Annotated in this window: 85 protein-coding genes, 1 tRNA gene and 1 pseudogene; 72 read left to right on the top strand and 15 right to left on the bottom strand. The window is 39.2% G+C overall.

All coding sequences use genetic code 11. The annotated features are described in order from the left end of the window. The first annotated feature begins 262 nt into the window (after nucleotides 1-262). From BIZ36_RS14345 to mobB, 5 genes are all read left to right on the top strand, one after another. Nucleotides 263-610 carry a hypothetical protein gene (locus BIZ36_RS14345; protein WP_187458576.1) on the top strand — a complete coding sequence of 116 codons (348 nt, stop codon included), beginning with the start codon at nucleotides 263-265 and terminating at the stop codon, nucleotides 608-610. A 201-nt stretch (nucleotides 611-811) separates the two neighbouring features. Further along, a complete protein-coding gene (locus BIZ36_RS14340; protein ID WP_187458575.1) occupies nucleotides 812-1,171 on the top strand; it encodes a hypothetical protein in 360 nt (119 codons plus the stop codon). Between the two features lie 11 nt (nucleotides 1,172-1,182). After that, entirely contained in the window at nucleotides 1,183-1,557 is a 375-nt protein-coding gene (locus BIZ36_RS14335; protein ID WP_187458574.1) for a DUF3592 domain-containing protein, read from the top strand. A gap of 501 nt (nucleotides 1,558-2,058) precedes the next feature. After that, nucleotides 2,059-2,643: a BfmA/BtgA family mobilization protein gene (locus tag BIZ36_RS14330; RefSeq protein ID WP_187458573.1), complete on the top strand. Its 585-nt coding sequence runs from the start codon at nucleotides 2,059-2,061 to the stop codon at nucleotides 2,641-2,643. A 5-nt stretch (nucleotides 2,644-2,648) separates the two neighbouring features. Further along, nucleotides 2,649-3,671 carry a MobB family relaxase gene (gene mobB, locus BIZ36_RS14325; RefSeq protein ID WP_187458572.1) on the top strand — a complete coding sequence of 341 codons (1,023 nt, stop codon included), beginning with the start codon at nucleotides 2,649-2,651 and terminating at the stop codon, nucleotides 3,669-3,671. 177 nt (nucleotides 3,672-3,848) lie between these two features. Here the strand turns inward: mobB and BIZ36_RS14320 are convergent, their stop codons facing one another. After that, nucleotides 3,849-4,247 (bottom strand): helix-turn-helix domain-containing protein, encoded by a 399-nt coding sequence (locus BIZ36_RS14320; protein WP_187458571.1) that lies wholly within the window; start codon nucleotides 4,245-4,247, stop codon nucleotides 3,849-3,851. 194 nt (nucleotides 4,248-4,441) lie between these two features. Between BIZ36_RS14320 and BIZ36_RS14315 the strand changes: the two genes are divergently transcribed. The 4 genes from BIZ36_RS14315 (at nucleotide 4,442) to BIZ36_RS14305 (ending at nucleotide 8,033) form a co-directional block, all read left to right on the top strand. After that, nucleotides 4,442-5,236: an RNA polymerase sigma factor gene (locus tag BIZ36_RS14315; protein ID WP_187458570.1), complete on the top strand. Its 795-nt coding sequence runs from the start codon at nucleotides 4,442-4,444 to the stop codon at nucleotides 5,234-5,236. Nucleotide 5,237: 1 nt separating this feature from the next. Next, entirely contained in the window at nucleotides 5,238-5,792 is a 555-nt protein-coding gene (locus BIZ36_RS20925) for a hypothetical protein (protein WP_222937402.1), read from the top strand. A gap of 128 nt (nucleotides 5,793-5,920) precedes the next feature. Continuing rightward, entirely contained in the window at nucleotides 5,921-6,334 is a 414-nt protein-coding gene (locus BIZ36_RS20920; RefSeq protein WP_222937401.1) for a hypothetical protein, read from the top strand. Between the two features lie 292 nt (nucleotides 6,335-6,626). After that, complete coding sequence (locus tag BIZ36_RS14305; protein WP_187458569.1) at nucleotides 6,627-8,033, top strand: cyclodeaminase/cyclohydrolase family protein; 1,407 nt, start codon at nucleotides 6,627-6,629, stop codon at nucleotides 8,031-8,033. Between the two features lie 74 nt (nucleotides 8,034-8,107). Here BIZ36_RS14305 and BIZ36_RS14300 read toward each other — a convergent pair whose 3' ends face one another. Genes BIZ36_RS14300 through BIZ36_RS14285 form a run of 4 tightly spaced genes read right to left on the bottom strand, consistent with a single transcriptional unit; the run spans nucleotide 8,108 to nucleotide 16,746 of the window. After that, complete coding sequence (locus BIZ36_RS14300; RefSeq protein ID WP_187458568.1) at nucleotides 8,108-9,106, bottom strand: hypothetical protein; 999 nt, start codon at nucleotides 9,104-9,106, stop codon at nucleotides 8,108-8,110. After that, on the bottom strand, nucleotides 9,093-11,246 hold the full coding sequence (locus BIZ36_RS14295; protein ID WP_187458567.1) for an AAA family ATPase: 2,154 nt from the start codon (nucleotides 11,244-11,246) through the stop codon (nucleotides 9,093-9,095). The genes BIZ36_RS14300 and BIZ36_RS14295 overlap by 14 nt, the downstream gene beginning before the upstream one ends. A gap of 3 nt (nucleotides 11,247-11,249) precedes the next feature. After that, a complete protein-coding gene (locus BIZ36_RS14290) occupies nucleotides 11,250-14,261 on the bottom strand; it encodes a type I restriction endonuclease subunit R (RefSeq protein WP_187458566.1) in 3,012 nt (1,003 codons plus the stop codon). A 31-nt stretch (nucleotides 14,262-14,292) separates the two neighbouring features. Then, nucleotides 14,293-16,746, bottom strand: coding sequence for an N-6 DNA methylase (locus tag BIZ36_RS14285; RefSeq protein WP_187458565.1), 2,454 nt, complete (start codon nucleotides 16,744-16,746; stop codon nucleotides 14,293-14,295). 710 nt (nucleotides 16,747-17,456) lie between these two features. Here BIZ36_RS14285 and BIZ36_RS14280 point away from each other — a divergent pair. From BIZ36_RS14280 to BIZ36_RS14260, 6 genes are all read left to right on the top strand, one after another. Then, on the top strand, nucleotides 17,457-19,415 hold the full coding sequence (locus tag BIZ36_RS14280; protein WP_187458564.1) for a DUF2779 domain-containing protein: 1,959 nt from the start codon (nucleotides 17,457-17,459) through the stop codon (nucleotides 19,413-19,415). Next, nucleotides 19,415-20,422: a helix-turn-helix transcriptional regulator gene (locus tag BIZ36_RS14275; protein ID WP_187458563.1), complete on the top strand. Its 1,008-nt coding sequence runs from the start codon at nucleotides 19,415-19,417 to the stop codon at nucleotides 20,420-20,422. Before BIZ36_RS14280 ends, BIZ36_RS14275 begins: the two co-directional genes overlap by 1 nt. 72 nt (nucleotides 20,423-20,494) lie before the next feature. Continuing rightward, nucleotides 20,495-20,764, top strand: a complete 270-nt coding sequence (locus tag BIZ36_RS14270) for a multiubiquitin domain-containing protein (protein ID WP_187458562.1) — start codon at nucleotides 20,495-20,497, stop codon at nucleotides 20,762-20,764. Nucleotides 20,765-20,773: 9 nt separating this feature from the next. Beyond that, nucleotides 20,774-21,292 carry a DUF6791 domain-containing protein gene (locus BIZ36_RS20915; RefSeq protein ID WP_222937400.1) on the top strand — a complete coding sequence of 173 codons (519 nt, stop codon included), beginning with the start codon at nucleotides 20,774-20,776 and terminating at the stop codon, nucleotides 21,290-21,292. Between the two features lie 11 nt (nucleotides 21,293-21,303). After that, nucleotides 21,304-21,948 carry a ThiF family adenylyltransferase gene (locus BIZ36_RS20910; protein WP_353616850.1) on the top strand — a complete coding sequence of 215 codons (645 nt, stop codon included), beginning with the start codon at nucleotides 21,304-21,306 and terminating at the stop codon, nucleotides 21,946-21,948. Beyond that, entirely contained in the window at nucleotides 21,935-22,351 is a 417-nt protein-coding gene (locus tag BIZ36_RS14260; protein WP_187458561.1) for a ubiquitination-like system serine protease family protein, read from the top strand. The genes BIZ36_RS20910 and BIZ36_RS14260 overlap by 14 nt, the downstream gene beginning before the upstream one ends. Before the next feature lie 234 nt (nucleotides 22,352-22,585). Here BIZ36_RS14260 and BIZ36_RS14255 read toward each other — a convergent pair whose 3' ends face one another. After that, nucleotides 22,586-22,984, bottom strand: a complete 399-nt coding sequence (locus tag BIZ36_RS14255) for a hypothetical protein (RefSeq protein WP_187458560.1) — start codon at nucleotides 22,982-22,984, stop codon at nucleotides 22,586-22,588. Nucleotides 22,985-23,471: 487 nt separating this feature from the next. Between BIZ36_RS14255 and BIZ36_RS14250 the strand changes: the two genes are divergently transcribed. The 4 genes from BIZ36_RS14250 to BIZ36_RS14235 all read left to right on the top strand — a co-directional run bounded on the left by BIZ36_RS14250 (nucleotide 23,472) and on the right by BIZ36_RS14235 (nucleotide 27,097). Beyond that, entirely contained in the window at nucleotides 23,472-24,725 is a 1,254-nt protein-coding gene (locus BIZ36_RS14250; RefSeq protein ID WP_187458559.1) for a site-specific integrase, read from the top strand. 775 nt (nucleotides 24,726-25,500) lie between these two features. Continuing rightward, nucleotides 25,501-25,845 carry a single-stranded DNA-binding protein gene (locus tag BIZ36_RS14245; RefSeq protein ID WP_187458558.1) on the top strand — a complete coding sequence of 115 codons (345 nt, stop codon included), beginning with the start codon at nucleotides 25,501-25,503 and terminating at the stop codon, nucleotides 25,843-25,845. Nucleotides 25,846-25,897: 52 nt separating this feature from the next. Next, nucleotides 25,898-26,278, top strand: coding sequence for a DUF6876 family protein (locus BIZ36_RS14240; RefSeq protein ID WP_187458557.1), 381 nt, complete (start codon nucleotides 25,898-25,900; stop codon nucleotides 26,276-26,278). A 438-nt stretch (nucleotides 26,279-26,716) separates the two neighbouring features. Next, complete coding sequence (locus BIZ36_RS14235; protein WP_187458556.1) at nucleotides 26,717-27,097, top strand: BfmA/BtgA family mobilization protein; 381 nt, start codon at nucleotides 26,717-26,719, stop codon at nucleotides 27,095-27,097. Here the strand turns inward: BIZ36_RS14235 and BIZ36_RS14230 are convergent. The 7 genes from BIZ36_RS14230 to BIZ36_RS14200 form a co-directional block, all read right to left on the bottom strand. Next, nucleotides 27,092-27,592 carry an N-acetyltransferase gene (locus BIZ36_RS14230; RefSeq protein ID WP_187458555.1) on the bottom strand — a complete coding sequence of 167 codons (501 nt, stop codon included), beginning with the start codon at nucleotides 27,590-27,592 and terminating at the stop codon, nucleotides 27,092-27,094. The two genes, BIZ36_RS14235 and BIZ36_RS14230, sit on opposite strands and share 6 nt — an antisense overlap. 176 nt (nucleotides 27,593-27,768) lie before the next feature. Further along, complete coding sequence (locus BIZ36_RS14225) at nucleotides 27,769-28,038, bottom strand: hypothetical protein (protein ID WP_187458554.1); 270 nt, start codon at nucleotides 28,036-28,038, stop codon at nucleotides 27,769-27,771. 232 nt (nucleotides 28,039-28,270) lie between these two features. Beyond that, nucleotides 28,271-29,473, bottom strand: a complete 1,203-nt coding sequence (locus BIZ36_RS14220; protein WP_187458553.1) for a PilN family protein — start codon at nucleotides 29,471-29,473, stop codon at nucleotides 28,271-28,273. Further along, a complete protein-coding gene (locus tag BIZ36_RS14215) occupies nucleotides 29,473-31,548 on the bottom strand; it encodes a type II secretion system protein GspD (protein ID WP_222937399.1) in 2,076 nt (691 codons plus the stop codon). The genes BIZ36_RS14220 and BIZ36_RS14215 overlap by 1 nt, the downstream gene beginning before the upstream one ends. A gap of 98 nt (nucleotides 31,549-31,646) precedes the next feature. After that, a complete protein-coding gene (locus BIZ36_RS14210; protein ID WP_187458551.1) occupies nucleotides 31,647-33,056 on the bottom strand; it encodes a GspE/PulE family protein in 1,410 nt (469 codons plus the stop codon). Nucleotides 33,057-33,538: 482 nt separating this feature from the next. Continuing rightward, nucleotides 33,539-33,973, bottom strand: coding sequence for a general secretion pathway protein GspG (locus BIZ36_RS14205; RefSeq protein ID WP_286174810.1), 435 nt, complete (start codon nucleotides 33,971-33,973; stop codon nucleotides 33,539-33,541). Nucleotides 33,974-33,987: 14 nt separating this feature from the next. After that, the gene (locus tag BIZ36_RS14200; RefSeq protein ID WP_187458550.1) at nucleotides 33,988-34,650 is read right to left on the bottom strand and encodes a response regulator; all 663 of its coding nucleotides are present in this window, start codon (nucleotides 34,648-34,650) and stop codon (nucleotides 33,988-33,990) included. Nucleotides 34,651-35,048: 398 nt separating this feature from the next. Here BIZ36_RS14200 and BIZ36_RS14195 point away from each other — a divergent pair, with 398 nt between their 5' ends. The 13 genes from BIZ36_RS14195 to BIZ36_RS14135 all read left to right on the top strand — a co-directional run bounded on the left by BIZ36_RS14195 (nucleotide 35,049) and on the right by BIZ36_RS14135 (nucleotide 55,864). After that, the gene (locus BIZ36_RS14195; RefSeq protein WP_187458549.1) at nucleotides 35,049-36,065 is read left to right on the top strand and encodes a malectin domain-containing carbohydrate-binding protein; all 1,017 of its coding nucleotides are present in this window, start codon (nucleotides 35,049-35,051) and stop codon (nucleotides 36,063-36,065) included. A 3-nt stretch (nucleotides 36,066-36,068) separates the two neighbouring features. Beyond that, entirely contained in the window at nucleotides 36,069-36,404 is a 336-nt protein-coding gene (locus BIZ36_RS14190) for a hypothetical protein (RefSeq protein WP_187458548.1), read from the top strand. A gap of 396 nt (nucleotides 36,405-36,800) precedes the next feature. Next, nucleotides 36,801-39,770 carry an RHS repeat domain-containing protein gene (locus BIZ36_RS14185; protein WP_187458547.1) on the top strand — a complete coding sequence of 990 codons (2,970 nt, stop codon included), beginning with the start codon at nucleotides 36,801-36,803 and terminating at the stop codon, nucleotides 39,768-39,770. Between the two features lie 30 nt (nucleotides 39,771-39,800). Next, a complete protein-coding gene (locus tag BIZ36_RS14180; RefSeq protein ID WP_187458546.1) occupies nucleotides 39,801-46,469 on the top strand; it encodes a DUF6443 domain-containing protein in 6,669 nt (2,222 codons plus the stop codon). 9 nt (nucleotides 46,470-46,478) lie between these two features. Further along, on the top strand, nucleotides 46,479-47,024 hold the full coding sequence (locus BIZ36_RS14175; RefSeq protein WP_187458545.1) for a hypothetical protein: 546 nt from the start codon (nucleotides 46,479-46,481) through the stop codon (nucleotides 47,022-47,024). Between the two features lie 504 nt (nucleotides 47,025-47,528). Then, the gene (locus BIZ36_RS14170) at nucleotides 47,529-51,032 is read left to right on the top strand and encodes an FIDD domain-containing protein (protein WP_187458544.1); all 3,504 of its coding nucleotides are present in this window, start codon (nucleotides 47,529-47,531) and stop codon (nucleotides 51,030-51,032) included. A gap of 56 nt (nucleotides 51,033-51,088) precedes the next feature. After that, entirely contained in the window at nucleotides 51,089-51,811 is a 723-nt protein-coding gene (locus tag BIZ36_RS14165) for a hypothetical protein (RefSeq protein WP_187458543.1), read from the top strand. Beyond that, the gene (locus BIZ36_RS14160) at nucleotides 51,808-52,218 is read left to right on the top strand and encodes a hypothetical protein (protein ID WP_187458542.1); all 411 of its coding nucleotides are present in this window, start codon (nucleotides 51,808-51,810) and stop codon (nucleotides 52,216-52,218) included. The genes BIZ36_RS14165 and BIZ36_RS14160 overlap by 4 nt, the downstream gene beginning before the upstream one ends. Before the next feature lie 2 nt (nucleotides 52,219-52,220). Then, nucleotides 52,221-52,691 carry a hypothetical protein gene (locus BIZ36_RS14155; protein ID WP_187458541.1) on the top strand — a complete coding sequence of 157 codons (471 nt, stop codon included), beginning with the start codon at nucleotides 52,221-52,223 and terminating at the stop codon, nucleotides 52,689-52,691. After that, on the top strand, nucleotides 52,688-53,944 hold the full coding sequence (locus tag BIZ36_RS14150; RefSeq protein WP_187458540.1) for a hypothetical protein: 1,257 nt from the start codon (nucleotides 52,688-52,690) through the stop codon (nucleotides 53,942-53,944). Before BIZ36_RS14155 ends, BIZ36_RS14150 begins: the two co-directional genes overlap by 4 nt. After that, nucleotides 53,932-54,264, top strand: coding sequence for a hypothetical protein (locus tag BIZ36_RS14145; RefSeq protein ID WP_187458539.1), 333 nt, complete (start codon nucleotides 53,932-53,934; stop codon nucleotides 54,262-54,264). The genes BIZ36_RS14150 and BIZ36_RS14145 overlap by 13 nt, the downstream gene beginning before the upstream one ends. A gap of 1 nt (nucleotide 54,265) precedes the next feature. Then, entirely contained in the window at nucleotides 54,266-54,721 is a 456-nt protein-coding gene (locus BIZ36_RS14140; RefSeq protein WP_187458538.1) for a hypothetical protein, read from the top strand. 3 nt (nucleotides 54,722-54,724) lie between these two features. Then, nucleotides 54,725-55,864 carry a type II secretion system F family protein gene (locus tag BIZ36_RS14135; protein WP_187458537.1) on the top strand — a complete coding sequence of 380 codons (1,140 nt, stop codon included), beginning with the start codon at nucleotides 54,725-54,727 and terminating at the stop codon, nucleotides 55,862-55,864. A gap of 220 nt (nucleotides 55,865-56,084) precedes the next feature. Here BIZ36_RS14135 and BIZ36_RS14130 read toward each other — a convergent pair whose 3' ends face one another. Further along, complete coding sequence (locus BIZ36_RS14130; protein ID WP_187458536.1) at nucleotides 56,085-56,687, bottom strand: RNA polymerase sigma factor; 603 nt, start codon at nucleotides 56,685-56,687, stop codon at nucleotides 56,085-56,087. A 116-nt stretch (nucleotides 56,688-56,803) separates the two neighbouring features. Here BIZ36_RS14130 and BIZ36_RS14125 point away from each other — a divergent pair, with 116 nt between their 5' ends. From BIZ36_RS14125 to BIZ36_RS14100, 6 genes are all read left to right on the top strand, one after another. Further along, entirely contained in the window at nucleotides 56,804-57,970 is a 1,167-nt protein-coding gene (locus tag BIZ36_RS14125; RefSeq protein WP_187458535.1) for a FecR family protein, read from the top strand. Between the two features lie 138 nt (nucleotides 57,971-58,108). Continuing rightward, on the top strand, nucleotides 58,109-61,528 hold the full coding sequence (locus tag BIZ36_RS14120) for a TonB-dependent receptor (RefSeq protein WP_187458534.1): 3,420 nt from the start codon (nucleotides 58,109-58,111) through the stop codon (nucleotides 61,526-61,528). Between the two features lie 20 nt (nucleotides 61,529-61,548). Beyond that, nucleotides 61,549-62,979 (top strand): RagB/SusD family nutrient uptake outer membrane protein, encoded by a 1,431-nt coding sequence (locus BIZ36_RS14115; RefSeq protein WP_187458533.1) that lies wholly within the window; start codon nucleotides 61,549-61,551, stop codon nucleotides 62,977-62,979. Between the two features lie 21 nt (nucleotides 62,980-63,000). Further along, on the top strand, nucleotides 63,001-64,461 hold the full coding sequence (locus BIZ36_RS14110) for a sulfatase family protein (RefSeq protein WP_286174804.1): 1,461 nt from the start codon (nucleotides 63,001-63,003) through the stop codon (nucleotides 64,459-64,461). Nucleotides 64,462-64,481: 20 nt separating this feature from the next. Beyond that, a complete protein-coding gene (locus BIZ36_RS14105; protein ID WP_187458532.1) occupies nucleotides 64,482-65,855 on the top strand; it encodes a sulfatase-like hydrolase/transferase in 1,374 nt (457 codons plus the stop codon). Between the two features lie 31 nt (nucleotides 65,856-65,886). Continuing rightward, nucleotides 65,887-67,347, top strand: a complete 1,461-nt coding sequence (locus tag BIZ36_RS14100) for a sulfatase family protein (RefSeq protein WP_187458531.1) — start codon at nucleotides 65,887-65,889, stop codon at nucleotides 67,345-67,347. 345 nt (nucleotides 67,348-67,692) lie between these two features. On the opposite strand, the gene BIZ36_RS14095 is transcribed toward BIZ36_RS14100, so the two are convergent. Further along, nucleotides 67,693-67,765: transfer RNA gene (locus tag BIZ36_RS14095), tRNA-Met, on the bottom strand. A 281-nt stretch (nucleotides 67,766-68,046) separates the two neighbouring features. Here BIZ36_RS14095 and BIZ36_RS14090 point away from each other — a divergent pair. From BIZ36_RS14090 to BIZ36_RS21400, 34 genes and pseudogenes are all read left to right on the top strand, one after another. Next, entirely contained in the window at nucleotides 68,047-68,925 is an 879-nt protein-coding gene (locus BIZ36_RS14090) for a HEPN domain-containing protein (protein WP_187458530.1), read from the top strand. Then, nucleotides 68,925-70,610, top strand: a complete 1,686-nt coding sequence (locus BIZ36_RS14085; RefSeq protein ID WP_187458529.1) for a DUF6035 family protein — start codon at nucleotides 68,925-68,927, stop codon at nucleotides 70,608-70,610. Before BIZ36_RS14090 ends, BIZ36_RS14085 begins: the two co-directional genes overlap by 1 nt. A gap of 118 nt (nucleotides 70,611-70,728) precedes the next feature. Next, on the top strand, nucleotides 70,729-71,037 hold the full coding sequence (locus tag BIZ36_RS14080; RefSeq protein ID WP_187458528.1) for a DUF6660 family protein: 309 nt from the start codon (nucleotides 70,729-70,731) through the stop codon (nucleotides 71,035-71,037). 117 nt (nucleotides 71,038-71,154) lie between these two features. Further along, a complete protein-coding gene (locus BIZ36_RS14075; protein ID WP_187458527.1) occupies nucleotides 71,155-75,558 on the top strand; it encodes a CusA/CzcA family heavy metal efflux RND transporter in 4,404 nt (1,467 codons plus the stop codon). A 16-nt stretch (nucleotides 75,559-75,574) separates the two neighbouring features. Further along, nucleotides 75,575-76,819: an efflux RND transporter periplasmic adaptor subunit gene (locus tag BIZ36_RS14070; protein WP_121850653.1), complete on the top strand. Its 1,245-nt coding sequence runs from the start codon at nucleotides 75,575-75,577 to the stop codon at nucleotides 76,817-76,819. Nucleotides 76,820-76,933: 114 nt separating this feature from the next. Beyond that, nucleotides 76,934-77,272, top strand: a complete 339-nt coding sequence (locus tag BIZ36_RS14065; RefSeq protein ID WP_121848234.1) for a P-II family nitrogen regulator — start codon at nucleotides 76,934-76,936, stop codon at nucleotides 77,270-77,272. Between the two features lie 11 nt (nucleotides 77,273-77,283). Continuing rightward, nucleotides 77,284-77,706: a Fur family transcriptional regulator gene (locus BIZ36_RS14060; RefSeq protein ID WP_121848235.1), complete on the top strand. Its 423-nt coding sequence runs from the start codon at nucleotides 77,284-77,286 to the stop codon at nucleotides 77,704-77,706. Between the two features lie 33 nt (nucleotides 77,707-77,739). Beyond that, the gene (locus BIZ36_RS14055) at nucleotides 77,740-78,090 is read left to right on the top strand and encodes a SpoIIAA family protein (RefSeq protein WP_121848236.1); all 351 of its coding nucleotides are present in this window, start codon (nucleotides 77,740-77,742) and stop codon (nucleotides 78,088-78,090) included. 14 nt (nucleotides 78,091-78,104) lie between these two features. After that, nucleotides 78,105-78,875 (top strand): AlbA family DNA-binding domain-containing protein, encoded by a 771-nt coding sequence (locus BIZ36_RS14050; protein WP_121848237.1) that lies wholly within the window; start codon nucleotides 78,105-78,107, stop codon nucleotides 78,873-78,875. Between the two features lie 92 nt (nucleotides 78,876-78,967). Then, the gene (locus tag BIZ36_RS14045) at nucleotides 78,968-79,324 is read left to right on the top strand and encodes a SpoIIAA family protein (protein WP_121848238.1); all 357 of its coding nucleotides are present in this window, start codon (nucleotides 78,968-78,970) and stop codon (nucleotides 79,322-79,324) included. 26 nt (nucleotides 79,325-79,350) lie between these two features. After that, nucleotides 79,351-81,339, top strand: a complete 1,989-nt coding sequence (locus tag BIZ36_RS14040; protein ID WP_187458526.1) for a heavy metal translocating P-type ATPase — start codon at nucleotides 79,351-79,353, stop codon at nucleotides 81,337-81,339. A gap of 39 nt (nucleotides 81,340-81,378) precedes the next feature. Further along, nucleotides 81,379-81,813, top strand: a complete 435-nt coding sequence (locus BIZ36_RS14035) for a Fur family transcriptional regulator (RefSeq protein WP_187458525.1) — start codon at nucleotides 81,379-81,381, stop codon at nucleotides 81,811-81,813. Nucleotides 81,814-82,100: 287 nt separating this feature from the next. After that, entirely contained in the window at nucleotides 82,101-82,334 is a 234-nt protein-coding gene (locus tag BIZ36_RS14030; protein ID WP_286174803.1) for a hypothetical protein, read from the top strand. A gap of 30 nt (nucleotides 82,335-82,364) precedes the next feature. Further along, nucleotides 82,365-83,156 (top strand): cation efflux transmembrane domain-containing protein, encoded by a 792-nt coding sequence (locus tag BIZ36_RS14025; RefSeq protein ID WP_353616849.1) that lies wholly within the window; start codon nucleotides 82,365-82,367, stop codon nucleotides 83,154-83,156. A gap of 36 nt (nucleotides 83,157-83,192) precedes the next feature. After that, complete coding sequence (locus tag BIZ36_RS14020) at nucleotides 83,193-84,104, top strand: cation diffusion facilitator family transporter (protein ID WP_081894367.1); 912 nt, start codon at nucleotides 83,193-83,195, stop codon at nucleotides 84,102-84,104. Next, nucleotides 84,101-85,099, top strand: coding sequence for a sodium:calcium antiporter (locus BIZ36_RS14015; RefSeq protein ID WP_121848244.1), 999 nt, complete (start codon nucleotides 84,101-84,103; stop codon nucleotides 85,097-85,099). The genes BIZ36_RS14020 and BIZ36_RS14015 overlap by 4 nt, the downstream gene beginning before the upstream one ends. A 3-nt stretch (nucleotides 85,100-85,102) precedes the next feature. Then, complete coding sequence (locus BIZ36_RS14010) at nucleotides 85,103-85,276, top strand: hypothetical protein (protein ID WP_162987828.1); 174 nt, start codon at nucleotides 85,103-85,105, stop codon at nucleotides 85,274-85,276. A 14-nt stretch (nucleotides 85,277-85,290) separates the two neighbouring features. Next, on the top strand, nucleotides 85,291-85,467 hold the full coding sequence (locus BIZ36_RS14005) for a hypothetical protein (protein WP_162987829.1): 177 nt from the start codon (nucleotides 85,291-85,293) through the stop codon (nucleotides 85,465-85,467). A gap of 275 nt (nucleotides 85,468-85,742) precedes the next feature. Continuing rightward, nucleotides 85,743-86,585: a universal stress protein gene (locus BIZ36_RS14000; RefSeq protein ID WP_121848246.1), complete on the top strand. Its 843-nt coding sequence runs from the start codon at nucleotides 85,743-85,745 to the stop codon at nucleotides 86,583-86,585. 452 nt (nucleotides 86,586-87,037) lie between these two features. Next, nucleotides 87,038-92,446, top strand: coding sequence for a PQQ-dependent sugar dehydrogenase (locus tag BIZ36_RS20905; RefSeq protein WP_121848247.1), 5,409 nt, complete (start codon nucleotides 87,038-87,040; stop codon nucleotides 92,444-92,446). Nucleotides 92,447-92,608: 162 nt separating this feature from the next. Further along, nucleotides 92,609-92,863 (top strand): annotated as a pseudogene (locus BIZ36_RS13970) (transcriptional repressor); the annotation flags it as partial. Nucleotides 92,864-92,920: 57 nt separating this feature from the next. Then, nucleotides 92,921-93,277 (top strand): SpoIIAA family protein, encoded by a 357-nt coding sequence (locus tag BIZ36_RS13965; RefSeq protein ID WP_121848248.1) that lies wholly within the window; start codon nucleotides 92,921-92,923, stop codon nucleotides 93,275-93,277. A 3-nt stretch (nucleotides 93,278-93,280) separates the two neighbouring features. Continuing rightward, on the top strand, nucleotides 93,281-95,248 hold the full coding sequence (locus BIZ36_RS13960; protein ID WP_187458524.1) for a heavy metal translocating P-type ATPase: 1,968 nt from the start codon (nucleotides 93,281-93,283) through the stop codon (nucleotides 95,246-95,248). 30 nt (nucleotides 95,249-95,278) lie between these two features. Then, nucleotides 95,279-96,391, top strand: coding sequence for a DUF4238 domain-containing protein (locus tag BIZ36_RS13955; protein ID WP_187458523.1), 1,113 nt, complete (start codon nucleotides 95,279-95,281; stop codon nucleotides 96,389-96,391). Nucleotides 96,392-96,504: 113 nt separating this feature from the next. Further along, entirely contained in the window at nucleotides 96,505-96,876 is a 372-nt protein-coding gene (locus tag BIZ36_RS13950; protein WP_187458522.1) for an ArsR/SmtB family transcription factor, read from the top strand. Between the two features lies 1 nt (nucleotide 96,877). Continuing rightward, nucleotides 96,878-97,477, top strand: a complete 600-nt coding sequence (gene merTP / locus BIZ36_RS13945; protein WP_187458521.1) for a mercuric transport protein MerTP — start codon at nucleotides 96,878-96,880, stop codon at nucleotides 97,475-97,477. Between the two features lies 1 nt (nucleotide 97,478). Then, nucleotides 97,479-97,685 (top strand): GDCCVxC domain-containing (seleno)protein, encoded by a 207-nt coding sequence (locus BIZ36_RS21160; RefSeq protein WP_286174800.1) that lies wholly within the window; start codon nucleotides 97,479-97,481, stop codon nucleotides 97,683-97,685. Nucleotides 97,686-97,751: 66 nt separating this feature from the next. Further along, nucleotides 97,752-98,114, top strand: a complete 363-nt coding sequence (locus BIZ36_RS13940) for a metal-sensitive transcriptional regulator (RefSeq protein ID WP_187458520.1) — start codon at nucleotides 97,752-97,754, stop codon at nucleotides 98,112-98,114. 158 nt (nucleotides 98,115-98,272) lie between these two features. Then, complete coding sequence (locus tag BIZ36_RS13935; protein ID WP_187458519.1) at nucleotides 98,273-98,542, top strand: thioredoxin family protein; 270 nt, start codon at nucleotides 98,273-98,275, stop codon at nucleotides 98,540-98,542. A 17-nt stretch (nucleotides 98,543-98,559) separates the two neighbouring features. Next, the gene (locus tag BIZ36_RS13930) at nucleotides 98,560-99,429 is read left to right on the top strand and encodes a hypothetical protein (protein WP_286174799.1); all 870 of its coding nucleotides are present in this window, start codon (nucleotides 98,560-98,562) and stop codon (nucleotides 99,427-99,429) included. 28 nt (nucleotides 99,430-99,457) lie between these two features. Then, a complete protein-coding gene (locus BIZ36_RS13925) occupies nucleotides 99,458-99,943 on the top strand; it encodes a heavy-metal-associated domain-containing protein (RefSeq protein ID WP_187458518.1) in 486 nt (161 codons plus the stop codon). A gap of 5 nt (nucleotides 99,944-99,948) precedes the next feature. Further along, entirely contained in the window at nucleotides 99,949-100,287 is a 339-nt protein-coding gene (locus BIZ36_RS13920; protein WP_187458517.1) for a mercuric transporter MerT family protein, read from the top strand. Continuing rightward, entirely contained in the window at nucleotides 100,277-101,098 is an 822-nt protein-coding gene (locus BIZ36_RS13915) for an NHL repeat-containing protein (RefSeq protein ID WP_187458516.1), read from the top strand. The genes BIZ36_RS13920 and BIZ36_RS13915 overlap by 11 nt, the downstream gene beginning before the upstream one ends. 88 nt (nucleotides 101,099-101,186) lie before the next feature. After that, the coding region (locus BIZ36_RS21400) for an HYC_CC_PP family protein (RefSeq protein ID WP_502709167.1) at nucleotides 101,187-101,347 on the top strand (161 nt) is incomplete at its 3' end.

Raw genomic sequence — 101,347 nt, 5'->3', positions numbered from 1 at the left:
CAATGAATAACTTGGGACTTGCAGTGTGTTCCGTTTTCATATCTTATTGTTTTATAGTACTTTAAAGATAAAGGACACGCTGCTTTTACATAGATGCTATAAGTAATTGTTTGTTCTCGCCTACTTCTGACACGGGCACGAAGTGCAAACTGGCGAAGCAAAATCCTCACGGATTTTCAGTTCGGTATGTACTTGTTAAGTTTGAATACTAAACCACACAACTACTCATAGCCGAGACGGTTGTAAAACATTTAAAAACTGAATGGGAATTGTAGCATATAACTACGTAGTTGAAGATTCGATAATTGACCAAGTTTTGAAATCGGATTTTGATATTGACGAATATTTGTCGAATCAATTAATGGACCACGAGTATCAAGGTTCACATTTTGAGAAAAGAGGAATTTTGTTTTGGCAAGGTGTCAAAGCTTGGTCGCCAATGTATGAATTACTTAAAATTTTAGATAATTCGGACAACCTCGTTTTGAGTAAAATAAATAACGAACAATTTTACATAGCTGAAACTGAAAAAAATGACAGAATGTATTATTATCATTCTTCAGTGGTTAAAGAAATTTGGAGTGAATTAAAATATCAATTGGAGAAATAGAAAACTCAATTGATAACCGTGAAATAGTAAAAACAATCAGTTCTATTGAAGGCTATTGGAATGAGAGAATTGAAAGGAAAACCCACGTTGTAATGGAATTTTTCGAGCTTTATAATGCTTTTTATGAAGCTCAATTGAAAGGTAAAGGTATAATAACAACATTCGGATAAAAAACGTTTTACGCTAAACGTTGTGAATATTTTGAAAGTCAAAAAAAGCATACGGAATGGAATTTTAATCCTAACAATTCTATTGTTTGGAATCTACCTTGGAAATAGATATTCAGAGCCTATCCCCTTTGATTCGGAAAAATGGAAAACACAATCGGAAACGGAAATGTCTATTAGATGGGACATGATGAATAGTTTGCGGGAAAACCACACCCTGAAAGGAATGACCAAAATCGAAATTATAGAACTACTTGGGAAACCAACACAAATTCATAAATCAAGTATCAGTTATGATTTAGGACCTTCAAAGAGAGGTGTTAATTATGGATTTTTGGAATTAACTTTCAATGAAAGAGAAATAGTCACGGATTTTGTTGTAGGTGACCATTAATAAATGGTACTTTGAAAAAAGATTCTCAAAATACGAGAGAAGGAGTTTGGAGCCATATAATTATTGGTATTTTAATTTTAGCAGTTCTAGTATACCATTACAATAAGGATTCAAGTGTTGCAAAATATAGAACAGAAACCATTGGGGTAATAATAAAGTTCAAACATCGTAATAAGGCAAGTTATAGCTTAAAGTATGAGTATTATGTTGATGGAATTCGATATGAAGGAAGTGTGGGAACATCATACTTTAAATGCCCAGATGGGCGAGAGGGTTGCGTGGGAAAAGAGGTCACTGTGTATTACTCTTCAAATGAGCCTAAATACTCTCAGGTCAATCTTAAGGAATATGACGAATATCGTAGAACGGTGTATTTGAATGAATAAAACTGTTTACAACAACAATGTTTATTGGACCAGAATTTTGCTATTTAGGCATATCCAAATGGCAAACAAATTCTCATCCTAGAAAAGATACCCAATAGTGAAGTATAAACAAGAAATAGATAAAATTGGTTATCTTTAAAAAGTGTCTTTGAACACTTCAGTACGGCAGTAATTATACGATTTGACTTTCCAAAAGTCCGTACAAACCAAATAGTATTTATGTGGCAGCTGATTTTCAATCATGCTGTATTTATTCGGTCCCGCTTGCGGGACGAAGGAATAGCAAGAGGGTGATGCGCAAATTGCGCCATCACGGTTGTTTTCGGGTATTCAAAAAGTTGAAAACCAGTTGATTGAACAGATTTTGGAATCCTGTGCAAAATCAGGGTCTACAGTAAACTTTTCCGAAATCTACAGTAAACCCTTTGGGAAGCCCAATAAACACTGGAAATTTTTGACGAAAAAATTGACGCAATTTGATGAAAAAATAAAATCACACCTATGGAAAAGCAATCAACAAATGACAGAAGTAAGAAAGGGACAGGTGGTTATTCCAATATTACCATAAAGAAAGAAACGGCCACACGTTTTCGCAGTTTTTCCAAAAAGTACAACAAGTCCCATAGCGAGGTTTTGGATGGAATGATACAATACTTCAAAGAGAACAACCTTGACCCTTTTGGGGAGGGAACAAAGATCATCCTTGACAGTATCAAAAAATTGGAGCGTCAGATGATGAAAAAATTCGATAGGCTCATTGCCATCATCAAGAACATGGAAAAGACCAGTATCCGACCCACCTATGAAATGGTGCTCATCCTTTACGAGGCCTATGTAAAGGATGGGAGGAAACCTAAACGTGAACCCCTTAAGTTACAAGAAGAGCGAATGGATTTTTTAGAGCCAAGAAACACCGTTCCCAAAACAGAGCACGATAGAATAATAAAAGAATTTGAAAGCTATAAAAAGCGTTACAATGAAATCCTCCAAAATGTGGAGAAGGTCGAACCAATGATGGGAAAGCCATATCTGAAAATAAATATGGATATCGGGGACTTTGAAAGCCTGAAACATCAATTAAGATAACGCTCATGTACTTAACCATCTCAGCACAGAAAATGGGCAGTACCTACAACTCCAGTGTAGGGAACTATGTGGACTATCTGGAAAAGGAAAACGAGGACAGATTGCCCGAACAAAGGGAGGAATTCTTTGACCAAGAAAACGACAGCGTAAGCCCTCAAACGGTCATCGATGAAATAGATGCCAATACGGCCAAACTAAGGCAGAAGGATCCGAAATTCTATTCCATAGTGGTAAGCCCCAACAAAAGAGAATTACAGGCAATTGGAAATGATCCGAACCTGCTAAGGGAATACACAAGGAAGCTCATGGAGGACTATGCCAAGAGTTTCCACCGCAACCAAGAGGTCAAGGCCGAGCACCTGAAATATTATGTCAAGATAGAGAATGAACGTTCCTACAGGGGATTTGACAGACAGGTTCAGGAGAATGCACCCTACCGAGGGGAGATAGCAAGGCTCAGGAATGAGATACGGAAAGTGGAGAGGGGAGAATCCATCGGGAATGTCCATGAGCTTGAAAAGAGGATCAAAGAGCAAGAAAGATTGGCCCCGCACAAACAGAACGGGCAATTGGTGGCCGCTGGAATGAAAAAAGAAGGGCCACAGACCCATATCCATATCATAGTAAGCAGAAGGGACGTAACAAATACCTATACACTTTCACCAATGGCAAAGCACAAGGCCTCGGAAGTGGAACTGAACGGAAAGACGGTCAAGAGAGGGTTTGACAGGGACAGTTTTTACCAAGCAGCAGAGAAGACTTTTGATAAAACAACTGGATTCAAACGGAATTACGTGGAATCCTATGTTGGGAGAAAGGCCCATGCCAAGGAACCGGGGAAGTTCTTTGCCAAGGTCATGGGACTGCCCACCAAGGAAAAGGACATGGCCTTTAAACTACTTAAAACGATGGGTGTCAAAGCTCCCAGTATTCCAACAAATAAAGTGCAAATGGCAGCCAAGATCATCAAGGCACTTGGAAGGGGCATTGATAAGGCAAGGGGCACAGGTGAGGATATGGGTTACTGAGATCCAACAAGTAGGTTGCGCCCTACCGGGTTTTTGCTTTACGCTTATCTACCGGAACACTACAAAAACCCGATAGGATCCATGCGCAAAAGTTGGGGGTAAGAATTTGGGACGCTTGCAGCACTTCACTGTGTTCCGTTCGCTCTTTTATAAGAAAATCTGATTCAAAGTATTGGGCTATTTCTTGTCCAATAGTTTTTCCAAGTAAGCAACCTTATCTTTTTCAGCCTGAACAAGACGCTCGTATAGTTCAATAACTTTTTCCAAAGGATTGAAAGTAGGGTATGGCCCTTGATTAAAACTATTCCCTTGTGGTGCACTGTTTTCGTAAAAATTGTTGAAATAATTGAAAACCGCTTCTTCTGAAAAATTTTCAATCCCTTCTTTAGTTACTCCGAGTACCTTTGCAACCTCTTCCAATTTCGCATCCTCTAAGGTTTCACTTTTTTCCAAGGAAGAAACACTCTGCTGACTGATTCCCAATTCCTCAGCAAGGGTTTCTTGTTTCATTCCCCGGAGTTCTCTGATTCGGGCAATCTTTCGTCCTATATGATTGGTTTTTGTCTCTGTCGGCATAACTTAAAGATATTTAAAATATTCCTTTGTTTCCCCTTTTGGTAAAATACAACCTTATACTGGTAATTTACAATCGGATGTGGTGGGTAACATTTTTCTACACGACTAATTTAAACGAAAATTTCAGCTTGGAGAAATCCCACACCAAAGAATAAGAAGTTCATCAACACCTGAGAACCTCAAAAAACAAATGAATGGAAAATCAAAATTCCCTAGAAGAATGCTATGAACGCCTAAAAAAGGGTTGTGCCATTTCCTTTACTGAAATCTACACCAAATATCACAGACAGATTTTCTGGTTGGGCAAGAGCTTTCTCGATGATGGTTTTGTTGTGGAGACATTGGTTCAGGATGTATTCTTGAAGTTGTGGGTGCATAGAGATACATTGGAATCACCCAAGCACATTTATTTTTTTCTTCGATTTGTCATGAAAAGGGAGTGCATTACATACTACACCCGTCCTAGGAACAAGTTTTTCAGGAAAGTCTACTCCTTGGAGAGTTTTGAGAATTACCAAGACTCTATGGTTGGGTATGACCCCGCTGAAGACAATAACAATTTTAAACTTCAGGAAGGGGAACAAGAGAAGTTCGAAAGTATCAAACGCGTCCTGCCCTTATTGGCTGACAGTAAAAGACATGTAATCAATCTGTGTTTGAAATACGGCTTCCAGTACAAGGCTATTTCCAAGGCAATGGGAAAAGGCATTAATGATACCTGTCGAGAAATAAAGGAAGCTATTGAAGACATTAAAACCATCCTTCATCAAGGAAATAAGCTCGATTCCAGTAATAACAATACAGATGAGATAAAGTTTACTGGCGAGATGACAGAAGAGCAGACAAAGGTGCTTAAAATGCGTTGTGAACTAAGATATTCCTTTTCCGAAATAGCCAATGAACTAAACCTCTCCCAAAAGGAAGTACATCAGGAATTCATGATAGCCTATAGGTTAATGGAAGCAAAACATCAATTGCAATCAGCCTAACATGGAAAAGTCAACACTAAAACTCACTCGTAAGATCCAAATACTGATCGACCTCCCTACCAAAGAAGAGAAAAAAGAGGCCTTGGATAAACTGTACCAATGGCAGAATAGGTGCTTTAGGGCTGCCAACCTAATAGTGACCCATCTTTATGTTCAGGAAATGATAAGGGAGTTCTTTTATCTATCAGAGGGGATAAAATATAAACTGGCAGATGAAAAGAAGGATGACCATGGAATCCTAAATCGTTCTAGGACCAATACCACTTATCCAGTGGTATCAGATCGTTTTAAAGGAGAAATCCCCACAAACATATTGTCCAATCTGAACCAGGCCTTGATTTCATCTTTCAAGAAGAATAGACCTGAGTATTGGAACGGTGAACGCTCGTTAAAAAACTTCAAGAGGGATATGGCCTTCCCTTTTGACTTGGAAGGTATGAGTGGATTACACTATAGTGAAGAGAAAAAAGCTTTCTGTTTCCGTTTGTTTCAGATTCCGTTCAAAACCTACTTGGGAAAGGATTTTACGATAAACGGACATTGTTGGAGCGGGTAGTGGAGGGTAAGACTAAGCTGTGCACATCGCACATAAAGCTATAAGAAGACAAGATTTTCTTATTAGCGGTATTCGAAATTGAAAAAGAAAACCATGATCTAAGAGCGGAGATTATTGCAGAAGCCTCTTTGTCCCTTGAATATCCCATTGTTATAAAGGTTGGTAAGTCAAGGCTTACCATTGGTACAAAGGAAGAGTTTTTGTACCGAAGATTGGCGATACAATCGGCATACAGACGGGCAAAGATTGGGGCAACCTATTCCAAATTGGGTAAAGGCATCAAAAGAAAACTAAAGGCAGTTGACAGACTTGGTCAAACGGAAAGTAAATATGTCCATAACCGTTTGCATGTATATAGCCGGAGGTTGATTGATTTTTGTGTTAAACATAGGGCAGGAACCCTCATACTTTTGAATCAGGAGGAAAAAACTGAAATTGCTAAAGAAGAGGGATTTGTATTAAGAAATTGGAGTTATCATGATTTGATGACTAAAATAAAATATAAGGCCAAGAAGGTCGGTATTGAAGTTATAATTGATTAAAAAAGAACCGATTGAGGGTGCTTGTACACCCGTAAGGTGAGGTCAAAGACACTCACTAAATGCAAAAGCATATACAACGCGTGGACTCGCTTATTTAAAATCTTTATGCTACTTCAAAGTAGATTAATAATTGCATCATGAAAAGATTTCCTAGAAGGATTTTTTTCCGTTTAAGGCATAAATAAAATAAGAAGCTTCCAACAACTTATATTTTGATTTTAAGAAACCCCTTTGAGCATTACATGCTCAATATTATTGAAGGGAATTGTTTCTTTGCCTATATTTAGGCAATATGAAAGTCAAGCTGTTAGATAAAACTGTAAATGAAATAATGCGGAAGTTTGGTGCAGGAAACCATAAGCCTGGATCAGGTAGTGCTGCTGCATTTCAAGGAATGATATCCGCAAAACTTATTTCTACAGTAATAAGTTTATGCGCTGAAGAAAAAAGAAAGCATTTATATGCAGATTGTATCAATGAACTGTTAGATTTTCAAGAACAAATTGAAAAAAGGATTTATCCAGGTTTGGCAGATTTATTTCAATACGATTCTGATCAATTTGATAAAACCATTAAATTAAGGACGGCTAGGGACAATGAAAAGGATGAAGTCACAAGAAACCAATTAAGGAGAGAGGCTCTTGAAGAATTAAAAATCTCTATAGCAACCCCATTTCAAATAGCATTCCATTGTAAGGAAATTGCTGAAATTGGTGCGTTTGTCTTTGACAACGGGTTTAGGGCAGCTAGAGGAGATTCACAGGTAGGAATAAGTGGAGCTGTTTCGGCAATAGCTGGCTGTATTGCAATCATAAGATTGAATGTGCTTTCTTTTAATAGCGATGAATATGAATATTTAAAATCAACTGTATCCAAAGTAAATGATCTAGCCAAGGATTATGAGACTTTACGTCAAATAGCCGACTCTAAAATTCAAGTGTTACAAGAAGAATTTGGGGAAAAAATACCTCTCTTTGAAGGTATTAATAATCTCATTTCTAAATACAGAACTGAAAAGAATTTAGATGTAGAGGTCTGTGTTCGTGATTTACAAAATCTTATATGGAAGAATAAATCCTTAATTTGGAAAAATAACACCCCTAAAACTGAAATAGAAATATTAGGACCTGATATAATATTAAAACGAGTTTTGGGATACGATTATTTTTCTTCATCAAGTTATGGTGTTCCCAGTGAGGAAGGTGAAATTGTTGAAGTAGCTGGAGTGATAGACCAACCGAATAAATTAGTAATGGTCTCAAATATATATTCAAAAGAGACGCAGAATTTCACGGCAGCACATGAATTAGCTCATGCTATACTTCATAGTCAACCTATTCTTCATAGAGATGTGGCAGCAGAATATTCAGGACAAAGAAAAACTAGGGATTATAAAGAAATTCAAGCAGATAAATTTGCCTCATATTTTTTAATGCCAAAATCATTGGTATTGAAAGAATTCAAAAAAAGATATTCAATTGAAGTTTTTGAGTTGAATGAACTTTCCGCATTTAAGTTTGGAGGTAAGAGTGTTGTTGATATCAGAAAAGAATGTAAATCTTTGAGGGGATTGTCAAGAAAGCTCGCAAATTCAATTTCATTTGACAATAATAGGTTTGACTCACTTGCGAGTAAATTTAAGGTTTCTATAGAAGCCATGGCTATTCGTTTGGAAGAGTTAGGCTTGGTGAAATACTAATTATTTTACTAAGATTACCTAAATCAATAGAGGATACCTTGTATTTTGAATTAATATAGTGAGTGAGTGATTCATTATATTATTTTTAATTGTCTAGCGATATCTTGAGTGTATTTCGCCATTGGCCTTTTAAAAGTTTCTTCTGGCTTGCTATAGTTTGAAATGATCATTCTATCAATTATTGAGGGGTCTGGAAAAATTTTATTGAACGTTTTATTCAATGTCTTCCTATAAGTAGTTGGGTTTGCCTTTGCTTTCCAGACCAATTCTTCGCCAATATCTTTTTGAGCGTCGTAGATTTTTTGAATTTGGAATAACTCATTATGATTTTGAAGTAATTCAATATTTCCATCCAAGCTCTCGAATTTAATTTCCAGATTTTTTAAATTCAGATTGATCCAATAATTAATGATGGACTTATTATCAATCCAAAACTTGAAAATATCCAAATCGTGCCCAGAGGTATATAATTCAAACAATGCACTCTCTTTTCCTTTAGCAAGATTGCAGTTTGCGCAAGTAGGATATAAATTAAAGTAAGAGGTACATAGAAAAGGGTATTTGGATTTTGGATGAAAATGATCCAGTTGAAGCTTCGCTAAAACTTTTTTCCTTTTCTTTTTCTTTTTTTTATTGTAATAGATTGGTTCAATGGTCAAAGTAGATTGGGCATTGCAATAGACACATGTTCTAATATTGGAATTGAGTAAATAAGCTGGAAACTCTTTTTCTCGCAAATCTTCATATCGCATGGCTGATACGATTTTTTCATTAAATCCAATTTTTTTACTATTGATTTTTGTATCCATCCGTGAATTATGGACGATTGAGTCGAATTCGGTAATGAGACTATTCATTTTCATTGGATCCGCATTCAGGATATCATAGTATTCATCTATGATTTTTTCAATATAAAGCCTGTAATTGTGGTGTCTTCTGGATATTTTTAATGCAAGTTTGGACAATCTATCTTGAGGAAGTTGAAAACTAGTTGGTCTTGTATTGACAAAAAGGTCCTTATTAAATGAGGCAACTTCTTTTTTAAGTATATCGGTAATCTTAATTTTCCTCACCTTCAAGTTTTTTTAATTGATCTGATAATTCCTTGATTCTTTTTCGAAGCTGTTCTTTGTCCGAAGTGGGGAACTTTTGATTATACAATTGTTGGATCCTTTCTTTGATAAGAGGCTCATCTATAATGTTTATGAATTTTTGAGCCATTTCAGATGTTAGATTTCGTCTTAGTATAATTTTTTCAGAATCAACTTCTTCGGATTGATTCGTTAAAAATGTGATCAAATCTGTTATAGTTTTTTGGGCGTACTCACCCATGAAACCATTTTCCAGAAAGAAGCTGTGAGCAAGTAAATCGTGTACGTTTGCTCCAAATGTTAATAAATCTTGGTGCTGTCTGTTATCAACAATAAATGATAGATTTGAATCTATATTCTTATCTAAGAAAACTACATTATTTACCGGGATGTCAGATAAAGTCAATGGGTCGTGAGTGGTGAAAATAATTTGAGTTTTTAGTGGAGATAAGTTCTGAGAATCTTCATCAAATAAATTTCTATTAGGAACTAATTTTTCAAAAAGTATTGGAATCGACTTGGTGATTGCATCGATAAATTTTCTTTTCCAAATAGGGTGATATCCAAGTTCAGGCTCATCCAAAAGGAGTAAATAATAATTGAATATAGGATGTATTGAGTTTTTCAGAATATCTATCCTGCTGTTTAATCTTGAGAAGAAATTTAGTAATGCTTTTTCGCCTGACGATAATGGATATGTCGATTTAATAGATAACAGATCAAGTCTATACACATAACTTGAGGTAAGCCCTAATACCTTGTTATAAGCATCGATAATATTGTAAAAATCTTCACGATTATGGGTGTCAATTTTATAGAGCAAACCTCCATTTTTTGTCTCAAATTTTTTCTCTGAAACAAATTTTTCTAGAAGTTTATAAAAGTCAAAGAATGCTTTGAACCTCTCTAAATGTCTCTTCATCAATTTAATTGCATCAGAAGGTTTAAATCCTTGTTGTGAAATTCTAGTGTGTTTTGGGTCTTTTATTATTTTTATAATTTGATCATAATCTAGAATCGAAATACGGCCTAGTTTCTCCTTGATTTCATCCTTTACAATTTCATAAATATTGGCAAGATAGAGTTCCAGAAATCCATCAAATCTATTTTCAAATGAATCTTCGATTATTATTTTTTGAAAATCATAGCCACCTTGAAAAGGGGTTTTTGGAAATGTAGCTGTCAGAATTAGGTATGAAAAAAGAGTGACTTCAAAGTCTTTAATAAAGTTTGATTGACTATGGATTCTGTCTGTCTGGTCATTGGAATTAAATTCTTCCAAATCCCAAAGCTCATCGAATAAACTATTTAGGCCTTTTCCTTTGATAATGTTAATATATCTTTCCAATAAATATTCTTTCACAAAAGACTTATCCAAAGGCCATTCCCATTTACCTTCATCTAATTCACGTATATCTGATTCGATATATGTTTTTAAAACACTTTCACGATTTTGGTTTCCTAAATTGGTGGAGGCATAAACACTTTTAAAGTCTGTCTTTCTGTGTGTTGTGACCTTAATCTCTAGCTCTTTAAATTCAGGAAAATCCGGATATACCGATTTTAAAGTATCCATTACTGGATCATTCAAGAGGATGACATCTTGTCGAATTTGCTTGAGGTACAATTGTCCTAAGTTTTCCTCCCCTGTTGAAACAAGATTTAATTGTGACAATGTATTGATTTGCTCGATGTCGACAATTGGAGTGTAATATTGTTTGACAGGACTTAATGAATTCGTCGGTATTTCTTTTAATTCAAAATCAGAAACAACTTTCTTTAAGGACAACTCATTGCAATAGGATATAGATTCATCATTGCTTTCGAACACATAAAACACCTTTTTTTTTCTTTTATCACCTTCTGAATGTATTGCTCTCAAAATAGTTGTTTTTCCAATGCCATTTCTGCCAACTATAGCTGAAATTAAGGATATGTGTTCTCCAAAAAAATCTGGTATGAAATTTTTGTTGAGAGAGTCTTTAGTTATTAAAATATTCTTTTCTATTATTCCTATTTGATAGTGGAATTGACCACCTAAGTTTATGGTTAACTCATCATGATTCTCACCAAACAAGTGTGGTAAAATTCCTTTCGGTAGATAAATGGCAGCTAGCCTCATTCTTTACTTCTTTGAATTAATTCCTCTATTGATTAACTCTTTCACTACACCAAACATCATTGCCGAGAAATCTTCTTTAAATTCTTTGTTATCAGAATACAGTTTGTAAAGGTCGAAGTTTGTAGAAATGTGCTTGAGCAACTCTTCTCCAACAATTTTGTCACTTGTGATTCTTGCGTTCTGCTCGTCTGAATGTTGAATAGAACTTATCAACTCTTTATTCTTTGCAACATCTGTGGCTATGTTTTCTGCCATTTGACGGACTTTGTCTGCATCTTCAAATTCAGTGCCGTAGCGTTCATTGAAAGTTTGTAGAATGTTTGAAAGGCGGTCAATTTCGGGTTCGACTACTCCGCCTCTCATTTCGGTTGGAATTGGCTTTAAGTCTTCACCTTGCTCCAAAACCACATTGGTTGTAGATTCTAATTGCAGACGGTAACTGTCCATGTCAATATTTCCCAAAACACCTTTAGCCAAATCCACTGAATTATCACCACCAAGCTTGTTTTGCAGGTGATTCAGGAAGATGTAAAGACGCTCTAAATAAGGATTCTCAAACGGAACAATTTGAGAAAGGAAAATGTAGAGACGAACGTATGTTTTGACTTTTGCCCTGAAATCAGCTTGTTGCTCTTCTTCCAAGTCGTCTCTGAAAATAGCAACCGATTCGTCCAGTGAAGCGTGTAATTGGTCAACAGGCACATTTGCCAATATCTTGTTGGAGAAGTCTTCAACTTGTTCACGAGAATAAACTTGATAATTATCCAAAGCATCTTGTAAATCAAAAAGCTTGTTCGGATCTGTTGCTTCTCCAAGAATTGTGCTTTCAAAATATGGTTTGAAAGCATTCTCCATATCTTCTGCTGTGTTGGCAAAGTCAAGTACAAAAGTGTCTTTCTTCAATGGATGACTTCTGTTAAGCCTTGATAGGGTTTGAACTGCGTTTACTCCACCTAGCTTTTTATCTACATACATGGTGTGAAGTAAAGGTTGGTCAAAACCAGTTTGGTATTTATTGGCAACCAACAAAAAACGGTATTCATTCTTTTCAAACTCCGATGCAATTGAGCGACTCGAAAAACCATTCAAACTTGCTTCTGTTTCTCCGTCAATTTCACCTGAAAAAGCGACAACCGCTTTATACGGGCTGTTTATGGATTTCAAAAAAGCGTCAAATGCCTTTTTGTATTGGACTGCATTTTTTCGGCTACTTGTTACCATCATGGCTTTTGCTTTGCCACCCATTCGCTTTTTCTGCATCACATTTTCCATGAAATGGTCAACCATCAATTTTGACTTTTTCTTGATGGCGTGTTCGTGATTTTCTACATAAGCCTTGAGTTTCTTTTGTGCTTTTTTCTTGTCGTATTCTGGGTCATCCTCAATCTTCTTGAGTAAGGCGTAAAAACTTTGATATGTTGTGTAATTCTGTAAAACATCTTTGATGAAGCCTTCTTCAATGGCTTGCTTCATAGAGTAGAGATGGAAAGCTCTGAATTTTGTTTTCTCGCCTTCTTTGTAAGGAACTCCAAACAGTTCTAAAGTCTTGTTTTTGGGAGTAGCTGTAAAAGCAAAGTAGCTGGCATTTGGCAAGAGTTTTCTTGACTTCACCAAAGCCCTGATTAAATCTTCGCCTGTTACTTCGCTGCTTTCATTTTCGTCATAATCTGCCAAGTCGGATTTCAATTCGTCCTCATCATTTAGTTTGGATAAAGATTCGTTGAGCTTCCTTGCCATTTGTCCACTCAGACTGCTGTGGGCTTCATCTATGACAATTCCAAAATTATTTCCTGGCAATTCTCCAATTTCTTCTACAATGTGCGGAAACTTCTGAATGGTGGTAATGATGATTTTCTTTCCATCTTCCAAAGCAGTTTTTAGCTGCTTACTTCCTTCGGTTATGGCTTCAACTACACCTCCAACTTGTTGGAATTGCTTGATGTTCTCACGGATTTGTGCATCCAATACTCTACGGTCTGTAACGACAATTACTGTATCGAAAATGTTGTTACTTCCTGACTTGTCATGCAGCCCAATTAATTGATGCGAAAGCCAAGCGATTGAATTGGACTTTCCTGATCCTGCGGAATGTTGAATTAAATATTTCTGTCCCGAACCTTTTTCCTGAGCATCAGTCAATAGTTGCCTTACTGCCGAAAGTTGGTGATAACGAGGAAAGATGAGTTTCTTCTCTTTTCTAGTTCGTTTTTTCCCTTTGTCGTCCGTGTATTCTTTTTCTTCTGTTACGAGCTGAGAGAAGTTTTGAATGATATCCGTTAGGCTGTCTTTGGTTAAAATTTCTTTCCAGAGGTAATCCGATTTAATCCCTCCATTTGGTGGATTTCCTGCTCCATTGTTATTTCCCTTGTTGAATGGTAAGAAATACGATTGCTCACCTTTAAGTTGGGTACACATCCAAACTTCTTCAGTGTCCACAGCAAAGTTTACAACCAAACAACCCAATCGAAAAAGTTTTTCATTGGGGTCTCTGTCCTTTTTGTACTGGTTGATGGCGTGTTTTACATTCTGTTTGGTTAATTCATTTTTTAACTCAAAAGTGATAACTGGCAAGCCGTTAATGAAAACGACCATATCCAAGGAATTCTTGTTTTTGTTAGAGTAGTAGACCTGACGAATGACCGAAAAGATGTTGGCTTGGTACAAGGCACTTGCACTGGCATTGTAAGCTGAAACAGGTTTGTCATAAAATAGCTTGAGTTTGGTGTCTGTAAAGCCATCAACGATCCCTTTTCGCAATACCTCGATTACTCCTTTGGCTTGAATGCGGTCATTAAGACGCTTAATGATTTTTTGGCGATACAAGTCTTTGTGATACCTCTTGAGCTTCTCAACTGCTTTGAGCTGGGTAGTTTCTAAAAATTGAAATAACAAGTCTTCATCCAAGCAAGAGACATTATTGTAATCAGTGCTTTCTCTTTGGATGTATCTATTGGTATCTACCAAATAATTGGTGATATGACTTTCCAAGCCTTTTTCCGTGGTATCCGTTCCCATAAATTAACTTCTAGAAAATCTCATTCAGTGATTAAGATGTATGTTCCACTTTCCCCAAAACAATATTCTCAATAAGAGTATTTTTAAATTCATTAAGAAGTTCTATTTCCCGTTTTATCTTCGAAACTGTAAAGTCAATTACTTCATTTTTCTCTCTTATTAAGCTTAATATTTTTTCTTGTTCATCTTTAGAAGGTAATGGGATATATAGATCAAAAAGAGCGTCCGTGTAAACTCTAATATACCCTTCCATAACTCCCTTGGAGACTCTTTTAAATTCTGCTTTGCAATTAGTATGTACCAAGATATGGGCTAAATATTCTACCAATATTTTGTCCGATTTTGGATAATAAACTGCATAATCTGGACTGCAAATACCATCGAGATTTGATTTAGCAATTAGTCCATTAATTGCCTGCATTTTATTAAAGACTAAATCACCTTTGTACACTTTCTTATAGCCAATTAATGATTTAGCACCGCCTGAACGAGCTTCAAGTTCAGATTTTGGTATAACCCCATGGTATTTACTTAAAGACAGTAGTTCTTCATTTCCATCAGTACTCCTTTCATTTCGCTCATTAAGTAAATATTTTAACTGCATTGTTGGCCATCCTTTAGGTATAGAACCGACCCACTCAATATTACTTTCGACAGGTGATTGTGTTGGGGTTAATTCGCTTAATACAACATTTCCAACGTTTGTAGTTTCTTTGGCCAGTGTTGCGAAATTTTTTGATATCTCTGAAAGGTCCCTTGGTTGCGCGAACTTGTAAAAGAATTTATTGAACATGATCTCATAGCCGATCTTGATTTTGTTCTTTTCATACCATGCATCATTCTCATAGGGTATTACATGATTTTCGAAATAGTTGTCCAACTCTACTGCTAATGGCACTTTTTCTTTTCGTTTTAAGTAAGGGTCTGGTTTTATCTTACCACTCTTCGAAACAATGGGATTTTTGTTATGATCGAGTAATGGTCGTTGAACAACAATTTGGTGATATCCAAACTCCGTATTGTCGACAATCTTGCAATTTTCTCCATTCTCATATGAGAAGTATATGTCTTGAATTAAAGAGATATGTTCAGGCAACAATTCAACTTTTTTATCACCCAAACTTTTTCGCATCCTTTTATAAAAATGATCACTAGAAGAGTCTATTAACTGTATTTTGTTTCTTCTTTTTTTCTCTTTGACATTACTAATTATCAAAACATAGGTAGTTAGTCCAGTGTTGTAGAACATGTCTGAAGGCAATCGAATGACACATTCAAGAAGGTCATTCTCAATTAAGTACTGGCGAATATTGCTTTCTCCACTTCCTGCATCTCCAGTAAAAAGTGCGGAGCCATTATGAACGGATGCAATCCTGCTACCTCCGTCAGATGGTGATTTCATTTTTGATAACATGTGAACCAAGAACATTAGCTGACCATCACCAATATTAGATTTCACCATGGTCCTTACCACCTCGCCCGCATACGTTCTTAAAGGCAAATTGAATCTTGTGTCCATGAAGGACGACCTGCTGTCTGCACCAACACTTAACTTCTGTAAATCTTCATTCCAATTAGTTCCATAGGGCGGGTTGGTTAACATGAAATTGAATTTCAAATCAGGCTCGAAACCATATTCACTGAGCGTAGAACCAAATTTGATTTTATCAGGATCCTCATTTTTCAGCAACATGTCCGATTTGCAAGTCGCATACATTTCTCCTGTGTTCTCTTGTCCGTATAAGTGAAAGGTTGCTTTCGATTTTATCTCTCCATCGGGGTTGGTCGCAAAGCGTTTAGATTGTGTCAGCATAGCTCCCGAACCCGCACAAGGGTCATAAACTAAGTAAGTTCCTTGCTGGATTTTATCTTTCACAGGTAGATAAACCAAATGCGTCATTAGCTCAATGATTTCTCTTGGGGTAAAGTGTCGCCCTGCTGCTGCATTGGTCTTTTCGTTGAATCGCCTGATTAAGTCTTCAAACATGTAGCCCATTGCCATAGGCGAAATCTTTTCAGGTCGTAATTCCACTTTCGGACTACAGAACTTTTCAATAAGTGAAAAAGTGATTCCGGTATTTTCAAAGGTTTCCAGTTGGTTTCTGAATTTGAACTTTGAAATGATGTCTTGAACGTTTTCAGAAAAGCCATTGAGATAGTCTAAAAAGTTGGCATCAATATTTTTCGGGTCAGCCAACAACTTTTTCATGGTGTAAGGCGAAGTATTGTAAAACGCCAATCCTGAACCATGTTCTTTACTAGTCAATAAACCTGATAGGTTGTCAATTTTCCCTTTAAACTCATTGTGGGTTTTTAGCACTTTTTCTTTTGTCGGCTCAAGTGCCAAGTCCAACCTTCTCAACACCGTCATTGGCAATATCACGTCCTGATACTGGTTTTCAAGGTATTTGTTAATCAATACATCATCTGCAACTGTCCAGATGAAATTGATGATTGGTTGTAAACTTTGAGTATCTAAATTCATTTAATTCTTTAAGTTGTTCCTCTTTGGGCTAACGGAAATATCAGTCCTTTTGATTTATTTAGATTGAAAAGTTACATAAAAAACAAAAGACGCCTAAGTTTTCCTAAGGGGAAGAATGGCAGGAGTTTACTTTCTTTGGTGTCTACCTTTCTAATTTTTTGAAAACCAAAATTCATCCCTATTTTTAAGCTTATGTTAGCACAAAAAAAATGTGTTTAAAAATTGTATTAGGTTAGCATGCATTAGTTTACTAATCTGTATCCAAAACCTGGTCCATCAAAAAGGAGATAACTTCCATTAAGTATTTTCTTATTGTTTAAAATAGAATTATGTTTTATGAATGGGTGGTTAAGATGGTTGAGACCACCAAGAAAGGAAAATTTGAACTATCCAATATTTGGCTTTAGTCATTTGAAAGTAAGATTTTTGTGTTAGTTTGGATAGTGGTCAATTTTATCCTGCGAGGGTGGTATACTATGTCAAGTGCTTCCTGTAAAAGGCCTTCTTGTTCTTCCCCACCATATATAGAAGGTCATTGCGAATCTGAAGAAAGAATAATAAAGAAGATAATGATAATCGGAAAGTTTTGTTGTTTAAAGAATTATAAATTTTAGCCGTATTACAGATTTCTGTAATTAACTGGTTGTTAATTTTTTGTATCTTGAAATTCCCCTAAAAATTTCAGTCATAATTTTAAGATATACATCTCAATGAGAGTATTGACAAAATCTAAATTTAAGTTAGGGCTAGAGTGTCCCAATAAATTATTTTATGTAGGTAAAAAAGAATATGCCAATCAGAAAGATGATAATCCTTTTTTAGAGGCCCTTGCAAAGGGAGGATTTCAAGTTGAAGAACTTGCAAGACTTTATTACCCAAGCGGCCACCTTTTGGAGGGTGAAGATTGGGATTATAAGAAACATTGGGAGCATACAAAAGAATTGCTTAAAAAGGAAAATGTAACAATATATGAAGCCGCATTTCTTCATGATGGTCTTTTCATTAGAACAGATATTTTAGTCAAGAGAGGAAATTCCATACAATTGGTGGAAGTCAAATCCAAGTCTTTTAATCCGGAAAATGAAAATATTTTCATTGGAAAAACAGGTGGATTGATTAGTGATTGGAAACCTTATCTATTTGATGTAGCCTTTCAAAAACATGTAATGCAACTGTGTTTCCCAGAATGGGAAATTAAAAGTTACATTATGATGGCAGATAAGTCCAAGAAAGCATCAATTGATGGTCTAAACCAATTTTTCAGACTTACAAAACTAACGGACAATAGAACTGGTGTAAAAGTTCTGGTAAAATCGAAGGATGAGTTAGGATCACCTATTCTTGATAAGCTTGAGGTTACGGATATTGTCTCAGGGATTGAGAGCGGGAAATATACCTATAATGATGCTTTGAGTTTTGATGATAGTATTGAAGATTATAGACAAGCATATCTTAGGGATGAATATAGGAATTTCCCAACTTCATACATGGCTTGTAACAAGTGTGAGTTTAAGGCAGATGAAGACAGTGGCCTATTGTCGGGTTTTAAGGAATGTTTTGTAAAACAACATAATTGGAAGGAAAGCGACTTTGACAAACTTAATTTATTCGATATTCGGGGTATCCACTGGACCAAATCCATCAAATTATTTCAAAGCGAATTGATTTTTGGGGAAATATTAAGTCAGGAATCGATAGGGTTAAAGGAAGGGGTAGGAAAATTATCCGATAGTGAAAGGGCTTGGATCCAAATTGAAAAAGCAATTAGTGATGATTCAACTATTTATGTAGACAAACACGGACTTAAAGAGGAAGTGGATAAATGGATATTTCCATTACATTTCATAGACTTTGAGACATGTACAGCAGCTTTACCTTTTTCCAAAGGAAGGAAACCCTATGAACAGATTGCTTTCCAATTTTCTCATCATAAATATTATGAAGATGGGAAAATTGAGCATGCCACCGAATTCATTTGTAATCAAGCAGCATACTTTCCAAATTTTGATTTTATACGGGAATTAAAAAAAGCACTAGAAAACGATTATGGAACCGTTTTTAGGTTCCATAATCACGAAAACACCATTTTAAATGCTATCCATTCCCAATTATTGGAGTCAGATGAAAAAGACAAAATTCCTTTGATAGAATTTATTGAGAGTATTTCGCATTCCACTGGAAATAGTGCTAAAAAATGGAGCGGAGATAGGGATATGGTAGATCTTTGGGTTGTGGCAAAAAACTTCTATTTCAACCCATTAACAAAAGGTTCAAATTCTTTAAAAGATTTATTACCAGCAGCCCTGAACAATAGTGACTTTTTACAGGAAAAGTATTCAAAACCTATTCGGCAAATTTCATTAACCTCCAAAAATTTTCCTGATGAATTTATTTGGTTGCGGAAGAACCAAGAAAAAATAATCAACCCCTACAAAGGGTTACCACCTGTATTCGATAATTGGACTGAAGAAGAAATTGAAAAATCAATCTCAGAGATAGAGGAAATCAACGATGGCGGTGCAGCTTTGACAGCCTATGGGAAACTGCAATATACTGATATGACCAAGGCCGAAGTTGATGAAATAACATCTGCTCTATTAAAGTATTGCGAATTGGATACTTTAGCCATGGTAATGCTTTATGAACATTTTAGAGAAATCATCAAATAATGCCGGATAATCAGAAAGCACTGAAGAGATACAGAATTATTCTAAAAATTTTAAGCCGAGAGGGTAGTTTTTCTTCTAAATATATTCATGAGGCCTGTTTAAATAGTGGAATTGAGGTTGCTTATAGAACCATTCAAAAAGACCTCGAAGATTTGAGAGATGATCATACAATTTTTGGAAGAAGTCTTGGGATTGAAAAGGACGAAAAAGTAAAAAAATGGTTTAGTACAGGAATTCCGAAAGAGATTTTTGCTACACTAGAATTGAAGGATGGTGAAATTGACGCACTATTATTTTATGTGAAAACAATCAATCAATATAGGGATTACCCTATTTTTAAAGATATATCACAGGCGATGAAAAAAGTAATCGACAGCTCGAACATATCCCATGAAAGAAAAGAACTGTTTCGATTAAAAAACTTACTTGAACCAGAAATACATCCCCCTATCGCAGGAATAGAATTTATAATAGATCTGTTAAAGGCCATTTCAGCCAAAAAAATCATCGAAGTTGAATACGGAAGGTTTGGGAATAAGCCCAAAATGCATAAAGTGAAACCGTTAATTCTGAAAGAAGATAAATTGATGTGGTACTTAATAGCCATAAATATAAAGTATAACAGCTATATCACCTTCGCTTTGGATAGGATCAAAAGTGTAACTGTCACCGAAGAAGCGTTCGAAGAAGTAAAATTTAATAGTTCCGAGTATTTTAAATACTCTTTTGGGGTCACGGTATCCGAGGCCGAACCCATTGAGGTGATCGTTCGTTTTAATGCCGAACAAGCTCATTATATCAAAACACTTCCTATCCACCCGACCCAAGAAATCGTAAAGGAAACGAAGAAAGAGCTCCTATTGAAAGTCAGGGTCAAACCGTCTTATGAATTCTTTTCAAAAATCTATAGCTATTGTAGTGATGCCCTAGTCATCTCCCCAAGTGAAATACAAGACATATTCCGTTCAAATTTCCTCAAGGCCAGTAAAAATTACGGTTCGACATAAAAAAATAGATGGCGCAAGTGGGTTGCGCCATATCCTCTTTTATTTGTACCGTTAATAATAAAAATTAGAGTTATGGTCTCAAACTTATCAAAAGAGGAAAAAGAAAAAAAAGTAACCATTATTGTCAATGGTATGCCCCACCAGGAAGAAAAGGGCGAAATCACCTATGATGAAGTCGTAACCCTTGCATTCCCCGATTTTCCGCAGCATCCGGAGAGGACTTATTCGGTGACATATGAAAGGGGTCATGGGAATAAACCTAAAGGCATTTTATCTCCTGGCGGGTCGGTAAAAGTCAAAGATGGAATGACATTCAAGGTGAAGCATACTGGTCAATCTTAAGACAAGGGCATGATATCGGATGTAATTGAAAAGAATGCTGATATTAAAAAGTTATTGGACAAGGGATACGCCGTATCCCTTGACAGTAACCATTTAGTGGTAAGGGATATTCCCTACCTTGATGACAAAGGAACACTACAAATAGGTGCCATTGTCTCGGTAATTGACTTTGTGAGCCAAAACAAGGCCCAAATGAAAGATCATCAAATTTATTTTTGTGGTAGCCATCCCCATGAATTGAATGGAAACCCAATTAGGAATCTAGGCGGAGGAGCTACGAAAGTCCATTTAATTTCTGAAGATTTATTAGTTCAACGATCCTTTTCAAATAAACCTCCTAGTGGTAAATTTTTAGATTGGTTTGAAAAGATTGAAAGCTATGTAACAATAATATCTGGTCCAGCAATTGATAAGTTTGATGCAAATCCATTAACATTTCGTTTCGTTGAAGAAGATTGCCAATCAGTTTTTAAGTTTAGAGATACCCTTTCTAGCAGGTCAGAAATTGGTGAGCTAGTGCCAAATTAGAGGATGATAGGATCGCTATAATTGGACTTGGTGGAACCGGTGCTTATTTACTTGATTTTTTGGCAAAGACCCCTGTCAGAGAAATAAGGGCTTTTGATGGAGATTGGTACCATGTACACAATGCATTTCGTTCCCCTGGAGAATTAAAAGAAATAGAACTTGGGAAAAAGAAAGCCGAAGTTTATCAGAATAGATATGATAATTTTAGAACAAATATAAATTTTATTCCGGCTTATGTCACAAGTGATTCAGTGGAGGAATTAAATGGAATTTCATTTGCCTTCATTGCGATTGATGATGGAGAATCCCGTAAAGAAATTTTTGATTTGTTAGTTCGATTGAAAATTCCATTTATAGATGTTGGAATGGGATTAGATAAGGATACGGGGTTAATAAGTGGTACTCTACGAACAACATACTATTCGGAAGAGAATGCCCGAGATTTGATAGATAAAAACTTAGCTCCTTTTTCCAATATTCCAGATGATGTTTACAAGAGTAATATTCAAATTTCCGAATTAAATGCTTTGAACGCATGTTTTGCGATTATTAGGTATAAACAATTAAGAGGGTTCTATTGTGACGACAACCCATATTTACATTCTCTATATAATATTGATGGAACAAACTTGGTCAGTGAAAATGGAGGCAATTAAATTACTGAAAACTCAATTTTTACCGAGAGAATTAGAGCAGGGCGTACTATATGTATCTGAAGAATATGGAATTGCGGGCCATTTATGTCCTTGTGGTTGCGGGAATAAAATAATGACTCCATTGGAACCAACAGAGTGGTCATTTAAAGATGATGTAAAGGGACCTACTTTATATCCTTCAATAGGTAATTGGCAATTGCCATGTAAATCCCATTATTGGATTACAAATGGTAAAATTGAATGGTCATATCAGTGGAGTGAAGAGGAAATACAAGAGGGGCGAAAGGCTGAAGAAAGAAAAAGGAAAGATTATTACGAGAGTTTAGAAGAAAGGCAACGAAATCAATCAATCTATAGAAGAATTATTAATTGGATTAAAAAGATTATCAACAGGACTAAATAAATATTCTAAAACATGAAAGTGGAAGCAATTAAACCTGGACCAAAACCAAGAAAACCAGATGGTACACCTGATAGAAGAAGAAGGGTTACACCTCCAAATAAACCTAAACACCCTGGTTTAAAACCTCATAGACACAAACCTGGGGATTAGTTCAAATGTCCTACTAAAAGGAAATCAAACCATTGTAGAAAAGTATATTAATCAGAGAGCATACTTTGCTACCATGCGGACACGCTATCCTTTGACTAATTTATATGCATAACCTGGTCCATCACAAAGGAGATAACTTCCATTGAATATTTCCTTGTTGTTTACAATGGAAATATGCTCTTTAAGCGAGCTTCCACAGCTTTGAATAAGATAACTGTTTTCTTCATACTCAAATTCATAATACTTCGAGTCTTCTGATTGGATCAAAATATAATTGCCTTTGGCAATACTGGTACTATCCGGGTATACCCTTCTTTTGACAAAGTGATTGCCAGAGGAAAGCTCAATGAACTCGTTAAACTCCAAATCCTTCTTCTCGATAATTTTTCCCGACATTCCTGCATTGATGTACTGGAGTTCAAAAAGGTTGTTATCCTGAAGGTCGATTTCTTCATCTGTGCTGTCACATGATTGATTAGTCATTTAGGAAATCATTGAAAGAAATATGACAAGCTTTTTCATGGTAAAATGGAATTGATTTTATATCAATAAGATACATTGAGCCACAAATCGTAGCTTATCAAAAAAATACCTAGATTTGGGGTGTAAAACTCCCATAAGTTTTGCCTCTGGATGTGCCGATTTGAACACGGTTCAGGGTTCGGTTAACTGGTCTTAGTTAACGGTGTAAAAAATTGAAAATCAACTATTTATGTTTGTTGGGATGAGCCTGCCACCCCGACAAAATGGGTTTTAATAGAACCCATTGAATAGTCAATCAAATGATTTTCAAAGAATTACATTTTTTTTGATTTTATTTGATTGGCTTTAATATCAAAACAAAAGTTACCTATTCGGTTACCTATTTTAGGCCGAATTTTTTCACTACATTGGTAACTCATTAGCGTTTGACTTTCGCTTCGATTTGACTTTCGGAAACAAATCGAGTATTCACCTAAAGCGATAGTCTATGGGCAATTCAAGAACTTTCAGTATTCACTTTTGGTTAAATCTGGCCAAAAAAAAGGGAGATTTGGCACCTATTTATGCACGCGTCACCATTGATGGAAGACGTGCGGAAATCAGTCTGCAAAGACAAACATCGGTTACCTATTGGGATACCAAATCAAAGAAAACCACCTCCAGGACACCTGAAGGCAAGGAATTGAACGCCTATTTGGACCAGGTGTACGCCAAACTGTTACTATGCCATAAACAATTATCATCTGATTTTGAGCTTGTTACTGCAAAATCAATAAAAGCTAGGTTCGTCGGGCAGGACGAGAGGCATAAGACTCTTTTAGACTTGGTTACCTATCATAATCAAAATATGAAGGGCGTACTTAAGCCAGGCACCTTGAAGAATTACTATACTACGGAAAACTATATCAAGAGATTCCTGGTCCAAAAGAAGAAGACGAACGATATTTTTTTAAAGCATCTTAGATACAGCTTCATCATTGATTTTGAACAGTATTTAGGTAAGGGCCCTTCATTACAGAATTCAAATCCTCTGAACAATAATGGTGTAATGAAACATTTGGAGCGACTTCGAAAACTGATGAATTTCGCTATGGATCTGGAATGGTTGGAAAAGAATCCATTTGCCCGTTATAAGCTGAAATTCAATAGATATAAAAAAGAGTTCCTGTCCGTCGAAGAACTAAAAATTTTTGAGGATGCGGTATTGGACGACAAGGGTTATGAGATCGTCAGGGATATTTTTGTGTTTGCCTGTTATACGGGTCTATCCTATACGGATGTGAGGCAGTTGAGCGTAAATAATGTTTTGCGAGGTATTGACGGCGATTATTGGATATTTACGCAACGTCAAAAAAACGAACAACCCGTTAAAATACCCTTATTGGACAAGGCACTTTTGATTCTGGACAAATACAAAACCTATTCGGATTTGAATAATGGAAAACTACTTCCGGTGTATTCCAATCAAAAGATAAATGTTTACATAAAGGAGATTGCTGCTTCTCTTTATATTTATAAGCATCTGACGTTCCACTCCGCTAGACACACGTTTGCCACCACGGTTACCCTGTCCAATGGAGTCCCTATCGAAACGGTATCAAAAATGCTCGGACATACAAAGATATCGACCACACAGGTCTACGCCAGGGTCTTGGAACAGAAAATCAGCAATGATATGGGAAATTTGAGGAGCAAGCTTCAAAAGGACAGCGAGGGATTTAGAATAACCGCTGTAAAGTAGATTTAGGTAAAGTGATTACTAGTTTGATTGATTTCAGCTGGAAATAATAGGCTCTACATTATTTATAATCTTATTTTTTTGATCGATAGTATTTAATATGGCTCAGCCCATTTCACTTCAACCTAATTCAGTGAAAAGAGCTTCGACAAAAGTCTTGGACACCACCCCCGTTTTTAGCCCAACATTCCGCTAACCCTTCCCGCCCCGATAGCTATCGGGACTGGTCAGGAACACTTCATTTATGGCCGAAAAAGCGAATGGAGTCCGCTTGCACAACGGAAAGCCTTCACTTTGCTTTTTTCACGTGATTTCGGGCAAGGACCTTTCCCGTCCTTGCTGCCGAATCCCTAAAAACAAAGCTCCGGCCTTCACATTTTAAGGGGCCTATAATGGATAAAGCCTTTTTCGTTTTTCGGGACATCGAAAAACGGGCAGGGCAGAACCGATTCCAACCTAAAACCCGAGGTTCGCCCAGCTTAACTTACCGTACGCAAGTCTCACCCTCTGCTTTAGGGGAATCGCTAGTGCCCTTGTGGAACCTGTCAAGACCAAGGCGGGTTTTCTTAAAAAATAGGGTTTCTGCTTTTCTTGTTACTAAGGCTTCCATCATGAGCAGACACTCCCGATTTTTTCCGAAAAGTCTTGACAGAACCCACTTTATCCATGGTGCGGTGCACAAAGGAAACCAAACAAACGCCCCTTAAAATTCGATGGGCACAAGAAAGGGAAATTATTAACCATGCCTGCTACAGGTAGGCAATAAAACAATTTAAATATGAGCACCATTAGAAATTACGTACAGTTGATCGGTTACGTCGGTCAGGAACCGACCATTACCCAGCTGGAAAACGGAAAAAAAGTTGCACGCTTTTCCATGGCTACCAATGAACCTTATAAGAACAATGAGGGAGAAAGGCGAACGGATACCAATTGGCATACCGTAGTGGCCTGGGGAAAGACGGCCGAGGTCGTTGAAAAGTACATTACCAAAGGAAAGGAGGTAGGACTGACCGGAAAACTCAAGACCAGGACCTATACCCCGGAAGATGGCAACCAACGTTACGTTACCGAAGTTGTTGCCGATGAAATACTATTGATCGGAAATCAAACTAACCATTAAAAAGGAAAAGGGCGGGTTATCGTCCGCCCTTGTTCTACTAAATAGACTGAACATGAAAGCAAAAATAAATGATATTAGAGAGCATCTAGCTCATTTTAAGGGGACGGAGCGGTTTTACACATTTCCATTATGTAAGACTAGATTTACGGATGGAATAAAATATCTGACCGAAGCGGCCAACTGTTATTGGTTGGTCACGGACACCTCGATCATGGCAAAAAGCCTGAAGGATCGTAGTGAATTCGTGACCATTGATTTCAAGAGGTTTCAAAAGGAAGAGCAAACATACCGGGGTTACGAGGCAGAGATCACCTATGGGGACGGCAATAATACTATCTTGATAAGGCAACAATACCATATCACAGATTTTCCGTTGGATGATTTACGAATGTTCTTTGTGAACGATACCTTGATGTTGCCGGGCGAGTACTAAAGTTTGGTTTATGAACTACGCTAAAAAAAATACACCCTGAAACTTTGGGGTGTATTTTAGTTTTTCAAGTTGTGATGATCAAAAATTTCTTATCTTTAAATGATTGAAATTCAGCACGAAAATTCAAATGGGACTATCCAATTTTCGACTTTCGCCGATATTCCCGTACATCGAAAAATAACATATCGGAAAATTATTTTCCCTGAAATGGCAATTTGGATAGGAAGCGGATTGTATGGAATTTTGTCCCGCGAGCGGGACGAAATGGAATAGCAAGAGGGTAACACGCAAAGCGATGTTACGTATTCCATTTTTAATTCAATTCATTGATATTCAGATAATTGTAAGTTGTTAAATTGCGTTGAATTTCACCGATTTGCGACAAATGGCCTCCAAACGCCCATTTTCAGGGAAGATTTTGCGACAAATCGGCGAATTATGGACTCATTTATCGGAATCAGGTTCAAAAAGGAAACCGCAAAGCGTTTCCAGGCGTTCTCACGCACCCACTTCAAAACACATACCGAAGCGATGGAGGGCATACTCGATTTTTTTCATTACAACGAGATTTCCCCAAAGGAAAATTTGGGACGAACGGGACGCACCATGGAGGCCAAATTGTTAAAGCGAATCAATGCCGTTATCGCAATAATGCGCGATGTGGAAAAGACCCAGACCAAGCCCACGGTCGCAATGCTGCAATCCTTGTTCGAGGTTGAAGAACCAAAAAACAAACCGCTGATTATAGAAAAGAAATATTTGGAAGAAAACAAGGAAGTCAGATTCAAGGAGAAAAAAGACACAACCAACAAACTATAAAATATTGGGTAATGTATAATTCTCCAAAGTTGATGTCTCCAGATAGATTGGTAAGTTTTTTATTTTTTCAAGTTTGAGGAAATTATTAAGCAATTGACTTCCTAGTCCTAAACCTTGGTGCGCTTTCTTTTCACCGATATACCATAAGTGGATGAATTCAGTTCTTGGCTGCCTTCTTTTTATTTCGTTCTCCCTATTTAAAACTTCTAAAACTCTCGAAATACCGATAACTGATAGCAGCAATCTTATATCCAAAAGCAAGCTATTTACAGAGAGTTTTGCTTTTATGGGGCATAGCGCAATTAAAACTGCTGTTGAATCATCGTTTAACCAAACTTCACCTAAAATCATAGCTTTATCAAAACTATAAGCCATGAGTTTTGGTATTAACTCAATACGATGATTGACAACAGAGAGAACAGTTTTATTCTGTTCGAATGACTCGGAAAGAATATTGATTACAGTGGCCTTATCTTCGGGGGTTGCACGCTTCATTCTGAAAACCAGTTACTTTAGTAAGTAAACATGACAATAAGGTAAGAAAAATCTGATAATTGTGGTAAAGTTTTACCAATCAACTCTTTATGTGAGTATAAATAATCGAAGATGATAATGGTAATTTGCCAACTCAATCAAATTACTATTGAATACAATTTCCAGATTTCTAATTATTATTTTACCTGTTGAAAGAATATAGTGCCCTGAAGACGATTTTTATTGGTTTTATAGTCTTTCTTTTTTTCCAGATTAATATGGACTATTTTACCAAAATTACCATTGTTCTCAATAGGATAAATAGTTCGGAGAAGATTATTGTATTTACCTTCCAGTTGGAAATTATAAGTTAAAAAAGAACCATGTGCATTGGAATAGCTATGTGGTTCGTTAAAGTAGAGCACATTTGTATTATTACTTAAGGCTTCAGTATTTGTAATTTTCAATAGACTGTTTTGTAGAGATGTATCATTCAAATTCATCTTCTGAAGTAAAGAATCATAATGTTTTTTTTTATGGTTCAAAATTGAGAGTTGTCGTGGAATATCCTTCACTAGATTAAGTTCGGATTTTTTTGAGTGATAAACCTGTCTCAAAGAGATGGTTTTCTTAATTGCAAATTGATAGCTTACAATTAAAAATAAGAAGGTAACTAGAACTAAAATTTTATTTCGGATATCAAGCTTCATGTAGCACAAGTTTAAGGGTGAATTTTGAGCTTGCTTTTGAAAGGTATTCATAAGAAACCGTTTCAACATTCTTAATAAATAACAATTGTTCTAATTCTGCCACCCATTTTGACAAGTGGTTGCCATTTGGTGTAGTTCCAATTATTATAATGATATCCTTGTCTAATTCGATTTCTTTACTTTGCCTCAAAGGCTTGAGTAGAGGTTGAAATTCTAACTGTGACAATAATATTTCAGTAGGTACTGATTTAGCCAATAAATCCAAATAAAAAGTAGACTTTGAGTTGGAAGTTGCTGTCAATATTTCAACTCGGTCTTTCTTTTTAAGAACTTCAGTTTCAAGCTTCTTAAGCTTGTTTAATTGGTTTGAATTGAGTTGGGATGTCAAGTCTAATTCGGTTATTTTTTCCCGATAATCTTCGTAAATGAAAAAATTTAGTAGCAGAATAATCAAAAAGAATACCAGCGAAATTTTTATTCCTTTTTGATAGAGACTTCTATTATAAAAATTAGTACGAAACTCCTTTTTTAAGGAATCAAAATTAGTTGAGTTTTGATTCGGGCTTAGGTAAGCGAGGATACTCGAAAAAGTTAGAAGGGAATTATTGGTTAGACTGACTCCTCCAAACTGATACTCTCTTTGTTTTTCAGTATATTCAAATTTCGAACTGTTGTGATTCTCGTCGACAAAAAAACCATAGTTACTTCCCACCAGTTCTACATTATGGAAATGATTTGTTATTTTATTTATAGAACTATAGCCTATGTGAATTGATATTATATTTAACTGATGCCGTTTAAACTCATTCAAATATTTATCGGCATAATTTCGCTTGACGATTGAAACTAGCCTATGTGGTTTAAGAGTTACGATTTCAAAATAAAAACTAGACACATTAATACTTGGAAAGGTATGGTCAATTACGGCTTCATTACTTGAAGTAAGTTTGGCATCTACAGTTTTTGATAGTACATTATCAGTGTTGATAGAGATGATTACTGGAATGTTTTTCCCTATGATTTTTACTACTTTCTGTAATGAATCACTGCTCTCGAATGATTCGACTACAAGTTCGTCTTTTGACTTTTTTGCAATTAAAACATGGTAGACGGTTTCTCCATTCTTAGAGCAAATCTCTACGCTTGAAAATATTTTGCTATTTACGATATTTGAAATCCGATTTTTGAGCATTAATAAATGACAGTAGGTTTTATTAGAATGGTAAGTTTTTGTTTGGTGTCCTCCCTTTTACGTTTACTAAAAAGCCACTTTATTACTGGTATTCTCGCCAGCACGGGAACGCCATTGCCGGTATCGTTTTTCAATTTTTCTTCAAGCCCACCTAATATTGCCAAATCTTGATTTTGCATACGTATAATAGAACTAAACTCTCTTGAAGTTAGGCCGGGAGGGGCGTCTTCTTCTATACGATCTCCGCTAAAATCTGATTGAATCACATTGATATCCAAGGTGACTTGACCATTTCCCGAGACTAACGGTTTTATGCTAATGGCCAGCTCAGCATCGATAGGTTCATAATTTCTAATTTCTGAGGTGGTTGGAATTTGAGAACCAAAGTAGTTTTGATTGGTGACCACATAATATGTTGTTTCGCCTATACTCAAATTTGCTCTATGTCCATTCAAGGTTGATAGTTTTGGAGTGGATCTAATTTTAAGGTTTCCATTTTCTTCCATTGCTTTAATGTTCGCAAAGAACTCTGGTACAATTTGTCCGACGTTAAAGGATCCGAATCCGTCAAAACCTCCAATAATTTTATTTACAGTATTTGCGCCTAAATTGATATCGCTTTCTGGAAAAAGTTTACCCTGTGTGGTTGTGGGTTCATCTCCAATCCCCCAGCTTATGCCTGTTTCCACCGTTGCTGATTTTTTAACTTCAATTATCATGACTTCAATTAGAACCACGGGTACAGGTTTATCTATCTCATTAATAAATGATTTGAACCTATTAATATTGGCAGATGGTCCACTAACAAAAAAACTGTTCAACTCATAATCTACCCTAATGTCTAGATTGGACTTAATTTCATTAGGAATGATATTTATAATAGCCTCTGCTGTATTATTGTAATTTTCAAAACCATTTCCAGTTGTGTTTACAGACCTTCTATTGCTTAAATTGTTAGTGTTTCCGAAGCTGTTTTGACCAGAATTGGAATTACCGTAATAATTGATATTTGAATTAGAGGTTCTGCCCGAGGTCCTATTACTACCTTGAGGGACCGAAGGGTCTCCCAATAGTTCAACTGAACGATGCATCATTTGAACTATTTCGGTGTTTCTGACACTTAGCTGTTCGGAGGTTCCAAAAAAGTAAATGTTACCCTCTTTTTTGAAGGAGAAAGAAGTAGGCGACGATGCGGTTGTAGGATCTTGGGGACGATTGGGAGGTCGAGCATTATTTGAATTGGAGATATCAACAAAACCTTGAGCTTCTTTACTTTCAAAAATATGGAGCAATAAGTCGTCAAAAGTTATTTCCTTTGCGTTAAAAGTAACACTACCGGCTTCTTCGAGAGGCGTCGCCATATAAACATCGAGATTAAGGTCTAGACTTATTTCCTGGATAATAGTGGCGATATTTTTGTCTTTGAAATCAACGGTTAGTAATTTATTGACGGTATCTAACACTATATATTCATGGTTCTTTCCAAAATGTCTCCTAGATTTTGTGTTTTTTTGATTTGTCCCTGCTAAAACGTCAAATAAATAAAATCCCTCTTTCGATTGGGTTAAATGAAGGCCATTCATTTCAGCTAACATATGCATAGCATTGGTAAAAGGAACATCTTTAACATATAGATTCAGGGATTTTTGACCGATACTATTGGAGTAAAGCAAATTACTGCCACTAGTCTCGATAATTTTCCTAAAGACCTTATCTAAAGCGTCATTTTCAAGATCTAATGAAATCAGTTTTGTTGAAGGGGAATAGGAAATCAAAATCTCTTTCTCCTTTGGTATTTCAATGGGGGGCGAATATTTTTTAATGGAAAGGATATTTCCGGTAAAGTCGATTGTTAAGTCATATTCCTTACATAAATAAACTAATAAATCAGCTACAGTTACATCTGAAAAATTATTGATAATATTAATGTTGCCAACGGAGGGGGCTACCGTAATATTTAGGTTGTGAACACGTGAAACGGCAATTAAGAAATTAGATAAATTAACATTGTTCACGTTTATTTCTAGCTTAAGGTTCTCATTAAGCTCAGAATTGTCCAGCGCTAATACTTCCAATTGATTCTTGATTGAATTGATTCGATCAGGACTTTGGCCATGTAATTGGAAAAAAAGGCAAATAAAAAAAAGAAATATTGATTTTTTCATGACTTGAATTAGTCCGTTAATAGCGAATAAACCTCCTCAATGGTGGTAACGCCATCAAGTACCAAACGCATTGCATTGCTTTTTAATGTCCTAATATTATTTTTTTCTATGTAATCTGAAATTTGGATTTCATTACTTTTGATAGGCTTCTTCAATTCTTTTGTTATGGGTAAAATTTCGTAAATGGCTTTTCTACCATTGTATCCAGTATAGTGACAAGAGCTACATCCTACTGCCTTATAATGTGTTTTGAGATGAATACTTGGTTTAAAATTTTTAGGTAGTTCATTATAGTTCAAAGGCACTTTGGTCCTGCATTTAGAACATAGTATGCGAACTAGTCTCTGTGCTATACTTATATTTAAGGTACTTGCAATTAAAAATGGGGGAACTCCCATATCTATAAGTCTGGAAACCGTTGCCCAAGCTGAATTTGTATGGATGGTCGATAGTACTAAGTGACCCGTTAAAGCAGCTCTAATTGCCATGTTCGCCGTTTGCACATCCCTTATTTCTCCCACCATAATGATGTCGGGATCTTGCCTTAGAAAAGTTTTTAGCGTACTTGAAAAATCGAGACCTATGTTTTCTTTAAGCTGTACTTGATTTATTCCTTCTAGGGTGTACTCGATAGGATCTTCTACCGTGAGAATGTTCGTGCTGTCATTATTTAGGTGTTTAAGGGTCGCATACAGTGTTGTGGTTTTTCCTGAGCCAGTGGGTCCCGAAATTAAAATAATGCCATTGGGATTTTTTATACTTTCCTTAAAAATTTCAAGTTCTTCTGCTGAAAAACCAAGTTGCTCTAAATTAAGGGAGCTCGTATCCTTGCTTAATATTCTCAGCACCAATTTTTCTCCATTTAAGGTAGGTAAAGAAGACACCCTAATATCAAATTCTATCTCTTCCGATTTCATAGAAATTCTACCGTCCTGCGGGAGTCTTTTCTCGGCAATGTCCAATTCAGCCCTAATTTTAATTTTATTGATAATGCTTGGGTATTCATTAGGCTCAATACTATATTGTTCCAATAGTTTACCATCTATTCTAAAGCGTACACGGCACCTATTTTCATAGGGTTCGAAGTGTATATCACTACTACCAACACTTTTTGCATTCAATAATAGCCTTTCCAAAAAATCGGAACTGTAACTTAACCCAGAAGTTGAGGGTTCCTTTGATTTTCTATAATGTCGAGCTAAGAGCTTCTGTAGTTCTTCACTTTCACAATACTTGAAATCTACTTTGAGGTCCAAGACTATTTCCAATTCTTGCTGCAGCTGAGAACTTACCTTTTGATCCGTTTTAAAAAATAAAGTGCCATTTTGTTCTCCGGATGGAACAATTCTATAATGATAGGCTTGTTCGGCACTTATTTTCTGTAGGATAGGGGACGGTATAGACTTGGAGCTGCTCATTTATATTTGATATAGCTGATAGGGACTTAGAATAATATCAAAGAAAAAAACACCTATCAAATAGAGAGACATAAGCCCTGCCAATGGTACGGTCGTATGATTTTTTTTTCTATTTATTACTAAAAAGAATAAAAGAGCGAAAATAGTTGAACTTGTAAAAATGACTATAAAAGTCACCGTAGGAAATGAAAGCGCAAGGACATAAAATAATAATATGTCTCCTAGACCTAGACTGATATTATAAAAAGGCTTTTTCAGAATTAATCTCGTGTAGAGGTATAATATTCCTAAAATGATGGTGACTAATATTAAGTTTGTCAAAGAGCTGACCCCAAAGAACTGCGTCCCTTGATGGATAAAATTCAGGTAAGATAATAACGATGCCAATATGGGAAATAATACCCAAATCACCGCTCTCCACTTAAAGTCTTGATAAGTGATGATGGCGCAAATGACTATAACCAAAAGTTTAATTGTCGGTATCAATCTTTGGTAATTTGTTTTGGTGTTCCGTTTTCGTCAATTTCCCAAACATTCATAACACCATCGCCATCAAAATCGGTAATGGCTTCGGCTCTAGCTTTAAAAGATGCCTGGTCCGCGGAAATAATACTATACACATAATTTGCTGTACCATTATCTTTTACCGTTTTGGGTGCTTCAAAGTCGAGTTCATTGATATCCGGAGTAAACTTGCTGTACATATACCTGTAAGTAGTTTCGGCGTTATAGAGAGCTTTTAACTGTGTTTGCGCCTCTACGCTTTTAGCCTTTGAAATTAAAGGCATTAGATTAGGGAGTGCCAGCAATAGTAAGATGCCAATGATGGCGAGCACAATCAGTGTTTCCTGAAGGTTGAGAGCTGGAATTTTTTTCTTAAGTATTGGAGAAATCATCACTTTCTTTTCTGTTTTCAATCGTTTGCGTGTATTTAGATAAAACCTTTTTGGCGGGCGCTTTCCAATAGTTCCATATTACCTCCACTGGGCACTCCCAATAACGTTTTTAATTCTCTCTTTCTTCGTTCTATGGAAGCAATTGATAAGGGTATGTATTCCGGTAGGTCTTTGGTTTTAAATCCCTTGTCTAAATACAATAATATTTTTTTGCCCCATGTGTCAATATGTATGTCCTCAAAATTGGATTCGCTTAGTAACATTTTGATTTTACTACTATAATAAGTTCTTCCGTTTAGAACATTTGATACCGCCGCTAGTAAACTGGTCTCGTCAACTTCTGATTTGATCAATAAGCCCTCTGGTTTAAGACTGTGAAAAATATTGGTAATACGGTGGGAGTCATTTAATGCAGTGTGTACAATTATCTTAGTTTTTGGATATTGACGTCTTACAAGACAGCCTAGTTCTTCCCCATCATTGATGCCTTTTCCTTTGGCTGCAGGTAGGTTTATATCGAGCAACAATAAATCAGCAAAAGATTTTTTTTTCTCTTCCATCATTTCTAATACCTCCGCACAGTTAGAAGCGCCTTGTGTTATATAGTTAAATTCTGTCAATGTTGCTAAAGAAAGTTGATATCCCCTAACAACCATTGGATGATCATCAATTATGAGTATGGAAATAGGTCGGTTCATTTGGGTTAAGTGTTAGTACTCAACGCCGATAATTTAAAATTGTTATACAAGACAGTTGTTTTTGTAATAGGAGAAATCTGATTTTTTACTTACAAAATAGGAATGATGGTTATCGAATTACATAGAAAAAGAAGAAAAAGCTTACAAAACGATGGTTTTTCCATCAATTTTGAATTACACTTCAAGAAACCCTCAAAGGTGTTGTTTATCGATGTAACCTGTCTCTTTGACGAAATTGTTCTAGTAAGACCCTACGATTTAAGCGTTTCATCGAAAGTCATTTAATAAAATAACAGAATCAAAAGTTATTTGGAAAAGTATAATTCTGGTATTGAAAATAATGGACAACAATGAATTGTATGATACAAAACAACCGCATTTTAAAACATAATAGTAAAATGAAACAATTAAAAATTTTGATTCGTCTGGCAATCTTTATTTTGTCTATAACTCATATTCAGGCGCAGACCGATTATGTAAAAAGGATTAATTGCGGGTTGACTACGGAATTGTCCGAAGGACCTGCCACAATCGACGGAAATCAGTTCATTGCAGAAGGAGTGTCTACGGGATTTATGTATGATGAGCAGAACACGCGAACTCATAATGCCAGTGGATCCTTTTCTTTATTGGAACCTTATAGAAGTATGAGATTGACAGATAATCCTAGTATGAGCTACATCTTCGATGTTGATGCAGGAACTTATGATATCACAATATATTTTGCAGAACCACACCACGGTGTCAACAATACAAATTATTATGAAAGGATATTTGATGTTTCTGTAAATGGGTCATTAAAACTTGATGATTTAAATATAATGACGGCTGCCTCAGATGATCCATCCGACCCATCCGTTGTTGCGACTGGCGCCAACAAAGTTTTTGCTTGGGAATATACCGTAACCACCACCTCTGACAACGAGGATATAACAATTTTGTTCGGGGAAGTCAACAATGACCCAATTCTGAGTGCCATAGAAATTTTAGGAGTTGATACATCTTCGGGAAATACTGGAACCGGTGGTCAGTGGACTAAATCAGGAGCTGATATTTCCTATACCGAGGGCAATGTTGGTATAGGAAGAAGTGCTATAACAACCCATAAACTTGCCGTAGAGGGCAAGATTAGGGCAAGGGAAGTGCGGGTGGATACCGATAATTGGCCCGACTATGTATTTAAGGCTGACTATGAATTACCATCACTAGAAGAAGTCCAAGAATATATTAATAATCATGGTCATTTACCAAATATACCAAGCGCAAAGGAGGTAGAAGCTAACGGTATCGAAGTAGGTGATATGAACAGGTTGTTATTGGAGAAAATTGAGGAATTGACTTTACATACCATATCACAGCAAAAGGAAATAAAATTGCTGCAAACTGAAATTGATCGATTACAATCCAATAAATAGAAAATGAGAAGTCTTAACTTATTCTTGCTCCTAATATTTTACAATTTTTCAGCTGCACAAATAAATAATGGAAGTTTTCAATTAATTAATGCCAATACAGATACGGTAATAAAAACATTTAGTGAAGATATAACACATTATTTGATTGAAGCGGACAGTATAAATGTCGTCGCCTTGCCTAATAATACTTATGATCAAATCAAATTTAATTTAAGTGATGGTTATTCTCGTACAGAAGGAACGGCTCCATATGCCTGTTGGGGAGATATGTCAGGTGATTATGGTCATATAGATGGAGTATCTCAATATTTTGGTTGGCGAGCGTCAGAAGGTTCTTAGAATTCACGGTTCAATATTTAAATAACGGAACGGTTGAAGATACCGACTTTTTAACCATCACCTTCTAGCAAAGTCGATCAGACATTTACAAAAGTATATGGTCTAAGTCCGGTTCAAATATTTCCTATACCAAAGGGAATGTTGGTCTAATATTTACCGGCTAACTTACTATCAGGCTTATAGAAAATATCTAATACTTGATAAAGCAAACAAGTCGGAAACTGCATGAGATGACTACTTCTTTTTAAGGTGAATACAATCTTCCAATATAGAAATTAAGGTGTTCATTGCCAATTTGAACACTTAATAAATCTACTATCGGCAGATATATCAGAAGTAATTGGGTTTAAACTTGGTGTAAAAAATTGGATAAACAATTATAAAAAAATTATAAACATGGTTCAGGATTTAAAAATAGCCCAAAAATTGTTTTTTCTATGGTTATTCGTTTGTCAAACAATCATTTCTGCACAAGAACATGAGGTAACTCTTCCATCACCGGAAACGGCTGCCTTATTCAGATATCAAGACTATCCTATGGATTACTCCACAGGGCTTCCACAGATATCGATTCCTCTATTTACCATAAACAATGGCAGTCTTAGCGTACCCGTTAGTATTAGTTATCACGCGTCGGGCTTCAAAGTAACCGATGTGGACGGGCCCATCGCGGCAGGATGGAGCTTGAATGTAGGTGGAATGGTATCAAGGACGATTCATGGTAATCCGGATTTCGGGGATTTTCCCTTTCCTAATGGCTTTGATCCTCTCATGGACACGCAAGGGCAAGATGTTTTGAAAATTTTGGAACAGGTTACTCACTATCCATATAACAGCCGATTGGTTAGTACAGGTGAATTTGCGGATTCGGAGTATGATATATTCTCATATAGTTTTGGAAGTCATAATGGCAAATTCATTTTTAAAGATGATAATGGAATTAAGACTCCAATTATTCTGAACGGAGATCCTTTAAAGATTCAAACTATACTGGACTCAGAAGATGATTTAAGCAGTCTTAAGATATCAGACCCAAAAGGTGCGATTTACACATTCGTAGGTATGGAAAGTACCACAAACGCTTATACCGGATATTCCCTAAAGAGAATTGTCTCTGCGAACTTAAAGGATACTATCAGCTATACCTATGGGGGTTCTACACAACAGTACAGGTCCTATTATAGTCAGGATTATATACTTAAGGATGTTTGGGACTCCAATAATGATAATAAATATTTTGTGGGTGAAGACATTGAAAACTCAAACCCAAGATTTTATGATGTTTATAGAGTTATGGAAATTAATTTTTATCATGGAACTCTTGAGTTTATACTAATTGGGGGAGAAGGTCAGAATAAAGACATAATTGATAATATCCAACTGAAAGATCGTAACGGAAACTTGATAAGGAAGGTTAAATTCATAAGGGAACCCCTACATGTCATATTAGCAGGCGGTGGCAGTACAAATTTGCAGACTCACAAATTAATAGGTATAGAAATACAGGATAGCAATGAGGACACCATTGAGAAATATGTTTTTGATCATTATCCTACCACAGATGAGATAGTGGATTCAAGATTTATTGATTTTTGGGGGTATTACAATGCATCGGGCGATACTAATATGATTCCACGAAGTGAGATAACCGATTATAGGGGCACCACATTGAGTCCTCTTGAAACAAAATTCGTAGGCAATCCGAATACAAATAATAGAAACCCCAATCTGAATGCCATAACGAGTGGCGTAATAAAAAAAATATATTATCCTACCGGAGGCAGTACTGAATTTGTATATGAAATGAACAAATACAGGGATAGCGAATCTAATGCACTTAAAGATGGCCCAGGTTTGCGCGTACAACGAATTATTAATTCGGATGGTATTGGAAGTACGGTTGAACGTAGTTTTAAGTATAGTACATTGTCAAGTTCCATCTCCGATCATGGCCAGATTGACCTTGAGCCTAAGGATGAGTTTATGTTTACCGAGCATCGTTATGAAGAATACGGAAATGATATGGATAGATATCGAGAGCGTATTTTTCATTCGGGATTTATACCAAGTTTGGCCGAGTTAGCCAATCAACCGATACGGTATCCTTATGTGACAGAATTCAAGGGGGGCACGGGCGAAAATATTGGAAAGACGGTTTATAATTACGATAATTTTAGATGGACTTACACAAAAAATTATCTTCCCAACGGGGAGGGCTATAATCGCAATAAATGGCATCTACAACTGTATCGATACTGGAATAATCCTGTACTTGCTAATCAAACCGACTTTAAGGCAATCAAGGATGGTGCAATCACTACCTTTGACACTATCCGTGAAATTAATTATGTATATACGCCAATAGAAACCGATCTTGTTAAGGCGTTACACGTACAGCGCAATTACAAGTTCCCAGATTCGGAATTTTATGTCGGATCTGACGGTTATGCTTTTGAAGAGTATTGCTTTAGATCTCTTCAGCCCCCTTTCCAGGTATATGCCTACGGCCATTATGACATTTCTATAGGCACAAATAATCTAACTTCGACCACGGAAAAATTAATAAATGATGATGGATCTGTCATATCGACAACTACATCATATGAATACAATTCTAAAAATTTGGTTTCTTTAATAAAAACGACAACGTCGAGAATTGAGGGCACCGAAAACCAAAATATTTTAACCAAAAAGGAGATAACCTATCCATTCGATTATAATACCACGGTTCTAAATGGTATGAGCAGTTTGAACATGATTAATTATAAGGTCGAAGAAAGAAATTATATAGCAGATAAATTTATAGGAACGACCAAAGTAGGGTATAGAGATTTTAACGACGACCCTGTTGAAATCGATTTTAAACCAGAATTGGTGGAAAAGGCAAAATCTACGGTCGAATCAGAACTTTCATCCGAAATCAGTACAGAATATTTCGTTTATGACGATAATGGCAAGCTCGAAGAAATATCAAAGGAAAATGGTCCAAGTACCTTTTATATTTGGGGGTATTACGGCAAATATCCGATTGCCAAGATAGAGAATTTCACAAGTGCAGAAGCATTGAACGTTCAAGGTCTAATCGATGCGGCAATTACTGCTTCCAATAATGATACTTCTGAGATAGCTGAAAATAATCTTCGTGATGCATTGGACGATATCCGTAACAGTTCCTATTTATCCAATTCCATGGTCACTTCCTATACTTACGACCCTTTGATTGGTGCAACGAGTACGACGGATTCTCGAGGTTATACAATACACTATGAATACGATGATTTCAACCGTCTAAAAGAAATCAGGGATGCTCAGGGTAATTTGATTTCAGATCAAAGGTATAGTTATAAGCAGCCTATTTCGAATTAATAAATCCCATCCTTACAAAATACATGACCAATGATGCATATTCATAAAAATATCCTTTTCCCGAAAAAAATTTTCCTAGTTACTTTAATTATTATGGCCATAGCTTCGTTGCAAAGACTTTTTTCGCAGACGTTAAATGGCCCCCAAAGTGTAGAAGTGGGGACCACCAACAATTATTACATATACCATACAGTGGAAATAGTCAGTTATGAGTGGTCCACAACTAACGGTACCGTGCTTGGGTCTGCTGCCAACTCAGCTGCTATTAAATGGAACACTACACCTTCGGGTGTTGTGTATGCAGATTTTACAGATGCTAACAATACGACCTTTCACTTGACATTGTCTATAAGCGTGAACAATCCCCCACCGAATATTCCTGGTAAGCCTCAATTATATACAAATGGTTGTGGACAAGCAAGCCTTCAGCGTGTAGGTACACCACCTGATGGGGTCAAATGGTATTGGCAAGGGAAAAATTCACAAGGAATGAATGATGCTGCTTCTGCAGAGGCAACATCTCAACCATATCCCTTAACTCTTGGTAATGGAGTATATTATATAAGAGCTAAAAGAAATTCTGGGGAGTGGAGCACGTCACAGGCCTCGGATTTCATAACAATAAAAAATCTGACAGGGGGTACAATTACCACCTCCAAACCTACAATTTGTTATGGACAAACACCTGCTAGTATAACCAGTGTTGCTCCGGCGTCAGGTACAGACGGTACCTATTCATACCAATGGTACTATGACAGTTTTGACGGTAATGGTTGGCAACCAATTGATGGGGCCAATGGGGTCGGGTATACCCCTCAAGGTACACATACAAACAATATTTCTTATCAACGTAGAGTGACCTGTGGAAACCAAACTCAGGTTTCGAACAGTATAGATGTTCAAGTACATGGGCAAGTTCTTTCCCCATCTACAAGCCAAGGCAAGCGTTGTGGACCAGGTGTTGTACAAATTAGTGCAATTCCAGGCAACAATTCAGATAGAATTAGATGGTATGCGGTTTCCAGCGGTGGAAATGAACTTACCGAAGGGGTCAGTTCTGATACGAGGAGTTATACCACTCCTTATTTATCAACTACAACAACCTATTATGTCGAGAGTTATGATAGTGATACAGGTTGTTTTTCGGGTAATCGTAAATCTGTTCAGGCGAAAATTAATCCAACACCATCTTTGGCTGTTGCAGCTGATCCACCTCCGAAGTGTGGACCGAATGTATTCACTCTTTCGGCTACCCCCGGCGATGGGGGAAATACTATTAAATGGTACAATGCTTCTAGTGGGGGTGCGCTTAAACATACTGGGCTAAACTATACTACTACATCCCAGCCTGTTGGAACTACTACTTATTATGCAGCTTCCTATAATAATGATACGCAATGCGAGGATAATGACCGCGTGCCGGTGACCGTTACCGTTTATGCGGTTCCCGAACTTCCCGAAATTCGGCAAGAGCCCGGGCCGGAGCCTGCGACATGTTCAAACCCAAACGGTAGTTTTTTTATTGAAAACTATAATGGTGCCCTTAACGATTATGTGGTGACATCCTCTACAGGGGATATTTACACTGGCGGCCCCTCGTTCAACCTACCTGAAGGGGTTTACTATGTTACATCAATCACCAAGGGAAGTAGTTGTACTAGCAATTCGGTTCAAGTTGATCTAAGAAATTTAAGTGGGCCTTTCGCACCTCCACCTCCAAATTTGCTAGCTTCTACAACACCGGTATGCTCCACGGCAAAAGGAACTTTTTCAATACAAAATTATAGTTCTGGCAATGAATACCTTATCTATCCCTCCGATGGAGTTTCAGAACCTTATTATGATAGTGATGAGGCTGAAGAGAATAAACGATGGAAGGTAACGGCGCCTCCAGGCACTTACACTGTTTCAAGTAGGAGGCTTAATTCCAACTGCACTTCATCGACGAGTTCGATAACAATTGACTCCGTTAACATTCCTTGCGGCGGAGCCGAGTGCAGTATAGACCCTTCTACCTCCAATACACTTTATTTTGGGTCAGGGTCACAAAATGTAAACTGGAGTATAATTGGCAATACTGAATGTGCCTTGCAAGTTACACAAGTGCCAAGTTGGATTTCTTCATATACTGTACAACAAGATAACGCAACTATAAATTTTATATCGGAGGCGAATACACTTGGTGATATGGAAGATATTATTCAAGTACGCCAAGATGGGGGCCATATCTTTACTATTACCGTCTTAAGGGAGCACGGTCCCGATTACCCCGGAAATCCGAATCCTCCGATAATCGACCCCAATGATTGTAGTCAAAAGACTTTGCTACCTCCAGGAAAAGAGTCTGACGAAACCATATATTGGCAAGGTCAATACGCTACGGGACAAAGTGATAATGAAATTTTTGATGGACCCAAAACGGTCAATCAAAGCGGCACGTATTACATTAGGGCAAAGAAAGGTGACAACTGGAGTACCAAACTGGCCCAGATATACATCGATATAAAGTCAGTACCCGAAATTCCAATTGTTGTAGTGAAGCAGTCATCATGTTCGACGGAATTGGCAACGATTACAATAACGAATCTTGATTCAGGTAATCAGGTCAGTTTCAATAATGGTGCATCTTATGAGCCTGTAGGTACAAACTCAAAATCTGGATTTGACCAGGGCAATTATTCAATCAAGGTCAAAAGCAGTGACGGGTGTGAATCTGAGGCCGTAATTGCTATTGTTGACCAAGCACCTTCAAACGACTGTGGTACAATTTCATTTTCTGGAAATAACTACATCTACACCCGTACCTTTCAAAAAAGTGCACAAGAAATGTTGGATCAAGAGAATATTGACCAAGAAACCTTTGATTTTTTTACGGAGTCTGCAGGCGTTATTCAAAACATCACCTATTTCGATGGTCTAGGTCGCCCTTTACAACAGATAGGAATAGACCAATCAATGGATAATAGTGGGGAGTGGAATGATCTGATAACCCACATAGGTTACGATGATTTTGGTAGGCAGCATGAAGAATGGCTACCAGTACCAGATTCTAATGGCGACTTGGGTAGTTTTCGAACTCAAGACTTAAAGGCCCAAACCAGGCAATATTATAAGAATCACCCTGATTATTCGGAGGATTTTACAAACCTTACTTTGGAAGATGCCAATCCGTACTCTAGAAAACTCTTTGAACCTTCGCCCCTGAATAGAGTTTTAAAACAGGCAGCACCCGGTGAGGATTGGAAACTCAACGAAAATGGCTATGACCATAGTATAGAATTGGGTTATTTTGCAAATCATCAAAACCCCAATAATTTAGGAGACCCTCTAAATGATAATGTAAGGTTGTTCACTGTTGGATTTCAAGATGATGGATCAGGTAATTCAGATACTGAAAAACCATTGTTGGAAGAAAATGATTTCTATGCTCAGGGAGAACTTTACAAGAATATAACAAGAGACGAAAATCATACCACGTCTTCCGGTAAATTGCACACCACCGAAGAATTCACCGATAAGCAAGGGAGGGTGGTCCTAAAACGAACCTATGCCGATATTCCCGCGATAGACAAGAATAATGATGGCGACACTTTTGACCCCGGAGAAGCCGCTATGGCCCAAGCCCCTCATGACACCTATTATGTGTACGATGATTATGGTAACTTAACCTACGTTCTTCCGCCTAAAATGGATGCGACCGAAGAGTCGTTGGTCAATTTGAACGCTATGATGAACGACTTAGGCTATCAATATGTGTACGATCATAGAAATCGATTGGTAGAAAAGAGAATACCAGGTAAAGGCTGGGAATATATAGTTTACAATTTATTGGATCTGCCCGTAATGACTCAAGACGCCAACATGAGAACTGAAAGCAATTCAAGTATTAATGTTGACCAATGGCTATTTACCAAGTATGATGCATTTGGGCGAGTGATATATACCGGAATAATCGAAAATAATAATGATCGTAGTGATATGGTAGGGATTGTTGAGGGTAGTGGTTCCAACATACCCGACCAGTATGAATCTCCTTTGGAGGTGCCTATTCCAATTGATGGTATAGACTTATATTACACCAATACTGCAAAACCAATAAACATAATAGAATTATATACCGTCAATTACTATGATGATTATGACTATTTGGAAAGTGAATCCGGTTTAAATTTACCAAATTCCGTTTTTGCCAAAAATCTGATGAACTTTAATAACTTAGATAAAATCAAGACGAAGTCTTTGGCAACCGGTAGTAAGGTAAAAGTGCTTGATACATCTGATTGGATTATCTTGGTAGTAGGCTACGATGAAAAAGCACGATCTATTTATACATATAGTGAAAATGAGTATCTGGAAACTGTAGACATCGTTGAGACCGAGTTGGATTTTACGGGCAAACCAGTGAAAGTAAAAACGACCCACAGCCGCTCTGGTAACGATATTGTTACCATAGACAACTTCAAATACGACCGTTTAGGGCGATTATTATCTCAGAGTCAGTGTGTTGGGGATGCTATATTAGGAGATAGCTGCCCTGAAAACGCGAGCATTCCCGAAAATATAGGGTGGGATGGTCAAGGTGATTTAACTCAAGACCAAGAGGCGAGTAAAAGTATCACGGTTAAAAATGCGATTATAAAACCCGGAATCAATAATGTTACAGTTCTGCGCATTGTAAGCAGTAGTTTACAAGAACTGATTGCTTATAATAACTATGATGAATTAGGCAAATTAAAAACAAAAAAAGTGGGTGGATCTTATGGTTTAAGTTATGACGCAATATCTGGTCTCCAAGAGATTTCTTACCGTTACAACATTAGGGGGTGGCTCACGGGCATCAACGATGTGGCGGATGCCGGTACGGATAAATTGTTTAAATTTGGTATCGGTTACAACGACCCGCAGCATGGAGGGGCACCGCTATATAACGGCAACATCTCCGAAACGCTGTGGCGTACGGCCAATATCGATGACAGTTCTTTGAAATACTACGCCTATGGATACGACCCCTTGAACAGGATAACGGCAGCAACGGACAATACGGGCAAGTATAATGTAAGCGGCATCACATACGATAAGAACGGTAACATTCAAACGCTCAAACGTGAGGGATGGACCGTGGCAAGCCCTTCGCTCGAAAACAACACGGGCTTCGGAACGATGGACGACCTGACCTATACGTACCAACCAAACGGCAACAAACTGTCAAAGGTCGTCGATGGTGCAGCGATCGACCAGTTTGGGTTTAGGGACGATGCTGAAAATATGACCCCGGATAATGGAATTGATTTTTATTATGACCAAAACGGCAACATGACGTCGGACCTCAATAAGGGGATTACGGACATAGATTATAACCACCTGAACTTACCGACCAATGTAACTGTGACGGGGAGCAATGCGGGTACTGTTACTTATATATATGATGCGGACGGTGTTAAGCTGAAGGAAATCGCCCAAAACAGCGCAGGTATAACAGAAACGGAATACGCAAGTGGCAAAGTCTATGAAAATGGAAGTTTGCAGTTCTTTGGACATCCCGAAGGATATGTGGATGTAGACAACGGCAACTTTAATTACGTCTACAATTACGTCGACCACTTAGGTAATGTGAGATTGAGTTATACTGATAGTAACAGTGATGGCAGTATCGATTCCGTCAATGAGATTATTGAGGAGAACAATTACTACCCCTTCGGCATGAAGCATCAAGGTTACAATGGTAATGTATCTTCGTTAGGAAACTCTGTTGCAAAGCAATGGAAATTTAATGGTAAGGAATTGAATCAAGAACTTGGACTTGATTGGTACGATTATGGAATGAGAATGTACGATCCTGCCATAGCAAGGTTTATGACCGTGGATATTGCAACTGAATTGATGAAGCAATATACTCCTTACTCATACTCTTTCAACAGCCCTGTAATGTTTGAGGATAAAGATGGTAACTTCCCTACTTTAGCTGTGTTTGGTGGTACAGACCCTATCAAGAAATTAATGTCTGGTCCCAAAGTCGATATGACCAATGCCCCAAAAAGTTCGCCGACCAATGCAAAAGGTTTTCCAAGAAACAATAGATGGTTCTGGAGTCAAATGGCTGAAAATAACCCTCAGATGTTTAGTGCAAAAAATAAGGCATTGATTAAGGCGGGACAGTCACCAGTGATTGATCCAAAATGGGTAGAGTTCAATCCGAGCCATGCTGGTTATAAAGGGAAGTTGGTACACCATCATATTGATCAAGGTCGTTTTGCGGTAGGCATACCAGAAGAAGCGCACAGGCAATTAAATGCGAAGTTGCATCCAAGAACTGGATCCAAAGCTAGAGGCTTTTTTAGAGGTACTATGAAGTTTATGAATGGGATAGTACTTGGGTTAGCCGTTTTTGATTTATTCAGTGACAATCCAGAATCATTGGGTAATTTGTTTGCTCAAAGTTCAGGAAATATAGAAGAAGGCAAGATTTATAAAAATAGGGATGGTGGTTTTTATTCCATCAGCGACAGAGAGTTCCAGAAGAACGAGGATGGAGAAATAGAGAGTGTAACTGCCAAAGTCACATTGTATAGGGATTATAGATATAATGAAGAAACAGGAGAATATGAGGGAGTAGGGCAATATGACCAGGCAACAGTCAAACAATATAAGGGTAGACAAGCCCAAGATGTTTTTAGAAAACTCCAAGCAGAAATGCATTAATTTTAGTGTATGACAAGTATAGAATTTGCAGATAAGTTAAAATCACTCGCCCCAAGTAAAGAATCACTTTCTCGGCTTGGGGTTGACGACGAGTTCATAAAACATTACTTGAATAGTTACAATTTAAAAAGAATAAAAAATGAGATAGCCCATATTGATCCTATATTGAATCTGATTAACAATCATGATGTTAGTAATTTTGATATAGGCATGATTAATCTAAATAGTGCCGATGACGTCTTTGAAACCGAAAAGAACATAATTGTGGGTTCTTATGACGCAGACATGCTCGCTATCGATAAGATAACCGATGAAATAGTCATTTTAGATTGGGAAAACCCAGACTATGTGATTAGCAGGTGTTCAAAAGACTCCGAAACATTTTTATACGCGATACTTGAAGTTGCTAAAATCAATAAGGAAATGTTTTTTGATGAAGGTTTATCAGAAAACCAACAAGCTATAAAGGAGAAATCAATGGAAATTGCTGGAATTGCTGGTGATGAACGGTATCTGAATTTTTACCTTACTATACTGGGTTATTCAGGTGAATAGCAGATTATAATTTTAGTTGAAAGCCACGGCAGCAATGTCGTGGCTTTTTTTTTGCTCAATAGCGCCGTTCCATTTTTGTTAAAGAAGTCATTGAACTTGGATTTGGTCAGCATGGAGTTGATACTACGGAACATGGCCTTTTGTCCTCTTCTTCGAGTTGCTGTGCAATCTTGATGCGCATGGAACCGTATTTATCCTCAAGAGAAATCTTTTTAAGTAATAGTTGGCATTGTAGCCTTCAAATTTAGGTAGGTAATGATTAATGGAAACTTAAAATTTGTCACCCAGAAGTTTCAATTGTTTTCATATAAATATTGGAACATTGTATGGAGTTTTCTAAAGACTTATGGGTTTATAAATCTGGATAATTTATGATTTGAAGGGTTTCTTCCGAAATCCTATTCCGTTTATCTAAAACAGGCATAGTTTATAGTATTTATCTTACTCAACCCGTATCTTGACTTGGTAAGATTAATAACAATACATGTTTTGCGTACTTTAAAATTGAAAAGGTCGCTTTCTTTTCTTGTCCTCTTGTTTCTCGTACACTTTGCCAACTCCCAGCTAGAGGCGTCCATTTGGTATTTTGGCGAAAATGCCGGGCTGGATTTTAGCTCTGGGGCACCTGTGGCCTTAACAGACGGGGCTATGATTACCCAAGAGGGGTGTGCCACCATTTCGGATGGTAATGGGAACTTGCTGTTTTACACCAGTGGGGTAACTGTTTGGGACCGTACCCACAACCCTATGCCCAATGGCACGGGACTTTTAGGGGATTTCTCCAGTTCGCAGTCGGCCATTGTGGTACCGGATCCTGGCAACCCGGATCTGTATTATGTATTTACCGTTGACGATTTGGGAGGACCCAATGGCTTTCAATATAGTGTTGTGGATATGACATTGAATGGGGGCCTAGGAGACGTTACCCTAAAGAACATACCCTTGACCACTCCTGTAGCCGAAAAACTAACGGCCGTGGAACATGCCAACGGCACGGATATTTGGGTGCTGGTACATACGTATGGGAACAATCAATTTTTGGCGTATTTGGTAACCCCAACAGGGCTGATTACAAACCCTGTAGTTTCAGCTGTGGGAGAAAATTTGCCTTTACATTCGGGTGCGCGGGGAGTTGGTGGTTATATGAAAATATCGCCCGATGGGCAGTTCTTGGCCTATGTAACTTCCACAGGAATGGATCGCCATTTGTTTCGTTTTGATACGCTTACGGGACAGGTCAGTGATTTTATTGAATTGAATCCATATTTTCCCGCCTCTACTAATACGGTTTTGAATAGCTCCTATGGGGTGGAATTCTCTTCGGATAGCAGCAAGCTATATATTACCTCTTCAAATTTTTTCCAAAATTTTACATCGGAGTACAATATTCACCAATTTGACCTCACGACCTATTCGGAAGCGGCTATTTTGGCTTCTGGCGTTGAAATCGCCCCTATAAGACCTGGTCAGGACGGTGCAATCCAATTGGGTATCGATGGGAAAATTTATATTACGGAGTTAGAAGAAAACGCTTTGAGTGTCATCAATAATCCCAATTTAGGAGGTCTGGCCTGTAATTACGTACGGAGTGCCGTTCCATTAGCAAGTGGTGTAAGTCGGTTGGGATTACCACCCTTTATCCAATCCTTTTTTGTGGTGGGCTTACGGGCAAGGAATTTCTGTATGGGGGATGCCACCGAATTTGAAGTAACCTCCACGGACCCCATTGTGAGTATTGCTTGGGATTTTGGAGATGGGAACACTTCCACTTTGGAGACCCCAACGCACACCTATGCAGCCGCTGGGACTTACTCTGTGAGTGTTACGGTCACCACGGCGTCCGATACCAAAACCGAATCTAAGGACATCACCATCTATGAGCAGCCAACCGCCAATGTGGCGAGCAATGAAGAGGTTTGCCATGTTGCCGATACCTTTCCTTTTGATGTCACCACCAAAACGGCTGAAATTTTAGGGGTACAGGACCCCAATGATTTTCAGGTACAGTATTTTTCAACGGCGACAAATAGGGATGGTAACTTGAACCCAATAACTGCTACCGAAATCTTTGATTTAGGTACAACGACCATTTACGTTAAGGTAACCAATCGTTTAAACACCAGTTGTTCCGATACAACTGAATTTGATATTTTGGTTAAACGTACCCCGGATTTGTTGGCCGTTCCGGATAGTACGGTTTGTGATGATGACGGTGACGGGCTTTTTACTTTTGATTTAAGTTATTGGGATGATCTGATTGCCCCTGCCATGACAAATGTGAACGTGAGCTACCATGCTTCACAAGCAGATGCAGATGCCAACGTAAATCCCTTGCCCAACAATTTTACGAACACGAATCCGACCGAATTTATCTATTTTAGAATAGAAAATGCTACCTATCCCGAATGTTATGAAGTGGGCAACTTTCAATTGGAGGTCATTGACCAGGTTGTAACCAACACCCCAACTGATTTAGAGTATTGTGATGACAATAATGATGGTCAGGCAGTGTTTGATTTGACGCAAACCGAAACCGAGATTATCGGAACCCAAAACCCGAGCACATTGAACCTCACCTTTCACGAAACTCAAACTGATGCGGATAGCGGAGTGAATCCCTTGAACGCTAGTTCCTATTTGAGCAATTCCTATCAAAATACCATTTATGTACGGGTAGAAAATGCTTCGGACACGGCTTGTTATGCTTCTACATTTTTTAATCTGAACATTTACGATACGCCCGTAGTACCGCAGGTGACCGATTGGCAGGTATGCGACGATGATAATGACGGACTCTTTTTGTTCAATTTGTCGCAAAAGGAAACTGAAATTCTAAGTGGAACTACAGTAACGAATGTTTCCTTTTATACCTCGCAAACGGATGCCGAAACGGCACAAAATGGAATTACTGGGAATTACCAAAATACAAGCAATCCTCAGACCATTTATTTCCGTTTGGAAAATTCGAACAATGCCCAATGCTATTCAGTATCATCCTTTCAATTACAGGTGTTCGATACCCCAACGGCAAATGTAGCTTCTGATATCATTATTTGTGATACCGATGAAACGGGACGCTACTATTTTGACCTTTCCCAAAAGGATATAGAAATTTTGAACGGTCAAGACCCGTTATATTATGATGTTAGCTATCACAGCTCAGAGGAGGAAGCTTTAAGTAATTTGTCCCCATTAGCCAAGGCCGATTACCAAAATAAAAACCTGAACGAAACTATATGGGTACGCATACAGCATACGGATTTGGAAAGTTGTTTCGATGTATCAAGTTTTAACCTTATGGTAAACCCAATACCACAACTAAACTTGAAAGAACGATATGTTATCTGTCCTGATAGTCCGGATTTAGTTATAAATGGAGGAACTTTTGAAAGTTATAGCTGGCGCAATGAAAATGGAACTGAAATAGGAAACCAAGCTACCCTGAATATCACAGATTTGGGAGATTATTCCCTTACGGTTACCCAGACCTCCAACGGAATTGTTTGTGAGAATACTGCTTATTTTGAAGTGGTCTCCTCGGGAGCACCCGTAACATTGGAGGTGGACCTTAATGGTTTTTCAGATGAGATAGATCTAGAGCTTATAGCCAATGGCATTGGAGAATTTGAATATTCCATTGATGGGGAGAATTATCAAAGTTCCAATAACTTTAGGGTCTTTCCGGGTCAATATACGGTCTACGTTCGGGATATTTATGAATGCCGAACCTTAACGGAAGAGGTGTTCGCCATGGGCTATCAACGTTTCTTTACGCCAAACGGGGACGGAACGAACGAGAAATGGAAAATAATCGGTTCGGAAATGTACGTGGATGCCCAGCTTTTTATTTATGATAGATATGGGAAGTTGTTGCAGCAACTGCCTCATAATACTACGGGTTGGGATGGCACCTTTCAGGGTCAACCTATGCCTGCCTCTGATTATTGGTTTAGGTTCATATATGACCAAAATAGAGTCTATACGGGACATTTTACCTTGAAAAGGTAGAGGAGGAACACAACACAAACCAAGGTTTTTCGTTAAAGTATCTAAGAATCTTACCTATGCGATACGTCTACCTTACCTTGTTGTTAACTCTTTTTATATGGTCATGTGGATCCATTACCCAAATAGGAGACACAAATGACACTACCCTCCCTTTTTTAAGCAACCTTGGGGTAGAAAGAGGGAACATTCTATCAACCAATTTCCACCAGGCGGGAACACCTGACTTAGATCAAAAAACTCCGCTAGTGGTTAGCAATCCGCAATTTAATAAAACTATGTATAAGAAGTACGCCGCTTTAATGGATAGAAGTGGGGTTTCTCCTTATTTTCAATATGTCGATTCGTTACCTGTAAAACCCAAATATTTTACATTAGAAATAGGTGATGAAATTCTCTTGCAAGAAAATTTTAATTCGGTAAGCAATAAACGTGTTCGAGACTATATAAGCTTAGAAAATGAAATAGGAATTGTAACCAATGTATCCTTCATATATACCGCAGTAAATGCAACATCTTTAATAAATGCCGACGGAGTTTTTCTGGTAAAGGACAAAAATGGAGTTTTGAGTCTTGAAGTTTTCAATGAGGGTAAAAAAGCGATTATTGATATTACCGATTTGAAAGTTTTCGATTACGAGCTTTCCAATTTTTGTTGGAGTTTAGATCGGTACGGGAATCCCACAATAGCAACGATTGTTGATAAGCCAAGTCAATGTCCCAAGGGGACTAAAAATAAAGCTAATAAGTTAGAAAAAAATCAATCCTACCTAAAACTATGAATTCGTTAGTAAAACTTTTCAAAGCTCTCACAGTGATAACAATATCGGTTCTATTTGGTTGTGAAGAAGTGTTGGAGGTACCGGATATTTCCAACCAAGTTGTTGAAGTGATTGCACCCAAAGATAGCGCCATAGTGACTTTGACAAATGTGAATTTTGCTTGGCACGAAACAGCCGATACTGAATCCTACAAAATTCAGGTGGTCAGGCCAAGTTTTGAACAGGCCGCGGAAATACTCTTGGACAGCACAATTGTTTTAGATAGCACGTTTTTAGGAACAAAGGCTACCAAGAATTTAGCCAGCGGAAACTATGAATGGCGTGTTAAGGCTGTAAACAGTGGTTATGAAACGGTTTATACAGCGAATAAGTTTATAGTACAGATTAGTGAAAACCAAGGCGAATAAAATTGAAAAAAAATCAGAAGACATATCTCTTACTGGGCGCAGTCATGCTTATTTGGGGTGTTCTAGGTTTCAAAATTGTAAAAACCATTTCTCCGAAAAACCATCAAGCACCCAAAAACGAGGTCGTCGATCAATTTCGCCCACTGGAAATTGCCAAACGGGATACCTTTAGCATCTTGGCGAATTACCGAGACCCTTTTTTAGGGATTATGCCCATTCCCAAATCACCAAAGAAAAAATCATTAAAAACGAACACGAACTTTACTAAAGTACCGGATAAGAAGATTCTGTATACAGGTTATATAACAGAAAGCACTACGAAGAATAAGATATTCTTTATATCCATTGATGGCCAACAACATATGATGGAAGTGAAAGATATCATTGACGATGTAAGGTTACTTTCTGGCAGTACTAAAAAGGTAATGGTAAAATACAATGGCAAAATAGTTCATATCGATATCACCGAATGAAGGGCTTGACAAAAATAAAAGCAGGCGCATTACAATTTGTTCTCTTTATAGGGGTGGTTATTGCTTTGTTGCTAACCGGTTTTGTGCTCATTACCTACACCCATAATTTTTTTCATAAACAGACCGATACTTCTATAGCCTTGATAGAAAATACCCAAAATGCCTTTAGTTATGCAGCGGGTAGTAATAACGAAAATGACTTAGCAATACCTTCCTTTAACGATTTAAATATAGAAACTACAGTTTCGAAAAGTTATTGGGGGGTCTATGAAAAGTATGCTGTGCTTTCAAAATTTAAAAGGCAACAATTTACAAGGTCAGCTTTGATAGGAAAAGGTATAGAGAGTGGTTTTAAAGTCTTGTACCTAAAAGATAATCAGCGACCCTTGGTTATTGCTGGAAGCGCTAAAATTACGGGAGATGTGGCATTACCGGAGCAAGGCGTACGAATGGGCAATATTTCTGGTAATTCTTACTATCGTAATAAGTTGATTTATGGGAGGCAAAACACTAGTCGTTCAAAACTACCCATGTTAGATACGGGGCTACTGACTAACTTGGACCGCATTTTAGAAGGGCCAGATAATGTAGAGAATAGAATACAACTCAAAAAAGGAGGTGCGTATAAAAATTCCTTTCAAAAGCCTACCGACCTAATTATTGATCATACCATAGTTTTAAGTGATTTAAGTCTAACAGGCAATTTTATAGTCTATGCGACACATAGAATAGTGGTAGAGCCTTCGGCCTATTTGAATGAGGTAATTTTGGTCGCTCCTGAGATTAATATTAAGAATAATGTTAAAGGTAGCTTTCAGGCTATTTCCACTAATAATATTTCAGTTGGAAAAAATTGTGAATTAACCTATCCTTCTGCCATTGTGCTTTTCGAGAATTCTGAAAAGGACGAATTAAAAAAATCTGATATTCCCTTGCAAATTGGAATGGGAAGTGTGATTAATGGCAGTGTTTTATACTTGGGAGATATTGAGAAACAGCGGTATTTTCCGCAAATAAAGGTTGAAAATGAAGCTTTAATTCGTGGTGAAATTTATTGCAAGGGGAATTTGGAATTAAAGGGAACAGTATTGGGTAATGTAACTACCAATGGGTTTTTAGCTATTGAAAATGGTAGCATTTATCAAAATCATTTGTACAATGGCGTAATTGATGGCAGTGGTCTTCCTAAAGAATATGTAGGAATGGTGGTAGGAGAAAGTATTACAAAAAAGGTTGCTAAATGGCTGTATTGAAAAAAATAAAAGGTTCGACATTAATGGAAACCTTAGTGGCCACTATTTTGATAGTTATCATTTTTATGGTCTCAAGTTTACTAATGAATAATTTGCTTTTCACATCTATTAATAGCCGTAACGACGGAATTAAGGAAAATCTCAGGGTACTAAAATATCAATTTTCCCATGGTGAAATAGAACTTCCCTTCTATGAGAAACGCGGGCTATGGGAAGTATCGGTTGAAAAAAGAATGGAAAATGGGATCTCTGTGATTTACCTGAAGGCAACAAACAATGACCGGAATAAATCTTTTATCGATAAACTCATTCTAAATTGAAATGATGAAAGTAAAGGCTTTTACGCTGAGCGAAATAATCATATCGTTATTGATTACAACCATTGTCGTAGGAATGGCTTTTGCAGTTTTAAATCTTGTTCAAAATCAAATGTTAGGTATTCAAGGCAATTATGAGAGACAAAATGATTTAAATTCTTTAAAACAGTCGCTATGGGTTGATTTCAATAGCTATGAAAGTATTTGGCTAGATACCCACAGACAAGAAATCAAGTTGAACAATGCAATGGGGCAGATACAGTACGAATTATATCAAGATTATATTGTAAAGGAGAAGGATACCTTTTTTGTAAAATTGGATGGTCAAAATTTCTTTTTTCGAAACCGGCCTGTTCAATTAGGAAAAATTGATGCCCTCAAGTTCATTTCAGATAAGAAATCAGGTAACCAAACACTCTTTGTTTATAAACAAAACAGTGCGTATAACTTTATGCAGTAGAAGATGGGCTTTAAATTGGAACATATAGCTGATAGTACAGAACCGTCGACCTCCGATGAAAATTGGCTCGCCCAAACTTTGCAAAAGGAGATTACTTTCTTCGGAAAGTTTTTCGGCAATAAAAAAAAGGAGGATTTTTATTCTGAGTTAGGAGTATTGCTTAAGGCAGGGATTAGTCTTAAGGAAGCTTTGTCTTTAATTCAGGGGAATCAGAAAAAAGAAAAATTACAAATCTTTTTTGGTGAAATTGTAGATTCTTTAATTTCTGGAAATAGCCTGTTTGAGATATTATCTGAAAGAAAGGAGTTTTCAGAATATGAGTACCATTCCGTAAAAATAGGAGAGGAGACCGGAACGCTGTCAAAAATAGTAGAGGAATTGGGATTGTTTTATGCGAGAAAAAATGAGCAGAGGAGGGCACTCATAAGTGCTCTGACTTATCCTACAATCATACTGCTTACTGCAATCTTAGTGGTCATTTTTATGCTTAAAATGGTGGTTCCAATGTTTGAAGATATTTTTCGGCAAAACAATGTGGACCTGCCTAGCATTACGAAAATTATTGTTAGTATTTCCGCTTTTATTGAAGACTACGGTGCATTGATAATTGGTATCTTCTTTTTATTATTTATTACTCTTCAGCTAATTAAGAATAATGTTTCTTTCAAAAAAAGAAGAGACTCACTAATGATGAAAATACCTTATGTCGGTAATTTTATTAAGTCGGTGTACTTGACCCAATTCACTCAGGCTGTGGCTTTATTGACCGCTTCAAAGGTACCCTTGCTGAACAGCATTCAATTGGTTGAAAAGATGATAGATTTTTATCCTTTAAGAGAAGCATTAATGAAAATTGAATCGCAAGTTTTGATTGGTCAAAGTCTTAGTCATAGTATGTCTCAAATTAAAATTTTCGATAATAAAATGGTTTCACTGGTAAAAGTAGCAGAAGAGACAAATCAGACGGAATATATTTTTCAACGACTTAATGAACAGTACGCTATTGAAGTACAGCAAAAATCTAAAATGCTTTCGACCTTAATGGAACCACTGATAATTATTCTGGTTGGCTTATTTGTTGGTGTTATTTTAGTTTCGATGTATTTACCCATGTTCAAGCTAAGTAGTGTGATAGGTGGGTAAGTTAATTTTTAGCATTTATTATATAATACTTTAAATTTTATCTAATTTGCACAAAAGTTAATTTGAAGCGGTCTAAAGTTACCTATTCGGTTACCTGAAATGAAAAATGTAAAGTAACTAATTGATATAGAGGTTGGTATGAAAGGGTTGGTAGTTCTGCCACCCCGACAAAAAAGAGCCACTGAGAAATCGGTGGCTCTTTTTTGTTTTAAACCATGGTCTATTTAACAACAGTTATAGGTCTCAAGTGTGGCTGATCAAAAACCAGAAACATCACATGTGCATACTTCTCTCCCAATTTGTTTTTGAGGATGACGAATGCTTTTGTAATCTGGGCTTCCACCGTTTTTATCGAAATATTTAAGTAATCGGCAATTTCATTATTCGTCAAGCCCTCTTTTTTACTTAAAATAAACACCTTTTGGCACTTTGGAGGTAGTTTTTGAATCTCATTATTGACAATTTCAATCATTCTTGCAATAGCTGTATCATCACTTTCTTCGGCGACCTGGTGCGCAAATTCGAGGTATTTCTGGTGTAATAAGAAAACGGACTTGTTTTTCTGGTAATGGTTTAAAAACTCATTGTAAACACATTTATAGAGGAAACCCCTGATGGCAAAATCGGGATTTAGTTTTTTTCTAGACTTCCAAGTTTTTAAAAATACATTTTGTACGATGTCTTGGGCACTCGAGGCTTCATGGGTCAAGGTCAGGGCATAGGCATTTAGTGGGCGATGGTATTTGTTCAGCAAGAACATATAGGCTTTTTCGCTTCCTTTTTTTAATTCGGTGACTAAAATTTTATTGTCTTCAAAATTCATAAACACTGACTATATCACAAATAAACAATAAAAATTATATGATATTCAAAAAAAAATTAAAAAAAAGTTAGGGTATTGAAAATGTCGCTTGTAGAATAATAAAGAGCAAAACAGAAATGGTCCCTAAAAATATCGAAAACAGTATTGTAAAGTTTCTTTCGCAATCTGCCGATGTGGAAGACTTAAACCTTTTGAATACTTGGTTGGAAGATGAAAATAACCAAGCTGTTTTCAAAGCTTATGTAAATACCCAATTTGCCCTTAATATAGCCATGCACGACCCAGATCTAGAGAAAGTACGACAAGAGTTGATCAAGCAGATAAAGAAGAATACCCGGCCAATCGTTCCGCTGCCTATGATGAAATTCATGAAATATGCGGCCATAGCCCTCCTGTTCCTGGGGTTGGGATTTCTCTTAAAAAAGGAATCGGTGATTACCACCGAAAAAGTAATTATTCCGCGAGAAAATACCATCACCCTGCAATTAGGCAACGGACAGGTACAGGTCATCTCGGAAAATGAAAATGGGAATGTAACCACTGAGAACGGGGAGGTCGTCGGCCAGCAATCCGGAAATCAATTGAGCTATGCGAATTTGAACACTTCGGTGGAGCCGATTATGAATACGCTGACCATACCAAGAGGTAAGCGCTTTGAAATTTTATTGTCCGATAGCACTAAAGTGTATTTAAACGCCGGTAGTGTTTTGACTTACCCTTCGGTCTTTCTCGATAATAAACCGCGAGAAGTGCAGCTGGTCGGAGAGGCCTTTTTTGAAGTGAGCCATAATAAGGAAAGGCAATTCGTCGTCAATTCGCAAGAATTGGATGTTAGGGTATACGGAACCAAGTTCAATATGGCCAATTATCCTGAAGATGAGGCCTACGAAGTAGTGCTGGTCGACGGATCGGTAAGTATGAACGCCATGGGAGAAGGGAAAAGACAGGCCGAGAATTTCTTGGAACCCGGAAACAAAGGACGGGTAGATAAACGACACAAAGAGTTTAGTAGTCAAAAGGTCAATACCGAGCTATATACTTCGTGGCTACAAGGTAATTTGGTGTTTAGAAATGAAACCTTTGAAAATATCATCAGAAAATTAGAACGGCATTACAATGTGGTCATCATCAATAATAATAAGGCCATCGCCAATGAAACCTTTAATGCTACCGTAGAAACGGAGTATGAAACCATTGAACAGGTATTCTCCTATTTCAAAAAAGCTTATGATGTGGATTATACCATTATAGAGAACAAGATAATTGTAAACGAAAACAAGTAGCCAATGAAAGTATGCGAATAGACCCATTCTTGTAAAATACAAGATTGATCATCATCATAAAAAAATCGGAAAATGGTGCAACATTTCCCGATTTCGTGAATGATCACTTTAAGTAATCATCAATAAACACTCAAAATTATGAAAAAACCACCAAAGTCAGGGAGGGGTGCTTCTCTTTGGCGTATTAATTATGAACTGAAAATGAAGTTTTCACTTCTTTTTTTCTTGACCTTAGGCTTTTTGGTTCACGCCAATTCTTCGTATGCCCAAAAAACCAAGCTGACCTTAGACGAGCAAAATGCCACGGTAAAAGAAGTATTGGAAGAAATTGAAACCAAAACCGAGTTTAAATTCTTCTACCATACCGATGCGGTCGATTTAACACGAAGGGTCAGCGTTAAAGTGAGAAAAGCATCTATTGATCAAGTGCTGGCAAGGCTATTTAATTTGGGGAAAACGACCTATGAAATCGATGACCGCAAGATTCTTTTGCGGAAAATTGAAAAAATAGCTGTCCCCGACAAAATAAGCACGCTTAAACCGCGGCCCGAAGACTTACAGCAAGCCATTACCGGTACAGTATCGGATAGTGATGGTCTTCCTTTGGCAGGTGCCAATATTATTGAAAAAGGGACCACCAATGGGACCCAAACCGATTTCGATGGTAATTTTTCTATTTCGGTTGCTGATGATAACGCTATTTTAGAGGTCAGCTATATCGGTTTTGCTTCAAAAGCAATACCGGTGAACAACCAAAGCAGTCTAACTATAACGTTGGAGGAAAGTGCTGCTGGACTTGATGAAGTGGTGGTAGTAGGATATGGAACACAAAAGAAAAGTGACTTAACCGGAGCTGTTGCCTCGCTTAGTCCTGATGATTTAAATCCAGGAGCGAATTCTTCCGTTGATCAACTAATGCTAGGTAGAGCGGCAGGAGTACAAATAAACCAAGCGAGCTCTGAACCAGGTGGAGGGCTCGCAATCCGGATTAGGGGTTCCAATTCACTAAATGCTAGCAATGAGCCTCTTTACGTAATAGATGGTTTTCCGATTGATAACAGTCCTAATTTGGGTTCAGGTGGTGTTGCTCAAGTTAGCGATAACCAAAGTCCAAGAAATCCGCTTAACGCTCTTAACCCCGCAGACATACAATCTATCGAGATTTTAAAGGATGCATCAGCTACAGCTATTTATGGTTCGCGTGGTGCTAATGGGGTTATTTTAATCACTACAAAAAAAGGAAAGCAAGGTAAAATTAATATAACATATGACGTATATGGAGGTGTCCAAAATGTCGCAAAGCAATTAGATGTATTGTCTACTTCTGAATACATTAAGGCAATAAATGATTTGTCTATAGCACAAGGAAACAATTCTCTCTTCTCTAACGAAGATATAGAAAGCATAGGAGTTGGGGTTGATTGGCAAGACGAAATTTTCCGTTCTGCTCCTATTTCCAATCATACACTTTCCGTTAGCGGAGCAAGTGATAAAACTTCGTACTATGCCTCAGTGAATTATTTTGACCAAGAAGGTGTCGTCGAAAATTCTGGTCTTAAAAGGTATACTGGAAGAATAAACTTGGAAACTAAAATTGGAGAACGAGCGCAAATAGGAGTTAACTTCAATACAAGTTTAATCAAGGATAATAATAGTATAGATGGTATAAACACAAATGAAAATGCTGGACCAATTTATGCTTCTTTGTTGTATGATCCAACTGAGCCAATTTTTAATCCAGATGGTTCTTTTTCGCAATCTTCAAATTTGACTGTAAATAATCCGGTAACTCTCATAAGAGGTATAACAAGTTTAAATGAGACAAACCGAACGTTTGGTAGTGCTTTTGTAAATTATAACTTTTCAGATTTACTGTCCGGTAAATTTAATTTTGGTACCGATAGACAAAATTCACGTAGGGATATATATAATAATAAAAATACTCTACGGGGAGGTGGAGCAGATGGTATTGCGGCTATCAATACTTTGGAAAGATCAAATTATTTGTTTGAGTACACGATGACTTATAATAAGGAGTTTGATAAAAATCAAGCACTTACTATTCTTGGAGGGGTAACTTATCAAAAATTTGATACTAGATTTTTTGCAGGTGATATAAGTGGGTTTCCAACGGATAATCTGACAACAAACAACCTTGCTTTGGGTAATACTAATACTGATAATCTTTATAGTGGTAAGGAGGAAAACACGCTTCTCTCTTATTTGGGGCGTGTTAATTATAATTTGTTCAATAAAATTCTATTTACAGGCTCCCTTCGTGCTGATGGTTCATCTAGGTTTGGAGCCAATAACAAATGGGGATATTTTCCTTCTGTTGCCGTTGGTTATAAACTGGAGGAAGAGGACTTTATTCCCGATTATATTAGCCAATTAAAATTAAGGGCTAGCTGGGGCCAGACTGGTAACCAGGAAATTGGAAATTATGCTTCGCAACTTACCTTTGGTACAGGACCAGAAGTCATTTACGATGGTATCGCACAGGTAGGAATTAGACCAAGCCGTATCGCTAACCCGGATTTAAAGTGGGAGACCACAGAACAGTTCAATTTAGGTTTGGATATAGGAATTTCAGGAGGTCGCTACAGCGCAACCATTGATTATTTTACCAAAAGCTCTAAGGATTTGTTATTCAACCTTCCGTTACCCAGTGCTTCTGGTTATTCCTCTGTTCTAAGTAATGTGGGAGTTGTTAAGAATAAAGGTTTTGAATTTCTTCTAAATTCAACGAACATAATAAATGACAATTTCAAATGGAGTACTTCCTTTAATTTTTCCGCTATTAGAAATGAGGTTGTCGATTTGGGCAGAATTGAAAGTATCGTAACGGGTAATATTCAGGCCGTGGGAAATACGGCAATCATTCAAAGAGAATCTCCACTATCATCTTACTATGGATATGTCGTTACGGGAATTTTCCAAGAAGGTGATGACATTGCCAATTCTGCACAACCAACTGCGGAACCAGGCTTTCCAATATTTGAAGATCTAAATGGCGATGGTGTGATAAATCCGGATGACCAAACTATTATCGGAAATCCTTATCCAGACTTTACTTATGGTATTCAAAATTCTATTTCTTACAAGAACTTGCAATTGGATTTTTTCTTTCAAGGTCAATCTGGAGTTGATTTGATAAATATTAATTTAATCGAATCTATTTATCCTGCAAACTTTAGAAGAAATCGCCTATCGGAACCAATCTTAAATCGTTGGACACCTCAAAATACTGATACAAAATGGCCTTCAGCAACTAACCCCAATGCCTATGGCCCTAGTAAAGTGAACACTCTTACAATTCAAGATGCTTCTTACATAAGACTCAAAAATGTTCAGCTTAGCTATAATGTTCCAACAGAACCCATAGATTTTCTAAATTCCATGAGAGTTTATTTAACTGGTCAAAACCTTTTTACTATTACTGATTACGTAGGTTTTGACCCTGAAGCAAATTCATTTGGCCGTAGTAATGTAAGGGTGGATTACAGTAGTTATCCATTAGCCAGAACTTATCTCTTGGGGTTGTCAGCTAGCTTTTAAGGTCTAAAAAAAACATTCTTATGAAATCATATAAATATAAAATCATAGCCATCCTTTTTTGTTTAAATATGTTGAGCTGTTCAGATCGCCTTGATGAAGAAGTTTTTTCTGAGTTATCCCCAACAACTTTGTTTACTACTGAACAAGGAATTTCATCTTTAATGAATTCTGCTTATACCTATGCACATCGTTCAGGTGCAGTTGCGGCATGGGCACCATATCATATGGGTACGATGACTACGGGTGAAACTTGGGGAGCTGGTGGATCGATAGAAGAATTGTGGGTGCAATACATCAACTATACATGGACAAGTAATCATGATCATTTTCTTACCATGTGGAATACGTATTATAATTCAATTCGAGATGCTAATTTAGTTTTGGCCAATCTGGAAAATGAAGCATTTTCCAATACTTTTATTCAGATAACGGAAGCGGAGGTCCATTTTTTAAGAGGTTGGTGTTATTCTGAATTATACAAATTATTCGGCAGGGTACCCTTGTACAAAACTCCTACGGATGACCCTTTACAGCCAAGGGCTAGTGAAGAAGAGGTTAGAAATTTTATTGAACAAGAACTAATCGCTGCCGTAGAAACATTGCCTTTGGAACCAGAAGCCTTTGGTAAAGCTTCTAAAGGAATTGCACTAGCTGTACTTTCGAAATATTATCTGAACACAAAGCAATGGGAAAACGCTTCGGATACAGCCAAGAAGGTGATAGACTTGGACCAATACACTTTATTGTCAAATTACAGTGATGTTTTTGCAATTGAAAATGAAGGTAATGCCGAACTAATTTGGACACTTCCCAAATTAGCTAGTTCAGGTACGGCTAGTAATTTAGTTAATGCCTTAATTTTTCCACCTGCGTACCCTAGACCATTTTCGAATAATGCTGTTTATGCTGCAAGAACCTATTTATTTGATGAATTTGTCAACTCTTTTGAGGCAACGGACACAAGGGTATCGCAAATAATTACTGAATACTCTTTGGCAGATGGTACGGTCGTTGAGGGACTTGGTAATGATCAAACACATCCTTATAAACTTCCATGGGACCCTAATGCTGTAGGACCGAATGCAGGTAATGACATACCAGTAATCCGTTATTCTGATATATTATTGACGAGAGCTGAGGCACTCAATGAATCTTCTGGTCCTTCACAAGAAGTTATAGACCTTATTAATCAAGTAAGAAATAGGGCAAATGCATCTCCTTTGACGTTATCAGATTTTACAAAAAATTCTTTACGTGATATCATTCTAAGAGAGCGGGAATGGGAGTTCTATTTTGAAGGAAATTCTAGAGAAGATCAGATACGACATGGTGTTATGATTTCAAGAGCTCAGTCACGAGGCAAGAATGCCCAAGACTTTCATATACTGTTTCCTATTCCACAAACAAATTTGGACGCAAATCCTGTTCTGGAACAAAATCCGGGTTATTAATAAATTTTTAATTTGAACATTATGAATAGTTTAAAACTAGGTGGGCGGTTAAATTTAGTTATTGCATCCTATAGAAGGTATTGTATTTTTTTCGGAATCATATTGATTTTCAATTCTACAGCATTAGGCCAAGGTGATAATTCCAAGATGGAAAAACCCAATATAATCATCGTTTTTGCCGACGATCTCGGTTATGGTGATTTGGGGACATATGGACACCCGACAATCAAAACTCCACATTTGGACCAAATGGCCACAGAGGGTCAAAAGTGGACCAATTTCTATGTCGGCGCTAGTGTGTGTACCCCTAGTAGGGCTGCCTTGTTAACGGGAAGGCTTCCAGTTAGAAGCGGAATGGCAAGTTCCAAAAATCGTGTACTTTTCCCTGATTCCCATAACGGACTGCCGCAGTCTGAAGTAACTCTGGCAGAACAGATGAAAAAAGGCGGTTATGCTACAGCAGCTATAGGAAAATGGCATTTGGGACACAAGGAAGAATATTTGCCCACGAGCCACGGTTTCGATTCCTATTTTGGCATACCATATAGTAATGATATGGATAATATAGTGCCGTTCCGGTCTGCGGGAGGATATTTTGAATTTTGGAAATCTGAGGAAAGAAAGGACATTAATACATTCAATGTTCCCTTGATGAGGGATATGGAAATTATCGAGCGTCCAGCGGATCAACATACCATCACGAAGCGATACACCGAGGAGGCAATAAAGTTCATAAATGACAAAAGGGATGGACCTTTCTTTTTATACCTGGCACATAACCTTCCACATGTTCCTTTGTTTGCATCTAAGGAATTTCAAGGAAAAAGTCCAAGGGGTATCTATGGAGATGTGGTAGAAGAAATTGACCATAGCGTTGGCCAAATCCTAGATGAATTAAAAAAGATAGGAATCGATGAAAACACGATTTTAGTTTTCACTTCTGATAATGGTCCCTGGCTGATAATGAACGAAGAAGGTGGTAGCGCCGGACTTTTGCGAAATGGAAAGGGTTCTACCTGGGAAGGTGGCATGCGAGAGCCCTGTATTTTTTGGGCCCCTGGTAGAATTGCTCCTGGCATTATTGCCGATTTGGGCAGTACTATGGATTTGTTCACTACGTTTAGCAAATTAGCAGGTGTTGATATACCACAGGACAGGATTATAGATGGTGTGGATCTTGCCCCCGTGCTTTTTAATAAGGAGAGTAGCGCGAGAAAGGATATGTTCTATTATAGAGGAGATAAGTTGTATGCCGTGCGCAATGGTGATTTTAAAGCACATTTTATAACTCAAGATGCTTATGGTCCTGAAATAAAAGAACATGATCCTCCATTATTGTACAATTTAAGTATTGATCCTTCGGAAAAGTATGATATTTCAAAGGAAAATCCGGATGTAATTGCCAATATTGATCGTGTAGTAAAAGACCATGAAGACAAAATGGTAAAAGGGAAAGATCAACTTGCAAAAAGAGGGGATTAATTTAAATCCAAGATATCACTATGTTTAATAGGGTCTATTTTAATTACGTCTGCATATTAATTGCTTCGGTGTTTGGTTGTAAAATTTCGGGTCAGGACACTTTGGGTATTGTTGAGGAGCCTAATATTTTATTGATTCTCACCGATGACCAAGGCTATCACGACGTCTCGTATTACGGTACAGAGGATATCCGTACACCCCATATCGATCAAATTGCAGCATCGGGAATGCGCTTTGACAACTTTTATGCCAATTGCCCCGTCTGTTCACCAACACGTGCAGCCCTTCTTACCGGGAGGTATCAAGACTATGTAGGTGTTCCCGGAGTAATCAGAACTAACCCAAGAAACAGCTGGGGGTATTTGGATCCAAAGGCAACGCTCTTGCCACAAGCGTTAAAAATGGAAGGATATGCCACGGCAATTATTGGTAAGTGGCATTTAGGTCTGGAATCCCCTAATACCCCTGTAGAGCGCGGTTTCGATTATTTTCATGGCTGGTTGGGCGATATGATGGATGACTATTGGACCCATCGCCGTCACGATATTAATTACATGCGGTTCAATGGTCGTGAAATTGACCCTGATGGCCATGCGACGGACCTCTTTACGGATTGGTCGGTCGATTACATCAAAAGCCAAAAAGATGATAATCGACCTTTCTTCCTCTATTTGGCCTACAACGCCCCCCACTTCCCTGTACAACCTCCCAAAGAATGGCTAGACAAAGTAAATCGAAGGGAAAAGAACATCGATGAGACCCGTGCAAAATTGGTGGCTTTTATCGAGCACATGGATGACGGCATCGGAAAAGTAGTAACGGCTTTAAAGGAAAGCGGACAATATGAAAATACCATCATCATATTTACTAGTGATAATGGAGGTCATTTACCGAGCAAAGCCAACAATGGCCCCCTCCGCGATGGAAAACAAAGCATGTATGAAGGTGGCCTAAAAGTGCCAACGGCCATAAGTTGGCCCGGTAGGATCAAACCGGGGAGCAGCTCCACCAAAATGCAAATTTCAATGGATCTATATCCGACGCTACTTGAAGCTGTTGGGGCAAATTTGGAAAACAACAAGGAAGGACAAAGTTTTTTGTCCGAACTTATGGGGTCTGGGACATCTTCAAATGCCGAGCGTACCTTGTACTTTACTAGAAGGGAGGGGGGGGCTACTTACGGTGGCCAACCCATATATGCCGTGCGAAAGGGCGACTGGAAATTATTACAGAACAGTCCGTATGAACCTTTCGAACTCTATAATTTGAGTATCGATCCCCTTGAAGGGAACAACCTGATGAAAAAAAATCCTGAAAAATATAAGGAATTGAATGGTCAGTTGTTAAAGCACATTCAAATGGGCGGTAAGGTACCATGGCAAAACCCAAAATAGAGATTGATTTTGCTTAAATCTATCTATAAATATGAAGATTCACAATTTTATTAAATTGAGTAGTGTTTGTCTTGTATTCTATAATATTATACAATCATCTTATAGCCAAAGTAAAGTAAAACCCAATATTATCGTTTTTATGGCCGATGATGTGAGCTATAACGATTTAGGTTGTTACGGAAACTCCTTTGTCAAGACTCCGAATATCGATGGGCTTGCAAAAAAGGGAATAAGGTTCGATAATGCTATTCTTACCACTAGTTCTTGTAGCCCCAGTAGAATTAGTATTTTAACGGGGCGCTATCCACATAATACTGGGGCAGCGGAACTGCATACCGAACCTAAGAAAGACTTTAGTTCTATAGCCTCTGAACTGCAAAAAAAAGGGTACTATACTGGGCAAGCAGGAAAATGGCACATGGGAAAACTGTTACGCCAGGGGTTTGATAGCATTTATGATGAAAACGTCCAAAACGGGGATGGGGGCGAGGCGATGTGGATGCCTACCATTAAACAAAGGGATAAGAACAAACCTTTTTTCTTTTGGTTCGCGGCATTTGACGCTCATCGACCTTGGGGGCAAAATCGATTTTCAAAAACCCATAAGATTCAAGATGTTGAGGTGCCTTCTACCTTAGTCGATGACAAAGAGACGCGTGAAGATTTGACCCATTATTACAATGAAATTGCTCGCTTTGATGCATATATCGGTAAAGTGGTAGCGACCTTGAAGGCTGAGGGAGAATATGAGAATACCCTGATACTTATAATGGCCGATAATGGCCGTCCTTTCCCTCGAGATAAGACGAGAATGTATGATTCTGGCATAAAAACTCCATTTATAGCTCATTGGTCTGGTCGTTTAAAAGAGGGTATTAGCACGAGTTTGGTCAGTGCGGTTGATGTGGCGCCTACCCTTTTAGATGTGTGCGAGGTAGAAACACCGCGGAGTTTTCAAGGCAAGAGCTTTAAAAAACTATTTAAAGACCCTAATCTTGAGTTTAGAAAATACGCTTTTGCCGAACACAACTGGCATGATCATGAAGCCCACGAACGTATGGTACGTACCAAAGATTTTCTGTATGTTCTCAATTTTAGGCCTCAATTCCCCAACCAAGGTCCTGCCGATGCATTGAATAGTACCTCCTTTAAATCTTTACAAAGGTCTAGGGCCAATGGCAACTTGACTGCTGAGCAAAATGATGTTTTTCTTCAACCTCGACCTATGGAAGAATTATTCGAATTGTCTATGGATGAGCATCAGTACTATAATCTAAGCGGAAAAAATGAGTTTGAAGAAACCCGTCGTACATTAAAAAAAGTACTTGAGAATTGGATGTTGGAAACTGCCGACAGCGTTCCCGATGATTTGACTAAAGATTGGTACACCCGCGATAGTGGAAAAAAAATGGAGGAAAACTTTAAAGTTCGGGGTGAAATGCCTGGATGTAACTCAAATGCTGATGAAGTTAACAGTGGAGGGCCTTTTTAATGCTCTAGACGGATAATTATTTATGATTATATAAAGTTGATTTGTTAGTTAGTTAAAAAGGAGCAAAAAAATCGTTGCTCCTTTTTTATATTTTTTCTTTGACTCAAGTGAAAATTTCAGAAAGTTGAACCTTTGATTCGTATAGTCTCGAAAAAAAACAGCTATTTCTAGTTGGTCCTACATGTGGCGGGGATTGGATTCACGGTATAGCCGTGGGCCTATGGCTGGCTTTACAAAAAAGCTCCAAATACTTCGCAAAACATCCTTTCTTTTGTTCTCAATGTCGAAGTTAATTTCAATTGATTCCAAAAGAAAAGCTCCTTGAATTTTCAAGGAGCTTTTTTGTAGCGGGGACTGGACTCGAACCAGCGACCTTCGGGTTATGAGCCCGACGAGCTACCTACTGCTCTATCCCGCGGTTTCATAACTCTTTAATTAACAGCGAGTTAATAATCGCTTGATTTTATAAAATGCATACGCTGTATGCGATTTTATATACGGTAAAAGTATTATAAAAAAGTCTTGTTTCAAAGGATTTATTTAGATTTTTCATGAATAAATATAGTAAGCTCCCTTAAACAAATTCATCTATGAGAAGTAAATTCAAGAAAGTACATTGACATATTGGCTTATAGATTATTAACTGAAAGAAATATCAATATATTTATAGATATCATTCAGGTTACACGTACACCTCTTATGCAAACAATAATCAATACATGGCTAAATATCGCTCTTAATGATTTGGAATCTGTCATCTTGCTCCACCGAAACGGAAAGTATAGAAATTCATATTTTCTGTTCCAACAGGCAAGCGAGAAAGCCAATAAAGCTGCGGCTCTTTTCTCTGGCGATTTTACCGAAAAGGAAATCGAGGAGACATCCCACGATCAATTTAAAATTCCAAGAAAGATTATGGTGCAAAAAGAAGAAAAAATGAAGGCCACAATAGAGCTTCTTGAAAGCTATCCAATGCCTAAAGATCTGGAGCCGCTTTCCCATAAGAGCTTTGCCAAACACCATAAATCAATTTCAGCGGCCATTTGCAGTATAGACAGATTGAAAAATTGCGACTTGGTTAATTTTACATTGGAAGATCTCGATGGCTTTTTAGAAATCCTAACGGGCTTAGAAACCATTGAATATGCATTTCCGGAAAATAGCAATTCAATACTTAGGTCACAAATGCAGGCCATGGCAAGATACTTTGGGGAATTAGGTACGAAGGAAGCTTTGGAAACAAAAAGGGAAATTTTGAATATGCTTGCGGATAAAAAAAAGTCGCAAATGTATTTTCAAAATTTAATGCATCACCTGATACCAATTCAATTTGATTCTATATTTATAGACCATACATTTTACTTTTGCGCTTTACTGACCATTCAACATAGTTCGCGGACAAGATATCCCAAAAACGGAGTCAATCCTGAGGATATCTATACTAAAGAACTACCAATTGTACAGAAACAATTGGATTTTATGGAATGTTTAAAGGAGGCGATACTTCGATTGGAGAAAATGAATGGGAATAAACATGAGTTACAAAACTTGTTTTCGAACCTTACAATTGCCCAATAATGGAGATGTCGTTTCAAAGAAGTATAAAAGTAGCTTTTGACAAAACTTCTGGGGAGATTCTGGAAGCCGATGACGTCTTTGACACCGTTAAAAATTCATTTGAGCTTCGCAGGCAGTATCATAGGGATGAAGTGGAACTCTACTGTTGCGAGTGTGACCAAAAATTGAACGTTTCCGGTAGTAAGTATGATAGATTACATTTCAAGCATCAACCAAATGCGGCGTTCTGTTACTTAAAGGAGGCCAACCTATCGCAAGAGGAAACGGAACAATTGGCACAGCTTTATCGTGGAAAAGAAAGTGCAAGGCATAAAACACTTAAAAACAAAATAGCCGAGAAACTTTTCAATTTAGATGGTGTTGATTCCATCTGCGTAGATAATACCTTTATTTCTATTGGAAATGAAAAACGTAGGCCCGACGTGTATTGTAAATATTTGGACAAAGAACTCGTTTTCGAAATACAGCTATCCGATTTATCCTTGCGCTACATTTATGACCGTCATGATTTTTACAAACGGAAAGGAGTTTTTCTGATTTGGATATTGGATGATTTTGACGTTCATGGCCAGCGACAAATGGAACGCGATATCAAATATCTTACGGATTTTCAAAACTTCTTCAAACTGGATGAAGCTTCAGAACCTTTTAGATTGCTGTGTACGTACAAATATCCATTTCTAACGGAGGATAATAAATTGCTCAGCAAATGGATAGAAAAATCCGTCAGTCTTGGACAACTCAAGTTCAATGTTGAATCCTATCAGATTTATTATTTTGACTATGGGAAAAAGCTCAAGGTTAGAGAGAAAGAACATGCCAAACGTCTTCAAAGGGAAAGAGAAGAGGAAGTCAAAAATCAAGAGCGTCGAAAGAAGGTAGTGGCTGAAGAAAAAGCAAACTCAATAATCGATGACCTGCGATTCTTATGGAAAAATAAAGGGTATAATTTTTCTTCCATCGAAGAACAAATGGAAAATTTAGACGAATTTGAACTATCGATATTAAATAAATCCGATGCGTTTAAACCTAAAGATGGTCAACCAAGAATTCACCATTGGTTTTCAATAGCAAAAAAGGGTCATATGGGTTTCTTGGAACACATGATTGATAGTTCATATTTGGAAATCGACTTAAACGAAAAATCCAAAGACGACAAAACACTTCTTGCAACTATGTTTGAAAACATAGCTATTGAGCATAAGATGTGGCTTTTAAAAAGACTTATCCGAAAAGGATATAACTTAAAGAAAGAGGACGAAGCAATATTGGCCCAAATCGAAACAGACCCTATTGAATACGAATCGACATTAATAGTTTTTCATTTGGCAAATGAGCTAAATGGTTGTTATTTAATCGATGAACTTTTCGAACATAAACCCCTTGTATGCATAATTGAAAGCGCAAAAAGGGATAAGATTATTGGTTATCGATATCAAAAAACTCAATGGATAGCTTTTGCAAACAATGCTATACATAGTTACGCCGACTATTGGAGTTATATCGAAAAAGCCTTTAAGAACTATGGTATTTGGGAAAAATTGATGCTATTGGACAAAAAGAAAACCTTTCAAAAAAAGTTGGCAAAGTTCCATGCTACGAATCCAAAACAGATGGCTGATTGCCTACTCCTGCTAAATACCCTATATCCTGAATTGAAACATGATGATGAATCTGTATGGTAGTTGAATTAGCACCAAAGGATTATTTCTTGTGTTTTGATGCGTAATCATAAATTGCCAATTTTTCAGCCTTTCAAGTTTTTGCATAGGCGTTGCATCAATTTTTTTATATTTTTGTACCGTGAAATTTTTAACAATCATATTGTCCTTTTACTTTTTGGCACTCAATGTAGTGCCCTGTGGCGATTCGGGAACGGCTAAAGACGATGCCCAGGTCGTTTCGGTAATGGACTATGATGGCGACCACGATCAAGATTGTGAGCTGTGTTCCCCATTCTGCCAATGCCATTGCTGTCACGTACATACGATTGATTTTGGTATAATCGCTTTCACACCCTTACCAAATCCTGTTTCACAGGAAAACTTCTCACACTTCGAGAGCGTTTCCGATGGAGTAGTATCTTCAGTATTACAACCACCTAGAGCTTAATTCAGTTTTTTTAAGGATAGCTATGTCCTAACGTGATGCTTTTCAAAGCAAGCATCGCATCATAAATACATTGCATCTCTTGTATTGCGATGTTTAAACTGAATTAAATCTCTTTCTATGATTAATAAAATCATTTCATATTCCATTAATAACAAATTTATTATTGGTCTTTTTATAGTGGCACTTGTGGGTACGGGCATTTGGTCTATGGCCACTATCAATCTGGGTTCTGTTCCCGATATCACCAACAACCAAGTACAAGTTATCACAGTTGCCCCGAATCTAGGCACTGAAGATATTGAGCAATTTGTAACCTACCCTGTTGAGTTGGCAATGGCCAACCTTCCTGACGTTATCGAGCTGCGTTCAGTATCCCGTTTTGGATTGTCAGTGGTTACCATCGTCTTTGAGGACGAAGCAGGCACCTATCTTCCTCGGCAATTGGTGCAAGAAAAATTAACCGAAGTCGCCGGGGAAATCCCTGAAGGTTTTGGTACGCCTTTTATGGCTCCCATTACTACGGGTCTGGGCGAAATATTCCAATACACCTTAAAGGTAAAAGAAGGATACGAAGATAAATACGATGCAATGGAACTTCGTACCATTCAGGATTGGATTGTTAAACGCCAAATGGCATTAGTGCCCGGAGTTGTCGAGGTCAATGCTTTTGGTGGCTATGTAAAGCAGTACGAAGTTGCCATAAACCCTGACAAACTAAAAAGTTTTGGCATTACAATGAATCAGGTATTTGAGGCCCTTAAAGTCAACAATGCCAACACGGGCGGTGCTTATATAGAAAAAAACCATCAGGCCAACTTTATCCGTGGCGAAGGGTTGGCTCGTAGCATTGAAGATTTGGGGAACACAGTTGTAACGACCCAAAACGGAAGTCCCGTTTTAGTGCGGGATGTTGCGGAAAAAGTAGGCTACGGAAATCAAGTGCGCTATGGTGCTTTTACCCAAGACGGACACGAAACTGTTGGTGGACAAATTTTAATGCTGAAAGGCGAAAGTCCCGGCACTGTTATAGATAACGTGCAAAAGCGTATCGATGAAATTCAAAAATCACTTCCAGAAGGTGTTTACATTGAACCATTTTTAAGCCGAAGTGAACTTATTGGAAGAACCACGAGTACCGTAGAAACAAACCTTATTGAAGGTTCGCTTATCGTGATTTTTGTGCTTGTGCTGCTCTTGGGAAGCTTCCGTGGCGGATTGATTACCGCGTCGGTAATCCCATTATCATTACTCTTTGCATTTATCTTGATGAAGCAATTCGGGGTGTGGGCCAACTTAATGTCCTTGGGTGCAATTGATTTTGGGATCATTGTGGATGGCGCGGTAATCATTGTGGAAGGAATGGTATTCCACATTCATCAACGGATGAAAAAAACTACAACCGCCATTGGCCAATCTGAAATGGATGAAATCGCCTATGAATCGGCAAGTACGATGATGAATTCGGCATTTTTCGGTCAGCTTATTATCCTTATTGTATTTACACCGATTCTCTTTTTGACCGGTGTGGAAGGAAAAATGTTCCGTCCAATGGCATTTACTTTTGGATTCGCGGTTTTAGGAGCGATTATCCTTTGTCTTACTTACGTGCCAATGATTTCGTCAATGTTCCTTAAACCTGCTAAAAATCAGAACAGTTGGTTTGCCAAATTTGAAAACAAGATTGATAGGTTCAGTGATAAAATAATGTCCGGTTTAAACAAGGCGTATGTACCGTTGCTCAATTTCGCACTTCGGTTCAGGGCTGGTGTTGTTATTGGTGCGGTCGGGTTGTTGTTGATTGCAGGATTTATTTTCAGTAATATGGGTGGCGAATTTATTCCCAAATTTGATGAGGGCGATATTGCGTTTCAGGCTTTGATAAAACCGGGGAGCAGTCTTACAGAATCCATTGAGGCTTCAAAAAAACTTCAAAATTTAATCAATGAATTTCCAGAAGTAAAAACAGTAGTTTCAAGGATTGGCGTGGCCGAAATCCCTACGGACCCAATGCCAATGGACATAGCCGATAGTTACATTATTCTTGAAAAAGATAAGAGTAAATGGACTTCAGCAGATAGCAAGGAAGAACTCATAGAAAAAATACAGGAAAAAATTTCAGTAGTGCCCGGTGTAAATTTCGTATTTACGCAACCTGTAGAACTTCGTTTCAATGAACTGCTTACAGGTGTTCGGGAGGACGTGGCCATAAAATTGTACGGAGAAGATTTGGGTGTGTTGGCTGACAAGGTGCAAGAAATCGCGGCCGTCATCAGAACCGTTCCCGGCGCAGCCGACCTCAATGTGGAGGCCACGAGCGGTTTGCCGCAAATGACGGTGGAATACAATCGCGCGAAAATGGCACAATACGGTGTAACGGTTAATAAGCTGAATGATTATGTGAGTGCTTCATTTGCTGGAGAGCAGGCAAGTGTGATCTTTGAAGGCGAAAAACGGTTCGATGTGGTCATTCGTTTGGCGAAGGACTTTAGACAGGATATCAACAACCTTAAAAATCTGTATATCGACCTGCCCAGCGGCAACCAAGTACCCTTAAAGGAAGTGGCGGAAATCAGTTACAAACCTGGCCCGATGCAAATTTCAAGGGACAATACCTCGCGTCGTATTTCGGTAGGGGTAAATGTTCGTGGGCGCGATGTAAAATCAATGGTCGAGGAAATACAGCAAAAACTGGAAGCACAAGTAAAATTGCCACCTGGTTATTTTGTGACCTATGGCGGTTCGTTCGAAAACCTGCAACGTGCGACCGACCGATTGATGATCGTAGTGCCCATTGCACTCTTCCTAATATTCATATTGCTCTACTTTGCGCTGAGTTCGTTCTCGCAATCACTTATGATTTATATGGCAGTACCGCTGGCAGCTATTGGTGGTGTATTTGCCCTTTGGATAAGGGGAATGCCTTTTAGTATTTCTGCAGGTGTCGGTTTTATCGTGCTCTTTGGAGTGGCGGTATTGAACGGATTGGTACTGATCAACAAATTCAATGAATTAAAGGAAAGTGGAATGACAGACTTAAAAAAACGCATATACGAGGCAACTCACGAGCGCTTGCGCCCAATTTTGTTGACGGCAACGGCAGCTATTATGGGCTTTATACCAATGGCGATTTCTACCTCGGGAGGTGCTGAAGTGCAGCGACCATTGGCAACCGTCGTTATTGGCGGATTGCTTACGGCAACGTTTTTAACGCTTGTTGTCCTTCCGGTATTATATTATTGGCTGGAAGCCCGCAAAGAGCGTAACGGTAAAGGAGATGATCCAAGCTATATCAACAAAAGCACAACAGTTCTGGTGGTGCTATTGTGCTTGGGAGGATTTTTCACTTCCAATACAGTAAATGCACAGGAAAGTGGAATCGCCCAGACCGTAACATTGGAGGAGGCTATTTCCCTAGCAAAACAGAATTATCCATCGCTTAAGGAAAGCCAGGCTTTTATCGAGCGCGAGCAGGCGATGAAAGGAACAAGTTTCGATCTGGGTAATACCCAAATCTTTACGGGCAAGGAAGAATATGGCAATGACCTGCCCGGGGTACAGACCACGATCGGGGTGCAGCAGCAAAATGTTGATTTGCTCTCTGGGTTTTCAAAATCCAAGTTCTATAAAGAGCGTGTTCAGCTCGGCGAAAAGTTCTATGCCCTCAACGAGCAACAGTTGATCCGTAACGTGATGCAGGCCTATGACCGTATCAATTATAACAAGGCACAATTGCGCTTCGCGGAACAGTTGGACAGTGTTTACGCCAATTTCAGGACGGCCGCGGAACTACGTTACGATACGGGTGAAACCGGAAAACTGGAGTTTATTGCGGCGTCCTCGGAGTATCAACAGATACAGGTGCTCAGACAACAGGCCTATGACGATATCGAGATTGCAAAGCGCGCGCTAAAGCAATATTTGGGTATAAACCAAGACATCGAAACGGTGGGCCGATCCTATACACCGCTAAATTATCGGGCCGTTTTGGATTCCACATCAGTGGCCGACAACCCAATATTGCAATATTCACTGCAAAATGCCAAAGTGAGCAAAGCAAACGTGGGCGTGGAAAGATCACAGTTCCTGCCCCAGTTCAACCTCACGTACGGAAGGCAGATCGTAGACGATGTATCAGGGTTCAACACCTATCAGGCGGGTATCAGCATTCCGCTCTGGTTCTTCCCTCAAAAATCCAGGGTCAAAGCCGCCAAAGCAGACGCAATGGTAGCCGAAAATCAGTATCTGGAACAGAAGGCCATAACCGAAAGTAGGGTTTCCCAACTTTTAAAATCCTTGGAGAAGACCCAAAAGACGCTTGATTATTATCAAGAAGGGGCTTTGCTCTTGGCGGAAGAACAGATAGCAACGGCGGAACTGGCCTCAAGGGAAGGGGAAATCGATTATGTGAACTATATCACGATCCTGAACAGTGCCATAAGAATCAAACAAAACCATCTACAATTTATAAATCAGTATAACCAGCAGGCCATTGAGCTGCAATATCAATTGGGCAATCTATAATCTTAAAAAAGGAAAAATGAAGAATATAATCTTAATAAGCACCGTATTATTTACACTTATGTTCATGAGTTGTAACGATGCCCCAAAATCTGAACTTGGGCATAATGAAGCTGAAGGTGTATCAAAAACCGAAGCAGGTGGGGAAGAAGCCCACGGCGAAGAGGAAGGCGGCCACGGGGAAGAAGGAGAAGAAGGTGTTGTAGTACTTTCTACACAACAAATAGAGACCATTGACCTGGAGACCAGAACCTTGGAAAAAAGAAACCTCGGTAACAATATCAAGGTAACCGGAAGGCTTGAGCTATATCCTCAGGACAGGGCCAATATTAGTCCTTTCGTAGGCGGAAATGTACGTTCCATCAAAGTAATCGAAGGAGATGAAGTGCGAAAAGGAGAGGTTTTGGCCTATTTGGAACATCCCGATATTATCAGTATGCAACAGGAGTACCAAGAAAAAAACGATGAACTCGTTTTCCTTAAACAGGATTTTGAGCGAAAGCAGACCTTGTACGACAAAGGCGTTTCTTCCGGGAAGGAATTTCAGATGGCACAGTCAAAGTTCCGTTCCACTACCTCAAGTGTCAACGGCCTAAAATCAAAATTGCGCTTGCTCGGTATCGATCCTTCCAAGGTGGAAGAAGGACAGATCTACTCGGCCATACCCATATCGACACCTATATCCGGTTTTGTGGATGAAGTAATGGTAAGCCTGGGGGATTATGTGGCCCCACAATCAAAAATGTTTACGGTAAGCGATAATTCAGAACTCCATTTGGACCTTAAAGTGTATGAAAAGGATATCCCAAAGGTTCAGGTAGGTCAAAAAATCCATTTTACCGTTGCCTCGAAACCGGATGAACTGTTAACTGCAGAAGTGCACTCGATAGGTAAAACCTTTGAGGAAGATCCAAAAGCCCTGCACGTCCACGCGGATATCGATAACAAAAATGGCGACCTCTTACCAGGAATGTATGCAGAAGGAAGAATCGTGCAGGGAGAGAAATCGGGCTTTGCAGTACCCGAGGAAGCCATTGTCAAAGAAGGCGAACAGTCCTATGTTTTTATCGTGGATGAGGATGGGGCACCAGAAGAAAATAAAATGAAATATAAACGCATTCCCGTGAGTACAGGGGTCAACGACTTGGGTTTTGTAGAAGTAAACCTGCCTGCAGGAACGCCCGAAAATGTCAAAATAGTAACAAACGGGGCCTACACCCTTTCTTCGGAAATGGTCAAGGGCGAACTGGAGCACGGACATTAAACAACAATATAGATAAAGGTTTTGATTCCGGGTTTGTTATCGTCTTAATTAGTTAGTTGAAAATCAGAAAGCAGGCCCGGTTCACAATCGATTAAAAATCTAAATAGTATCATAATGAAAGAAATAAAAGCATTTGTAAAACCAAACCGCATCCAAAGGGTCATCGAAGCCCTTAGCGACAATGGTTTTAAAAGTATGACGCTTTCACAAGCGGAGGGTACCGGGGCGTTCAAGGCAAAAGGCGCGAAACCCTCATTGGATTTTCACGTATCCGATAGCCCGGTGGTAAAAGTGGAGCTGGTGTGCCAAAATGAGGAAGCACAAATGGCAATCGAAATTATTACGGAAAACGGAAAAACGCCCGACCCGGGCGATGGGATTATTTATCTATCTAATATTGAGGATGCCTTCCAGATCAAAACAGGCGAATCCTTAAAACGCTATGACCTTTAACCCCTTTTAAAATGGAAAGAATTGTCAAAAAACTGGAGAGCAAGGGAATACGGCCCACGCCGATGCGACTGTTAACCTATAAAAAGCTGCTGGAAAGCGAGGTAGCCATCAGTTTGGGAGAGCTGGAGAATTTTTTCGAGAAATCGGAACGGAGCACCCTTTTCCGGACGATGAAAACCTTTGAAGAAAACGCCATCGTACACCAAATTGAGGATGGTACAGGAGTTATAAAATACGCCCTTTGCGAAGAGAATTGTGAATGTGAGGTGGGCAACGACCTGCACCTGCATTTTCATTGCACCCGGTGCAACGAGACCGTTTGTTTGACCGACCGTAAAATTCCACAGGTCAATCTGCCCCAAGGATATATGGCAGAGGATATCAATCTGGTCGTAAAGGGTATATGCAATAAATGCAGTGACAATTTGGATTAGCCTTCAGGCGCGGAACATTAAAAGAATACAACGATGATAGCAATCTATAAAAAAGACCGAATCATATATACCATCGCAGATAAAGAGCTGGATACCGATGATAGGGCAACCCTGATCAAAGCTCTTAACGAACATTTAAAAGAAAATGAACAAGCCGCTTGGTATATGGAAATGGGCCTTCCCGAAAAAAGGGTATGGAAAAGTAGCGTTGAGAGGTTAGATTTTTCATTTTCCGAAGAGGCACGGTTTAAGAAAATAGCCTTGGTAGGCGATAAAATATGGCAAGAACGGTTTACCGAATCGTTATTGCCATTTAGCGAGGCTCATATAAAATTTTTCGGGCCGGAAGATGGAGATATGGCCAACAACTGGCTCGAACGATAATAACACCCCTATCGATGCAAAGAGGTAAAATAGGGATATGGCTTTTGGCAGGTTTTGCCTTTGGGGTCTTTATACTGCAACCCTTGGGCCTATCCCTTTTTCTCTTTGACCGGTCGGGCGATTCCGGTCACTGGCCAAGCTATTTTGGCGAGGCCTTCAAAACCGCATGGAACGTTGCCGATGTTGACCAAATTCTTGGAAACCTGTTGTTCGGGACAATGGGAAGCAGCCTTGCCCTGATGTTCTTCCTCAGAAAAAAGATTTTTCAACTGAACAGGCAACGGATGGACAGGCAAACCGTTCTCGAACTCATAAACAAGGGAGAGAGCAGCCGGGTGGAATTCAAGTCAAGCTTGCGATGGGACGTGCAGCAGGGCAAGGTCAACAAACAACTTGAGTTTATCATATCAAAAACCATTGCCGGGTTTATGAATACCGAGGGGGGCAAGTTGCTCATAGGTGTTGATGACGGGGGAACCATTCTGGGCCTGCAACAGGATTTCGATACGCTTAAAAAGCCGGACAGCGATGGCTTTGAGCAGTATTTGATGCAATTGATCGCTCTAAAACTGGGAACCCATCTTTGTACGCTAGTGAACGTAGCATTTTTTGGGTTTGGTCTAAAGCAAGTGTGCTGTATCGAGATTTTACCAGCCCAAATGCCGGTATATGTGACCCTTGAGGGACGGTCACGGTTTTATATACGCACGGGCAATGCCACACGCGAACTCGATTTGCCCGAAGCCCTGGTGTATATAGGTAAGGAAAAGGCACAGTACAACTAAAAACGGGAGGTTATTGGGCCATGCAGGAAGGATTATTTGCACTTCCGTTGCACAATTGTTTTAATTAGATTGATTTAAAAAAATATACAAATATGGTACAGATAATAAACTTGGAACAGGAACACCTAATTGCCGCTAAAATCAGTGGAAGACTTACAGAAAAGGATATGGAAAAGATGCATCCGCTTATCCACAACATCATAGAAAAAGGGCATAGAGTGGATTTCTATTTTGAAATGAAAGATTTTGAAGGCTATACCCTTAAAGGCTTTTGGGAAGACCTAAAGATTGATTCGGCTCACTTGGGAGATTATGGCAAGATGGCCTTTGTGGGCAACAAAAAATGGCAGGAATGGGCCGCGAAGGCAACTGATTTTTTCATAAAGTCTGAAGTTAAATTTTTTGATATTTCCGAGAAATCACAAGCCCAAAAGTGGATTAAATCTTAATTAACGATAACAAAACCATTAATAATATGAAAGACAAGGAAAAACACAGCAAAGGCGATGGCCACAATCACGACCACGGTGGCATTTTCGGCAAAAACACGGAGCTCTATTTTGCAATTTTAAGTGGGGTCACACTAATAACAGGTTTCCTGTTGGAAAAGTATTCAGGGGTTTCAGCTAACATCCCTTTTGGGCTCTATATTGCAGCCTACTTTTTTGGAGGTTATTTTACCCTAAAGGAGGCCATTACCAAAGTGTCCAAAGGCGAATTTGAAATCGATTTCCTGATGCTGGTCGCAGCTGCAGGAGCCGCCTATCTGGGCGAATGGGCAGAAGGTGCCTTGTTGCTGTTCCTTTTTAGTCTGGGTCACGCATTGGAAAACTATGCAATGGGCAAGGCAAAAAAGTCCATTGCGGCACTGACCGACCTCGCCCCAAAAACAGCCCTTCTCAAGAAAGATGACGATACCGTTGAAGTGGGTATTGAAGAACTACAGGTGGGCGACATCATCGTGGTGCGCCCCAACAGCAAGATATCCGCCGATGGTGTAATTGTAAAAGGTAACAGTAGTGTTGACCAGGCTCCCATTACCGGGGAAAGCGTTCCGGTGGACAAAACACCAATAGAAAATCCGGACAAAGAGTATACCTCAAAAAGCAATATTCCCAATGAGAACCGTGTATTTTCAGGAACCATCAATGGTAACAATACCCTTGAAATAAAGGTAATCAAAGAGGCAAAAGATTCTACCCTCAACCGCTTGGTTACAATGGTTCAGGAGGCTCAAGACCAGAAATCGCCCACCCAGTTGTTGACCGACAAGTTTGAGCGGTACTATGTGCCAGCGGTCATTATACTGGTCGTTGCACTGAATTTTGCTTTTTTGGTCATCGATGAACCGTGGAGCGAAAGCCTATACCGTTCCTTGGCGGTATTGGTAGCTGCAAGTCCGTGCGCGCTCGCCATTTCTACGCCATCTGCTGTATTGAGTGGTGTGGCAAGGGCTGCGCGTGGCGGGGTCTTGATAAAAGGCGGTCGCCCATTGGAAGATTTAGGGGTGCTTACCGCATTGGCCTTTGACAAGACAGGAACGCTTACCGAAGGAAAACCAAAGCTGACCGACGTCGAAAGCTTTGGCAGCATAGATAAAAAGGAACTGTTGGAAATTGCTATTGCGGTTGAGGAACTGAGCGACCACCCCCTGGCAAAGGCAGTTGTACGGGACGGAATGGAAAGGCTTGGGAAGGACGCCAAAATTCCCGATGCCGATGATTTGGAAGCCGTACAAGGCAAGGGCATAAAGGCAAACTATCAAGGGAATTCCATTTACATAGGCAATCTTGAGCTTTTCGAGGATATTGATAAGGGCGTTCCCAACGACGTATCAGAAAAGGTAAGAGCACTTGAAGGGGAAGGAAAGACCACGATGCTTATCAAAAGGGGCGATGAATTTATAGGGATGCTCGGGCTGATGGACACCCCACGGGAAAAAGCCAAGGAGACCCTTGCCCAACTAAAGGAAATAGGCATCAAGAAAATGATAATGCTTACCGGAGACAACCAGAAAGTGGCCGACGCTGTAGCCGAGGAAATTGGGTTGACCGAAGCACGCGGAAGCCTGCTTCCCGAAGAAAAAGTGGAGGCCATCAAAAAACTTGCGGAACAGGAAAATAAACTGGCAATGATAGGTGATGGGGTCAATGACGCCCCTGCTATGGCAAACAGTACCGTTGGTATTGCAATGGGTGCGGCGGGAAGCGACGTGGCTTTAGAAACCGCAGATATAGCACTAATGGCAGACAAACTGGAAACCTTGCCTTTTGCCATCGGTTTGAGCAGAAAAGCGAAGGCGATAATCAAGCAAAACTTATGGGTTAGCTTGGGGGTTGTTGCCCTTTTAATTCCTGCGACAATTATGAGTTGGGCAAGTATAGGGATAGCCGTGGCCATTCACGAGGGCTCTACGTTGGTAGTGGTGGTCAATGCATTGCGTTTGCTCGCCTACAAAAAATAAATTCAATAAAGGAGATTGCCTTTGAATCAAGATTAAAAAATGAACAAAACGGAAAAAATATTGTCAAGTCACGGTATTCGCCCTACTCAAATGAGGTCCAAGATATACAGGTATCTGAGAAGGAAGCAAAGTGCCGTGTCCTTTTCCGATTTAAAAAAGGTCTTTGCCGAAAAGAGCGAAACCAATAAGACAGCAAACAGAACGACCTTTTATCGCAACCTCAAGATTTTTGAGGATAAAGGACTTATTCATCAGATAAATGATGGAACCGGAGTGGCAAAATTTGCGATTTCCGGTGAAAACACCAAAGGTAAATACAGTACGGATTTACATCTGCACTTTCATTGTACCGAATGTAAGAAAACGATCTGTTTGCCAAATAAGATATCCGAAGAAAGTTTACCAGATGATTATAAAATAAACGATGTCAACTTGGTATTAAAAGGGATATGTGTGAAATGTAAGGAAAAATAACAGGTGGGAGTTCCAGAACTTTGAACCCTTGTGCCCAAGAGTCAAGTCCAAGGTTCTGCCACCTTATTTAACCAAAAAAATACAACTATAGAAAAATATGATATAACAATTATTGGTTCGTGTTTTGGCGATAATGGAATTCAGGGCAGCGGCAGAGGATATTGCACGGATGCCCCACGGGCATCCCACATTTTCAGAAACCTTTAAGGAAGCCTGTCTGGCCGCTACCGAAGATAGGGCATTGCATATATAAATATTGGGGCAAGCAATACCATATAAATTATAAGATGATGAAGAAAGTTCAGAAGCTAACCCAAGAAATCAACAAATTGACAGTAAGGATAGAACGGGAATATCTCGAACTCTATCGGTATTTGGATGAGAATCCCATAAGGATTCCCGTAGATGATGAAGCAAAACCGACCATTAAATCGTTCGCTGATTATTTGGAGAGCTTAAAATCGATTTTGGAAAAATATATGGAATCCCATAATAGTAAAGATTTAAAACACCAAACTTAGAATTTAATACAGATTATTTAAATGTCCACTATAAACAAAAGCACTTTTAAGGTAAGTCAAATGGATTGCCCTTCCGAAGAACAGATGATAAGGATGAAACTGGAGTCAAATCCTCAAATCAAATATCTGGACTTTGACATTCCGAAAAGAAAATTAGATGTGTACCATCAGGGGAATGCCCAAGAAATAAATGTGGCATTGGGTGCATTAAAGCTGGGGGAAAAACTCTTGGGAACAGAAAAGGCGGAAACACCTATTGCCGAAGACGAGACCAAACAAAAGAAGATACTCTGGTGGGTCTTGTACATCAATTTTGGGTTTTTCGTTATCGAAATGACCACGGGATGGATTTCTTCCTCGATGGGCCTTATTGCGGATTCACTAGATATGCTGGCCGATTCCATTGTGTACGCATTGAGCCTTTTTGCCGTAGGCGGCGCTATTTCCAGAAAAAAGAAAGTGGCGAAGTTCAGTGGCTATTTTCAAATGGCCTTGGCCCTGCTGGGATTTTCGGAAGTCGTGAGAAGGTTTTTGAGCAGTAGCGAAACCCCTTTGTTCCAATGGATGATTATCGTTTCCATTTTCGCCCTTATCGGCAACCTCGTTTCCCTATGGTTGATAAACAAGGCCAAAAGCAAGGAAGCGCATATGCAGGCAAGTGCCATCTTTACCTCAAACGACATTATTGTGAACGGCGGGGTAATACTGGCAGGGGTGCTGGTTTATTTTTTAGACAGTAAATGGCCCGATTTGGTCATAGGCGGTATTGTATTTGCCTTTGTGATGCGAGGAGCCATTAGAATTTTAAAATTGTCCAAATAACGTATTGGGAAGAAAAGAAATAGCAAAAGAAAGATTTTGGAAAGGAATCCAAATGCCATATCCCGAATAGGACTCAAAACTACCCTCGTAGGTATTTTGATCAGTGCATTATTGGCATTGATCAAAGGTTTGGGCGGGGTGTTCGGGCATTCTTATGCCCTTATTGCCGATGCGATCGAATCCGGGGCGGATGTGCTGACATCCGCACTATTATGGGCCGGGTTGAGATGGTCGTCAAGGCCACCGGATGAAAACCATCCCTACGGACACGGTAAGATAGAGGCCCTGGTGGCGGTGGGTATTGCCATAGCCCTAACCATTGCAGGTGGTATAATCATAAGGGACAGCATCGACCATATTCTGGTACCCCACAAAACTCCTGCACCCTTCACACTCTTCATACTGGTATTTGTTGTCCTCACGAAAGAGGCGTTGTATCGCTATGTCATGAAAACAGGTGATGAAATCAATAGTTCGGCCGTCAAGGCCGATGCATTTCACCATAGGAGTGATGCCATTACGTCGATAGCCGCTTTTATAGGGATTTCCATAGCATTGATCGGTGGCGAAGGGTTTGAGATAGCGGATGATTTCGCGGCACTCATTGCAGCGGGCATTATTCTGTTCAATGCCTATAAAATAGCTAGGTCATCGGTAAGGGAGTTGCTGGACGAAGCTGTTGAGCCCGAATTTCGAAATGAGGTTATCCGACTGGCCGAAGCCGTTCCTGAAGTGGTAAGGGTAGAGCGCTGCCATTCCCGAAAGATGGGAACGGCCTTTCATATCGATATGCATATTTGGATCGATGGGGAATTAACTGTGACCGAGGGCCATGATATTGCACACAAAGTAAAGGAGAGATTGTTCAGGTCATATTCCGAGATACTTGACGTGCACATCCATATCGAACCTAGCAAAGAGAGAAATGTTAAAATGACAGAATTATGAACATATGGCCATGGGTACTCGTTTTGGGCCTAGCGGCCTGGGCAGCACACTGGGGTGCGGATCGATTGTTGACTCCTTTAAAGTTGCTCCGCAAGCAATGGGGGCTTACCGCATCCGCTGGAGCCGCTTTTCTTGCCCTTGTAACGGCCAGTCCTGAAGTTGCCATCAATATAACCAGTGCGGCACGGGACGTTTCCGATATTGGCCTGGGCAACTTATTGGGTTCCAATATTATTTCCATTCCCTTGATGGTGACCATAGCTTATTTTGCTTCCAGGAAACAATTCAAGAACAACAAGGAACATCAAGAACATCTTGATAAAAACATTCTGGCGTTGAACAAACGTTCGGTTTCCGTACTGTCCCTTCCTTATCTGGGCATTATCGCCCTTGTGGCCATTTTAACTCTGCCAAAGCCCTGGCGTGGCCTGCAACCTGTGGACGGGTGGATTATGCTGGCGGCCTATGCTGCGTTCTTGACCCACGCAATCATAAAAGGCAAGGAAAAGGGCAAAAAAGTAGAATGGAACAAAAAACAGGTCTGGTTATCGATTGCCGGGGCCTTTGCGATAGCAGTTGGCGCTTTTTTCATAGTGAAGGCGACCGAAAATATTGTTTCTGCCCTAAATATTTCTGAAATCGTGGGAGGCCTTTTCATCACGGGCATAATGACCACGGCACCGGAAATATTCAAGACCTGGAGCGTGGTAAAAGGGGGCGAGGTGACAGCGGGCACCACCAGTGTTATTGCAGACAATGCCGTAACGATGACGGTGGCATTTTTTCCGCTGGCTTTGGTAACCACCCCCATTGAGGACTTTGAACTGTTCTGGGTCAACATGGCCTTTGTCGGGCTTATGCCGCTGCTTTACACACTATTTGTGCACCAAAGCAAGGAACTGCACGGTTTCTCTCGTTGGCAGATTTTTGTATTTGATGCGGCATATATAGTTTATTTACTGGTCATGGTTTTTTACGTGTTGAAACTTTTTTGATAGATGAAAGACGAACTTTTTAAAGATTGCTCGATGAGGCTCAATATGCTGGATGAAAACATCCACAAATTGGCCGTAAAGTATGCTAAAGAATACTATACGACAAACCAATGCTCCAAGGAGGAAGACCTTGAACGCGGCATTGTAAAAGCAGAGATGGAAGGGCGAAAGCTCTAAAAAAAGTATACAATATGGACTGGACATTTGAAGATTTCAAAACAAAACTTGATGGCCTACAGCCGTCAGTTCGGAAGAAGGCCCTCAAAATTGCACAAGAATTGGTAAAGGAGAATGGGTATTCTCGTGAGAAGGCCATTACGGAGGGAATCAAACGTGCAGAAGAATGGTTTTATGACCTTAGGGGATAGCATTGGTGCGTTGATTTTAGTAAAGCACAGTATAATATGTCACGGGAAAGGAGAAAGCGGAGACTAGAGGAAAAAAAGGAGAATTCAATAAACAGGAAAGTAAGAACCAGAAAGGAGAAAGGGTATTGCCTGTTGGTTTTTGTGGCAATGTTCCTTGCGGTGCTGACAATTGCCTTTCTAGATGCAATTCTATATGGTTTTTACCTACTTTTCAATTGAATAATTAAACCTAAAAAGAAAGATTAATGGAGTCAAATCAATAAAAACAAAATGATATGAAAGATGACGGAATTTTAATACCTGTAGATTTTACACAGGTTTCAAAAAATGCGGTGAGCTACGCAATTGGGCTAGCACAAAAATTGAAATCAAAACTGGTTTTTGTCCACGCCTATTCAGTGGCATATCCATCCGGTACGCCCATCGGTATGGCAACTATGGCACACAATGTAGCAGATACCACGGCATCCGAGGAGAAAATCAATAAAGAAAAATTGGATAAGTTTCTAAGAGGCTTTCCTGAACTGGACAAGTTGGAATTTCAAGCAATGGTCGGTTTCGGGGCAACGGTCGATGTGATTTCTGGCCTGGCTAAGGAAATGAATACCAGACTTGTCGTTATGGGTACCAAGGGCACGTCTTCAGGATTTGATGAAATTTTTATTGGAACCGTCACCGAAAAGGTGACACAAAAGGCATCTTGTCCAGTACTGGCCGTACCTGAAGATGCCAGCTATACTGCATATAAGCGTATCGGGGTCGCAGTGGATACGGATAGTACGGATAATAGAATAGATTTTGAAATATTGTCCAGATTATTGGAAAACTATAATGCACAGTTGCACTTTGTACATATAGCGGACGAACAGGAAAGGGTTCCGGAGAAAGCATTTATTCGTGAAAGATTTGGCAAACTTCTTGTACCTAAGCAATGGTTCTTTACAGTTATCGAGGAAGACAAACCCGAAGAGGGTATCGATAAATTTTTGACTGAAACCCCAATAGACCTATTGGTTTTGCTTTACAGGGAACACGGATTTTTTGAGGCACTTTTCAAAAAGGGGCTAAGAAAAAAAATGTTGTATGCCTCCAAGGCCCCATTGCTGATAGTTAAGTAGCCTTTCTACCTATGAGATGCTCCAATAAATATTAGGTATAGCTTACTATGCGAAATTATCGTTCTTATTCTCGGCGCAGGCGGTTTGGCAACGATGTGGGAGGCCGTTTTTGCTGATGTTGGTGTGGCGTTATTGGCGATATTCAATGCAGTTCGATTGCAGAAGATGAAGTGGAGCTAAAGAAAATTATATATATTTTCAATATTGAATCCGTCATTTTCTATAAATTGAAAAGGAGTGTTTTTAATACTAGGATACCAAAAGTGGAAAGACCCTTTTACTTTAAGTACATCATAAAGAGAATGTTAGTAATTTATCGAAAAACACTTGATTTTAACGAAAATCAGTGGGGTATTTCGGCCTAAAGTTGTTATTAAGTTACCTTTGTAAGTTGATGCCACTTCCCCTGCAATTAGTGCCTTTTAATAAAATTGCAATAACTATTATTGATTATGAAAAAAATCTACACTATTCGCGCTTGCAACTCAGCTTTCTTTTCAATATTTCATCTCCATTATTCTAAATTTTGCTCCATTTCGAACAAAATTGTAGGTGGTCTGATATTGGCACTTGCCTTATTAAGCTCCATTTCAGTTAAAGGGCAATTGCCTGACGATTTCCAACAAGTACCGTTGCTGACAGGATTAGCCAATGCCACAACCATGCAATTCGCACCGGACGGGCGCATTTTTATCCTTGATCGGTACGGCGAAGTAATAATTTACAAAACGGATACCCAGACCTCTGTTTCAGCGGGAACGGTACCGGTCTTTCATGAGTTCGAAGAAGGTTTGTTGGGTATTGCTTTCGACCCGGATTTTATCACAAATAATTACATTTATCTACATTATGCTGTGCTCGGTCAGTCGACCAATAGGGTATCCCGATTTACCATGAACGGTGATGTTCTGGACATGTCTTCCGAGATTGTAATGTTGGAGTGGGGTACTCAACGGATTATCAGTTACCATTCAGGTGGGGATATGGCCTTTGACTCGCAAGGTAACCTGTACATCGCAGTAGGCGACAATTCGTACTACAGCGATGCCTACGCCTCCCATAATGAGACGAGTATTTCTGCCACTACCGAGAAAAGCTCGAGCAATACCAACGATATGCGGGGTAAAATCCTTCGGATAACTCCCCAAAACGATGGTTCTTATACCATACCTGCAGGCAATCTGTTTCCAGCTGGTACTCCGAATACCCTACCCGAAATCTATGTTATGGGTGCTAGAAACCCTTATCGAATTTTTGTCGACAAAGAAAATACGGATTGGCTGTTTTGGGGAGAAGTTGGCCCGGACGCAAATGCCGCCAGTGCTCTAGGCCCGGAAGGGTTGGACGAGATGAACTTGACAAAGGCATCGGGGAATTATGGCTGGCCATATTTTTCAGGTGTCGACAACGATGCCTATCAAGTTGCCTATCGTACTCCGTCACCATTTTACAACGACCCGGCTGCCCCTGAAAATACTTCCACATGGAATACAGGGGCCACTGTTCTACCTCCTGCCCAACCGGCTTGGCTCGAATTTTTCCATAAAAGTCATTTTGCCGGCCCTCGATATTATTATGATGGTGCGCTGACCGATGACCAAAGATTTCCCGTAGAGTTCGATGAGATTTTCTTTTATTATGACTTCAATAGCAGTAAAATTTGGGCTGTTGAAATGGATGCGCAAGGAAATATTATAAGTAATGATTTGTTCGCACCGGCCGTATTTCCCTCTGGGTCTGGCGACGGTTTTATCGACATGGAATTCGGCCCTGACGGCAAGATGTATATTTTGGCTTACGGCGCTGGCTGTTGCCCGCAAAATGCAGGTACTGGTAAGTTAATCAGGGTTGATTATACGGGTATTACTTCAAATGCACCCCCGACTGTCATGATAAGTGCTGACCCGAATAGTGGCCCTTTGCCCTTGACGGTTAATTTTTCCAGTGCCGGAACGAATGATCCGAATGGGGATACACCCTTAACGTATGAATGGGATTTTGATGGCGATGGAAATACAGATTCCAACGACGAAAACCCGACCCATGTATACAATACGGCAGGAACCTTTAATGTGAAATTGACAGTTACCGACCCAGGCGGTGCATTTGGGGTAAATAATATCACTATCTATGCCGGCAATACCGCCGCCACTTTTTCTTATAATTTACCTCCTGACGGCGGATTCATCGGTTGGGGAGATGATGTATCGATAGATTTGATCGTATCCGATACCGAGGACGGTTCTACCGGTTCTGGAATTGACTGCAACGATGTTAATGTGGTTCCTGCTCTTGGCCACCTAAATCATTTTCATGATTTGGCAACCATGACAGGCTGTACCCAGAATTTTAATTTGGGCTACGACGGACATGATATTACGGGGGAGATGGACATTTTCTACGTTTTGAATGCCAATTACACGGATCAGGGGGGGCTGACGGCGTTCGATCAAATCCTATTACATCCAAAGCGCAAGGAAGCCGAGTACTTCGACACTCAAAATGGAACCACCATAATCACAAATACCGATTTTTTGGAGGGCGGATCCGAAGCCCTGAGTGTTGACAACAATGGGTATATTTCTTTTTCAGAACGCAATTTGTTGAACATGACTGCTGTTAAATACAAGGTGGCGGCAGCAACTGCCGGTGGTACCATAGAATTTAGGTTGGGAAGCCCTACAGGAACTCTTTTGGCGACCACCACGGTACCTTCAACCGGTGGCTTGGGCAATTGGCAGGCCGTGGAATCTATCTTTTCGGCACCTGTCGGAAAAAATGATCTATTCTTTGTATTTAAAAGTACTAGCGGCACGCAAGATATCTTTAATCTGAATTATGTGGAATTTATCGGAGATGGAGTGTCAACCGACAGTTCTCCACCTGAGATATCCTCTGTTGAAGCAATGGGCTCTACACAGGTCAAAGTCCAATTTTCGGAGTATGTTACCGCGGCTACTGCGAATCAAGTTTCAAACTATGTGATAGACAATGGCATTGCCATTTCTTCCGCGGTTTTGCAATCAGATGGACTGACCGTTTTTTTAACGGTTTCTCCGTTGAGTGGTGATACGACCTACAATCTAACCGTTAACGATGTTCAAAACATTTCTGGTATACCAATTGTAACAGAAGATTATTCATTTTCTATCATAAGTTCTATTAGAATTAACGTGGGAGGTCCCCAATTGACATATGGTGCCGAAACTTTTATCGCGGATCAATATTCGACAGGTGGAAGCTTGTTCAGTGCCTCTATGCCCATAAATGGTACGACGCAAGACGAACTTTATCAAACAGAACGTTTCGGCAGCTTCTCATATGAAATTCCTGTACCCGTATCTGGCGAATATGATATTCGTTTACATTTTGCCGAACTGTATTTTGGAATTGGTAGTGTACCTGGTGGCCCCGGCACACGTGTTTTTAACGTGACTATAGAAGGGAATCCCGTACTGACCAATTTTGACATCTCCGCAGAAGTAGATCCTGCGACAGCGCTCCAGAAGGAGTTGGACGATATTTCCATTACTGATGGATTTGCGAGTATCACATTAACATCGATCAACGAAAATCCAAAATTGTCCGCAATAGAAATATTACCTCCAGATGCTTTTGCATCGACACCTGATATAATGATTACCTCGCCCCAAAATGGATGGAGTGTCAATCAGCCATTCGAAGTCGCATTCATGGTGGAAAATTGGACAATTCAAGAGGGTGACACTCATATACATTACTATATAGATGGGGTTATGGTCGAACCTTATTATAGTCATGACCCAATTCCACTTGACAATCTGAGTATAGGCAGTCATACGATTCGTGTCGAACTTTTCTTTGCCAATCACTCGCCCACAGGTATTTTTGATGAAGTGATGGTTGCGGTTACAGAACAATCGGTCTGTAATGAAACTGACTTTCCTGACTCTTGGATAGTTCATCAACTAGATCAAAACCCGTACACTGCTGTATATACCTTTGCCGATGATGATTTGGATGGCGATGGACTGAAGGACATAGTAACTGGTGGCTGGTGGTATAAAAATTCTGGATCGGCTTCCAGTAACTGGCAGAAAAGTACAATTGGTGGAACATTCGGAAATGTGGTCCACGTGCATGACTTTGACGGGGATGGAGATATTGATTTATTGGGCACCGCCTTGGGTATTGCCCCAGATAACGAATATGAAAGTGCCCAGCTTTTGTGGGCTCAGAACGATGGTTCTGGTAATTTCACTGTATTTACGAATATACCTGCTGGGAATACCAATTATAGTGAACCATTTCTAGCGGGTTTGGCCGGAGGCGATTTTGGTGCCGGTTATCAAATGGCCATTAACTGGAATGGTGCCGAATCTACGGGATCACCAGTTCAAATGCTCACTCCATCGGCGAACCCGACAACAGGTATGTGGAGTTTGGTGGATATCAGCCCCGATTCTGCGGGAGAAGATCTTCAAGCCGGTGATATAGACGGAGATGGTGACCTGGATCTCTTTCAAGGTGTCAATTGGCTTAGGAATAATGGCGGGGGTACTTGGGAAACTTTTTCCACGGGAATTACCTACGTTACCACTCCGGATCGTGCACAATTGGCCGATTTTGATAGGGATGGTGACTTGGATGCCGTTGTTGGCCAATTGGGATTGGGAAGCAACCCGAACAACTCTGAATTTGCCTGGTTTGCCGCACCTGCGGACCCAACGCAGCCTTGGGTAAGAAATATTCTTGCAACCGATATTGCAGGAAGTCTAAGCGTTTTTGCCATTGATTTCGATTTTGACGGAGATCAGGATATTGTCGTGGGTGAGTGGTTGGCCGACCGCAGATTGATTGTTTTCGAGAACGACCTTTGTAGTACAGGGGATTGGGAAACACAAATTATTGATGATGGGTCACTCAATTTAGAACATCACGATGGTGCCAGGGTTACCGATATCGACAATGATGGTGACCTTGATGTGGTTTCAAATGGTTGGTTACAGCATATGGGACCCAGAATATATGAAAATACAACGCCTCCACCGGTTAGCAACGATCCTATTGCCGATGCCGGTCAAGATCAGACGGTTGTACTTCCCTCCAATAGTATCACATTGAATGGTTCAGGAACCGACCCCAATGGTGGCTCGATTACAGGCTATCAATGGACACAAGTGAGCGGTCCCACTACAGCCACTTTGGTCGGGGAAACAACTGCGGATCTGACGGCTAGTGATCTGGTTTTAGGTAGTTATGTGTTTAGATTGACTGTCATAGATGATGAAAATGAAACAGGTTTTGATGAAGTAACTGTTATGGTCAGCTCTGAAGGTGGAAACATGCCTCCAGTTGCAGTCGCGGAAGCAGCTCCTTTAACAGGTGTCGCACCTCTAGAGGTCACTTTTACGGGTGGTAACTCTAGCGATGATGTTGGGGTTGTGGCCTATGCATGGGATTTTGGAGATGGAGGGACTTCCACCGAAATGAATCCAATTTACACATATAATGAGGCTGACACTTATACCGTAACCTTGACTGTCACAGATGAGGGAAACCGTACAAGCACGGCCACCTTGTCCATTACCGTGACCGACGGTACCTCTGGTAAAATGGAAGTCATTTTGGCAGAAAATCCTTCAAAAGGTGGTGTTGCCAAAATAAGAGTCATCAATGCACCAGCAGATATGGTGGTCTTAAAAATCTATTTGCACGATGTCGGTGGAAGATATATAGCTGTTTACAACGCACCTGATGTGCTATCCGCTGACGGTACATACGATATTCCCGCATCTACATTAAGAGATGGTGTCTATTTCCTTGGTGTAGAAATGAATCAAGGTAAGCCGACATTGATTAAGCTAATAGTTGATAATTAAATATACAACTTGTATAAGCAATTCAAAAAAGCCCTGATAAATTTCAGGGCTTTTTGCCAAAAATACAATCCCATGTTTCGCTTCTAATAGCTAAAAGGATTTTTTTATTGAGTATCTATGGCAATTAACAGGACATGCGGATTCTGATTTTACAGAACTCTTAAGACTTTCGAAGATAAAGCCATAGTACATCAGATAGATGATAGCACGGGCATGACCAAGTATGCATTATGTGAGGAAGGCTGCAATTGTGAATTGGAACGAGACCTACACCTTCATTTTCACTGCGTCAATTGTGGTGAGACCGTTTGTTTGACAGAACATAAGATTCCGTACATCAACCTTCCCGATGGGTACATCGCAGAGGATGCCAATTTGGTTCTAAAAGGCATTTGTGAGAAATGCAGTGGGCAATAAATGCACTTCCGTTGCACGCTTTAAACCTTTACTTTGACCATTGAAAAATCATGAGTTATGATACAGTTTATAGATACGAAAAAAGAAAACCTGATTGCCGCAAGGTTGTCGGGCAAATTGAACGAAAAAAATTTAAAGACCGTTCACGACCGCATACATCAAATCATCGATAAGGGCCATAAAGTGGACTTCTATTTTGAAATGGATGACTTTGAAGGCTACACGCTCAAAGGTTTTTGGGAAGATATAAAAACTGATGCCGCACATATCGACGATTATGGAAAAATGGCATTTGTAGGTGACAAGAAATGGCAGGAATGGGCAGCAAGTGCTACCGATTTCTTTACGGGCAGTGACGCTAAATATTTTGAATTGGAAAACAAAGCACAGGCTATGGCTTGGATGGCATCATAATCTATGAAAAAGAAAAAAGTAAACCTACGCGATTTAGACCCTAAGAAACACCAGGGCGATCACAGTCACGATGACGGCCATAATCACAGCAGTCCGGAAGAAGCATCCAAATTCAGAACTTACTTACCCGCGATTTTCAGCTTTGTCATGTTGATAGCCGGTATCGCCATTGATTATTTCGATGCCTTTCCTTTCTTTAAGGGATGGGTCAGAATCGTTTGGTACACGGTAGCCTATATTCCCGTAGGTTTTCCTGTAATCAAGGAAGGTTGGAATAGTATCTTAAAAGGCGACTTCTTTACGGAATTTTTCTTGATGTCTATTGCTACTTTGGGGGCATTTGCCATAGGTGAATATCCCGAAGGTGTGGCCGTGATGTTGTTCTATGCCGTAGGCGAACTGTTCCAGAATGCCGCCGTCAACCGTGCCAAGGGAAACATCAAGGCTTTGCTCGACGTACGCCCTAATGAAGCCTTGGCCTATCGTGATGATGATTTTGTCTCTGTCAATCCTGAAACCGTCGAGATTGGCGAGAAAATTCAAGTGCGCGTGGGCGAGAAAGTACCTCTCGACGGTATTTTGCTTTCAGAGAAAGGGTCGTTTAATACCGCAGCTTTAACAGGCGAAAGCAAGCCTGCCACTATTGCGACCGGAGAAAAAGTATTTGCAGGAAGCATAAATCTCGATGGTGTCATCGAAGTGGAAACGACCAAGGAATTTAAGGATAGTTCCATTGCCAGGATTCTGGACATGGTACAGAACGCCACCGCACGTAAATCAAAGACGGAATTGTTTATCCGAAAGTTCGCAAGGATTTATACGCCTATCGTTGTTTTCCTTGCTATTGGCCTGACTTTCTTGCCCTATTTTTTTGTTGATGATTATGTGTTTAGGGATTGGTTGTATAGAGCATTGATATTCCTAGTAATTTCCTGTCCTTGTGCATTGGTCATTTCCATTCCCCTAGGTTATTTCGGTGGCCTAGGTGCGGCATCCCGTAATGGGATTCTGTTCAAGGGCGCATCATTCTTGGATGCCATGACCAAGGTAAATACAGTGGTAATGGACAAAACGGGAACTGTTACCAAAGGGGTCTTTAAGATTAAGAAAGTGGTCAATAAATCCGCTTTTTCGGAAGCGGAGTTTATGCAATATCTGATGGCGATGGAAGAACAATCCACCCATCCCATCGCAAAAGCAATTTTGGAGTACAAGGCAGACGGTGCGGATTTTGAAGCGACCGAAGTTTCAGAAGTAGCCGGAAAAGGATTGAAAGGAACGGTCAATGAGAAAATCGTTCTGGTGGGCAACAAGGCTTTGATGACCGCAAACGGAATAGACGTTCCCTCTGAAACCGATAGCATTGTTGAATCTATCGTCATGGTCGCCATTGACGGAAAATTTGCAGGCTACGTGACAATTGCCGATGAACTGAAGGAAGATGCCCACCAAGCCATTAAACAAATACGTGAGGCTGGTATTTCAAAAATCATAATGCTTTCGGGCGATAAGGATTCCATAACCCAACAGATAGCAAAAGAATTAAAAATCGATTGGGCAAAGGGTGGTTTGCTACCGGAAGATAAGCTCAACGAAGTCGAAAAGCTCAAAAAGCAGCCCGATACCAGAGTTGCTTTTATTGGCGATGGCATTAATGATGCCCCTGTCTTAGCGGCTAGCGGAGTGGGTATCGCAATGGGTGGTCTGGGCAGCGATGTCGCCATCGAGACCGCAGACGTTATTATCCAGACCGATCAACCGAGCAAGATTGCACGAGCTATTCAAATAGGTCGTTCTACCCGAAAAATCGTTTGGCAGAATATTGGCTTGGCATTTGGGGTGAAAGTAATTGTGCTTATCCTTGGTGCAGGTGGATTGGCCACTATGTGGGAAGCGGTTTTTGCCGATGTGGGTGTAGCTTTGTTGGCTATTTTTAATGCGGTGCGGTTGCAGAAAAAGAAGTGGGAATGATATATTTTAAAATAAATACTATATTCTGCTATGCCTAAAAATGAACCACTAAAACAGCATTACATCCCTCGCTCGTACCTTAAAAATTTTGGCGTAGAAGGTAAAAAAGGAAACTATTTCGTCGATGCCTACAAATTAGAAGACGAATTTCTCTTAGAGCAAATTAGTACGAAAAGCATCTGCTTCAAAAAGAATCTCTACACTATTCCCAATGCCGAAGTCGAGAAGAAGTATGCTTTGGAACATCACTATGCGGAACACGTAGATTCCGAGTTTCCGAAAATATATGCTTTACTGATAGATGAAAAGGTTATGGTTCTGACACCTGAACAAAAAAGACAGGTATTATACGTTTGTTTATCGCTCTACTTCCGTACCCCAAAAGTTCTTAATCATCAGAATGCGTTCACTGACCAGATTTTAGATAGGATGTTGCTCTATGCAGATGCTAACGGCGATGTAAAGTTCTCATTTGAAGAGGAAAAATACGAGTTCAATAAAAAGGACATTGATAAGGTTAGACACGAATTCAAAGAGCGGAATAGATTAAAATTCATAGTTAATCATTTGGAAAGATGGAAAGAATTTGTAGACTTCAAATACGATTGCACAATAAATGTACATCGAATCGATGACGCGAATGCGCCTTTAATTACTTGCGATAATCCAGTCTCGATTCGTGGTATAAACTCAACTCGATTCGAAGGTCTGTTTAATCCCGATTCGGTAATAACCTTACCATTAGACACGAAATATTATCTGGAAATTTTTCCCAACAGTATAGCCGACGGTCAAACCAGAATTAATAGAATGGTTCACGATAGGGACTACGTTTTTACTACCAATGCAATCATCCAGAGTAATGCGGAAAAATTGATAATTGGTAAGCCGGGAACGATTGAAAGACATTTCGAAATTCAATCAAGCTATGAACAGGACGAGAATGCCGAACGCTTTGTTGAAAAAGCAAAATTCAAACTTGAACAAATGCAAAAGTTTCACAAAATTTGCGAGACTTCAGGCTTTCCCTCAGAAGAAGCGACTGCACAACTCAAAAGGATGTTAGCGCACGAATATTTCAAAAATGAAGATCAACTGCTACAATTGAAGCGATTGCTTATTGTTATGGACAAATGGAAATAACAATAAATTGAGCTTACATATTGAGTTTATTTGGAAGTAAATTATTATTTATTCATATATTTAAGTATTTGCTTAAATAATTATATTAATATATCTTTGTTAAAAACAGTAATATGGCACTTGAATTAAGTTGTACACGCGCCGAGGCCGACCAAAAGCAGATAATGCGTTGTCGCGAAACCTTGGGAACAAACTCAGAGGCGATTGTCGAAATCAGCAAAGTGCTAGCCCTGGCCGGTAACGAAACTCGGTTAAAGATACTTTTCTTGTTGAACGAGGAAGGTGAGCTTTGTCCCTGCGATTTTGCCGATATACTCGAAATGAGTGTCCCTGCGATTTCGCAGCATATCCGTAAAATGAAGGATGTGGGATTGATTGCTTCGAGACGTGAGGGGCAGACCCTGTATTATTCATTGGTCCAGAATCACAATGAGGTATTGGAAAATGTATTTACCAAAATTCAGAAAAATAAAAAGGTAGCATAAAATGGAAACAGGAAAAACCTCGAAGGTAGCCTACGCAGGAATATTGACGGCCATAGCGGCATCATTATGTTGTATAACCCCGGTTTTGGCATTGATTGCCGGAACCAGTGGCATCGCATCTACCTTTTCTTGGGTGGAACCATTTCGGCCCTATCTTATCGGCATCACTATACTCGTATTGGTCTTTGCCTGGTACCAGAAACTACGACCAAAAACACAGGAGGAAATTGACTGTGCCTGTGAGGATGATATAAAACCCTCCTTTTGGCAAACCAAAAGCTTTCTTTTTGTAATTACGGTTTTCGCGGGATTGATGCTGGCGTTTCCATATTACTCCAATATGTTTTATGCACAGCCGAGTAAGGACATTGTCTATGTCTCGCAATCCAATATTGTAAAGCACACTTTTAATGTTGAGGGTATGACCTGTGTAGGGTGTGAAGCCCACGTAGAGAGCGAAGTAAACAAACTGGATGGCATATTATCAGTCAAGGCCAGTTACGAAGGTGCGAATACCGTAGTGGAATATGATAAGACCAAAACCGATTTGCCCGCAATCCGAAAAGCGATTAACAGCACAGGTTATAAAATTGTGGAATAATATGGAAGTAAATCTCATTTCTACTATTACATGCCCCAACTGTGGTCATCAAGAAGATGAACAAATGCTAACAACGGCCTGTCAGTTTTTCTATGAATGCGAAAACTGCAATCAAATATTAAAACCAAAGGAAGGCGATTGCTGTGTCTTTTGCTCTTATGGGACGGTTTCCTGCCCACCGATACAAGAAGGCTCTGGTTGTTGTTGAATAATTTCAGGATAAATTTGTAGAGCACCCCCAGTACAATTATATATTGCCAAAATATTAAAATCGATGATACCACGAGATTTAAGCAAGGACATAAAAACAAGGTTGCAAAGTATAAATGGGCAAATAGGTGGCCTCATAAAAATGTTGGATGAGGATACAGACCCAGAAAAAATACTGATTCAATTTAAGGCAGCGCAGAAAGGATTGGATAAAGCCCATTTCCTGTTATTGGACGAAGTTTATCGAAAAGCTTTGGCCATAAAAATATCCGAAACTGTCGAGGCCTGCCCCGGAAATTGTGGTAATGAAGACCGTATCGAATTTATAAGAAAACAGTTTCCGGATTTGGAATTGGACAACCTGACCGAAAAGATGAAGGAGATAGATACGTTAAAGGCCAAGCTCGAAAACCACAAAAATGATTGACCCCCACAATCACAACCGATTTGATGGCCCACACGATGTGGGTCATTTTTTTTGAAATTTTATTTGGAGACCACCCTACCCACCAACCTACCTTTGATTCGTTGTTTGGATCCAATGACAAGTCAATGAAATCTAAACAGTAAAAAAAAAACAGAAGTATGAAACGTCAAGTAGAAGTTTTTACGGCCAATTGCCCGGTCTGCGATCCGGTGGTCAAAATGATCAGGGAACTGGCCTGTGACAGATGTGAGGTAACGACCTATAATCTGGTCAAGCAATGTGAAGACAAGACCTGTCTTGATAAGTTGGATGAATACGGCATAAAGAAGGTTCCCGCCGTGGTAGTGAACGGTGAGCTCTTGGATTGCTGTAAGGATTCGGCCATTACCAAGGAAAGATTGATGGAAGCCGGAATTGGACAATCATAATTAAAAAGTGGTCAAGTATGATTTGCAGAACAGTCACAAAAATATCGCTGAACATTGGCTATCTAAAATTGATATTGCTATTGGCAGTAACAGGAACGGCGATGGCCCAAGGCCACGGCCCGCTCTATGGTCTACAGACCCCCACCCTTGCCAAAGGCGGGGTCGATTTGAACGTGGCCGGGATGAGCCTGGGTACGGAAAACGAAACGTCCTATATGCTACGCTATCTGTTTTCCTATGGCATTACGGAAGACCTGCAGATAAATCTGACCACCCCCACGATGATAGAACGGTTGGGTGATGCACCAAGGACACGGGGCAACAGCAATATGCCGGCCAACGGTGATATTGAGGCTTCCCTTTGGTACCGGTTTTTCTCGAACGCCTTTGGGGTGGGAAAACGCTTTGAGTCCACCGCCATCGTGGGCGTTTCTGCGCCGACCGATGATGTCAGGGGACAGGCCAATGTGGGCAACTCGGTACACGCGGCCATTTCAACGGGCTATGCCTCGCGCACTTGGTATGGATGGATCGGTGGCGGATACCAATATTATTTTGAGAAAGATGGCGAACAATTGGGCGACCTACTCTACGCAAGTGCCGTTGTGGGGTACCGGCCCAATATCTTTATGGGGGATTACCCAAAACCGGATTGGCGCATCTTTATAGAATCGTTGGCCGAATTTCCGGGTGACAATAAATTTGATGGACAACTGGATTTTAGCGATTCGCGCAGTACAAAAGTTTTGGTCGGCCCATCATTCCTAGGTCTGTATGGTGTCTGGGGCATATCTTTTGGCGCGATGTTTCCGGTAGTACAGGATTTGACACCGGGTACGATAAAGGAAAAGTATCGGATAGCGATAAATTTAAGTTATTGGTTATAAAAAGAGTAAAATTTAAAACGTCTTTAAAATGAAAAATATCAAAATGATGGTTATGATCGGTATTCTTGGCATAGGTAGGGTAAGCGGCCAAATCGCCAAGGTTGACCAAGAAGTCTATGGAATGGACTGTGCACCTTGCGCCTATGGCCTGGAGCGTGGTCTGAAAAAGATGGACGGGCTTCAGGAGGTTCGCGTCAGCCTGAACGATGGAAAAGCGTATTTGGGATTGGCCGACAAGAACGGACTTACCTTACGCAGCATTCAGGAAGAGGTCAAAAAGAACGGTTTTTCGGCAAAGAAAGCCGAAGTGGCCCTAATGGGTAACGCAACGAAAGAGGATGGCCAATGGTTCATCGAGACCGATAAAGAAAGGTTTGCGGTATCGCAGGATACGCCTACCGAATTGATTCAAAAATTGGCCGTTGGTAGGACATCGGTTAGTGGCACGGTTCAAGATGAGGAGGACGATAACCTACCGGGCCAATGGGCCATCGTACTATCCAAAATTATATAGGTATTATGAAAGCTATTGTCAAGATGGTATTGGGCACCAGCTTGGTCGCCGCCACTCTTCCCCTAATGTGCTGTTTGGCCCCGACCTTATTGTCGGTCGTGGCGGGACTGGGCTTCTTAGGGGGAAATTTTGATTGGGTACATCCCGTGCAGCCCTATCTGACCACTTTTTCGGTCGGGGCCCTTGGGTTCGCCCACTTTAAAAACGGTAAGAACTCGAAAAAGTGTGATGGGGACTCCTGCCAGAACGAAATGGCAAAACACCACATCAATTCGTGGACGCTATGGATCGTTACATCTCTGGTTATAATAATTACGATAACAAACTACTGGTATGAATTTTAGATTGGCATATAGTATTCCGCTCGTTTTTTTGCTAATCCTTATATCAGGTTGTGAAAAGACCGAGAAACAATGGCAGTTCGAAAGGAAGATTATGCTTCCCAAAGAAGTCCGCCCCTTGGCGGTGGCCAAAGATGGGAACTCGATATGGTTTTCCGACCCGGATTATTTTAGGCTCTACAAAATTGACGGGGACGGAAAGGTCTTGGATTCCATTACAGGTATCCAACGACCGATGAACATCCATTTTGATAATGATACGCTGTTTATTCCCGAATTTTTGACGGACACCATCTGGCAATATAAAATGGGCAAAATAGACGATTTAAAAATCAACGAACGGCCACAGGCCCCGGCAGGTATTTCGGTATATGGGGACACTGTTCTGGTAGCTGATTTTTATAACCACCGAATCATTGTACAGACACCGAACGAAAGTTTTACCATCGGCAAACAGGGGCACAAAGATGGGGAACTGTACTATCCGATAGATGTCAAGATGAAGGATGAAAAAATATACGTGGCCGATGCGTATAATAATAGGGTTCAGGTCTTCGGATTTGATGGAGAACACCAAAAAACCATTGGTCAAACTGAAAAAATCAATGTCGCATCAGGTATTGCATTGGGGGAAGGTGAGTTCGCAATTACCGATCAGGAAAATAGTAGGGTGCTGATTTATAACTGTGATGGGATATTGGTGCAAATATTGACCGAGAATATTAATTACCCCACGGATGTTTTATTCGATAACAACTGTCTTTACATCGCGAATTTTAAGGAAAATTCAGTCGTGGTTTACCAATTAAACTAATCTGTCGAAGACAATTGGAAAGATAGCGAACTGATTAAAGTTCTGTTAATTACAATTAAAACTGTTAAAAATTTGTAATTTTACATTGATGAAAAGGGTTTTCCATAAAGTTCTATCTGTTTTGATGGCATTTGTAGTGATGTTCACTACAATGTCGTTCACGGTGGATATGCACTATTGTGGGGACTCTCTGGTCGATTTTAGTCTTTTTACAAAAGCCGAAGGTTGTGGGATGGAAAAAGCACAGCC

Source organism: Cytophaga sp. FL35 (genome assembly GCF_014349235.1).
Lineage (GTDB): Bacteria > Bacteroidota > Bacteroidia > Flavobacteriales > Flavobacteriaceae > Euzebyella.
The sequence above is the reverse complement of the archived record's forward strand: the minus strand, read 5'-3'. Positions and strand labels throughout refer to the sequence as shown.

Coding starts and splice junctions, on each gene's coding strand:
- BIZ36_RS14345 (WP_187458576.1), top strand. CDS start 263: ATGGGAATTGTAGCATATAACTACGTAGTTGAAGATTCGATAATTGAC.
- BIZ36_RS14330 (WP_187458573.1), top strand. CDS start 2,059: ATGGAAAAGCAATCAACAAATGACAGAAGTAAGAAAGGGACAGGTGGT.
- mobB (WP_187458572.1), top strand. CDS start 2,649: ATGTACTTAACCATCTCAGCACAGAAAATGGGCAGTACCTACAACTCC.
- BIZ36_RS14320 (WP_187458571.1), bottom strand. CDS start 4,247: ATGCCGACAGAGACAAAAACCAATCATATAGGACGAAAGATTGCCCGA.
- BIZ36_RS14315 (WP_187458570.1), top strand. CDS start 4,442: ATGGAAAATCAAAATTCCCTAGAAGAATGCTATGAACGCCTAAAAAAG.
- BIZ36_RS20925 (WP_222937402.1), top strand. CDS start 5,238: ATGGAAAAGTCAACACTAAAACTCACTCGTAAGATCCAAATACTGATC.
- BIZ36_RS14305 (WP_187458569.1), top strand. CDS start 6,627: ATGAAAGTCAAGCTGTTAGATAAAACTGTAAATGAAATAATGCGGAAG.
- BIZ36_RS14295 (WP_187458567.1), bottom strand. CDS start 11,246: ATGAGGCTAGCTGCCATTTATCTACCGAAAGGAATTTTACCACACTTG.
- BIZ36_RS14290 (WP_187458566.1), bottom strand. CDS start 14,261: ATGGGAACGGATACCACGGAAAAAGGCTTGGAAAGTCATATCACCAAT.
- BIZ36_RS14285 (WP_187458565.1), bottom strand. CDS start 16,746: ATGAATTTAGATACTCAAAGTTTACAACCAATCATCAATTTCATCTGG.
- BIZ36_RS14280 (WP_187458564.1), top strand. CDS start 17,457: ATGAGAGTATTGACAAAATCTAAATTTAAGTTAGGGCTAGAGTGTCCC.
- BIZ36_RS14275 (WP_187458563.1), top strand. CDS start 19,415: ATGCCGGATAATCAGAAAGCACTGAAGAGATACAGAATTATTCTAAAA.
- BIZ36_RS14270 (WP_187458562.1), top strand. CDS start 20,495: ATGGTCTCAAACTTATCAAAAGAGGAAAAAGAAAAAAAAGTAACCATT.
- BIZ36_RS20915 (WP_222937400.1), top strand. CDS start 20,774: ATGATATCGGATGTAATTGAAAAGAATGCTGATATTAAAAAGTTATTG.
- BIZ36_RS14260 (WP_187458561.1), top strand. CDS start 21,935: ATGGAGGCAATTAAATTACTGAAAACTCAATTTTTACCGAGAGAATTA.
- BIZ36_RS14255 (WP_187458560.1), bottom strand. CDS start 22,984: ATGACTAATCAATCATGTGACAGCACAGATGAAGAAATCGACCTTCAG.
- BIZ36_RS14250 (WP_187458559.1), top strand. CDS start 23,472: ATGGGCAATTCAAGAACTTTCAGTATTCACTTTTGGTTAAATCTGGCC.
- BIZ36_RS14245 (WP_187458558.1), top strand. CDS start 25,501: ATGAGCACCATTAGAAATTACGTACAGTTGATCGGTTACGTCGGTCAG.
- BIZ36_RS14240 (WP_187458557.1), top strand. CDS start 25,898: ATGAAAGCAAAAATAAATGATATTAGAGAGCATCTAGCTCATTTTAAG.
- BIZ36_RS14235 (WP_187458556.1), top strand. CDS start 26,717: ATGGACTCATTTATCGGAATCAGGTTCAAAAAGGAAACCGCAAAGCGT.
- BIZ36_RS14230 (WP_187458555.1), bottom strand. CDS start 27,592: ATGAAGCGTGCAACCCCCGAAGATAAGGCCACTGTAATCAATATTCTT.
- BIZ36_RS14220 (WP_187458553.1), bottom strand. CDS start 29,473: ATGCTCAAAAATCGGATTTCAAATATCGTAAATAGCAAAATATTTTCA.
- BIZ36_RS14210 (WP_187458551.1), bottom strand. CDS start 33,056: ATGAGCAGCTCCAAGTCTATACCGTCCCCTATCCTACAGAAAATAAGT.
- BIZ36_RS14200 (WP_187458550.1), bottom strand. CDS start 34,650: ATGAACCGACCTATTTCCATACTCATAATTGATGATCATCCAATGGTT.
- BIZ36_RS14195 (WP_187458549.1), top strand. CDS start 35,049: ATGAAACAATTAAAAATTTTGATTCGTCTGGCAATCTTTATTTTGTCT.
- BIZ36_RS14190 (WP_187458548.1), top strand. CDS start 36,069: ATGAGAAGTCTTAACTTATTCTTGCTCCTAATATTTTACAATTTTTCA.
- BIZ36_RS14185 (WP_187458547.1), top strand. CDS start 36,801: ATGGTTCAGGATTTAAAAATAGCCCAAAAATTGTTTTTTCTATGGTTA.
- BIZ36_RS14180 (WP_187458546.1), top strand. CDS start 39,801: ATGATGCATATTCATAAAAATATCCTTTTCCCGAAAAAAATTTTCCTA.
- BIZ36_RS14175 (WP_187458545.1), top strand. CDS start 46,479: ATGACAAGTATAGAATTTGCAGATAAGTTAAAATCACTCGCCCCAAGT.
- BIZ36_RS14165 (WP_187458543.1), top strand. CDS start 51,089: ATGCGATACGTCTACCTTACCTTGTTGTTAACTCTTTTTATATGGTCA.
- BIZ36_RS14160 (WP_187458542.1), top strand. CDS start 51,808: ATGAATTCGTTAGTAAAACTTTTCAAAGCTCTCACAGTGATAACAATA.
- BIZ36_RS14150 (WP_187458540.1), top strand. CDS start 52,688: ATGAAGGGCTTGACAAAAATAAAAGCAGGCGCATTACAATTTGTTCTC.
- BIZ36_RS14145 (WP_187458539.1), top strand. CDS start 53,932: ATGGCTGTATTGAAAAAAATAAAAGGTTCGACATTAATGGAAACCTTA.
- BIZ36_RS14140 (WP_187458538.1), top strand. CDS start 54,266: ATGATGAAAGTAAAGGCTTTTACGCTGAGCGAAATAATCATATCGTTA.
- BIZ36_RS14135 (WP_187458537.1), top strand. CDS start 54,725: ATGGGCTTTAAATTGGAACATATAGCTGATAGTACAGAACCGTCGACC.
- BIZ36_RS14130 (WP_187458536.1), bottom strand. CDS start 56,687: ATGAATTTTGAAGACAATAAAATTTTAGTCACCGAATTAAAAAAAGGA.
- BIZ36_RS14125 (WP_187458535.1), top strand. CDS start 56,804: ATGGTCCCTAAAAATATCGAAAACAGTATTGTAAAGTTTCTTTCGCAA.
- BIZ36_RS14120 (WP_187458534.1), top strand. CDS start 58,109: ATGAAAAAACCACCAAAGTCAGGGAGGGGTGCTTCTCTTTGGCGTATT.
- BIZ36_RS14115 (WP_187458533.1), top strand. CDS start 61,549: ATGAAATCATATAAATATAAAATCATAGCCATCCTTTTTTGTTTAAAT.
- BIZ36_RS14110 (WP_286174804.1), top strand. CDS start 63,001: ATGAATAGTTTAAAACTAGGTGGGCGGTTAAATTTAGTTATTGCATCC.
- BIZ36_RS14105 (WP_187458532.1), top strand. CDS start 64,482: ATGTTTAATAGGGTCTATTTTAATTACGTCTGCATATTAATTGCTTCG.
- BIZ36_RS14100 (WP_187458531.1), top strand. CDS start 65,887: ATGAAGATTCACAATTTTATTAAATTGAGTAGTGTTTGTCTTGTATTC.
- BIZ36_RS14090 (WP_187458530.1), top strand. CDS start 68,047: ATGCAAACAATAATCAATACATGGCTAAATATCGCTCTTAATGATTTG.
- BIZ36_RS14085 (WP_187458529.1), top strand. CDS start 68,925: ATGGAGATGTCGTTTCAAAGAAGTATAAAAGTAGCTTTTGACAAAACT.
- BIZ36_RS14075 (WP_187458527.1), top strand. CDS start 71,155: ATGATTAATAAAATCATTTCATATTCCATTAATAACAAATTTATTATT.
- BIZ36_RS14070 (WP_121850653.1), top strand. CDS start 75,575: ATGAAGAATATAATCTTAATAAGCACCGTATTATTTACACTTATGTTC.
- BIZ36_RS14065 (WP_121848234.1), top strand. CDS start 76,934: ATGAAAGAAATAAAAGCATTTGTAAAACCAAACCGCATCCAAAGGGTC.
- BIZ36_RS14060 (WP_121848235.1), top strand. CDS start 77,284: ATGGAAAGAATTGTCAAAAAACTGGAGAGCAAGGGAATACGGCCCACG.
- BIZ36_RS14055 (WP_121848236.1), top strand. CDS start 77,740: ATGATAGCAATCTATAAAAAAGACCGAATCATATATACCATCGCAGAT.
- BIZ36_RS14050 (WP_121848237.1), top strand. CDS start 78,105: ATGCAAAGAGGTAAAATAGGGATATGGCTTTTGGCAGGTTTTGCCTTT.
- BIZ36_RS14045 (WP_121848238.1), top strand. CDS start 78,968: ATGGTACAGATAATAAACTTGGAACAGGAACACCTAATTGCCGCTAAA.
- BIZ36_RS14040 (WP_187458526.1), top strand. CDS start 79,351: ATGAAAGACAAGGAAAAACACAGCAAAGGCGATGGCCACAATCACGAC.
- BIZ36_RS14035 (WP_187458525.1), top strand. CDS start 81,379: ATGAACAAAACGGAAAAAATATTGTCAAGTCACGGTATTCGCCCTACT.
- BIZ36_RS14030 (WP_286174803.1), top strand. CDS start 82,101: ATGATGAAGAAAGTTCAGAAGCTAACCCAAGAAATCAACAAATTGACA.
- BIZ36_RS14015 (WP_121848244.1), top strand. CDS start 84,101: ATGAACATATGGCCATGGGTACTCGTTTTGGGCCTAGCGGCCTGGGCA.
- BIZ36_RS14010 (WP_162987828.1), top strand. CDS start 85,103: ATGAAAGACGAACTTTTTAAAGATTGCTCGATGAGGCTCAATATGCTG.
- BIZ36_RS14005 (WP_162987829.1), top strand. CDS start 85,291: ATGGACTGGACATTTGAAGATTTCAAAACAAAACTTGATGGCCTACAG.
- BIZ36_RS14000 (WP_121848246.1), top strand. CDS start 85,743: ATGAAAGATGACGGAATTTTAATACCTGTAGATTTTACACAGGTTTCA.
- BIZ36_RS20905 (WP_121848247.1), top strand. CDS start 87,038: ATGAAAAAAATCTACACTATTCGCGCTTGCAACTCAGCTTTCTTTTCA.
- BIZ36_RS13965 (WP_121848248.1), top strand. CDS start 92,921: ATGATACAGTTTATAGATACGAAAAAAGAAAACCTGATTGCCGCAAGG.
- BIZ36_RS13960 (WP_187458524.1), top strand. CDS start 93,281: ATGAAAAAGAAAAAAGTAAACCTACGCGATTTAGACCCTAAGAAACAC.
- BIZ36_RS13955 (WP_187458523.1), top strand. CDS start 95,279: ATGCCTAAAAATGAACCACTAAAACAGCATTACATCCCTCGCTCGTAC.
- BIZ36_RS13950 (WP_187458522.1), top strand. CDS start 96,505: ATGGCACTTGAATTAAGTTGTACACGCGCCGAGGCCGACCAAAAGCAG.
- merTP (WP_187458521.1), top strand. CDS start 96,878: ATGGAAACAGGAAAAACCTCGAAGGTAGCCTACGCAGGAATATTGACG.
- BIZ36_RS21160 (WP_286174800.1), top strand. CDS start 97,479: ATGGAAGTAAATCTCATTTCTACTATTACATGCCCCAACTGTGGTCAT.
- BIZ36_RS13940 (WP_187458520.1), top strand. CDS start 97,752: ATGATACCACGAGATTTAAGCAAGGACATAAAAACAAGGTTGCAAAGT.
- BIZ36_RS13935 (WP_187458519.1), top strand. CDS start 98,273: ATGAAACGTCAAGTAGAAGTTTTTACGGCCAATTGCCCGGTCTGCGAT.
- BIZ36_RS13930 (WP_286174799.1), top strand. CDS start 98,560: ATGATTTGCAGAACAGTCACAAAAATATCGCTGAACATTGGCTATCTA.
- BIZ36_RS13925 (WP_187458518.1), top strand. CDS start 99,458: ATGAAAAATATCAAAATGATGGTTATGATCGGTATTCTTGGCATAGGT.
- BIZ36_RS13920 (WP_187458517.1), top strand. CDS start 99,949: ATGAAAGCTATTGTCAAGATGGTATTGGGCACCAGCTTGGTCGCCGCC.
- BIZ36_RS13915 (WP_187458516.1), top strand. CDS start 100,277: ATGAATTTTAGATTGGCATATAGTATTCCGCTCGTTTTTTTGCTAATC.